At 57.6% G+C, this 113,981-nt stretch carries 106 protein-coding genes and 1 tRNA gene (2 of these 107 only partly in view); 48 read left to right on the forward strand and 59 right to left on the reverse strand.

Annotation, left to right across the window (positions count from 1 at the left end):
* The 9 genes from AC2FH9_RS10435 to AC2FH9_RS10475 all read right to left on the reverse strand — a co-directional run.
* A protein-coding gene (locus AC2FH9_RS10435) for a type II secretion system F family protein (protein ID WP_142635745.1) crosses the window boundary here: on the reverse strand, positions 1-254 show its start. Its footprint begins 730 nt before the window's first position; only the first 254 of its 984 coding nucleotides appear in the window; it begins with the start codon at positions 252-254; its stop codon lies off the left edge, out of view.
* A gap of 13 nt (positions 255-267) precedes the next feature.
* On the reverse strand, positions 268-1,296 hold the full coding sequence (locus AC2FH9_RS10440; RefSeq protein ID WP_142635743.1) for a type II secretion system F family protein: 1,029 nt from the start codon (positions 1,294-1,296) through the stop codon (positions 268-270).
* Between the two features lie 11 nt (positions 1,297-1,307).
* A complete protein-coding gene (locus AC2FH9_RS10445; protein ID WP_142635741.1) occupies positions 1,308-2,705 on the reverse strand; it encodes a TadA family conjugal transfer-associated ATPase in 1,398 nt (465 codons plus the stop codon).
* A gap of 48 nt (positions 2,706-2,753) precedes the next feature.
* Positions 2,754-3,959, reverse strand: coding sequence for a CpaE/TadZ family protein (locus AC2FH9_RS10450; RefSeq protein WP_142635739.1), 1,206 nt, complete (start codon positions 3,957-3,959; stop codon positions 2,754-2,756).
* An 11-nt stretch (positions 3,960-3,970) separates the two neighbouring features.
* The gene (locus tag AC2FH9_RS10455) at positions 3,971-4,609 is read right to left on the reverse strand and encodes a TadE/TadG family type IV pilus assembly protein (RefSeq protein ID WP_496706319.1); all 639 of its coding nucleotides are present in this window, start codon (positions 4,607-4,609) and stop codon (positions 3,971-3,973) included.
* Positions 4,606-5,097, reverse strand: a complete 492-nt coding sequence (locus AC2FH9_RS10460) for a TadE/TadG family type IV pilus assembly protein (protein ID WP_496871454.1) — start codon at positions 5,095-5,097, stop codon at positions 4,606-4,608. Before AC2FH9_RS10460 ends, AC2FH9_RS10455 begins: the two co-directional genes overlap by 4 nt.
* On the reverse strand, positions 5,094-6,578 hold the full coding sequence (locus AC2FH9_RS10465) for a pilus assembly protein TadG-related protein (protein WP_496871456.1): 1,485 nt from the start codon (positions 6,576-6,578) through the stop codon (positions 5,094-5,096). The genes AC2FH9_RS10460 and AC2FH9_RS10465 overlap by 4 nt, the downstream gene beginning before the upstream one ends.
* A gap of 30 nt (positions 6,579-6,608) precedes the next feature.
* Complete coding sequence (cpaB, locus tag AC2FH9_RS10470) at positions 6,609-7,436, reverse strand: Flp pilus assembly protein CpaB (protein WP_142635731.1); 828 nt, start codon at positions 7,434-7,436, stop codon at positions 6,609-6,611.
* Between the two features lie 163 nt (positions 7,437-7,599).
* On the reverse strand, positions 7,600-7,788 hold the full coding sequence (locus AC2FH9_RS10475) for a Flp family type IVb pilin (RefSeq protein WP_281972471.1): 189 nt from the start codon (positions 7,786-7,788) through the stop codon (positions 7,600-7,602).
* A gap of 381 nt (positions 7,789-8,169) precedes the next feature.
* Between AC2FH9_RS10475 and AC2FH9_RS10480 the strand changes: the two genes are divergently transcribed.
* Positions 8,170-9,168, forward strand: coding sequence for a LacI family DNA-binding transcriptional regulator (locus AC2FH9_RS10480; RefSeq protein WP_496750075.1), 999 nt, complete (start codon positions 8,170-8,172; stop codon positions 9,166-9,168).
* Here AC2FH9_RS10480 and AC2FH9_RS10485 read toward each other — a convergent pair whose 3' ends face one another.
* The gene (locus tag AC2FH9_RS10485; RefSeq protein WP_496696267.1) at positions 9,169-10,302 is read right to left on the reverse strand and encodes a Gfo/Idh/MocA family protein; all 1,134 of its coding nucleotides are present in this window, start codon (positions 10,300-10,302) and stop codon (positions 9,169-9,171) included.
* Between the two features lie 37 nt (positions 10,303-10,339).
* Complete coding sequence (locus AC2FH9_RS10490) at positions 10,340-11,443, reverse strand: Gfo/Idh/MocA family protein (RefSeq protein ID WP_496871457.1); 1,104 nt, start codon at positions 11,441-11,443, stop codon at positions 10,340-10,342.
* 126 nt (positions 11,444-11,569) lie between these two features.
* Between AC2FH9_RS10490 and iolC the strand changes: the two genes are divergently transcribed.
* The 3 genes from iolC to AC2FH9_RS10505 are packed head-to-tail and all read left to right on the forward strand — an operon-like array spanning position 11,570 to position 14,220.
* The gene (gene iolC, locus AC2FH9_RS10495; protein ID WP_271948662.1) at positions 11,570-12,538 is read left to right on the forward strand and encodes a 5-dehydro-2-deoxygluconokinase; all 969 of its coding nucleotides are present in this window, start codon (positions 11,570-11,572) and stop codon (positions 12,536-12,538) included.
* Between the two features lie 9 nt (positions 12,539-12,547).
* Positions 12,548-13,384, forward strand: a complete 837-nt coding sequence (locus tag AC2FH9_RS10500; RefSeq protein WP_496696271.1) for a 5-deoxy-glucuronate isomerase — start codon at positions 12,548-12,550, stop codon at positions 13,382-13,384.
* A complete protein-coding gene (locus AC2FH9_RS10505) occupies positions 13,381-14,220 on the forward strand; it encodes a class II fructose-bisphosphate aldolase (protein ID WP_496696273.1) in 840 nt (279 codons plus the stop codon). Before AC2FH9_RS10500 ends, AC2FH9_RS10505 begins: the two co-directional genes overlap by 4 nt.
* Before the next feature lie 49 nt (positions 14,221-14,269).
* Here AC2FH9_RS10505 and AC2FH9_RS10510 read toward each other — a convergent pair whose 3' ends face one another.
* The 9 genes from AC2FH9_RS10510 to iolG all read right to left on the reverse strand — a co-directional run bounded on the left by AC2FH9_RS10510 (position 14,270) and on the right by iolG (position 23,962).
* Entirely contained in the window at positions 14,270-15,028 is a 759-nt protein-coding gene (locus AC2FH9_RS10510; protein WP_496696275.1) for an SDR family NAD(P)-dependent oxidoreductase, read from the reverse strand.
* The gene (iolB, locus tag AC2FH9_RS10515) at positions 15,025-15,831 is read right to left on the reverse strand and encodes a 5-deoxy-glucuronate isomerase (RefSeq protein ID WP_496696277.1); all 807 of its coding nucleotides are present in this window, start codon (positions 15,829-15,831) and stop codon (positions 15,025-15,027) included. The genes AC2FH9_RS10510 and iolB overlap by 4 nt, the downstream gene beginning before the upstream one ends.
* A 39-nt stretch (positions 15,832-15,870) precedes the next feature.
* Entirely contained in the window at positions 15,871-17,052 is a 1,182-nt protein-coding gene (locus tag AC2FH9_RS10520) for a phytanoyl-CoA dioxygenase family protein (RefSeq protein ID WP_281995350.1), read from the reverse strand.
* 48 nt (positions 17,053-17,100) lie between these two features.
* Complete coding sequence (gene iolE, locus AC2FH9_RS10525; RefSeq protein WP_496871460.1) at positions 17,101-18,000, reverse strand: myo-inosose-2 dehydratase; 900 nt, start codon at positions 17,998-18,000, stop codon at positions 17,101-17,103.
* Positions 17,997-19,829, reverse strand: a complete 1,833-nt coding sequence (gene iolD / locus AC2FH9_RS10530) for a 3D-(3,5/4)-trihydroxycyclohexane-1,2-dione acylhydrolase (decyclizing) (RefSeq protein WP_496871461.1) — start codon at positions 19,827-19,829, stop codon at positions 17,997-17,999. The genes iolE and iolD overlap by 4 nt, the downstream gene beginning before the upstream one ends.
* Positions 19,830-19,912: 83 nt before the next feature.
* A complete protein-coding gene (locus tag AC2FH9_RS10535) occupies positions 19,913-20,734 on the reverse strand; it encodes an ATP-binding cassette domain-containing protein (RefSeq protein WP_496706304.1) in 822 nt (273 codons plus the stop codon).
* A gap of 1 nt (position 20,735) precedes the next feature.
* Positions 20,736-21,842 (reverse strand): ABC transporter permease, encoded by a 1,107-nt coding sequence (locus AC2FH9_RS10540; protein WP_142635706.1) that lies wholly within the window; start codon positions 21,840-21,842, stop codon positions 20,736-20,738.
* A gap of 68 nt (positions 21,843-21,910) precedes the next feature.
* Positions 21,911-22,831 carry a sugar ABC transporter substrate-binding protein gene (locus AC2FH9_RS10545; protein ID WP_142635704.1) on the reverse strand — a complete coding sequence of 307 codons (921 nt, stop codon included), beginning with the start codon at positions 22,829-22,831 and terminating at the stop codon, positions 21,911-21,913.
* 117 nt (positions 22,832-22,948) lie between these two features.
* Positions 22,949-23,962: an inositol 2-dehydrogenase gene (gene iolG / locus AC2FH9_RS10550; RefSeq protein WP_496696288.1), complete on the reverse strand. Its 1,014-nt coding sequence runs from the start codon at positions 23,960-23,962 to the stop codon at positions 22,949-22,951.
* A gap of 365 nt (positions 23,963-24,327) precedes the next feature.
* On the opposite strand from iolG, the gene AC2FH9_RS10555 reads away from it, so the two are divergent.
* Genes AC2FH9_RS10555 through AC2FH9_RS10580 form a run of 6 tightly spaced genes read left to right on the forward strand, consistent with a single transcriptional unit; the run spans position 24,328 to position 35,026 of the window.
* Positions 24,328-25,755 carry a tyrosinase family protein gene (locus tag AC2FH9_RS10555; RefSeq protein ID WP_496871464.1) on the forward strand — a complete coding sequence of 476 codons (1,428 nt, stop codon included), beginning with the start codon at positions 24,328-24,330 and terminating at the stop codon, positions 25,753-25,755.
* 6 nt (positions 25,756-25,761) lie between these two features.
* Complete coding sequence (locus tag AC2FH9_RS10560) at positions 25,762-26,463, forward strand: copper chaperone (RefSeq protein WP_496871466.1); 702 nt, start codon at positions 25,762-25,764, stop codon at positions 26,461-26,463.
* Positions 26,450-28,057, forward strand: coding sequence for a S8 family peptidase (locus AC2FH9_RS10565; RefSeq protein WP_496871467.1), 1,608 nt, complete (start codon positions 26,450-26,452; stop codon positions 28,055-28,057). Before AC2FH9_RS10560 ends, AC2FH9_RS10565 begins: the two co-directional genes overlap by 14 nt.
* A 7-nt stretch (positions 28,058-28,064) precedes the next feature.
* A complete protein-coding gene (locus tag AC2FH9_RS10570; RefSeq protein WP_496871468.1) occupies positions 28,065-29,873 on the forward strand; it encodes a S1 family peptidase in 1,809 nt (602 codons plus the stop codon).
* Positions 29,870-32,992 (forward strand): ATP-binding protein, encoded by a 3,123-nt coding sequence (locus tag AC2FH9_RS10575; protein WP_496871469.1) that lies wholly within the window; start codon positions 29,870-29,872, stop codon positions 32,990-32,992. The genes AC2FH9_RS10570 and AC2FH9_RS10575 overlap by 4 nt, the downstream gene beginning before the upstream one ends.
* Before the next feature lie 51 nt (positions 32,993-33,043).
* On the forward strand, positions 33,044-35,026 hold the full coding sequence (locus tag AC2FH9_RS10580; RefSeq protein ID WP_496871470.1) for a DNA/RNA non-specific endonuclease: 1,983 nt from the start codon (positions 33,044-33,046) through the stop codon (positions 35,024-35,026).
* 37 nt (positions 35,027-35,063) lie between these two features.
* On the opposite strand, the gene AC2FH9_RS10585 is transcribed toward AC2FH9_RS10580, so the two are convergent.
* From AC2FH9_RS10585 to hutC, 4 genes are all read right to left on the reverse strand, one after another.
* Positions 35,064-35,141: transfer RNA gene (locus AC2FH9_RS10585), tRNA-Arg, on the reverse strand.
* Between the two features lie 625 nt (positions 35,142-35,766).
* Positions 35,767-37,143 carry a formimidoylglutamate deiminase gene (locus AC2FH9_RS10590; protein WP_496706291.1) on the reverse strand — a complete coding sequence of 459 codons (1,377 nt, stop codon included), beginning with the start codon at positions 37,141-37,143 and terminating at the stop codon, positions 35,767-35,769.
* Between the two features lie 44 nt (positions 37,144-37,187).
* Positions 37,188-37,991, reverse strand: coding sequence for an N-formylglutamate deformylase (hutG, locus tag AC2FH9_RS10595; protein WP_496871471.1), 804 nt, complete (start codon positions 37,989-37,991; stop codon positions 37,188-37,190).
* Positions 37,992-38,087: 96 nt separating this feature from the next.
* Positions 38,088-38,792 carry a histidine utilization transcriptional repressor HutC gene (hutC, locus tag AC2FH9_RS10600; protein WP_246097191.1) on the reverse strand — a complete coding sequence of 235 codons (705 nt, stop codon included), beginning with the start codon at positions 38,790-38,792 and terminating at the stop codon, positions 38,088-38,090.
* Positions 38,793-39,008: 216 nt separating this feature from the next.
* Here hutC and hutI point away from each other — a divergent pair, with 216 nt between their 5' ends.
* From hutI to hutU, 3 genes are all read left to right on the forward strand, one after another.
* On the forward strand, positions 39,009-40,217 hold the full coding sequence (gene hutI / locus AC2FH9_RS10605) for an imidazolonepropionase (RefSeq protein WP_281972488.1): 1,209 nt from the start codon (positions 39,009-39,011) through the stop codon (positions 40,215-40,217).
* Entirely contained in the window at positions 40,214-41,749 is a 1,536-nt protein-coding gene (gene hutH / locus AC2FH9_RS10610) for a histidine ammonia-lyase (RefSeq protein WP_496871472.1), read from the forward strand. The genes hutI and hutH overlap by 4 nt, the downstream gene beginning before the upstream one ends.
* Positions 41,750-41,854: 105 nt before the next feature.
* On the forward strand, positions 41,855-43,528 hold the full coding sequence (gene hutU / locus AC2FH9_RS10615) for a urocanate hydratase (protein ID WP_496871474.1): 1,674 nt from the start codon (positions 41,855-41,857) through the stop codon (positions 43,526-43,528).
* Positions 43,529-43,629: 101 nt separating this feature from the next.
* Here the strand turns inward: hutU and glyA are convergent, their stop codons facing one another.
* Positions 43,630-44,937: a serine hydroxymethyltransferase gene (glyA, locus tag AC2FH9_RS10620; RefSeq protein ID WP_496871477.1), complete on the reverse strand. Its 1,308-nt coding sequence runs from the start codon at positions 44,935-44,937 to the stop codon at positions 43,630-43,632.
* A 103-nt stretch (positions 44,938-45,040) separates the two neighbouring features.
* Between glyA and AC2FH9_RS10625 the strand changes: the two genes are divergently transcribed.
* The gene (locus AC2FH9_RS10625; RefSeq protein ID WP_496871479.1) at positions 45,041-45,910 is read left to right on the forward strand and encodes a LysR family transcriptional regulator; all 870 of its coding nucleotides are present in this window, start codon (positions 45,041-45,043) and stop codon (positions 45,908-45,910) included.
* Positions 45,911-45,918: 8 nt separating this feature from the next.
* Here AC2FH9_RS10625 and AC2FH9_RS10630 read toward each other — a convergent pair whose 3' ends face one another.
* Both AC2FH9_RS10630 and AC2FH9_RS10635 read right to left on the reverse strand, forming a co-directional pair.
* Entirely contained in the window at positions 45,919-46,395 is a 477-nt protein-coding gene (locus AC2FH9_RS10630; protein ID WP_496871480.1) for a GNAT family N-acetyltransferase, read from the reverse strand.
* Positions 46,396-46,707 (reverse strand): ETC complex I subunit, encoded by a 312-nt coding sequence (locus tag AC2FH9_RS10635; protein WP_142635668.1) that lies wholly within the window; start codon positions 46,705-46,707, stop codon positions 46,396-46,398.
* A 177-nt stretch (positions 46,708-46,884) separates the two neighbouring features.
* On the opposite strand from AC2FH9_RS10635, the gene AC2FH9_RS10640 reads away from it, so the two are divergent.
* The 3 genes from AC2FH9_RS10640 to AC2FH9_RS10650 all read left to right on the forward strand — a co-directional run bounded on the left by AC2FH9_RS10640 (position 46,885) and on the right by AC2FH9_RS10650 (position 50,664).
* Positions 46,885-47,358, forward strand: coding sequence for an SRPBCC family protein (locus tag AC2FH9_RS10640; protein ID WP_496871482.1), 474 nt, complete (start codon positions 46,885-46,887; stop codon positions 47,356-47,358).
* An 87-nt stretch (positions 47,359-47,445) separates the two neighbouring features.
* Positions 47,446-49,632, forward strand: a complete 2,187-nt coding sequence (gene uvrB, locus AC2FH9_RS10645; RefSeq protein ID WP_496871484.1) for an excinuclease ABC subunit UvrB — start codon at positions 47,446-47,448, stop codon at positions 49,630-49,632.
* A gap of 69 nt (positions 49,633-49,701) precedes the next feature.
* Entirely contained in the window at positions 49,702-50,664 is a 963-nt protein-coding gene (locus AC2FH9_RS10650) for a restriction endonuclease (RefSeq protein ID WP_496871485.1), read from the forward strand.
* Positions 50,665-50,956: 292 nt separating this feature from the next.
* On the opposite strand, the gene AC2FH9_RS10655 is transcribed toward AC2FH9_RS10650, so the two are convergent.
* A complete protein-coding gene (locus AC2FH9_RS10655) occupies positions 50,957-51,247 on the reverse strand; it encodes an antibiotic biosynthesis monooxygenase family protein (protein WP_496693617.1) in 291 nt (96 codons plus the stop codon).
* Between the two features lie 274 nt (positions 51,248-51,521).
* Positions 51,522-51,968, reverse strand: a complete 447-nt coding sequence (locus tag AC2FH9_RS10660; RefSeq protein ID WP_496750057.1) for a MarR family winged helix-turn-helix transcriptional regulator — start codon at positions 51,966-51,968, stop codon at positions 51,522-51,524.
* A 110-nt stretch (positions 51,969-52,078) separates the two neighbouring features.
* Here AC2FH9_RS10660 and AC2FH9_RS10665 point away from each other — a divergent pair, with 110 nt between their 5' ends.
* On the forward strand, positions 52,079-52,303 hold the full coding sequence (locus AC2FH9_RS10665) for a hexameric tyrosine-coordinated heme protein (protein ID WP_142635660.1): 225 nt from the start codon (positions 52,079-52,081) through the stop codon (positions 52,301-52,303).
* A gap of 43 nt (positions 52,304-52,346) precedes the next feature.
* Here AC2FH9_RS10665 and AC2FH9_RS10670 read toward each other — a convergent pair whose 3' ends face one another.
* The 4 genes from AC2FH9_RS10670 to AC2FH9_RS10685 all read right to left on the reverse strand — a co-directional run bounded on the left by AC2FH9_RS10670 (position 52,347) and on the right by AC2FH9_RS10685 (position 54,098).
* The gene (locus AC2FH9_RS10670) at positions 52,347-52,700 is read right to left on the reverse strand and encodes an MmcQ/YjbR family DNA-binding protein (protein WP_496871487.1); all 354 of its coding nucleotides are present in this window, start codon (positions 52,698-52,700) and stop codon (positions 52,347-52,349) included.
* Between the two features lie 38 nt (positions 52,701-52,738).
* Positions 52,739-53,140 carry an excalibur calcium-binding domain-containing protein gene (locus AC2FH9_RS10675; protein ID WP_246097187.1) on the reverse strand — a complete coding sequence of 134 codons (402 nt, stop codon included), beginning with the start codon at positions 53,138-53,140 and terminating at the stop codon, positions 52,739-52,741.
* Positions 53,141-53,298: 158 nt separating this feature from the next.
* Positions 53,299-53,706: a universal stress protein gene (locus AC2FH9_RS10680; protein WP_496688893.1), complete on the reverse strand. Its 408-nt coding sequence runs from the start codon at positions 53,704-53,706 to the stop codon at positions 53,299-53,301.
* 71 nt (positions 53,707-53,777) lie between these two features.
* A complete protein-coding gene (locus AC2FH9_RS10685; protein ID WP_142635654.1) occupies positions 53,778-54,098 on the reverse strand; it encodes an antibiotic biosynthesis monooxygenase family protein in 321 nt (106 codons plus the stop codon).
* 123 nt (positions 54,099-54,221) lie between these two features.
* On the opposite strand from AC2FH9_RS10685, the gene AC2FH9_RS10690 reads away from it, so the two are divergent.
* On the forward strand, positions 54,222-54,905 hold the full coding sequence (locus AC2FH9_RS10690; RefSeq protein WP_246097186.1) for a hypothetical protein: 684 nt from the start codon (positions 54,222-54,224) through the stop codon (positions 54,903-54,905).
* Positions 54,906-54,948: 43 nt separating this feature from the next.
* Here AC2FH9_RS10690 and AC2FH9_RS10695 read toward each other — a convergent pair whose 3' ends face one another.
* The 5 genes from AC2FH9_RS10695 to phhA all read right to left on the reverse strand — a co-directional run bounded on the left by AC2FH9_RS10695 (position 54,949) and on the right by phhA (position 60,687).
* Positions 54,949-57,237, reverse strand: a complete 2,289-nt coding sequence (locus AC2FH9_RS10695) for a glycosyl hydrolase family 28-related protein (RefSeq protein WP_496871488.1) — start codon at positions 57,235-57,237, stop codon at positions 54,949-54,951.
* 141 nt (positions 57,238-57,378) lie between these two features.
* On the reverse strand, positions 57,379-57,780 hold the full coding sequence (locus AC2FH9_RS10700; RefSeq protein WP_271948323.1) for a DUF4864 domain-containing protein: 402 nt from the start codon (positions 57,778-57,780) through the stop codon (positions 57,379-57,381).
* Between the two features lie 48 nt (positions 57,781-57,828).
* A complete protein-coding gene (locus AC2FH9_RS10705) occupies positions 57,829-59,403 on the reverse strand; it encodes a lysine--tRNA ligase (protein WP_496871490.1) in 1,575 nt (524 codons plus the stop codon).
* Between the two features lie 122 nt (positions 59,404-59,525).
* Positions 59,526-59,879, reverse strand: a complete 354-nt coding sequence (locus AC2FH9_RS10710) for a 4a-hydroxytetrahydrobiopterin dehydratase (RefSeq protein WP_496871491.1) — start codon at positions 59,877-59,879, stop codon at positions 59,526-59,528.
* Between the two features lie 7 nt (positions 59,880-59,886).
* Positions 59,887-60,687 (reverse strand): phenylalanine 4-monooxygenase, encoded by an 801-nt coding sequence (phhA, locus tag AC2FH9_RS10715; protein ID WP_496701696.1) that lies wholly within the window; start codon positions 60,685-60,687, stop codon positions 59,887-59,889.
* 106 nt (positions 60,688-60,793) lie between these two features.
* On the opposite strand from phhA, the gene AC2FH9_RS10720 reads away from it, so the two are divergent.
* A complete protein-coding gene (locus AC2FH9_RS10720; RefSeq protein ID WP_246097185.1) occupies positions 60,794-61,261 on the forward strand; it encodes an Lrp/AsnC family transcriptional regulator in 468 nt (155 codons plus the stop codon).
* Positions 61,262-61,342: 81 nt separating this feature from the next.
* Complete coding sequence (locus tag AC2FH9_RS10725) at positions 61,343-61,765, forward strand: tellurite resistance TerB family protein (RefSeq protein ID WP_142635642.1); 423 nt, start codon at positions 61,343-61,345, stop codon at positions 61,763-61,765.
* A gap of 2 nt (positions 61,766-61,767) precedes the next feature.
* Here AC2FH9_RS10725 and dacB read toward each other — a convergent pair whose 3' ends face one another.
* From dacB to AC2FH9_RS10740, 3 genes are all read right to left on the reverse strand, one after another.
* Positions 61,768-63,249 carry a D-alanyl-D-alanine carboxypeptidase/D-alanyl-D-alanine endopeptidase gene (dacB, locus tag AC2FH9_RS10730; protein ID WP_496696336.1) on the reverse strand — a complete coding sequence of 494 codons (1,482 nt, stop codon included), beginning with the start codon at positions 63,247-63,249 and terminating at the stop codon, positions 61,768-61,770.
* 66 nt (positions 63,250-63,315) lie between these two features.
* A complete protein-coding gene (locus AC2FH9_RS10735; RefSeq protein WP_496750049.1) occupies positions 63,316-63,936 on the reverse strand; it encodes a nicotinate-nucleotide adenylyltransferase in 621 nt (206 codons plus the stop codon).
* Positions 63,937-63,968: 32 nt separating this feature from the next.
* The gene (locus AC2FH9_RS10740; protein ID WP_496871494.1) at positions 63,969-64,436 is read right to left on the reverse strand and encodes an MOSC domain-containing protein; all 468 of its coding nucleotides are present in this window, start codon (positions 64,434-64,436) and stop codon (positions 63,969-63,971) included.
* A 102-nt stretch (positions 64,437-64,538) separates the two neighbouring features.
* Between AC2FH9_RS10740 and AC2FH9_RS10745 the strand changes: the two genes are divergently transcribed.
* The 5 genes from AC2FH9_RS10745 to AC2FH9_RS10765 all read left to right on the forward strand — a co-directional run bounded on the left by AC2FH9_RS10745 (position 64,539) and on the right by AC2FH9_RS10765 (position 69,910).
* Entirely contained in the window at positions 64,539-65,864 is a 1,326-nt protein-coding gene (locus tag AC2FH9_RS10745; protein WP_496871496.1) for a KAP family P-loop NTPase fold protein, read from the forward strand.
* Positions 65,865-65,975: 111 nt separating this feature from the next.
* Entirely contained in the window at positions 65,976-67,634 is a 1,659-nt protein-coding gene (gene ettA, locus AC2FH9_RS10750) for an energy-dependent translational throttle protein EttA (RefSeq protein ID WP_496871498.1), read from the forward strand.
* Between the two features lie 169 nt (positions 67,635-67,803).
* Complete coding sequence (locus AC2FH9_RS10755; RefSeq protein ID WP_496871499.1) at positions 67,804-68,541, forward strand: hypothetical protein; 738 nt, start codon at positions 67,804-67,806, stop codon at positions 68,539-68,541.
* A 426-nt stretch (positions 68,542-68,967) separates the two neighbouring features.
* Positions 68,968-69,174, forward strand: a complete 207-nt coding sequence (locus tag AC2FH9_RS10760) for a cold-shock protein (protein ID WP_142635630.1) — start codon at positions 68,968-68,970, stop codon at positions 69,172-69,174.
* A 178-nt stretch (positions 69,175-69,352) separates the two neighbouring features.
* Positions 69,353-69,910: a L,D-transpeptidase gene (locus tag AC2FH9_RS10765; protein ID WP_142635628.1), complete on the forward strand. Its 558-nt coding sequence runs from the start codon at positions 69,353-69,355 to the stop codon at positions 69,908-69,910.
* On the opposite strand, the gene AC2FH9_RS10770 is transcribed toward AC2FH9_RS10765, so the two are convergent.
* Positions 69,911-70,570: an arylesterase gene (locus tag AC2FH9_RS10770; RefSeq protein ID WP_416383914.1), complete on the reverse strand. Its 660-nt coding sequence runs from the start codon at positions 70,568-70,570 to the stop codon at positions 69,911-69,913.
* 26 nt (positions 70,571-70,596) lie between these two features.
* Between AC2FH9_RS10770 and AC2FH9_RS10775 the strand changes: the two genes are divergently transcribed.
* Entirely contained in the window at positions 70,597-71,292 is a 696-nt protein-coding gene (locus AC2FH9_RS10775; RefSeq protein ID WP_271948339.1) for an ABC transporter ATP-binding protein, read from the forward strand.
* Positions 71,289-73,817 carry an ABC transporter permease gene (locus tag AC2FH9_RS10780; RefSeq protein WP_496871500.1) on the forward strand — a complete coding sequence of 843 codons (2,529 nt, stop codon included), beginning with the start codon at positions 71,289-71,291 and terminating at the stop codon, positions 73,815-73,817. The genes AC2FH9_RS10775 and AC2FH9_RS10780 overlap by 4 nt, the downstream gene beginning before the upstream one ends.
* A gap of 2 nt (positions 73,818-73,819) precedes the next feature.
* Here AC2FH9_RS10780 and AC2FH9_RS10785 read toward each other — a convergent pair whose 3' ends face one another.
* On the reverse strand, positions 73,820-74,266 hold the full coding sequence (locus AC2FH9_RS10785) for an RrF2 family transcriptional regulator (RefSeq protein ID WP_142635622.1): 447 nt from the start codon (positions 74,264-74,266) through the stop codon (positions 73,820-73,822).
* Between the two features lie 93 nt (positions 74,267-74,359).
* Between AC2FH9_RS10785 and AC2FH9_RS10790 the strand changes: the two genes are divergently transcribed.
* Positions 74,360-74,929, forward strand: a complete 570-nt coding sequence (locus tag AC2FH9_RS10790) for a gamma-glutamylcyclotransferase family protein (RefSeq protein ID WP_496750041.1) — start codon at positions 74,360-74,362, stop codon at positions 74,927-74,929.
* A gap of 52 nt (positions 74,930-74,981) precedes the next feature.
* Here AC2FH9_RS10790 and gltX read toward each other — a convergent pair whose 3' ends face one another.
* Positions 74,982-76,307 carry a glutamate--tRNA ligase gene (gene gltX / locus AC2FH9_RS10795; RefSeq protein ID WP_496696352.1) on the reverse strand — a complete coding sequence of 442 codons (1,326 nt, stop codon included), beginning with the start codon at positions 76,305-76,307 and terminating at the stop codon, positions 74,982-74,984.
* Between the two features lie 140 nt (positions 76,308-76,447).
* On the opposite strand from gltX, the gene AC2FH9_RS10800 reads away from it, so the two are divergent.
* Complete coding sequence (locus AC2FH9_RS10800) at positions 76,448-77,380, forward strand: MBL fold metallo-hydrolase (RefSeq protein WP_496750040.1); 933 nt, start codon at positions 76,448-76,450, stop codon at positions 77,378-77,380.
* Positions 77,381-77,383: 3 nt separating this feature from the next.
* Here the strand turns inward: AC2FH9_RS10800 and AC2FH9_RS10805 are convergent, their stop codons facing one another.
* The 3 genes from AC2FH9_RS10805 to AC2FH9_RS10815 all read right to left on the reverse strand — a co-directional run bounded on the left by AC2FH9_RS10805 (position 77,384) and on the right by AC2FH9_RS10815 (position 81,065).
* Positions 77,384-78,712, reverse strand: coding sequence for an NAD(P)/FAD-dependent oxidoreductase (locus AC2FH9_RS10805; protein ID WP_496871506.1), 1,329 nt, complete (start codon positions 78,710-78,712; stop codon positions 77,384-77,386).
* A 154-nt stretch (positions 78,713-78,866) separates the two neighbouring features.
* Positions 78,867-79,118, reverse strand: coding sequence for a hypothetical protein (locus AC2FH9_RS10810; RefSeq protein ID WP_496750038.1), 252 nt, complete (start codon positions 79,116-79,118; stop codon positions 78,867-78,869).
* A gap of 288 nt (positions 79,119-79,406) precedes the next feature.
* On the reverse strand, positions 79,407-81,065 hold the full coding sequence (locus AC2FH9_RS10815) for an NAD+ synthase (protein WP_496871508.1): 1,659 nt from the start codon (positions 81,063-81,065) through the stop codon (positions 79,407-79,409).
* Between the two features lie 146 nt (positions 81,066-81,211).
* On the opposite strand from AC2FH9_RS10815, the gene AC2FH9_RS10820 reads away from it, so the two are divergent.
* Positions 81,212-82,681: an MORN repeat-containing protein gene (locus AC2FH9_RS10820; protein WP_271948348.1), complete on the forward strand. Its 1,470-nt coding sequence runs from the start codon at positions 81,212-81,214 to the stop codon at positions 82,679-82,681.
* A 6-nt stretch (positions 82,682-82,687) separates the two neighbouring features.
* Here the strand turns inward: AC2FH9_RS10820 and AC2FH9_RS10825 are convergent, their stop codons facing one another.
* Positions 82,688-83,353 (reverse strand): SDR family NAD(P)-dependent oxidoreductase, encoded by a 666-nt coding sequence (locus AC2FH9_RS10825; protein WP_496871509.1) that lies wholly within the window; start codon positions 83,351-83,353, stop codon positions 82,688-82,690.
* Positions 83,354-83,636: 283 nt separating this feature from the next.
* Here AC2FH9_RS10825 and AC2FH9_RS10830 point away from each other — a divergent pair, with 283 nt between their 5' ends.
* A complete protein-coding gene (locus AC2FH9_RS10830) occupies positions 83,637-85,208 on the forward strand; it encodes a 2-isopropylmalate synthase (RefSeq protein WP_496750035.1) in 1,572 nt (523 codons plus the stop codon).
* 181 nt (positions 85,209-85,389) lie between these two features.
* On the opposite strand, the gene AC2FH9_RS10835 is transcribed toward AC2FH9_RS10830, so the two are convergent.
* Positions 85,390-86,175, reverse strand: a complete 786-nt coding sequence (locus tag AC2FH9_RS10835) for a 23S rRNA (adenine(2030)-N(6))-methyltransferase RlmJ (protein WP_496750034.1) — start codon at positions 86,173-86,175, stop codon at positions 85,390-85,392.
* 154 nt (positions 86,176-86,329) lie between these two features.
* On the opposite strand from AC2FH9_RS10835, the gene AC2FH9_RS10840 reads away from it, so the two are divergent.
* The 6 genes from AC2FH9_RS10840 to AC2FH9_RS10865 are packed head-to-tail and all read left to right on the forward strand — an operon-like array spanning position 86,330 to position 92,893.
* Entirely contained in the window at positions 86,330-87,376 is a 1,047-nt protein-coding gene (locus AC2FH9_RS10840; RefSeq protein WP_142635599.1) for a rod shape-determining protein, read from the forward strand.
* 55 nt (positions 87,377-87,431) lie between these two features.
* On the forward strand, positions 87,432-88,334 hold the full coding sequence (mreC, locus tag AC2FH9_RS10845; protein ID WP_281972515.1) for a rod shape-determining protein MreC: 903 nt from the start codon (positions 87,432-87,434) through the stop codon (positions 88,332-88,334).
* The gene (locus AC2FH9_RS10850) at positions 88,327-88,860 is read left to right on the forward strand and encodes a rod shape-determining protein MreD (RefSeq protein WP_142635595.1); all 534 of its coding nucleotides are present in this window, start codon (positions 88,327-88,329) and stop codon (positions 88,858-88,860) included. The genes mreC and AC2FH9_RS10850 overlap by 8 nt, the downstream gene beginning before the upstream one ends.
* A complete protein-coding gene (gene mrdA, locus AC2FH9_RS10855; RefSeq protein ID WP_496871512.1) occupies positions 88,860-90,809 on the forward strand; it encodes a penicillin-binding protein 2 in 1,950 nt (649 codons plus the stop codon). Before AC2FH9_RS10850 ends, mrdA begins: the two co-directional genes overlap by 1 nt.
* A complete protein-coding gene (gene rodA / locus AC2FH9_RS10860; protein WP_281995378.1) occupies positions 90,806-91,945 on the forward strand; it encodes a rod shape-determining protein RodA in 1,140 nt (379 codons plus the stop codon). Before mrdA ends, rodA begins: the two co-directional genes overlap by 4 nt.
* Before the next feature lie 15 nt (positions 91,946-91,960).
* A complete protein-coding gene (locus tag AC2FH9_RS10865; RefSeq protein WP_496696371.1) occupies positions 91,961-92,893 on the forward strand; it encodes a 2-hydroxyacid dehydrogenase in 933 nt (310 codons plus the stop codon).
* Here the strand turns inward: AC2FH9_RS10865 and AC2FH9_RS10870 are convergent.
* The 6 genes from AC2FH9_RS10870 to AC2FH9_RS10895 all read right to left on the reverse strand — a co-directional run bounded on the left by AC2FH9_RS10870 (position 92,890) and on the right by AC2FH9_RS10895 (position 99,429).
* A complete protein-coding gene (locus AC2FH9_RS10870) occupies positions 92,890-94,905 on the reverse strand; it encodes a M3 family metallopeptidase (protein ID WP_496871514.1) in 2,016 nt (671 codons plus the stop codon). The genes AC2FH9_RS10865 and AC2FH9_RS10870 overlap by 4 nt on opposite strands.
* A gap of 59 nt (positions 94,906-94,964) precedes the next feature.
* Positions 94,965-96,008 (reverse strand): HesA/MoeB/ThiF family protein, encoded by a 1,044-nt coding sequence (locus AC2FH9_RS10875; RefSeq protein ID WP_496871516.1) that lies wholly within the window; start codon positions 96,006-96,008, stop codon positions 94,965-94,967.
* The gene (gene dut, locus AC2FH9_RS10880) at positions 96,008-96,463 is read right to left on the reverse strand and encodes a dUTP diphosphatase (RefSeq protein WP_496750030.1); all 456 of its coding nucleotides are present in this window, start codon (positions 96,461-96,463) and stop codon (positions 96,008-96,010) included. The genes AC2FH9_RS10875 and dut overlap by 1 nt, the downstream gene beginning before the upstream one ends.
* A 15-nt stretch (positions 96,464-96,478) precedes the next feature.
* Positions 96,479-97,675 carry a bifunctional phosphopantothenoylcysteine decarboxylase/phosphopantothenate--cysteine ligase CoaBC gene (gene coaBC, locus AC2FH9_RS10885; RefSeq protein WP_496696376.1) on the reverse strand — a complete coding sequence of 399 codons (1,197 nt, stop codon included), beginning with the start codon at positions 97,673-97,675 and terminating at the stop codon, positions 96,479-96,481.
* A gap of 63 nt (positions 97,676-97,738) precedes the next feature.
* Positions 97,739-98,554, reverse strand: coding sequence for a ChaN family lipoprotein (locus tag AC2FH9_RS10890; RefSeq protein ID WP_496750029.1), 816 nt, complete (start codon positions 98,552-98,554; stop codon positions 97,739-97,741).
* Positions 98,551-99,429 (reverse strand): RNA polymerase factor sigma-32, encoded by an 879-nt coding sequence (locus tag AC2FH9_RS10895; protein WP_496871520.1) that lies wholly within the window; start codon positions 99,427-99,429, stop codon positions 98,551-98,553. Before AC2FH9_RS10895 ends, AC2FH9_RS10890 begins: the two co-directional genes overlap by 4 nt.
* 100 nt (positions 99,430-99,529) lie before the next feature.
* Here AC2FH9_RS10895 and cobU point away from each other — a divergent pair, with 100 nt between their 5' ends.
* From cobU to AC2FH9_RS10915, 4 genes are read left to right on the forward strand one after another with little or no spacing between them, the layout of a single operon-like run.
* Positions 99,530-100,051: a bifunctional adenosylcobinamide kinase/adenosylcobinamide-phosphate guanylyltransferase gene (gene cobU / locus AC2FH9_RS10900; protein ID WP_496750028.1), complete on the forward strand. Its 522-nt coding sequence runs from the start codon at positions 99,530-99,532 to the stop codon at positions 100,049-100,051.
* A complete protein-coding gene (locus tag AC2FH9_RS10905; RefSeq protein WP_496691771.1) occupies positions 100,048-100,626 on the forward strand; it encodes a histidine phosphatase family protein in 579 nt (192 codons plus the stop codon). The genes cobU and AC2FH9_RS10905 overlap by 4 nt, the downstream gene beginning before the upstream one ends.
* A 58-nt stretch (positions 100,627-100,684) precedes the next feature.
* The gene (locus tag AC2FH9_RS10910) at positions 100,685-101,569 is read left to right on the forward strand and encodes a glutathione S-transferase N-terminal domain-containing protein (RefSeq protein WP_496871522.1); all 885 of its coding nucleotides are present in this window, start codon (positions 100,685-100,687) and stop codon (positions 101,567-101,569) included.
* Between the two features lie 45 nt (positions 101,570-101,614).
* Positions 101,615-103,126 carry a YifB family Mg chelatase-like AAA ATPase gene (locus AC2FH9_RS10915; protein WP_496871524.1) on the forward strand — a complete coding sequence of 504 codons (1,512 nt, stop codon included), beginning with the start codon at positions 101,615-101,617 and terminating at the stop codon, positions 103,124-103,126.
* On the opposite strand, the gene gshB is transcribed toward AC2FH9_RS10915, so the two are convergent.
* The 3 genes from gshB to rsmI are packed head-to-tail and all read right to left on the reverse strand — an operon-like array spanning position 103,123 to position 105,346.
* Complete coding sequence (gene gshB / locus AC2FH9_RS10920) at positions 103,123-104,055, reverse strand: glutathione synthase (protein WP_281995201.1); 933 nt, start codon at positions 104,053-104,055, stop codon at positions 103,123-103,125. The two genes, AC2FH9_RS10915 and gshB, sit on opposite strands and share 4 nt — an antisense overlap.
* 60 nt (positions 104,056-104,115) lie before the next feature.
* Entirely contained in the window at positions 104,116-104,487 is a 372-nt protein-coding gene (locus AC2FH9_RS10925) for a YraN family protein (RefSeq protein WP_496750025.1), read from the reverse strand.
* A gap of 1 nt (position 104,488) precedes the next feature.
* Positions 104,489-105,346 carry a 16S rRNA (cytidine(1402)-2'-O)-methyltransferase gene (gene rsmI / locus AC2FH9_RS10930; protein WP_496696387.1) on the reverse strand — a complete coding sequence of 286 codons (858 nt, stop codon included), beginning with the start codon at positions 105,344-105,346 and terminating at the stop codon, positions 104,489-104,491.
* Between the two features lie 87 nt (positions 105,347-105,433).
* On the opposite strand from rsmI, the gene AC2FH9_RS10935 reads away from it, so the two are divergent.
* The 3 genes from AC2FH9_RS10935 to murJ are packed head-to-tail and all read left to right on the forward strand — an operon-like array spanning position 105,434 to position 110,923.
* Positions 105,434-106,606, forward strand: a complete 1,173-nt coding sequence (locus AC2FH9_RS10935; RefSeq protein ID WP_496696388.1) for a penicillin-binding protein activator — start codon at positions 105,434-105,436, stop codon at positions 106,604-106,606.
* On the forward strand, positions 106,566-109,385 hold the full coding sequence (locus AC2FH9_RS10940; protein WP_496871525.1) for a [protein-PII] uridylyltransferase: 2,820 nt from the start codon (positions 106,566-106,568) through the stop codon (positions 109,383-109,385). Before AC2FH9_RS10935 ends, AC2FH9_RS10940 begins: the two co-directional genes overlap by 41 nt.
* Complete coding sequence (murJ, locus tag AC2FH9_RS10945) at positions 109,382-110,923, forward strand: murein biosynthesis integral membrane protein MurJ (protein WP_496871527.1); 1,542 nt, start codon at positions 109,382-109,384, stop codon at positions 110,921-110,923. The genes AC2FH9_RS10940 and murJ overlap by 4 nt, the downstream gene beginning before the upstream one ends.
* On the opposite strand, the gene AC2FH9_RS10950 is transcribed toward murJ, so the two are convergent.
* Positions 110,924-111,610, reverse strand: a complete 687-nt coding sequence (locus AC2FH9_RS10950) for a rhomboid family intramembrane serine protease (RefSeq protein WP_496871529.1) — start codon at positions 111,608-111,610, stop codon at positions 110,924-110,926.
* 86 nt (positions 111,611-111,696) lie between these two features.
* Here AC2FH9_RS10950 and trpS point away from each other — a divergent pair, with 86 nt between their 5' ends.
* The 3 genes in view from trpS to AC2FH9_RS10965 are tightly spaced (at most 60 nt apart) and all read left to right on the forward strand, a layout consistent with a single transcriptional unit that may run on beyond the window.
* Positions 111,697-112,725 (forward strand): tryptophan--tRNA ligase, encoded by a 1,029-nt coding sequence (gene trpS / locus AC2FH9_RS10955; RefSeq protein ID WP_496696396.1) that lies wholly within the window; start codon positions 111,697-111,699, stop codon positions 112,723-112,725.
* Positions 112,726-112,785: 60 nt separating this feature from the next.
* On the forward strand, positions 112,786-113,649 hold the full coding sequence (locus tag AC2FH9_RS10960; protein ID WP_496871531.1) for a branched-chain amino acid aminotransferase: 864 nt from the start codon (positions 112,786-112,788) through the stop codon (positions 113,647-113,649).
* Positions 113,650-113,709: 60 nt separating this feature from the next.
* On the forward strand, positions 113,710-113,981 hold the 5' portion of the coding sequence (locus tag AC2FH9_RS10965) for a universal stress protein (RefSeq protein ID WP_496785943.1). Its footprint extends 184 nt past the window's final position; 272 of the gene's 456 nt are visible here — the first part of the coding sequence; the start codon lies at positions 113,710-113,712; the stop codon falls past the right edge of the window.

A 113,981-nucleotide genomic window follows, 5' to 3' on the forward strand; every position in this document is an offset into this window, starting at 1 on the left:
AAACGTACACTGGCATCGCTGGGTATCAGGGCCGCACTCAACCCTGTCGGCGCTTCGCCCTCGACTTTTTCAGGAACTGCCCGTGACAAAGCCTGACGTGGGCGGCTCGACACCATGCGCTCTGCGGCTGTGGACCGTTCGCTAAGCGAGGACGAGATACCAAGAAACGCTACGACCGCACCTATCAGCACACAACCCAGAACCAGGATCTGCGTTGATAATTCGCTATCAAAAATCGAACTCAAATACTCCATCGAATACGCCTCTTCAAATCCGGAAATTCACAAGCTTGAACATCACAATCGCGTTCAGGACGATGGTAACGGCGATAACGCTCATGACTGGCACAAAGGCCGGAGAGTCCGCGACATCGCCATAATATGTCGGCGTCATGATGGTCATGAACACGGCAATGCCAACGGGAATGGATGACAGGATATATGCTGTCATGCGGCCTTCGGCCGAGATGGCCTTGACCTTGCGACGCAATGACATGCGCGCTCGGATCACGCGAGCCAGCGTGCGCAGGATGCCGGCCAGGTCGCCACCTGTGCCGTGCTGCATCATCAGTGCAACAGCTAGATATTGGATATCTTCTTCATCGATGCGGTCAGCCATGCTTTTGATCGCAGTTGTCAGTTCTTCGCCATAAGAGACCTGATCAACGACCAGCCCAAACTCGGTTCCAATCGGGTCAGGCATTTCTTCGGCGACACTTTGTAAGGTTGTGTTCAGTGGGTGCCCCACCTTCAATCCACGGGACATCAGGTCCAGCGCATCGGGCAACTGCTTGATCAACGCCGCCTTGCGCTTGCGCAACGTCACACCCAACGCAACCAGTGGCGCGATCAGGAAAACAAGGGCGCAGGTGGGGACCACTTTCAACGGATCAGCCACCATAGACCCACCAATGGCCGAGATCAGAAAGGCTGCGCCACAACCTGCCAGAAACATTTCGGGAACCATGTTCAGGCCCGAAACCTTCAACGCCAGAGGCAAATCCCCTACCAGCGGGAAACTCCGCAACAGTGGCTTGGCTTCCTGCGGTTTCAACAGGCTGAGGACATCCTCACCCGACTTCCCCTCGGACAGCATCTGAATTCGGCGGTTGATCGCCTCTTCGCGGTTTTCGCCACGCCGCATAAACTGACGCAGCCCTTCAAAAGCAATCAGCGCACCCAGGAAAACCGCAAGCGCCAGAACAAACCTGACATCGAACCCGGCAACTTCCATTTCCGGGCCGATCAGGTTGTTGATGTTCAGATTGGCCAGATATGACCTGATTTTCTCGAACATCCCAGACCTCCTTAGTTGAACTTGACCGTGGACAGGTCGACCCCGGCAGCCGCCAGTGCATCACTGGATTTTGGCCGAATTCCCGTGGGCATGAACCGGCCCAGAACCTTGCCGTCTTCATCCTTGCCTTCGCGCTTGAAGACAAAGATGTCCTGCATGGTGATGATGTCGCCTTCCATTCCAGTCACTTCCGAGATCGAAGTAACCCGGCGCGTCCCGTCTGACAGTCGGTTCAACTGAAGCACAAAGTGGATGGCCGAAGCGATGGTGGCCCGGATCGCCGAATGCGGCAGCTCCATCCCGCCCATCTGTACCATCTGCTCGACCCGAGACAGCGCATCGCGGGGACTGTTGGCATGAACGGTCGTCATCGAACCGTCATGGCCGGTATTCATCGCCTGCAGCATGTCGAAGGCCTCTGATCCGCGCACCTCGCCGACCACAATACGGTCAGGGCGCATCCGCAGCGCATTGCGGACAAGATCACGCTGGGCCACAGCGCCGGTCCCGTCCAAACCGGCTGGGCGGGTCTCCATGCGGAGAACATGTTCCTGCTGCAGTTGCAGTTCAGCAGCGTCTTCGATGGTCACGACCCGTTCGTTGCCGCCGATATAGGAAGACAAGGCATTCAGCATCGTCGTTTTACCTGATCCGGTTCCTCCGGAAATCAGGACATTCATCTTTGCCTCGACCAGACCGCGCAACAACGCCGCGGCACTGTCATTCAATGCATCGTTCTTAACCAACCGCTCCATCGTCAGCGGTACGCGCGCGAATTTACGGATCGACAAGGCCGGCCCGTCCAGCGCGCAGGGCCGAATGATCGCGTTTACACGGCTGCCATCCTCAAGCCGCGCATCCACCCAGGGTTGGCGTTCATCGATACGACGGCCGACACGACTGACAATCTTGTCGATGATCCGCAGCAAATGACGTTCATCCCGAAAACGGGCCGAGGTTTTTTCCAGAATACCCGAACGTTCGACGAAAATCTGCTTGTGACCGTTCACCAGAATATCGTTGATCGAAGGGTCGGCCAGCAAAGGCTCCAGTGGCCCAAGCCCAAGCACCTCGTGCATCAGTTCTTCGACCAAAAGCTTGATTTCCTCGGACCGCATGGCCCGGCCCTCGGACCGCAACAGATCAGTTGCGTGTTTGCCGATTTCGCCCCGCAATGTGTCTTCTTCGACCTTGTCGATCACAGCCAGATTCAGCTTATCAAGCAGCGAGTTGTGCATCCGGGCCTTGAGGTCAATACGGTCCATCTCGCGCTCGCGCTCCATGGCACGGCGTTCGGCGTTCTTGACCTCGATATCAGCAACATTTCCGTTCGGCTGTTTCGTGTCCAACGGCACAACTTTTGGGGATTGGGATGTAGTGCGACCCGTTCTGTCAAATTCACGAAACATTCTGCTTTACCTTTTACTTAACTGATCTTCACATCTTCGGACTTCGATTTACTGTTTGCCCACGCGTGGCGGCAGAGAAACTGTGGTTTCCTGCGCGATGCGGCGGATGGCTCGTGTCAGAGGCGCCCGGTTTGAGACCTCTTGCAGAGGTACGCCCCGATCCACGCATTCACGAACGGTTCGCTCATCCTTGGGAATCCAGTGGGCGAAATCCTGTTCCAACAGCTTTGCCGCTGCGCGGTGGTGCGCGGCCGGGATCAGGGGTTTCTTTTCCAGGCTCGCAACCAGCTGGATTTCCAAGGCCGGGTTTTCGGCGTGATAGAAATCCATCAATTTCCGCGCTGACCGGATCGAAGGCACCGCGACATCCGTCACCAAAAGCAGCCGGTCGGCTTGGGACAAAACCGGCGTGATCCACTCGACCAGAGCTCGCGGCAGATCAATAATCACATAATCATGGCTGCGCTTGAGGCTGTCCAAAATGGCCGAGATCTGTTCTTCATTAATGGCACTGAGAGGACCAAAGCGCGACGGTGCAGCCAGAACATCAACCCCACAGGGGGATTTGGTCATGGCCTGTTCCAGAAAGGCGCCATCGGGAATGCTCTCATCCATCGCCATCCGCCACATGGCGTCACTTTCCTCAACATCCATCAGGGCGGCAATAGATCCGAACTGAAAATCCAAATCGACAACCGCGACTTCGTTGGCGGCTTTCTTCTTGAAGAACCCTTCCTTGGCCTGTAGCTCGTTGGCCAGATTGGCAGCGACGATAGACGATCCAACCCCACCACGGGATTTGGCCACGGCGATCACTTTGCCCAGGGTTGCCTGACCGCCCCACACGGCCGGCAACTGCGCCTGACGGCGGGCCCGGATTGCGTCCACCTGCGGCACAATTTCCTCGTCGATCCACTTTCTCGGAAGAACGTCGTCGACACCAAGCTTTTTCAGCTGGCGCGCCTTTTCCAAGGGCAGATCCTCGTGGGCCAACGCAATGATGATCGCATTTGGCATACGGGCATCACAGATTTTCCGTGCGGTTTGCAGTAGGTCCCCGGAATTCTCATCCACATCGAACAGAACAACATCATGCTCTGCAGTCAGCGAGATCGCAGAGCCGTTTACCCCCGCAACGGTGTCCTGACGACCGGTGAACCGGCAGTTCGCCTGCCCCCGCAACGAGCCTTCGATGGCCGAGTAAATCTGCTCGTCCGGTGAAATCAACAATACTGAAATCTGCTTGGCACTCATTATGTTTCTCCTTACTCACTCGCCCCGGCCGCCAGATCTTCGGCGGGAACCGATGTGCTCATCGCGGGAAGAGAAATACTGTTGGGGGTATTTGACGCAGGTGTTGTGCCGTTCGACGCAAGAGCGGCCAGACCGGCGATTGGCATCATGAAGTTAAAGTTTACGTTAACAAGTTCGGCGGTAACGACCGGCGTATATGGCCCCCCTAAAAATCCAAGGCGCGCGTCATGCGAATATCCGATCTGTACGTTGGCGGCAGTCGTTCCCGGTGGCAGCAACATGCGGATATCATTCCAGACACGTGCGCCGTAATCCGTCGCGGTATTCAAAGGGCAAGGCGCAGGCAGGGCAGGCACGGCACAGACATTGCCACTGCGGCAGAGCACCCCAAATTTCGTACTTGTAGGAGCGCCGCTTGCCAGCGTGTGCTCGGTCGGCAACGCGCCGCAAAGCGGAGGCCCAAGAGTTGCCAGCCGGGATGCTTTTTGCATCGCCTTCTGCGCCATGGTTGTCGACCAGAACAACCGGCCATAATCCACAATGCCGAACATCAGCAACAGGAACAGTGGAATGACCATCCCCAATTCGACTAGGGCAGCGCCACGCTCCTGACTCCGGAAGGTCCGCAGGATATGCGACAACCGGGTCATACGCCGAGCACCCGGCTCTGATCCGAAATCACCGTGTCAAGCGTGCTAACAGCCCCGCCGAACAGGCCCAGAACATTGCCCAGGATAAAATCAATCTGGATTTTCGCGGTCACTTCGACCACTGAGGTCGGGTCAATACGATAGCTGCCAGACCGCGATATGCAGGTCGGGGTTACATCCACCAGCGTTGTTCCGACCGGCAAATGCGCCCCACCGCCCAGTCGGTTGGCGACAATATCTGTGGCCATTGCATCATAGCTTGCGACGCCGCCCGCGCTGCATAAATCCAGCGGTGCGATGCGAGCGATCATGCGTGACGCATCCCGTACGCCGGCAGATGTCGCCTGATGTATCCAGGTGATCCGGCTGCCCTCGATGATCACAACAAAGAACAGCAAGATAACCGGCAGAACCATGGCGAACTCGACCATCGGCGCGCCAGACTCGCAGCGCTGAAAGCGTGAGAGGAAGCGACCCAGCGGCTTCATCGGTACAGCCTCACGACATCGCGGAAAATGCCATCAACGGCACTGCCACCAACTCCGCCGCCAACCTGTTTGACCACCTCGACGAAGATGTCGAAATCCGAGCCTGTAGACTGCTCAAGCGGCTGAAACAGAAAGACTTTTACGAACTCCTTGACCGGCACATCTGTGGCGCGGCCGGTGACCGGGTTCGCGGTGCAGTCAATCGCTGCGGCAATGAACGTACGCCGCTCGGGATCGGTGCTGGGTTGGCCTGAACATTGGGCGCGGCCGGTCTCGTCACGTCCGGTGACGATATCACCTGACCCGGCCCGGCTGACCTCATCCAGATATACCTGATACCGGGTGTTTCCTGTCGGTGCGCCCTGCGCATGCGGTGTCAGCGTACCGTCCGGTCCAACTCCATAATTCATAAGATTGTAAGCCGCTTGTCCTGACGTCCAGTTGCCATCGCCAAAACGGCTGCCATTGCAAAGACCACTTACCGGGTCAAAGCAATCATCCGGCGGCATGGGAATAGTATTGGTCGACAGGTCCGGATTGTTTTTCAGACAACCACCGCCAGAATGGTCCCAACCTGAAATCACATTTGGACCCGGTGCATAGTCTGGATTGTTTTTCAGTTGGTTCATGGTCGCCTGGAACATATCGAACCGCGAATTGTAGATCGCGCTGCCAATCCCGTTACGCTGACCGGGTTCGGTGTCGACACCGCGCTGAGACACGCATTTAGTCAGGTTCCCATTCGCAGCAATGAGGCAGATATACAGCTTTGAGCCGGTCAGACCGGCGCATGGCCCGTTTGGATTGATCCCGATATCCGTTGGATCCAGAAATCCGAAATTCCCCGGCCCCCAGGCCGAGTTGTTGCCGCCAGTACGCAATTTGATGGAAGCGCCGATATTGGCGCTGGAGGTCCAGCCCGACGGGATGCAGAACATCAACGGCGTTACGTCACAGGCATATGCTGAATACCCAGCGATCGAGACTGAATTCACCTCTCCGGACGGGCTGGCGACACCCAGCAAGCTGGCCAGCGATCGGCCAAAAGGCAGGAAAACAGTCCGTGGTGTCGCGGTCACCTCGACCAAGACGGCACGCGCTGGGTCTGTCGTCACAAAGGGCGTAACCGAGTCGTTATCGTCTGGGTCTGCCGCCGGAGTAGGCAATCCGGTCAGAAAGCGAAGCGAAAAATCCGCAGAAGTTCCAAGGCTTTGGCTGCCATCCGCGAAAAACTGTTCGTCGTCGATCATGCCGGATGCCGCAGCTGTTGCACGTGTAATGGCGTCAGCATTGCCATCCAGCTCTCCTGCGGCGGCAAGCGCCACGTGGTCGGTATAGGCTTGCATGTCAGTTTGGGTAGAGGCGATACGCCCCAGATCAAAAGTCAGTGCAGCCATTCCGATCATGACGACCATGAACATGCCGACAAAAACCAGAATTGTGCCGTCTTCTTTGTCCCTGATTTTGCGTAGCGAAGTCATATCAACCTCCCTCGAAAGACCAACCTGACCTCAGTTCACCGGCTCAGTTGTTGCACTGGTGTTCCCAAAGACCTGAATTTCCTGAACGTCGGTTGCCCCACGGCGAACTTTCACAATCGGCCTGGGCGTGCCCTCTTCTAGCGGTGATTTTTCAAGGAGGATGTCGCTGAGGCGAACCGCTTCCAGCGGCTTATCCTCTTCTGTTTGCAGAGACCGCAGAGACAGGCTGAGCTGCCCGGCCTTCTGCGCCAGAGCCAACTTCTGACCTTCATCCGGGGTGACCTCGATCGTAACCGTGCGGGCAATGCCGGGTTGGTCAAGCTCTTCATCCGCGGTTTGGTCCACGCCGATGACCCGGATATTCTGCAGGATCGTCACTGCACGCAGTGTATCATTGGTGCCGCGGGTCAGAACAATGTCGACAAAGTCGCCAGGCGTAACAAATCCGCCTACCCCTGTCTGCGCGTCGACATTGATCGCCATCGCGCGGTTATTCTCGCCAATCGTCTGAACGATTGTCACTTTTTCACCAAAATCGGAAACTTTCGAGGTCAAAAGAATTTCGCCCTGCGCCAAAGCGCGCTTGGCCCGGCGAGGTTCTATGCCTGCGGCAGGCAGGACATCATCAAAGCTTGTAAAAACACCTGCAGGCACAGATGCAGTAGGCCAATCAATGGTCGTCAGCTTGTGCCCTTCGATCGGCGTTCCGAACGCGATATCTTCGGCCACGGCCACAACACGAACTATGGTTGGTTCACCCGCTGACTGATTCCTTCGGATCTGATCCTGTGCCAGAATAACCGCGCCACCCGCCAAACCTATTCCCAGGAAAGTCATCAAAAATGATTTAATACGCATGGTATCCTCCAATTCCCGGGAAAACTCAGGATAATTACTTAATTGGGCCTGAATGGCCAAACAGACCGCTTATGCAAATCAAAGGTGGTCTGGTAGGAAACTGACGCCCCACGCTTGCGAATGGGAAGTCAGGTTTTTTTCACTTAGGAAATTGGCGCGCAGCTTAAGGCGTTGTCCGCTGGGCTGCCGAGTTTGCATCACTAAAGTTGCTGCTGGTCGTGCCAGCCAAATTGGTCAGAATTGTCCCGCCGACGACAATCGCAACAAACAGCGCGATGCCATATTCAACCAGGGTGGCGCCACTCTCGTCTTTGCGTAGCTTCAGAAATACTTTGCGAATTCCATTCAACATTACTTGAACTCCAGACTGTTTTACCAAAGTGCGAAATCCCGCACTGACACGAGGAACACACCCCCGTTAACTAAATCGTTACCGATGAGGCGGTGCCGAAACCTCCCCACAAACGAAAAGAAATTCCCGCTTAGGGCGAATTTTCGATCATTTTGGGCGGAAATGTGTCAAATCGCGGACCGATTTACGGTGCGCGGCGGCAGATTTACCTGATCTCCCGTCAGAAAGAATCGATTGGTGAGAAGCTGCTCGGGGTCAATAAACCGGGCCCCGCGTCAAACGAGCAATCATTTGCAACCGATTGCAGCCACCAGACTAACTGGCTTAGTATCACGACATGAAAATGTCTGTCATCCCACCTTTCTTCTGCAGGTACGAAACATGAGCGTCACCCTAAAAGACGTCGCAGCTCTGGCCGGGGTGTCGCGCTCTGCCGTGTCGCGCACCTTTACCGAGGGCGCCTCGGTTTCGGCGAAAACCAGAAGTAAGGTCGAAAAGGCCGCGGCGGAACTGGGTTACAGCCCAAACGCCCTGGCCTCGTCCCTGACCACGGGGCGGACAAAACTGATTGGGTTGATCTCGAACAACTTTCACAACCCGATTTTCCTTGAAGTGTTCGATCAATTCACGCGCGCCTTGCAGGAACGCGGTCTGCGCCCGTTGATCGTGAATCTGACGGATGAGACCGAGCCTGCCAATTCCGTTCGGATGCTGCGCCAGTATTCGGTCGACGCCGCGATTGTGGCCTCGTCGACCCTGCCGCCCAGTTTCGCCAAGGCGTTTCACGATGCAGGCGTTCCGGTCGTGCATACGTTCGGACGCTCTGCGACCTCGCCCGAGGTACATGTGGTCGGGATCGACAATGTTGAATGTGGTCGCATGGCGGCCCGCGAGCTGCAGGCGCGGGGCTATCGGCGCGTTGGATATCTGGGCGGGCCTAAGGATGCGACCTCGGCCATGGACCGCTATCAGGGCTTTATGGAAGAGGCCGAAAAGCATCCCGATCTTGAGGTCACATACTCTTTCGCCGGGGCCTATTCCTTTGAGGCCGGGCGCGCGGAAATGCTGGATCTGCTAAAGGGTCAACCTGCCGAAAGCTATTTCTGTGGCGATGACATCCTGTCAGTCGGTGCGCTGTCTGCCTTGTCGGATCACGGGCTGAAACCGGGCAAGGATATCGGGATCATCGGCCTGAATGACATGGAGATGTCGCGTTGGGAAAGCGTGAATCTGACGACCATCCACCAACCGATCAAGCAAATCATCACCTCGTCTGTGGATCTGGTGGAAGAGATGCTTAAAGACCCCGAGCGTTATCCCGAGGCCCGCATTTTCCCCTGCCGCGTAGTCGAAAGGGGCACGCTGCGCCCCCGCGCCTAGTCAGCGGAACATAGGGGGGCGCGCATCCTTCCAGGCTCCGTCTTCATTGCCCGACGCAACGGCAGCATGGACCGCTGCGATAGACCGCACACCATCCGCTGCGCCTGGCAACCCGTCGCGGGATTCGCCACGAATGGCATCGGCCAGATCGCAATAGATGTTGGCTACAGCCAAGGGAAACCCTTCAGGATGTGCGATGGCAACCCGCGACAGGCGCTGGGCGTCCTCGTACAAGCCACCTTCGCCCTTTTCAATGATCTGTGTGCGGCCGCCAACCGGTGTATAGAGCAACTGGTTGGGCTGTTCCGAGGTCCAGCGCAGACCGCCGGTTTCACCAAAGACCTGAATGTCGAACCCATGTTGGCGCCCGATCGCAACGGACGAAGTCCACAAGCGCCCGACGGTGCCACGCTCTGTCCGGAAGTTGACCATGGCATCATCCTCCAGCACGCGGCTTGAGATGGTCGAGGCCATGTCGGCGGACAGCGACGTGACCTCATCATCGCAAATGAAGCTTGCCATATGCAGCGCGTGTATACCGCAATCCGCGAACTGCCCCGAGACACCGGCCATCGCCGGATCATACCGCCAGCGCACGCGTGGATTGTCGGCGTCAGTGGCATCCCCGTGGTGGCCGTGGCTGAAATTCGTCACGACCAGACGCACCTTGCCGATATCCCCGACCCTCACCATTGCACGTGCCTGGCGCACCATCGGATAAGCCGAATAGCAATAATTCACGGCGCATAGCTTGCCCGATGCTTCGGCGATGCGCACGATCTCTTCGCCTTCTTCCACGGTCATCGTCATCGGCTTTTCGCACAGAACGTTAAAACCCGCCTCGAGATAGGCCTTGGCAATTTCAAAATGGGTCGAGTTCGGTGTCGCGATGGTAACCAGATCGATGCGGTCGCTACGGTCTTTTTCACCGGCTAGCATCTCTTGCCAGTCGCCATAGGCGCGATCAGTTGCAACGCCCAGACGCTGTGCATATTCACGTCCCACGTCGGGGCGGTGGTCCAACGCTCCAGCAGCGAACTCAAACAGCCCATCGGCCTGTGCGCCAAGGCGGTGCGCAGGGCCAATCTGGCTGCCTTCACCGCCACCGATCATGCCCCATTTCAGCTTTGTCATGGTCTTAGTCTCTCTTTGGAAATTGGGTGGTGAGTTTTCAGAAATCGCTGATATCTGTCCATTGCCGCCCGTCTGACGATGCCAATGCAGCCGCCAGAACGCGGTTCACCTCGTGCCCATCGCGGAAGGTAGGCCAGGTATTCTGTCCAGAATGGATGGCCTGCAGGAAATCCTTGGCCTCGATAATGATCTGATCCTGATATCCTGTGCCGTGCCCCGGACCCTGGCAAAAAGGTTCGTAATCCGGGTGCGCAGGGCCTGTCAGGATCTTGGTAAAACCGCGTGCAGCTTCGGGACCTTCGCGGCGATACAGCCACAAGGCATTCTGGTCCTCCTGATCGAACCGGATCGCACCTTTGGTACCCGAGACTTCATAGGCGTAGCCCATCTTGCGACCCGTTGCGACACGGCTGAAATAGAGGTTGCCCATGACCCCGCTTTCAAAACGGCACATCATCTGCGCGTGATCATCATTGGTAACTTCGCCGCCGGGGCGATGCCGGTGCACCGTCTCCACATCGGCCATAACCTGAGTGATCGGCCCGATCAGCGCCAACGCACCATTCACCATATGCGGAGCAAGATCGCCGATGGTTCCATTGGCCATTCCCGTTGTGCGCCAGGTTGCTGGGGCCTCGGGGTCGGCATAGAAATCCTCGGTATGTTCGCCACGGAACCATGTGACCTGACCGATTTCCCCTTCAGCAATAAGCTGACGCGCATATTGGCTAGCGGGCGTACGGATATAGTTGAACCCGACCATGTTGATTCCACCTGTGGCCTCGGCTGCCGCCACCATCGCGCGGCTGTCGTCCAAGGACGCCCCCAAGGGTTTTTCGCACAGCACCGGTTTACCAAGGGCAAACGCCGCCTCAGCGATTTGACGGTGTGTCGATTGAGGTGAGGCGATCACAATGGCCTCGACCTTTGGATCCTCGACCAGCATGCGCCAGTCATCGGTGGCGCGCTGGAACCCGTAGGCGGCGCGATAGACTTCCGCGCTTGCAGATGTCGAGGCACAGATCACCTCAAGCCGCGGGCGCAGCGCGGTGTCGAACACCGCACCTACCGCTGACATCGCGACGGAGTGGGCCTTGCCCATATAGCCGCCGCCAACAATTCCAATTCCAATTTCAGGCATCTGCCGCGGCCTCGCACATATCATTTGCAACCGGTTGCAAAATCAGTATCGTGTGAATCGATTCAACGCAAGGATCAACACACCTTGCCGACCCTTTTCGCCGGAGGAAATGACGTGACCGCTTTGATGGACGGTATCAAAGGAAACCGCTTTGGCGTCTTGGGTCGTGCGGGCATGGACCTGTTTGCCGATCCCATCGGCGAGAAAAGTGAGGATGCCGACGCGTTCCGGGCCGATCTGGGCGGTTCATCGGCAAATATATGTGTGGGTCTGGTCAAGCTGGGCAGTCAAGCGTCGCTGATCACCTCGGTATCTGACGACGCGGTCGCGCGGTTCTGCCTGAACCGGCTGGCGCATTACGGCGTCGATACGTCCAACATACGGGTTGTAAGGGGCGAATACCGCATGTCGCTGGCAATCTACGAAAGCCGGACAGAAGATTTCCAGAATGTCATCTACCGCAATGGCGCAGTCGATTTCCAAGTCACCGAAGAGGATATGGACCAGGTAGATTTCAGCTCCTTCTCGGCTGTGATCTCGGCCGGAACCGTCTTTGCGGCCGAGCCTTCGCGCAGCGCCACATTCCGGGCCATCGACACGGCCCGCAAGGCCGGTGTGCCCGTAATATTTGACATAGACTATCGCCCTTACAGTTGGCCCTCACCCGAAGTCGCGTCCGAGGTCCTGTCCCGCGCCGGTGACGCCAGTGATCTGATCGTAGGCAATGACGAAGAATTCGGTTTCATGGCGGGCGGGATAAACAAAGGGTTTGCCAAGGCGCAGGAACTGGCGGCCAAACCAGGCCGCGTGGTGATCTATAAAATGGGTGAAAAAGGCGCCATCACGCTGATGGACGGGCAGGAATTTCAGACAGGCATCTATCCGGTGACTGCCGTCAAGCCGAATGGCGCAGGTGACAGTTTCATGGCCGGGTTACTGGCCTCGGTTGCAGCGGGGTACTCGCTGAAGGACGCGGTGATGCGCGGTTCGGCCTGCGCCTCGATCGTCGTGTCTCAACCCGGCTGCGCGCCCGCTATGCCGACCACCGAACAGCTGGACACGTTTCTGGCCACCCATCCCGGCCCCACGGCATAGGAGATCCCAATGCATATCGCCCCCTATGAGAACCAGAACAAACCCATCGTGGATGCCGATGACCCAATGGTGCCCCTGAACTATTTCAACATCGTCAAACTGAAACAGGGCGAGGCGTTCGAATATCAAGTGCCGGGGTATGAGACCTGCATCGTCCCGGCCACAGGTACAGTCGATGTGGATGTCGAAGGCGTGCAATTTGCCATGCTGGGCAACCGAGGAGAGGATGTCTGGGATGGAGAGCCAGAGGGCGTTTATGCACCCGTTGGCGCCAAGGTGCAGATCGTCTGCGCCTCGGACCACTCCGAAGTCTTCATCGCGGGCGCCAGATACGACAAAGTGCTGGACCCGTTCGATGTCCGCCAGCACGATCTGGTGCAATACGGCAGCGACGACACCAAAACCCACCGCAAGATCAAGCACATCCTGGGCCAGAAACAGCATGACAAGGTGGGCCGTCTGCTGGTGAGTGAGCTGTTCACCGTGGGTCAGGGCGGCTGGTCGGGATTTCCCAGCCACAAACACGATACCAACCGCCTGCCGGATGAGACCCGCCATGACGAGACCTATAATTTCCGTTTCAAACCCAACTGGGGCTCTGGCCTACAGATGCTGCAGCGCGAGGATAACGAACCGGGCGACGCCTATCATATCATGGACGGATCGACCGTCTGTATCGACAAGGGTTATCACCCCTGCTGCGTCCTGCCGGGGTATGAGATGTATTATTTCACGATCCTCGGCGGCCTGACCCAACGCTCGCTAGTCCAGTATTTCCAACCCACCCATGCCTATCAGATCGAAACCATACCGGGCATCAAAGACATGATTGCAAAATTCAAATGACCCTCGCCACACTGAAAGACGTTCTGCAACCGGCTTATGAACAAGGCTATGCCGTGGGCGGCCTGGTCACGTTAGGATGGGAGGATATGCGCGCCTATGTGGCCGCAGCCGAAGCCGAAAACGCGCCTCTGATTCTGCAGGCCGGACCCAGTTGCCGCGAGCACACCCCCCTGCCCGTTCTGGGCAAGATGTTCCGCTATCTGGCCGAAAACGCCTCTGTCCCCGTCGTCGCCCACCTGGACCATGGGTACACCTTCGAGGACTGCAAAATCGCGTTGGACAGCGGCTTTACCTCGCTGATGTTCGACGGGTCGCGTAAGCCATTGCAGCAAAACATCGATGAGACCGCGGCCATTGCCGAAATGGCCCATGCGGCAGGGATTTCATGCGAGGGAGAGATCGGCTTTGTGGGGTATTCCGGTGGCGAAGGCTCAAATGGTACCGACCCCGAGGAAGCCGCGAAGTTTGCACGCGAAAGCGGCGTCGACGCGATGGCGATTTCGGTTGGCAATGTTCACTTGCAGCAAAACAAAGAAGGTGGCCTGGATGAGGCGCGTATCGCCGAAATCGATGCCGTGACCGAAGTGCCTTTGGTCATTCATGGCGGGTCCGGTGTGCCGGTAGAGCAGCGTATGAAGCTGGCGCGCGAGACCTCGATCTGCAAGTTCAACATAGGAACCGAGCTGCGTATGGCATTCGGAAATGCCATGCGTGAAGCCGTCAATCGTGATCCTGAACGGTTTGACCGCGTCACGATCCTGAAGGAAACGCACGACCCGGTTGAGGCAGCTGCCCGCACCGTGATCCGTGCCTTTGGCGCCCCGCCGCAGCATTAGGGCGTCAAGTTACCAGTCGACCGGAAGCGCATCGCCAAGCGGCATCACCTCAGATCGAGCCGCCTTCGACCATGAAGTTCCCCGCGCTGCACATGGCCGCGTCGTCTGAGGCCAGAAACAGGACCATGCGCGCCACATAGACCGGCTCAATCGGGTCCGGCAGACATTGACGATCCACCTGCTTGGCCAGCGCCTCGGGTGTCACCCATAACTCTTTTTGCCTCTCCGTCATGATCCAGCCCGGAACTACTGTGTTCACCCTGATGCGATGGTCGCCCAACTCGCGCGCCATGGTACGGGTTAGGCCATGAACGGCAGATTTGGCGGTGGCATAGGCCGGGAATCCTGCCCCGCATTCCCACCAGGAATTCGATCCCAGATTGACGATGGCCCCCTTGCCCTTAGCGATCATGCCCGGGGCCACCGACTGGATGGCAAAGAACATATGGCGGATATTGGTGGCCATTCGGTCATCCCAATACTCCGGCGTTACCTCGCGCCAGTCGTGGCGTTCGTCATGGGCAGCGTTGTTGACCAGAACATCCGCCTCGCCCAGCGTGGCGACCAGCCGCTCGAACGCGGCCTGCAATGCCTCAATGTCGCGCAGATCGCATTGGGCAAAGGCATGCTGCCCGTCCAGTTCCGCCAATAGCGCTTGGCCCGCATCTGCGTTCAGATCAACAAACCCGACCCTGGCCCCCTGGGCGGCAAAGGCGCGAACCGTTTCGGCGCCGATCCCCCCGGCCCCGCCGGTGATAAAAACTGTTTTTCCCGCAAGACCGGGGTAATTCGCAAAATTCGCGCTCATGCGTCACGCTCCATGATCCATTCAACTTCGGGGGCGGCAACAAAGCGCCATTTCCGCAATGGGCCGGCCATGACGTTCAGATAGTACATCTCAAACCCATAGGGCGCACCGCAGGGATGATGCCCGCGCGGGACGATCACGACATCGCCATCAGATACAGCCATAGCCTCGTCCAGATCGCCATCATCGGTATAGACCCGCTGAATGCCGAACCCGTACGAGGGGTTCAGACGGTGGTAATAGGTCTCTTCGAGATAAGTGATGCGAGGAAAGTCATCCTCATCATGGCGATGGCTGGGGTAGGAGGACCAGTGGCCATTGGGCGTGAAGACCTCGGTCACCAGCAGGCTGTCAGCGACGTCTTCGGCCTCCATCGCGATATTGTTGATATAGCGGGTATTCACACCCTTCCCGCGTTCGGTCAGTGTGATGCCACCCGGCCCGATCCGTCGCGCCGGATGGCCACCTTTGCCGGGGGCCGAACACACGGCCACAACACAATCGGTTTCCGCCACAGCCTGCCAATCGGTTCCGTTGGGCAGGTACAGACAATGCGGCGGCGTCTTTTCAAAGACATCCATGCGGTCACCCAGCACACCCCAATCCTGCCCGGCCCCGGTGATATGCGCCTTGCCCTCGACCATGACCAGGATGACCTCATTGTCACCGGTTTCTTCGGCCGCCCTGTCGCCTGCGCGTAGGTGGTAAAGACCGAACCCGACATAGCGCCATCCCGCAGAGGCAGGGGTGATGTCATGCACCTTGCCATAGGGGCCGCGTGGTTTCCTGAGCAGGTTGGCCATGGGGCCTCCTTTCTGGGCGCGCCGGCCCGGTTCGTAACGTCAGGCGGATTGTCGGGTTTTCAACGCCGAAAGTGCCGAGGTCAGTTGCTCTGGCGTCCATTCTTCGGCGACCGCACGCCGCAAGATATCCGCCTGGCTTTCCGGCGCATTACCACCAATCGGGGGATCTGTGTCCAGATTTGTCGGAAACGGATAGCCTTCGGCCGTCGCCGCGATGGCCGCGTCCAGCTCGGACCCAGTCAGCTCGCCGCTTTGCTTCAGGGCCACCAGTGACGGCAGCACGGCCTGCGCCATGGACCGGCGGTCGATGGCCTCCATCGCACGACCAAAAGCGGATGAGATCTGCAACAAGTTCGCCATACGGTCGATATCCGTGCTGCGGTTCTCGCCGGCCGAGTGGAACAGCGCGGGGTTGAAGAATACCGCGTCGCCTTTGTTCAACGGCACCTGAACATAGCTCTTCTCAAAGTGGTCCCTGTGCGCGGGGTCGTGAAAGCCAATATATCCGGCTGGATATAGCTGTGAAAACGGCAACAGTTTGGTGGGCCCGCTTTCCACCGGCATGTCACAATGTGCCACTGCCCCCTGCAAGGTCAGCGCCGCCGTCAGCAGATGTGCATGCACAGGGTACCGGGCAGCGCTTTCAGCGGTCTGAAAGCCCAGATGGTAGTCCCTATGCGCCTGCTGTGCCTTGCCGCCGGGGCGGACCTGATTGACCTGAGCCGTGACCTGATAGTTCGGCCCCAGCCATGCCTCGCAGGCGGTGGCAACAGCAGCGTTGCCGAAGTATTTTGAGAAACCTTCTGGATCGCGCAGGCAGTGCTTTTGCAGCGCATTCCAGATCCGGTCATTCGCACCCGAGGCGGCAAAATGATCACCCTCGCCTTCGCCGCTTTGGCGTTCCTCGTCGATGATCTGCCGAAAAACCTCGGTCGCCCGGTCGATCACCGACAGATCCTGATAGGCCCCTTTCAGCGCGATCACCCCGGCGGATTGGTTCAGCACATGGCCCCATTCCGCCATCAAAGCGCGCCGTTGCCCTGTATCTTCCAGCGCGGGACGCAGGGCATTCATGTCATAGACGGGGACGTTCTTTTCGATCATCGCGGCCTGCGGAACCATGTCCGAGGTCAGTTTCCGAGAGGTCAACACCTTGAATTCGTCCAAATCACAGGATTCCCGGTCAAAATACCCGACATATCCAATTCTTTGACTTACCATGATTTTCTCCTTCTTCATGGCCTTGGTGTTGCCCCTTGGGGCGGTTTGTTAGTTGGTGATCTCCAATCTTGCCTGAGCGCAGACATCGACAATGTGGTCGTAGCCCATCTTGGAATACTCTTGGGGTGGGGCCTTGGCGGGGTCCTGTTCGGCCTCGACCACGATCCAGCCGCTATAACCCATAGATTTCAACGCATTCGCCACGGCTTGAAAATCAATGCAACCATCGCCAGGCACAGTGAACGCTCCCGCGACGACAGCATCCAGGAAGCTGCGGTTGTTTTCGCGCACATCCTGTACGACCGCCGGACGGATATCCTTGAAATGGACGTGATGCACCCGGTCACCCCACCGATTGAGGGTCGCCATCACGTTGCCGCCACCAAACAGCAAGTGGCCGGTATCAAAGCACAAGCCGACCTCGGGGCCCGCCCCTTCCATCAACCAGTTCACATCCTCTTCGCTTTCGATAATCGTGCCCATGTGGTGGTGATAGGCCATCGGCATGCCCTGATCAGCCATCCATTTGGCCAGCTCGGTGATTTTGGCGGCATAGGCCAACACCTCATCCCGGGACAGTTTCACCCGGTCATTAACCGCGACCCCGATCTGCCCCTGCACGGTGTTCGAACATTCGGCATAGACGATGCACGGGCTGTTGAGCGCTACGAATTGTTCGACCTGCGCGCGCACGGCCTCGCGCTCGGTGGCAAAATCGTTAACCAGAGATGCCCCAGAACACCAACCGCCACACAGGACGATATCATTGGTGTCGAGATAGGCGCGCAGACCTTCGGTATCGCCGGGCATCCGCTGACCGCGTTCAACGCCGGTATAGCCGATCTCGCGCGCCTCTTTCAGGGCCTGTTCCATCGTGTAAGCCGCGGTCAGGTCCGGCAGATCATCATTCTGCCATGCAATCGGAGAGATGCCGATCTTCACGCTCATTTCGTGTTTCTTTCCTTGATGGCAACCTCATAGGCTGCGCGCTTTTCATTCACTTCCGGGCGGATGCTGACTTCGGGCACGGCCACTTCCCACCAGGTGCCGCCATATTCGGTCGACGGGTACGGATCGGTGTCTATGACGACCACATAGGGGCCGGTGACTTCGCCACGTTTGGCCAATGCCTGCTCCAGCTCAACGATCGAGCCCACCTTGACCGAAGTCGCCCCCATCGCCGCCGCGTGCGCAGCGAAGTCTATGGCCGAGGGCGTTTCGTGCACCGCGTGATCCAGCAAATTGTTAAACTCGGCCCCGCCAGTGCCCATTTGCAGACGGTTGATGCAGCCAAAGCCCCGATTGTCGGTGATCACCACTGTGAAAGAGACCCCCATCATCGCCGCCGTCGCCATTTCGGAGTTCGCCATCATATAGGTGCCGTCACCGGTAAAGCAGATGACGTCGCGATCAGGCTGGGCCATCTTGATGCCCATTGCACCGGCGATTTCATAGCCCATGCAACTGAACCCGTATTCCATGTGATAGGCACCGGGGCGGGGCGCTTTCCACAGCTTGTGCAGCTCACCCGGCATCGTGCCCGCGGCGCACATGACTACCGTGTTATTGTCCGAGGCGCGTTGCACCGCACCCACCACCTGCATATCCGTAGGCAACGCGTTTCCATCACCGGGCGCGTCGGTCAGTGCATCCACCTTGCCAAACCAATCTGCCTTCAGCGTGTCCGCCACCGGGTCGGCCCGGTAGCCGTGCAAGGCTTCGCCAAGTTCCTCTAACCCGACACGCGCATCGCTTTGCAGCGGCATTGCGCCGTGTTTTTCGGCGTCATAGGCGGCTGTGTTCAGGCAGATCATCTCGCGGTTCGGATTGGAAAACAGCCCCCAGGACCCGGTGGTAAAGTCCTGCAACCGCGTCCCAACAGCAAGCACCAGATCGGCCTCGGCGCAGGTGGCGTTGGCCGGTTCACCACCGGTTACACCAACCGGGCCAACGTTCAACGGATGATCCCAGGCCAGCGCCGATTTCCCGGCTTGCGTCTCGGTGATCGGGATATTGTGGGATTCCACAAAGCTCTGCAGCACATCCGTCGCTCCGGAGTAATGCACGCCACCTCCGGAAACGATAACGGGACGTTTGGCTGATCTGATCGCAGCCACCGCACGGGCCAACTCCGCCTCATCCGGGCGAATGCGGCGCTGATACCAGACCCTCGGCTCGAAGAAACTCTCGGGATAGTCATAGGCTTCGGCCTGAACATCCTGGCAAAAGGCCAACGTCACAGGCCCGCAATCGGCCGGGTCGGTCATGGTGCGAAAGGCGCGGGGCAAGGCCGTCAACAGATGTTCAGGCCGCGAGATGCGATCATAGTACCGGCTGACCGGGCGAAAACAGTCATTGGCACTAACCGTACCATCACCAAAGCTTTCGATCTGTTGCAACACAGGGTCAGGCCCGCGGGTGGCAAACACATCGCCGGGGATAATCAGAACCGGCAACCTATTCACATGCGCCAACGCCGCCGCAGTGACCATATTGGTGGCCCCCGGTCCAATGGATGAGGTCACCGCCATCGCCCGCGTCCGCCGCATCTGCTTGGCATAGGCAATCGCGCAATGTGCCATTGTCTGTTCATTTTGCCCGCGATAGGTTGGCAGGCTGTCTTTCGCGCCGTGCAGCGCTTCGCCCAGCCCGGCCACATTGCCATGGCCAAAGATGGCCCAGACACCGGCGATAAAGGGTTCACCCGCTTCGTTCATCTGCGCGCCCAGATAGCGCACCAAAGCTTGCGCTGCGGTCAGTCGGACTGTGTTGCCCATAGTGATACCTTTCAACACAAGGCCATCTCGGCCATTCCTGCAATTTCGAAATTAGCGGGCCTGTGGCCCAGACGGGGGAACGGTTAAACCGTTCCGCCCAGAGAGCCTTCGAGCTGGGCCATTTCCTGACCGCCCGCCATCAGGTCCTGCAATTGTTCGGGTGTGATCTCGCCTCGTGTGGCCGTGCCCAGAGTCTTGCCGCGATTGAGCACGGTAAAGCGATCACCTACGGCCAGCGCATGGCGCACGTTATGGCTGATGAACACCACACCCACGCCCTGATTGCGCACCTTGTCGATGGTTGCCAGAACATTCGATGTCTGACGTACCCCAAGGGCCGAGGTCGGCTCATCAAGGATCAAAACCTTGGCCCCGAAGTAAACCGCCCGGGCAATGGCAACCGTCTGACGCTCGCCCCCTGACAGGGTTCCAACGGCCTGATCCGGCCCGCGCAGGTTGATGCCCATCTTGCGCATCTCGGCCATGCAGACCTCATTGGCCTCGTCGATATCGAACCGTTTGAGCAATCCCTTGCCCTTGGTCGGTTCGCGGCCCATGAAGAAATTGCGGGTCACGCTCATCAAAGGGATCATCGCCAGATCCTGAAACACGGTCGCAATGCCCGCCTCCATCGCATCGCGTGGCGTGTCAAATTGCAGCGGTTTGCCTTCGAAAAAGATCTCGCCCTTGGTGGGTTTGTGAACTCCGGACATGGTCTTGATGAAGGTCGACTTTCCGGCACCGTTGTCGCCCAGCAGGCAGTGGCATTCGCCAGGCCTGACGTCAAAGCTGACGCCTGCCAGGGCAATAATGTTACCAAAATGCTTTTCGATATTCTTCATTTGCACGATCGGCGCGACATCCTTTACCGCATCCCCGTGATGGAACTTGCTGTCTTCAGTCATATCAGCGCTCCCCGGTTACGCGTTTGCGGATGGCGTTGTTGAACAATACCGCGATCAGAAGCATTGCGCCCAGGAACACCTGGAACCAGTCCTGATCGAAATCCGTGTAAGTCAGCCCGATGACCACCATGCCAAAGATGATCGCGCCAAAGAACGCCCCGATGGCCGATCCATAGCCACCGGTCAGCAGACAACCTCCGATCACCGCCGCAATGATGGCCTCAAACTCTTTCTGGAAGCCACGGCGCGCATCGGTCGATCCTGCGTCGATCACGGTGATGATTGCAACCAGCGCCGCGCAGCAGGCGGTTAGCATGAACAAGGACACTTTGATGCGGCTCACCGGCACGCCCGAGTTCGAAGCCGCATTGCTGTCGCCACCGGCCGCGAAAATCCAGTTTCCGGCAGGGGTCCGCAGCAGAACATAGGTCGCCGCAAGGGCCAGAACGATGAACCACAAAATCTCAACCGGAATGCCCGGTACTTTCGGCGCCCCGTTTTTGAATGTGTCGATCAATCCGTTTGCAGCCAGCCAGGCAAACAAACCGGCAAAAGCTTCGCCCGAGAAGAACGGGGCCAGCCAGTCGTTTTCGACTACATCGCGCACGCCACGCAGCTGGGTTGACCCGCCAGTGGCTGCTTTGAGACCCACCAGTGAGAGACCGCGCAGAATGAAAAGGAAAGCCAGAGTTACAATAAAAGAAGGCAAGCCTGACCGTATGACGATATTGCCGTTCACCGCCCCAACAAAGGCCGCAAAAACAAATGTCATCGGGATCGCAATGATCAGAGGTAACTGCCAAGTCACCACGCAGACACCAAAGAACAGGCCTGCAAAGGCAACCATCGAACCGATCGACAGGTCAAACTCACCCCCGATCATCAGCAGCGCCGCTCCGATAGCCAGGATACCCAGCTGTGCCGCGGGCGTCATGAAGTTCATAACTCCAGCCAGCGTGAACATGGAATCGTCTGCCGTGAGCGCGAAGAAAATGACCACCAGGACCACACCGGCCATGGCACCAAGCTCTGGACGTTTCATCAGCTTGGTCAGAAACGGTTCTTTCTTTACGCGTTCGTCCGTAGTGACGGGCGCTGACTCACTCATGTTTCCCTCCCAATTCGGTTGAAACGGCGCACCTGGCGCCGTTTCTGTTTTTCACTGTCCCAATCGGATCAGCGGATACCCTGTGCCGACAGGTCGATAACCTGAGCTGCCTTGTCCTGTGTGATCAGGTTCGGACCCGATGGCACGTTGCCACCTGGCATCAGGCCGTATTTGGCATGCAGGCCCATGAAGTTCACAGACAGATAGCCCTGCAGATACTGCTGCTGGTCGATGGCAAATGCCGCATCTCCATCGGCGATGGACTGCAGGAAGTTCGCAGACAGGTCGAACGAGGCTACGTTCACATCACGGCCCGATGCTTTCACAGCCGCTACCGTGGGTTCACCAGCCGAACTTGCACCCAGCGCCATGACTGTGTCGACAGCGTCATTCGCGGCCAGAGCGGCCGAGACCTTCGCTTCGATTTCTGAAGGATCGTTCGAGGTTGGCAGAACTTCGACGCTGCCACCAAAGCCTTCGGCAAAACCGGCGCAACGCAGGTCAAGCGCCACGTTTCCGACTTCGTGGTTCACACAGATCGCATTCGCGCCACCCATCGAAGCCAGCTTTTCGCCTGCGGCCTTGCCCGCATCAAACTCGTCCTGACCGACATGCAGCAATGCGCCCAGCTGTTTGGACACGTCCGAACCCGAGTTGATCGAGATCACTGGAATTCCGGCAGCAACAGCACGTTCGATTGACGGGCCAAGCGCATCGGCATCCGGGATCGAGACAATCAACCCGTCCGGTTCCTGGTTCACGGCGGCGTCGATCAGCTGTGACATCGCAACCATGTCAAAGGTCTCGGGTGCGCGGTATTCCACGTTCACGCCGACATCCTTGCCCGCTTGCTCAACGCCGTTTTTCACGACGTTCCAGAAGGCGTCATTGGCCTGACCATGAGACACAACGACGATCTCCTGCGCGAATGCAGGCGTGGCCATCGCCAGTGCACCAGCTGCCAGTGCGCCTTTAAAGAAATTATTCATATGGTTTCTCCTCCCGTTTGAACAGTGTGTTGGGGTCTTGGCCCCAATCTTCCGATTAAACCGAATCTTCTTCGCCCCGATCCGGGGCGAAGCTGCCCCAAGTTTCCGCATATCCGATCATTTTGCAACCGGTTTCAAAACTTTGGCCAAAACCATCGACTGTCCGGACTGCGCAGAACGGGTTGCGGCCTCGGCCATAGCAAGCGCGGCGACACCGTCGTCCAGAGTTACAGGCACCCCTGATCCAGAATTTACTGACCTAACGAATGCATCCCATTCTGCGCGATAGGCAGACATGTAGCGTTCAAGGAAAAAGTAAGTAGGCTTGGCACCGGTCACGCCATTCGAAGTTGACTTAACCACTGAGTTTTCAAGGATATTTTGCGCCTGAAGCATCCCTTCTGATCCCAGCAATTCGACCCTCTGATCATACCCATAAGCCGCGCGCCGAGAGTTTTTGATCACAGCGATCCGGCCATCTGCATAAGTCATTGTCACGACCGCCGTGTCCACATCACCTACGGCACCGATTTCGGGGTCAACAACCGATGTGCCCACTGCCGAGATTACTTCCGGCAGGTCACCCATCAGGAAGTTCGCCATGTCGAAATCATGAATCATCATGTCCCGAAACAGCCCTCCTGATACTTTGACATAGCTCACCGGTGGCGGCGCGGGGTCGAAAGATGTAATGGACAACAACTCGGCCTTGCCGACCTCACCAGCCTCAAACGCGGCCTTCAAAGCAGCAAAATTCGGGTCGAATCGACGATTGAAACCGACCATGACGGGCTGGCCTGTGGCTTTTGCAAAGGATTGACAGGCGACAGCCCTATCAAGGCTCAAATCAACCGGCTTCTCGCACAATACCGCTTTCCCGGCTTGGGTAGCCGCTTCGATCAGGTCGGAATGCGTATCCGTCGGCGTGGCGATCAGCACTGCATTTATCGAAGGATCAGAAATGATCTCTTGTGACTGTCGCGCACTGGCCCCGAATTCCTCAGCCAAACGCGCCGAAGCTTCGGGCAGTGCATCAGACACCGCGCTCAGTTCACTGTAAGGATGCGCCGCAATAGCCTGCGCGTGAACACGCCCAATGCGCCCAGCCCCCAGCAATCCTACTTTTAGCATCCCGCGCCCCCGAATCCCTTTTTTCGACACCACAATGATTCTCTTTGCAACCGGTTGCAAGAATTATTTCACAGTTACGTAAATTCACCCTTGTTTTCGGGTACTCGGCATGTGTGCCCACTGCAGCTGCGGCCGTCCAATTCACAAATATACAGTAACTGGCGCCTCTGACTTAGAACGCAAGCGAAAGGCCGCGCGTCACCCTGAATTCATCTTATTTGGGAAACGCACATTGGCACTGTCAACACCTGCCCAGGCCTACCCTGCTATGGCTTGGATTCATTTCGGTTAACATAAAACCACGCAAGTGTTACACTCGGCGCATTATTAGATTCCAAGATTTATTTGCAGTTTGAGGTATTGTTATGGCCACAAGAATCCGCAAAAACGTTTGGACCCTGCCAGCCAACGACGAAACTCTGATCTGGTATGAGCGTGCTGTCGAAGCTCTCTGGGACCGAGATCTGGAAGACCCGACATCGTGGTTTTTCATGGGCGCAGTTCATGGGCAGCCGCAGAATTTTCCGAACATTCCCGGTTCCGGACAATTCTGGAACCAATGCCAGCACCAAAGCTGGTTCTTCCTGCCCTGGCACCGCGGATATATCACCGCATTTGAGGCCGTCGTCGGCAAAGCCGTCGCCGATCTGGGCGGGCCGCAGGATTGGGCGCTGCCTTATTGGGACTATTCCCAACCCCTGTCAGAAAACCCGAATGCGCGCCGCCTTCCTGTGGCGTTCCGTGAGCCGACCAAGTCAGACGGCACGCGCAACTTCCTGTTTTCCCGCCGACGTGTAGTGGTGAATGGAGATTTCGGATTTCCGGACGACGTGGTGTCGTTGGATGCGTTGGATCATGAAGATTTCACCAATGATACGCCCGGATTCTCATCAGGGTTTGGTGGCCCGCAAACCGGGTTTCACCCCGGCGGTGGGGACAATGGCGCATTGGAAAGCACGCCCCATAACGATATACACGTTTGGATTGGGGGCTCTGGCGGTTTTATGGCAAATCCGGCCACTGCGGCCTTTGATCCGATTTTCTGGCTGCACCATTGCAACATTGATCGGCTATGGGAAGTCTGGCGCAACGCCGACCCGAGCCATGTCGCCCCACCCTCGCCACTGTGGCGCACTGGCCAGACATTCTCGATGCATGATGGCGATGGCGCGGCATTCACCTTCAACAGCGAAGAAATGCTGGACAGCACAAGCGTCCTGCACGGGTTTCAATATGACGGCGTTCCACCCTCAGTAGAACCCGCCATTCCAGCAGAGGAGTTCGTCATGGCAGGCAAGGAACCCGAGCTTGCTGGCGCAAGCGAAGCTCCGGTCAAGTTGCGTGGTGCAATGACCACTGCCGGCGTAAAGCTCGACACTTCAGTCGCGCTGATTTCCGGCGCCGAGGCCCCCGGCACCACCCGGCGCGTTCACCTGCATCTTGAGGGGATCAAGGGCCGTGGCATGCCCGGATCTTACCGCGTCATGCTGGATCTTCCGGATGACGCTTTGCCGCCAGCGATTATCGGCACCTTGTCGCCGTTTGGCCTTGAACAGGCAAGCAACCCGGACGGCCCACATGGCGGCAACGGCCTTGCGGTGACTTACGAGATCACAAAGCTGGCCTTTGCACTGGGGCTGAGCCAAGGCGACGCCAACAGGTTGCAAATCCGGTTTCAACGAATGTTTGATGACAGCGAGGCCTTTGGCCAAGTACCAGGGTTGGAACAGATCGCCCCAACAGAACAGCAGCCAGACATTGAGATCGGCCGCATAAACCTTTATTTCGACTGATCGCCCATGGCGTCGGCTACCGGAATAGATCGCCCTCGCCTGTTTGGACAGGCCGATATCGAAATACGCACGACACTTGGCGTGGCCGCGCTTGCATGGCTTTGGCTTGCTTTGGTGCCCGCGCCCTCATTGCATTGGCCGGCGATGGTTCTGGCGATGATGCTTCCAACGATTGTTCCGCAGATCGCCCATGTCCGCGCGCGCAGCTTCGCAGATCGAAGATCACGCGCGGCACTTCTGTTTGTTCTGCCATATCTGTTGGCCTGGCTGGTCGCAGGCGCGCTTGCTGCGTTCCTTCTGGCGCCGGTTCTGCACCAAACCGTGTTTGCGCCGTTGGCTTGCCTGTGCGCCGCAGCATGGCAGTTCAGCCCGCGAAAACGCAGCGCATTAAGGAAATGCCACAGCCGTCCGGTCCTGGCCGCCTTTGGCCCTAGTGCCGACCGCGATGTGCTGATCTTTGGGCTGACCTATGCGCGCGATTGTATCACCTCTTGCTTGCCGATGATGCTTGTCATGCTAGGGACTCATGACTTTGCCGTCATGATCTTTTTGACAGTGATCATCCTGTCGGAGCGCGCCGTTCTTCGCCCCGACCCCCGCGCCAGCGCATTCACCCTGTTGCTGACCGCGCTTGCGCTTACGGCGTTGGCCCATGCGCCCCACCATCTTTTGCTTTTGTATAAGGATATTTGCCATGCAGGAATATGACGCCCTAACAAGGTCCGATGTCTCGCTCGACGGCGATCCGCTAGTCATTGAAGTGGTCTCGGATACACCGCAATCCTTGTCGGCTATTCAAGAACGTGTGGGTAGTGCACTTCCTGATGTTGCCACCAGTACCCAAGCGGTCTTCGACGCAGATGCGGATCGATTTTTCTTTGTTGAATTCCCCGAGATCGATCCAAAAGGCCAAGAGCGTGAGGTTTTTGCATTTGGCCGTGCCCTCCGTATGGCGCTGGACGTAGCCGAGGCCAACCCGGTCTTGCCAGACAGCCTGTACGGGGCTGCACATGTGGGTACGGAAAGCTTTCTCAGTTTCTGCGAAACCAAGCGCGACAACTCTCGGCCCTATGGCTGGCACCACAAACGGATCAAGACACCGCTGGCCTGGCAGCACACCCGGGGTCAGGGCAGCAAGGTCGCGGTGATCGACACGGGCTATTCCGACCATAGCGAACTGGCCGGCGTGATCGAAACCAACGGCATGTGGAATTTTGTCGAAGGGAACGGGGATGCGCGTGACCGGTTTTCAGGCGGCGTCCTAAAACATCCTGGTCATGGCACGCTTGTCACCTCGGTCGTCGGATCGCGGGGCGGGGCCGATATGAATGGCGATACCACCTCGCCGGGGGCGATAACCGGTACGGCCCCTGCGGCCAAGGTTCTGCCAATCCGGGCGATCAAATCGGTGATCGACATGACACAGCTGCGTATTCCTGCGGCAATCTCTCATGCGGTCAGCCAAAACGCCGATGTCATCGTGATGGCGCTTGGCGGGCCGGTACGGGTCTCTTCGACGGAACAGGCGCTGCGCAATGCGGTACAGGCCGGGCTGGTCATCGTCTGCGCTGCGGGCAACTGTTATCCGAACGTGGTCTTTCCCGCCGCCTATGCATCACTGGAAATCTGCACAGCTGTCGCTGCACTGCAGCCCGACAGACGCCCCTGGCGCAAAACTGGGCGTGGCCCCGAGGTCAGCTTTTCGGCCTATGGCGAAAACGTGTGGGGCGCGGCCAAGAACAAGGCGACCGACCCAAACTCGGGTATCCGCGCCAGCCAGGGTACCACGCTTGCCACCTCAATGACTGGAGGCGTTGCAGCGCTGTGGGTCGCACATCACGGCGGTCGGGCGGCGCTGTTGCAAAAGGCCCAGAATGCTGGGACCACCGTTCAGGCGATGTGGTTGCACTGTGCCAAACACGGGATGAGCAAGCCAGCCGTCTGGAACGGCGCCACCGATCTTGGCGCGGGCATCATCAATGCCCAGGCGGTCCTGAATGCGCCACTGCCAACAGGCGCTGAAAGTCCGGCAGCACCCGACCCGAATGCAACCCCGACATTGAACATTCTGGTCTCGCATCTTGCGGGAACAGACAGCGAGGCCGCCGGAGAAATTACCCCAGACATGGCCGATTACGCCAATGAGATCATCTGGCTCAGCTATCGTCGCGGGGCCCGGAAGCGTATCGTCGAAAGCGATGGTGGGGCCGAGGCCATGGTTGGCGAAGACGCCCCGACCCCGGGCTTGGACACCGCATTGTCGGACAAACCGGCCCTCAGCGCCTATTTGGGCATGGGATAAGCCACGGATGGTGAATGCAGCGCATATCCGGATTGCAATCCGAAAGCATGAACCGATTGTGCGTCATGCTTTGACTGCGCTGTTTCCCGACCCTGATGACCCGGTGAATTATGAAGCCGTCGAGGAAAGTGTAGACGAAGATATCGGCGAAACGCTTGCCGATGTCTTGCTGGAAATTCTGGTCGACGCTGCGAAGGTCAAGCAGTTCCTCAATTTTCTGCGCGCGCGCGGTGCGGATCCTGTGCCGCGCGACCGTCACCTGATTTTTGCCGAAAACATCGCTCGGTTTGACGGCACCCTGATCGGCATACCGGCGAATAATTCGTTCGACTTTGCTGCATTGGGCGATTTTGCCCCGCGCGCAGAGAGCTTTCGCTGTCAGATCTGGATCAACAACACATTCGAAGGCTCCGGCGCGTTTGTTGCCCCCAATCTGGTGCTGACTGCAGCCCATGTTCTGGACCCGCTAAACTCCCTGCCCGCTGGGGTCGACCCTCGGCTTGAAATACTTGCCTCGGACGAAAAGCGGTACCGGGCAAAATGCGTAAAGCTCTGGCCCTATCACGACAGTGAAAAGGCCGGGAACCTGCCGCCGGGCGATGAGGTGGACATCGCGCTGCTGCGGATATTCCTGCCGCTGGGGCATACCTATGGCAGTGTCGATGTGACCGGTGATCCCCCCGATTTTGAGGGTGCAGACCTGTTCACATTGGTCCACTACCCCGAAGGTGTCACCAAGGGGTTCATGCCCGGCAAAGTGCACCGAGAACCTGGCGCCAAGCGGTTCCCTCATGACATCGACACATCCGGCGGGTCATCCGGTGGCCCCGGTTTTGACAGCCAATTCAGGTTTTTGGGCATCCACCAGGGCAAATGGGAGACAACCAAACGGCTTGTCCCTTTCGAGCAGTTCCACGATGACCCCGACTTCCAAGATCTGATCAGCAAGAACTCGAAACAGCGGGACATGTGGTCGCTGAGCCGCGACATTGACGGGACCATCATCATCGGCCGCAACCAATTCGTATCCGGGCTTGCCCATATGCTGGATCATCCCAAATCCAAACTGCGTGGGATCTGGATCAGGCGCGAGGATACGACGTCTATTCGTGGTCTCGGATTCAGCTATGACATGCTGGAATCCTATCTGCTGATGCAAGAAGCACCTAACGCCGCGCCGCAGCATCGTTGCATCCGATTGGGGCCGACCCTGAATACGGACGATTTGCTTGCTGATCTTGCCGAGAAGGCCAACGGGACCGTCGCCTCGCCAGACGCTGCTGCTGGAACAACCGCCGCCCAGACTACCGATGTTGCATTCGAAGGCAGCCGCGCGGAGACCCTGATTGCTGACATGGATCAGGCCGCCAAAACCGCAGGGCAAACATGGTGGATCTATTTCGACAACCCGCCCGAAGGGCTCTCACCACGTGCCCAGGTACAGTTCGAGCACATCGCCAAATGCTTGCCCACATCCGAGAACCTGCGCCTGATCCTCGCAGGCTATGAGACCTATCGCCTGTCGCCCCTGCGTTTTGCCAATGTCGGCGCTGTCGACGGCGCGCAGCGCAGCGGCCTATTGGTGGAAGAGCTGGGACCATTCACACGTAGCGATGTTGAGGCTACAATTAACAGCATGATCACTTCGCTTGACCCGGCAAAAGAGCTGACACCGGCTGCTCGACGGGCAATGGTGGACTCTGCTCTGGCCGGGTTGAGCCCTGACAACACAGGTGAATTCGATGGCGAACATCTGGAAACCGTTGTCACCCGTGTTCGCCAAGAGGCCAAACGCTTTCTGGAGATAGAAGAATGAATCAGGCGCAGGAAGAACTCCGTTCGCGCCTGCTGCGCGCTGCAGCCCTTCGAGAGGCATTTGAACCACGGCAGCTTATGCGCGAGGTGCTGAGCGAAGATGAGTACGGCAACCGGGTGCTACGGGCCCGGCTGATGTCATCCCTGCGCGAGTTGAGCCATGTTGATAAGTCGGGCAGCTCTACGAAATGGATACTGCGCCTGACTGCACGACATCGCGAATTATCCGGGATCGAAGAGTTCGACTCGGCGGCAACGCAGACCGATATCGTGCAGGCTCTGTCGGGACGAGAAGGTTTCGCACCGAGCGCTCTGGATCACCTTATCGAGGCGGAAACAGATGAACAAAACCTGTCGCAGCACCTTGTCACGTTAGAGCGTGCAGGCCAAAAAGCGCCGGGATATGACCGCCTGTTCAGGTTGCGCAGCCGATTGAACCTGCTCAGACGCGAGCGCCGATCAAAAGAGCGCCTGGGCGAAAAATTCGTGGGGCGTGTCAGCGAAATCGACAAGATTCAACGCTGGATCGACCACCCTATGCGCTCGGCCCCTTTGAAAACGCTGCATATCGAAGGCCAGTACGGGATCGGCAAATCCTACCTTCTGGAACGCATCATCCAGATTACAAGCGAACGCGAAGACGTCATCCTGATCCGGCTGGATTTCGATCAGCCCTCATTGCAGACCGGTCCAATCTTTGAAGAGATCTCGCGTCAGATCGGTACCGCAATACCCCAAGCGGCCCCCGAACTCCGCAAATTGCGGCTGCGATATTCCGAACAGATCACACGGGAGATATACGAAAGCTCGGATCTTACACCGCGTCAGTTGATCCTGGCGATGACCAACGCGGTGGCTGATGCCCGCCTGCGCCTTGTCATTCTGCTGGATACGCTCGAAGTACTGCATGGTCAGGGCGCGACCTTCGTGAATAACCTCTTGAACGATCTGGACCGTTTTGTCGAAAAGGAACAGATCGAAGTATCGATCATCTCAGCCGGTCGCGGGCCGATTTTCGGCGAAGATCACCCAAGACGGGGCGAATACATCAAGCTCGACCAGATCGAAGACGAATTGGTCAATCAAACGCTGGATGAGGCCGGAATCCCCGAGGAATTCCGCGATCAGATCATTTTGCGCTGTCAGGGCAATCCGTTGAAATTGCGGCTGTTGATTGACGAGGTGCAGACCGTGGGCCGATTGGCCGAAGTCACCGAAGACGAGAATGACCCGATTGCTGCGGGCATCGTGAACCGGGCCATCACATCGCGCCTGCCCGTGCACCTGCGTGGCATTGCCAATTACGGCATGGTTCTAAGCGAGATAAACGCCGACAACCTGAACGGCATCGTTGCACCGGCGCTTGGGCTGGGTGACCTCAGCAGCGAAGCAGGCACAATCGTCGCGGATCTTGGCCTGCAATCCTGGCTGATGGACGCCGCCACTGATGGTCAACTGACCCATAAGGCCGACATGCGGCGGGACCTGTTAGAACCCACCTATAACCAAAGCCCCGTCGAAACCGCAGAGGTAAACCGTGCAGCTTGTGACTATTACGCTGACCGCGATCCGCTGTTGTTCCTTTATCATTCGCTTCAGCTTATGCGCGTCGGAGAAGCCCCTCCAAGCATCAATCCCTCACTGGCTGAACGCTTCCCCGAACAGCTGTTGAAAGAGCTGCCAATCGACGCGCAGGACCTGATCCGTCAAGCTCGCGGCCAGCGCTCGGCCCCGGTGCAAGAAACCAAACAACGGGAATACGGCGCCACTGGGCTGGACAGCAGTTCTGAACTTCCCCCCGAAGACCTTGTACAGGTTGAGTCCAAGGCCGCGACGGCACGAGCACGGATCGTCAAAGGTCGCGGTTATGTGGCCGCACCAGATAGTCGCGCAGTCAAAGACCTGCGAACGATGTTGGAGCAGGGCCAGCGCCGCGAGGCAACACATATCATACGCGAAGGATTGAAAGGCGCCTATGATCCGGCAAGCGAAGTTGGCATCCTGATCCTGTGCCACAACTGGCAGAGCGGTCATTGGTCCATGGCGCGAAGCCTATTCAATTTGTTGCCAGCAGATACCTTGCTGAGAGAGGCACAACAAAGGCCCGAACTGGAAGGCCGGATGCTCCTAGAGATTTATGCCGAGTTTGAATTCGAAGAGCTCGTTAACCGACTCCGCGATAAGGACTTTCGCGACATAGCTCTTCGCGTCGTGAACAGCTCGTCTCGAATTGGTATGCAGTCAGCAGCGCTTGAATTCGCTCTTCTGGCAACGGGTATGAGTTTTGAGGGTGATCATGAGGTTCTGGGCCTGATCGCCCCCTATCTGGATCACGGCCCACGCGAGATGACCTATGAAAGGCTCCGCTATGCGGCGGGTATCCGTCAGGAGTTCGGGCTGGAATATTCAGAGCCGGACATGCCCGACCCCGCTTTACCGACGGATGATTACGGGCTCGCGTTGGCCCCATTGAATCCCTATTTCGACCGGATGCTGGCACTTGTGGAAGAGTTTCAAGCAAGTGGCCGAGGTCGTGTTCTGCGCGATTTGTCCAACCTTGCCACCGGCCTATATGAAGCGGCTGACATTTTTGCCCCGGGTTTACAGGGGATCAACAATGCGATGTCCCAGCTGTCAGAGCGTCCAACGGATGTGATTTCGCTATTGCGCGCGATGGGCCTTACCGCTGATTGGGCCGAGGGGTACAGTTTTTACCACCCGATCCCTGACTTGCCAACGCTCGCACGCGCGGCAAGACGTTGGCAACAAGTCATCGGCGGCTATTGGGCCTTCCCCTCACCACCGCCACCAGAATGGAATTCCACACGGAAATGGAGCGACCTGACATCAAGCCGAACCGTCGACCTTTTGGAACGCGGCAGTCATGGTCTGGCAGACCGAGTTCTAAACTTCTGGGCGGATCCTTTGAACGAAGGGCGCGGTAAGTCCACTCAAACCCTGCAACGCCGCCTTGCACCAGTTGCTCGGCGGCTCACCCATGGTTCAGGAACAGAGGAAATCCTTGGTTGGCTTACCAAAAGCCGGGCGCCCGTGGTGTTTCATCCGGCACTGACCATGTTTGCCGAAACAGGGCGGGGGCCAAAATACCTCGATCCCTAGAGGCAGATCGACTGAGTTTGAAAACTTCATATTAGCTGAGGAACCAATGCCATGAGCGATTTCGAAAAGGAAACATTCAGCCGGCTGGAAGGCCTTGGAAATGCCGGAACAATCGACAAGGCGCGTGAGGCTCTGGATACCAGTCCGGGCATTCTTGGTGAAATGGGCCTGACACCGGATCGTGCCCGTGAATTGATGGGCGCGCAGATGAATAAGCTGGAAAGCTTTGGCTCTACGCCCTCGCAACTTGAAGCCATCGTGCGCGCGGTCGGACGCCCTCCCCTGATCGTGCGCGGCGGCAAGGTTGAAGGCAAACAATCGCTGTCATCCGACTTTCCGCCGGATATCGACATTCGTATCGGCAAGGCCGAAGACAATATCGCCTCGGTCGGGCGTATCGAGTTTATCAATCATGACTTTAGCTGGGGTGGCACTGGCTGGGTGATCGAAAAGAAGGACGACCATCTGCTGATCATCACCAATCGCCATGTTGCCAAGCTGGTCGCGCGGCGCAGTTTCCTGGGCGATGGTGTCTTCATGTTTGCCCCCGGCAATGCCCGCTATGGCGCCCGGATAGATTTCCTCGAAGAGGTCGGCGCGGCACAAGACCCCGAACGGCTTTTCGACATTCGCAAGTTCACATATATCGCTGAAGACGCGGCCGCAGATATCGCACTTGGAAAGATCGACCTGCCAGCGGATACAGCCAATTTCACGCCCGCGCCGATCCCGCGCGCCAATACAGACGCCCAGCATGGGGAGTGCGTCGCTGTTATCGGGTATCCCGCCAAGGATTCCTTGCGCAATGACCCCACGCAGATGTCCAACTATTTCAACGACCTGTATGACGTGAAACGCTTTTCGCCCGGATTTCTCATCGAAGATGGCGGCGTGTCGATCCTGCGCCATGACTGCACGACTTTGGGCGGCAACTCGGGCTCGCCTGTGATCTCGTTGGACAGCGGCAAAGCGGTTGGTCTGCATTATGCAGGTACCTTCGGCGTCGGAAACTCAGCTGTCAGGATCAGCACGGTCAACGCATTGTTGGACGGGGCGGTGCCGACCTCGATCCCCGGAACCGAAATCGTCAGGCCAGAACGACCTGACGGAAACCATGACGCAGATCATTTTGAACCGCGCGACGGGTACAACCCGGACTTCCTTCAGGTGGCAGAGGTGCCTCTGCCGGTGGTACCGAATGCGTTTGGGCTTGCCACTCCGTCGGATGCGACCCCGGAACGCCCCAACGAATTGCGCTATCAGAATTTCGGCATTCTCTATTCTGCGACTATCAAAACACCGATCATTGCCGCGCTGAATATCGATGGTGCCAAGACCCGACCGCAAAAACGAGGTAGCGACAAGTGGTTCGCTGACCTGCGCATCCCAGCAAATGTCCAACTCGGCAAAGAGGATTATGATCACGCGGATATTGACCGGGGCCACCTGGTTCGCCGTGCGGCGACAAATTGGGGTGTCGATGATGCACAGGCCAAACAGGCCAATGATGACAGCTTTCACTATACCGCTGCTGCCCCGCAGCACCGGGCCTTTAATCGGAGCCACGCGCAATGGTTGGGTCTTGAGAACTTTATCATGACAAATGTGCGCACACATGGATTCAAAGCCTGCGTGTTCACCGGACCAATCCTGACCGGTGACGAGCCGATGTTGAAAGATACCGGATCGCCGATACCCCTGAAGTTCTTCAAGCTTGTGACCATGCTGGCCGAAGAGGATGGCAGCGAAGGCATTCTTCGCCTTCATTCCACCGCCTATGTACTCAGCCAGGTTGAGGTCATCCAACAGATGCTCTCGAACCAGGGGAGCGTGGAATCTGTCGGTGGATTTGAGTTTGGTGCCTATAAGACATTCCAGATCCGCGTCCGGGATTTGGAAAAATTAACCGGGCTGAACTTTGGCCCCCTTAGCGATGCCGACCCATTGGCGCAGCGTCTGACCGATGCAGAAAGCCTGGCGGGACAACCACGTCCGATCGTCACAGTCGAGAGCTTTGCCAACGTCGTAATCTGAGGGTGGCGGATGAATACTCAATTAGGAATTGTGCATTTGGCGAGCCGTGGAGGACTCGAACCCCCGACCTGAGAATTAGAAGTTCCCTGCTCTAATCCAGCTGAGCTAACGGCCCGCTCATATTCTGGCTGTATCAGCCAAATCCCTCGCCTTGTCAACTTGATGGAGAGATGAGGTTTTGGGGCAAAAAACCTCTCTGATTTCAGCATTATCTCTGACCGGAGCAAGCTTATACAGGTACCTTGATTGCTGGGTGAACTGCACCTCGAAGCCATGCCTCAAAAGGCCCTAACCGAGTCGAACTTACCAGACTAATTCAGGCCGCTTATGCAGCCTGTCACGATGACGGAATACATCGGCAAACTGGGATGCCGCCACCTGCATCACTGCAATTTGATATTGCGCCGCGCAGTGGCAGACCTGTTTGATCAGATCTTCCGCAGATCCCAGCTGATTGCGGTGGCCGGAATTGTTAATAGCACCGCACACATGCCCAGACCCGTCATTGGGGGGTACGGTGATCCAGTTCCGTTTCGCTCAGATCCGCCAGCATCACGCGCGCCATTGATGTGACAAGGTTCGGAAGGCGCGAACCAACTGAAATGTTCGAAACCAATGGGCTGGGTGACAGAAAATTCCTTGGCGATCTCGGACAATGTTTTCAGCCTGACCAGCACCAAGTGCCCCAAGGTTCTTAAGCTCGCGCAGTAATGAGTTCCGTTGGTTCTATTCACCCTTCATCATAGTTTTTGCGCCAACCGACGCATGGTGGAAATATATCCGGCGTCGATGGACTCGTGATCGGGGTGCTGACCATCTTCAATGACCTTTTGACCAGCAACATAGACGGCAATGATTTCTGCCTGCTGACCCGAGAACATGTGGAAATCCAGCACGGCTTCGGGCGACACCGCCGCCATCAGACCATTCCTATCGTAAGACAATTCTACAAAATCAGCACGGCACCCTTCTGCGATACGGCCGATATTGCGCCCGGCTGCACGCGCTCCACCTTGGGCGGCGGCTTGCCAGAGATAACCGCCGACATTGGGCATGTCCTTGGAGCACATAACATTGCGCTGCCGGTGCAGCAGGCGCTGACTATATTCCAGTGTGCGCAGCTCCTGAACTGCCTGGGTACAGATGTTGCTGTCCGAGCCGATACCAAAATGGCCATTTGCTGCCACGAAATCGACCGCCCGGAAAATCCCGTCTCCAAGATTTGATTCCGTCAGCGGGCACAGACCCACGGTCGCACCCGAAGCGGCAATGGCCGCAACCTCGGCGTCATCCAGATGGGTGGCATGGATCAGGCACCACGCGGCGTCAATCTGGACCTGGTCCATCAGCGCCGAAACAGAGCGTTTGCCACTATGGGCGATACTGTCTTCCACCTCTTTGGTCTGTTCGGCCACATGGATGTGAACTGGACACCCCGGCAACTGGTCTTGCCGAAGCTCCATAAGCCATGACATTTCATCTTCGGTTACGGCGCGCAGGGAATGCGGCGCGATTCCGAGGTTAAGCTTTTCATGCTGCTGCTTCAGGGTTTCGATCAGCAAAGCGTATTGATCACGTGCATTGGTGAAACGCCTCTGAGCATCTTGCGGAGACACGCCGCCGAAATTTGCGTGTGCATAAAACACCGGAAGATGCGTCAGGCTGAGGCTCGTTCGATCTGCAGCAGAGACAATAGCAGAAGACAGCTCCTCAGGTTGGGCGTAGCGCGCTCCATCCTCTTCATTGTGCAGATAATGAAACTCGACAATCTCGGTATAACCGCCTTTGAGCAATTCCATATACAGCTTGGCAGTGATTGCCTGCAGGTCCTCGGGCGATACGTTATGAGCGAAATAGTACATCATTTCGCGCCAGGACCAGAAGCTGTCGACCGGATTCCGGCGCACTTCTGATAACCCGGCCATCGCGTATTGAAAGGAATGACTGTGCAGGTTGGGCATGCCCGGCACAACCGGGCTTTCAATCACCGGATAGGCATTGGGATTGTCGTCCGCGACCAGTGCTCCGAACTCACCAGATTCCGTGACGGTTACGGAGATATTGCTAAGCCAGCCCTGGTCCGTCAGTGCCTGTTTGAAATGAAATCCAGTTGTCATCCACTTTCCTTTACTTGGATGCCGTATCGGCGAGTCTGTTTGGGTCATCCACGGGTGGTGTTAACTTCATCCAACAACGCGGTAACAAGGTTCTTGATCGCGGTGCCAAGTACCTCTGCCTTAGGGAGCACAAGGTCCCAAGGGGCGTGCTCGATCATATAGGTGGACTGTGCAATTTCGAGTTGCAGCGCATGAATGTTCTGGTCGGGTTGGCCATAGTGCCGGGTAATATAGCCTCCCTTAAAGCGGCCGTTTTTGACAAAGCTGTATTGGCCGGACCCCAGCGATCTTTCGGCGCAGGCCTCAAAGCGCGCGGCTGTGCTGGCCCCGCTATTTGTGCCCAGATTCAAATCCGGCAGCACCCCATCAAACAGCCTTGGCACTTCGGAACGGATGGAATGCAGATCCAACAGAATGCAGGTGCCAAACTGCGCCCTGATCCGCAGAATCTCAGCCTTGAGCGCCTGATGATACGGTGCCCAATAGGATTGGATGCGCGCCTGTGTCTCCTGCCCATCTGGCTCTTGCCCTTCCAGATAAAGCGGCTGACCGTCAAAATCGATTTGCGATATCAGGCCGGTTGTCGGACCGGAATAAAGCGGCGCGTCATCAGCTGAACGGTTCAGGTCCACCACATAGCGCGAATACTGCGCCGCCATGACACCCACACCCAATTCGGCACAAGGCAGCGCCAGCTTGCCCATGTGCCAATCCGTATCCTTCAGCTCCAGCGCGGCGGGTCGCAAACGGCGTTCAACCTCCGGAGGCAGCAAGGTTCCGGCATGTGGGACATTCAGCAAAATCGGCGTTGAACCCGCCTTAAACGTCATTAGATTCTGAACAGCCATCGCGTTCCCTTTGTTTGATGTTCTGTCAGCCCATAATTCGGCAGACCGACGAAGACCGACATTTTTTATCGCCCCAAAAGCTGGACTCCGGTCAGATCAGAGATGCGTCGTCATCCGGTAACCCGGTGCAAAGTAAAGCTTGGCATATGTCACCGGCGCGCGACGCAGCCAGGTAATGCGTTCGGCGGTAAAGATCGGGTCGCCAGGTGGCGTGTCCAGGAACTTGGAGATTTCACCATCAGCCTTGGTCGCCATGAAACTAAGCTCCAGATTGCTGAATGGCACCCTGTTAACCAACCAGTCATTCGGCCCCGATTGTTCGAAACTTTCCTCCAACACTTCAGGTACAACGTCGGCAACTATCCATCGCACCTCAAGCTGAAACGCTACGTTGTCGGCATAATGCATACATCGCAGGTGCAAGACGTCCTGCTCTTTTTTCAGGTCGAGGCGTGATGCCAGCCAGGACGGTGCGGGTTGCACCTCTCGGTCCACCAAAGAGTACCGATAGGCCGCACCGGTGGCCGTTATCTCGTCACGCACCAAAGGGATCGCAAATTGCGCCTTTCTGATGGGAGAATTCAGAACCCGCGTGCCGGCCTTGCGTTTTCTTTCCAGGTATCCTTCTTCGGCAAGCTCTCTCAACGCCCGGTTGACCGTTGTTCGTGTACTTGAGAATTCAGCGGCCAAATCCATCTCGCTTGGCAAAATGGAATCCGGGCTCCAGATACCGGTTTGGATTCGATCCAAAACCACCTGCTTGATGTCCCGAAAGCTCATGTTCCCCTGAGGTCTTGCCATAAAACTCCCCAACTCAAAAACCGGCCTTAATTGGCTTATACATACACATAAGACATCTGCAATGAAGCATGTAACTCTGCCCCGCACCTAAGACTTCTACCTAATTTGACTCCAAGAAGGCGGCTTCGGCGCGATGCCTTTCATTATTTTGTGTACACATTATGCAGTAATCAGTATACCTATTTCAGAAGCATTGCAACTTGGGATCAGATTCTCATGACTGGTAAAACAACCCTTCGTGGCGCAAAAATTGCAACACAAGCCAGCCAGCAGGGCCCTTATGGGCTAATCGAGGATGGCATCATCGTAATATCAGGTGAGTTTATCGAATGGGTCGGACCCAGACGCGATCTGCCCGATGAATATACCGAGCTTGAGGCCGAGGATCTGAACGGACGCCTTGTGACGCCCGGTTTGATCGACTGCCACACCCATGTTGTATTTGGCGGCGACCGCGCCCAAGAGTTTGAAATGCGCCTGAATGGTGCAAGCTATGAGCAGGTTGCGCGCGCCGGAGGCGGTATTAACGCAACCGTTCAAGCGACACGGGCCGCCAGCCTGGAAGAGCTGATAGAAAGTGCATTGCCCCGCGTCGACGCGATGATCCAAGAGGGCATGACCACTATCGAAATCAAGTCCGGCTATGGGCTAGAACAACAGACAGAGCTGAACATGCTGCGCGCCGCGCGCGAAATTGGAAAACGTCGCCCGGTTTCTGTTCAAACCACATATCTGGGCGCCCACGCGACTCCGCCAGAGTACAAGGGGCGCGATGACGCCTATATCGACGAGGTCGTCATTCCGACCTTGCGGGCCGCCCATGTAGAAGGGCTGGTCGATGCAGTTGACGGATTCTGCGAAGGGATCGCCTTTCAGCCCAAACAGATCGCCCGTGTCTTTGACGCCGCCGCTGCCCTTGGCCTTCCGGTTAAACTGCATGCCGAGCAGCTTTCTAATCTGGGCGGGGCGCAGCTTGCCGCCTCCTATGGCGCATTGTCTGCGGATCATATCGAGTATCTTGACGAAGACGGCGTGATCACCATGGCCCAGGCGGGAACAGCGGGCGTAATCCTGCCCGGTGCGTTCTATACTCTGCGCGAAACGCGTCAGCCTCCGATTGAGCTTCTGCGCAAACACGATGTCCCAATGGCACTGGCAACCGATTGCAATCCGGGATCATCCCCCCTGACATCTCTTCTTCTGACCATGAATATGGGCTGCACCCTGTTCCGCATGACGCCAGAGGAAACACTTGCGGGCGTAACCTGTAACGCAGCGCGTGCCCTTGGTTTGAGTGATCGCGGTATGATCGCAGCGGGTCAGCGGGCCGATCTGGCGGTCTGGAATGTGGGCCGTCCGGCCGAGCTTTCTTATCGTATCGGGTTCAACCCGCTTCACAAACGCATCTTTGGAGGTCAAGCGTGACAACTCTCACTCTGGCGCCCGGGCAGGCTACTCTGCCTCAGCTTGAAACCATCTATTGGGATGAAGCCTCGGTCATACTTGATCCGACGTGTCGTCCTACGGTCGAGGCGGCCGCAAAACGGATCGCTATCGCCGCTGCGGGTGATGTACCGGTTTATGGCGTCAACACGGGTTTTGGCAAATTGGCCAGTCTCAAGATCAAATCTGAAGACACCGCCACTTTGCAGCGAAATCTGATCCTCAGCCATTGCTGCGGCGTAGGAAACGCGATGCCCCGCCGGATGGTTCGGCTTATGATGTCTCTTAAGCTATTGAGTTTTGGCCGTGGCGCATCTGGCGTCCGCTGGCAACTGATCAAGCTTATGCAAGACATGCTGGAAAAAGGCGTCACCCCTGTTGTTCCAAATCAGGGATCGGTTGGCGCGTCAGGCGATCTGGCACCTCTTTCACATATGACCGCAGTAGTGATCGGTGAGGGAGAGGCGGAATATAAAGGCGAAATTCTTCCGGGCGCCGAGGCGCTTGCAAAGGCTGGCCTGTCCCCGATCGAGCTTGGCCCCAAGGAAGGTTTGGCCTTTATCAATGGCACACAGTTTTCAACGGCCTATGCGCTTGCCGGTCTGTTCGAAGTCTGGCGTGCTGTGCGCAATGCGCTGGTCATCTCGGCCATGTCCACCGATGCCATCATGGGATCAACCGCTCCGCTGCAGCCCGAAATCCATGCGCTGCGAGGACATCGTGGCCAGATCGAAGCGGCAGGTTCGATGCGTGAGATACTGGCGCAATCCGAAATTCGAGAAAGCCACCGGGATGATGATACACGTGTTCAGGATCCCTATTGCATCCGCTGTCAGCCGCAGGTGACTGGTGCGGCGATGGATGTCCTGCGACAGGCCGCACAGACCCTTTTGATCGAAGCGAATGCTGCAACAGACAACCCACTTGTGCTGACCGAAGCGGATATGATCGTGTCCGGTGGTAATTTTCACGCGGAACCCGTTGGGTTCGCTGCTGACATGATTGCGCTGGCATTGTCCGAGATTGGCGCGATCAGTCAACGGCGTATTGCTCTGATGGTCGATCCAACGCTCAGCTTCGATCTTCCGCCCTTCCTGACACCTGAACCCGGATTGAATTCCGGCCTGATGATTGCCGAGGTGACGACAGCCGCTTTGATGAGCGAGAACAAGCATCTGGCCAACCCATGTGTCACCGATTCAACACCCACCTCCGCCAATCAGGAAGATCACGTCTCGATGGCAGCGCATGGTGCGCGGCGGCTGTCCCGCATGGTCGAAAACCTCAACCATATCCTTGGGGTCGAGCTGCTCTGCGCCGCGCGTGGCATCGAATTCCGCGCCCCCCTCCAGACGAGCCCGTTGCTGCAACAGGCCATCGCACGGCTGCGCGAGGATGTTTCGAGCCTGCAAGAGGATCGCTATATGGCGCCCGATCTGAAAGCTGCAAAGGAATTGGTCGCGTCGGGCGCGTTGCTGAACGCGCTGAACGCCTCTTTGCCGGGCCTTAACTGATGACGGTCTTTGCCATGATGGCGCGCGACCGCAGCCGAGACACATGATTGAAAACTTCAATGCCCTTGCCCTGTCGGGCTCTATCCAATCTGAAGGGAATGACCGATGAGCGATCCTCGTAAGAACAGCCGGGACATCTATCCGCCAACCGGGACCGAACTGAATGCCAAAAGCTGGTTGACCGAAGCACCACTGCGGATGCTGATGAACAACCTGCATCCCGACGTGGCAGAAAACCCGCACGAGCTGGTAGTATATGGCGGCATAGGCCGGGCCGCGCGAACCTGGAAGGATTTCGACCTGATCGTCGACAGCCTGAAAGATCTGGAAGCGGACGAAACCCTGGTCGTGCAGTCGGGAAAGCCCGTCGCCATCGTGAAAACCCACAAGGACGCACCGCGCGTGCTGATTGCCAACTCGAACCTGGTGCCGCATTGGGCGAATTGGGATCACTTCAACGAGTTGGATAAGAAAGGTCTGGCGATGTATGGCCAGATGACCGCGGGTTCCTGGATTTACATCGGGTCGCAGGGCATCGTCCAAGGCACCTATGAGACCTTCATGGAAGCAGGACGCCAGCACTATGGTGGCAGTCTGAAAGGCCGTTGGATCCTGACTGGGGGTCTGGGTGGTATGGGCGGTGCTCAGCCACTGGCTGCTGTGATGGCGGGTGCCTGCTGTCTGGCCGTGGAGTGCGACGAGAAATCCGCCGATTTCCGACTGCGCACGCGCTATGTCGACGAGAAAACCCACAGCCTGGACGAGGCGCTGGATATGATCGAGCGTTGGACCAAAGCGGGCGAAGCCAAATCCGTGGCGCTGATCGGCAATGCCGCCGATATCTTCCCCGAGATCCACAAACGCGGCGTCAAGCCCGACATCGTCACCGATCAGACCAGCGCGCATGACCCGATCAATGGGTACCTGCCTCAAGGTTGGACCGTAGCCGAGTGGCGATCCAAGGCTGAAACCGCTCCGAAGGAAGTGGAAAAGGCAGCCCGCGCCTCGATGAAGGTGCAGGTCGCGGCGATGGTTGCCTTTCACAATGACGGTGTTCCAACCGTCGACTATGGCAACAACATCCGGCAAATGGCGCTTGAGGAAGGTCTGGAAGACGCCTTCGCCTTCCCGGGCTTTGTGCCTGCCTATATCCGTCCGCTATTCTGCCGTGGCATTGGCCCGTTCCGCTGGGCGGCCCTGTCGGGGGACCCCGAGGACATCTACAAGACCGATCAAAAGGTCAAAGAACTGCTGCCCGATAACACGCATCTGCACAACTGGCTGGATATGGCGCGTGAACGGATCGCATTCCAAGGCCTTCCTGCGCGTATCTGCTGGGTTGGTCTGGGTGACCGACATCGCCTGGGTCTGGCGTTTAACGAGATGGTCAGAACGGGCGAGCTAAGCGCGCCGGTGGTCATTGGTCGTGACCATCTGGATTCCGGTTCAGTCGCCTCGCCCAACCGCGAGACCGAAGCGATGAAGGACGGGTCTGACGCGGTCTCGGACTGGCCTCTGCTAAATGCACTGGTCAACACCGCCTCGGGCGCGACTTGGGTATCTCTGCACCATGGCGGCGGCGTTGGCATGGGCTTTTCCCAGCATGCGGGTGTGGTGATCTGCGCCGACGGCACCGATGATGCTGCCAAACGCCTGGAGCGCGTTTTGTGGAACGACCCTGCCTCGGGCGTGTGGCGTCACGCCGATGCGGGTTATGACCTGGCCAAGGATTGCGCTCGTGAACACGGGCTGCGCCTGCCTGGAATTCTGGAAAACTAAGTTTGGATCAAGCGGAACAGATCCCGGCCATTCATTTGTGAAGGCCGGGATTGAACGATCACCAAACACCGTGCGCGCCGGTTGCTTTTGGAAACGGTGATCTAATGGACAAAGCACAGCGTATTGAACGCGCGTCTCCAGGCTGAAACCTCGGAGGCAATCGGCGCGCCTTGCAGACCTTGTTTGATCAACCCCGCCAGACGATCCGCATCGCCTGCGGTCATCCCCCAGCGGACAAGCTCGGGCGTGCCAATTCGCAGACCGTTCATATCACCTTCAACCGCCGCCACAGGCAGACCGATGCCACAGGCAAGGAACCCAGCTTGGCACAAGGCTTTTGAGGCCGCCTGCCCGCCCCCAAAGGGCTCGGCCAGCACAGCGAACTGGTGAGAGTTGGTAAAGCCCTCGGCCCCAGCGAACACAGGCACATTTTGTGCATCCAAAGCCGCAGCCAATGCCTGCGCCATAGCGATCATCTCTTTCGCATAGGCCGCGCCAAAGTCTTTCCAGTCCAGCATCGTGACCGCAAGCGCGGCAGTTTTCGCCGCATCAAAATTGGCCGTCATGCCGGGAAAGGCGATAGCGTCCAGCGTTTTGGCGATTTCTGCATCATTCGAAACGATCAGCCCACCTGCAGGGCCACCAAGGCTTTTATAGGTGCTCATCGTCATGAAATGCGCGCCCTCGGCCAGCGGGTTGGACCAGGCGCGCCCGGCAATAATGCCGCATTGATGGGCCGCATCGAACATGACCTTGGCCCCGACCTCATCGGCGATGGACCGCACTTCGGACACGGGATGCTCGAACAGGTTCAGGCTGCCACCAATCGTAATCAACTTGGGCCGCTCGGCCCGTGCCAGCGCCCGCAGTTGGTCCAGATCAACGGTATAGCCATCGGCATTCACCGGGGCCTCTATCGTGCGCAAGCCGTATAAGCCGGCGCAGCCATCGACATGATGCGTCACATGCCCGCCTAGGGATGCGGGCGGCGCAATGATTGTGTCGCCCGGTTTGCAGGTGGCCATAAAGCCATAGAGGTTGGCAATCGCACCAGAAGGCACACGAACCTCGGCGAATTTGGCATCGAACACATCCGCGCAAAGCTGGGCCGCGATCACTTCGATTTCCTCGATCGCTTCCAGTCCCATTTCGTATTTGTCACCGGGATACCCCAAAGAGGGGCGCGACCCGATGCCAGAGGATAATAGCGCTTCGGCTTTCGGGTTCATCACATTGGTCGCAGGGTTGAGGTTAAAGCACTCTTCCTCATGGATCACTCGGTTCTGCTCGACCAGCTGCTCGATACGGGCCAGCAGATCGGCAGACGTTGCGGACGCCGTCGTGGCCGCTATGTCCTGAATCAGGGTTTCACTGGTGCTCGGCACCCAATCTCGTTGTGCAAGCGTCATTGGACGTCCTCCGTTTTGCAGCATGGTGGCAGCCATTTCGTGACAGCGCAAAGCAGATTTGCTATTTCTTGGCGTAGAAAAACTAAGGCTTGAAATGAGTGTCATGCCCAAACGCCCGAAAGGGCCCCCGCTGAATGCAATGCGCGCCTTTGAAGCTGCCGCACGTCATGTCAGCTTTGTCGCCGCCGCTGAGGAATTGAGCGTCACGCCCGGAGCGATTTCGCAGCACATCAAGACATTGGAGGGCTGGGCAGGTACCGCGTTGTTTCGGCGCAACGCGCAGGGGGTGGAACTGACCAAGGCCGGGGCTTCGATGGTGGCTGAATTCTCTGCGGCGTTCGACGGGTTGGCCGAGGCGGCGCGTGCCCTCCGCAACCTCAAACCCAACGCCGATTTTCATATCGCCGCCTTGCCATCTGTTGCGCAGCTTTGGCTACCAAAACGGCTAAGCCGGGTCAGGGCGCAGTTTCCGCATATCAATTTTTCGGTGACCGCGATGGAAAACCCACCCAGTCTTGATCGGGAATTGTTCGATCTGGCCATATTCATTGGCGAACCCGATGCTGAGCCCGAGCAGATTTGCATCTGCCCCGATCTCATCTCTCCGGTCGGCGCGCCTAGCCAGATTGAACGTATGAACCACTTTGGCGACGCCGTCCTTCTGCATGACCAGACCTGGAACGACGATTGGACAATCTGGTCACAGAACACGGGAATTGAACTGCAGGATGCGCAGACCGGGCCGCAGTTCTCTCTGTACAGCCTGGCCGTGGAAGAAGCGAAGGCAGGTGCGGGTATCCTGATGGGGCATCTATGTTTGCTTGAGGATGCCCTGGCAAGCGGCGCTCTTAAGTCTGCAAGCGAATACACCTGCCCAACGGGCCGCTTTCTGTTCGTCCAGATACCTGGCGCAACGCGGCAAAGGCTCGAATCGCAACAGGTCGTGGCATTGCTGAACGAAGGTAGTGCCTAACAACCGGCCTATTCTGCGGGCATTAGATCCAATCGCATGAAGGCGCTGTTGGGGTCGGCCTCATAGCCGTAGATCGGGCCGCAATAGGAATAGCCTAGCGCTTCATACAGCCTGCGCGCGGCGTCGTAGTAGGACAGATGATCGGCGCCCGTCTCAAGAACCAGCGCCGAGGTCCCTTCGACCCGTGCGTGATCAGCAAGATGGGTCATCATCACTCGCGCCAGACCGCGGCCACGTGCGGTGGCAAGGATATGCACGGATTTGACTTCGGCGGTCCCATCCGGCAGCGCCTTGAGCGCGCCGCAGCCCAGCACCTTGTTACCCTCATACAAAGCCCAGAACCGCATTCCGGGCCCGGCCAAGGCACTGGCATCCATCGTGTGATTGCTCTCGGCTGGCCCGGCGGTTTCGCTATGGGCAAAATGCGCCTCGACCACCGGGCGCAATGCGTCGGAGGTTGGGTCAGCCTCGCGAATGTCGATCATTTAATGCGTCCAGGGTGCGCGCCGATCGGTGGCAAAATTTTCGCCATAACCGCGCGCGCGCAGGTTCGGCTTGCGTTTATGCGGTTCACTGACCTGTGCGTCGATACCGTTGTCCTTGGCGTAATCCAGCGCCTCTTCCTTGGTGTCGAAATTCAGACGCACCTGGGTCTGGGTGTCACTGGAAGACGTCCAGCCCATCAACGGATCAACCTCGCGCGTGGATGCTGGGGCATATTCCAACACCCAATGCCGGGTCTTGGCCGTACCCGATGTCATCGCATTCCGCGAAGGCTGGTAGATCCGTGCGCGCATGTCGCCTCTCCGTACTCACTTGGCTGAGGTTGTTTATGCGTCAGAGCGAGGCCTGGGACAAGGTGGCAAATGTCGCGGCTGGCGAACTCGATTTTCGCGCCTCGGCCCAAGACTAATGCCAGAAACTGTCATCAGATACTGCTAGGTCAGGCATCAACTGACAACAAGGAAACCAAGATGATTCACTTTGAAAGAGCCCTGAAAATGGATGCCAACCCACAAGATGTATGGGCCATTCTCAACCGCTTCATGCATATCGATGAATTCGCGCCCCAGGTGGTCTCTGTCGACGCTTTGACCGAGCAGGAAAACGGCGTCGGCTCGAAAAGACGCTGTCATTTTGCGAATGGAACCTCTCTGGTCGAGAAGGTCACGCAGTGGGACACCAATCGCGGCTATCGCCTGCAACTCTCTGATATGGCCGCCATGCCCCTGACCGAGGCCAGCGCAGCGATCACCATCGAGCCCCAGACAAACGGTGGTTCTCGCGTGGTCTGGAGCATGGATTACCACGTGAAATACGGCGCATTTGGCTGGGTGCTGGGGCAAACGCTGATGAAAATGATGATGAAGGGCGTTCTGGACGGCAACCTCAAGGCGCTTGCCCAAAAGGCGCGTGCTGGCCAAATCCCCAATGGCCAAACCGCATAATCCCGGATTGATGCGCTCCATTTCAGATCAGGCCTTGCAGATGGACAAAATAAGAACAAATGTAAGGGCCTGATCCGGAGCCTTCCCATGCCTTACGCCCATTCCGACAAGACCCAGCTGACCGCTGATGACGTCCGCGCCCGCCTGAAACTGGAAGGCGGTAAAGAATTCGTCATGCATACCGAGTTCTCACCGGCAGGCGACCAGCCCACCGCGATCAAAGAACTGACCAACGGCATCTTCGACGGCGAAAGAGAACAGGTTCTGCTGGGCGCGACCGGGACGGGCAAGACTTTCACCATGGCCAAGGTGATCGAAGAAACCCAGCGACCCGCCATCATCCTTGCGCCCAACAAAACGCTGGCGGCGCAGCTCTATGGTGAGTTCAAAGGCTTCTTCCCGGAAAACTCGGTCGAGTATTTCGTGTCCTACTACGACTATTACCAGCCCGAGGCCTATGTCGCGCGCAGCGACACCTATATCGAGAAAGAATCCCAGATCAACGAACAGATCGACCGGATGCGCCACTCGGCCACGCGGGCGCTGTTGGAACGCGACGACGTAATCATCGTCGCCTCAGTGTCGTGCATCTACGGTATCGGCTCGGTCGAAACCTATGGGGCGATGACGCAAGACCTGAAGGTTGGCGGTGAATACAACCAGCGCCAGATCATGGCCGATCTGGTCGCCCAGCAATACCGCCGAAATGATCAGGCATTCCAACGGGGCTCGTTCCGAGTGCGGGGTGACAGCCTGGAAATCTGGCCCGCCCACCTTGAGGATCGCGCTTGGAAATTCTCGTTCTTCGGTGAGGAATTGGAAACCATCACCGAGTTCGACCCGCTGACCGGTGAACGCGCCGCGAATATGGAACAGGTGCGGGTTTACGCCAACTCGCACTACGTGACCCCGAAGCCAACGATGAACCAGGCGATCATCGGCATCAAGAAGGAACTCCGCATCCGACTGGATCAACTGGTCGGAGAGGGCAAACTGCTGGAAGCGCAACGTCTGGAACAACGCACGAATTTCGATCTGGAGATGTTGGAGGCCACCGGCGTCTGTAACGGAATCGAAAACTACTCGCGCTATCTGACAGGCCGCGCACCGGGCGAGCCGCCCCCGACCCTGTTCGAATTCATCCCCGATAACGCCATCGTCTTCGCCGATGAATCCCACGTCAGCGTACCGCAGATCGGCGGCATGTACCGGGGCGACTATCGGCGCAAATTCACCCTGGCCGAACACGGGTTCCGCCTGCCCTCCTGCATGGACAACCGCCCCCTCAAGTTTGAGGAATGGGACGCCATGCGCCCGCAATCCGTCTTTGTCTCGGCAACCCCGGCCAAGTGGGAGATCGAACAGACCGGCGGTGTCTTCACCGAACAGGTGATCCGCCCCACCGGGCTCTTGGACCCCGAGGTCGAAATCCGCCCTGTCGGCATGCAGGTCGACGATCTGCTGGACGAGGTGCGCAAGGTCGCCGCCGACGGTTATCGCACGCTGGTCACAACGTTGACCAAACGCATGGCCGAGGATTTGACCGAATACATGCACGAACAGGGCATCAGGGTCCGTTACATGCACTCGGATATCGACACGCTGGAACGCATCGAGATTCTGCGTGACCTGCGGTTGGGGGCCTTCGACGTTCTGATCGGCATCAACCTGCTGCGCGAGGGGCTCGACATCCCGGAATGCGGGCTGGTGGCCATTCTGGACGCCGACAAAGAAGGCTTCCTGCGATCCGAAACCTCACTGGTCCAGACCATTGGCCGCGCCGCGCGCAACGCCGACGGGCGGGTGATCATGTATGCCGACAAGATCACCGGTTCCATGGAGCGCGCGCTGAACGAAACCGATCGCCGCCGCGCCAAGCAGATCGCCTATAACGAGGAACACGGCATCACCCCAGCAACGGTGAAGAAAAACGTCGAGGATGTTTTGGCCGGTCTCTACAAAGGCGACGTCGACATGAACCGCGTCACCGCCACCATCGACAAACCGATGCACGGCGCGAATCTTGAGGCGCATCTGGACGGGTTGCGCGACAAGATGCGCAAAGCCGCCGAGAATCTGGAATTCGAAGAGGCCGCCAACATCAGGGATGAGATCAAACGCCTGGAAGCGGTCGATCTGGCCATCGCCGACGACCCCATGGCACGCCAATGGGCGGTCGAGAAAGCATCAGAGGACGCGGTGAAATCACGCGGACGGTCAACGGCTGGAAGGCCGGGGCAAAGGGGTGGGAATGTGAAGAGAAGGAAGCGGTGATACAACCCTATCGACCTCCTATTTTGTTTGTGGTCAAAAAATTAGAAACTCAGACCAAGGAAGTCATTAATGAATGGCCCAAAGCAATTTGAGCAGCGTATTTCGAGAATCTACAGACTACTAGAAGAAAAGGGGACGGAAGTAACATGGGACAAGAGGATTACGGACCCAGACAACCCTTCGCAAAAAAGGCAAATCGACGTCGAAATACGAAGGCCAAATTGCACGATACACGTTGAGTGCCGTTATAGAGGCCGAAAGCAGGATGTAAATTGGGTTGAAGAACTGATTGGTCGCCGCGCAAGCTTGGGAGCCAATATGGTTATTGCTGTTTCTTCAAATGGTTTCTCCGATACTGCTAAGAAGAAAGCAAAGAGGCACGGTATTATTTTACGTAGTTTGCTCGATGTTAGCGATGAAGAAATCCTCACGTGGGGCGTGAACGCCAAGGTAGGAGTTTGGTTTGCCCGTTTCAGGAACTTCAGCGTTGGTGTTAAAATCTCTGAAGCTGATCAAAGACGCTTTGAGACGGAAGTTTTGGCAAATGCTTTGGATAAGAACGGCTATCTTGGCAGAATTATGCAAGGTGTTGTGAATGAGTATCAAAAATCGGACACATTGAATGGCCCACAAGACTTTCAGCTTTCAGGCATCCAATTTGAAAAACCTTTGGCCGTGGGAGTTTTTTTACTAAAGCCAATCAAAATTTCTGCTCAAGGGTCTGTGGAAATTTTTCGTGAGTGGCGAGAGAGCATTGGATTTTGTGAGTACTTGCAACAGGATTCGGAATCACCTTCCCAAGAGGCCGTAGTCGAAGAGTTTGATCTACTAGGTTCAGAAATTGTTCACGCACAAAAGAAAGCGTTGTGGCATTTGGATTTATCGCTAATCGAAGCTCCCAAAAATTGTATTTTTGCGGGGATAGTCGATTTGGATTTTGGAGTGCCCAGAGAGATGCATGCCGTTTCATTGGTCGCCGGTCCGAGGAAAAACGCAGAGCAGGTCGATTGCAAGGTGGTTTTCTACTGTTAAATGAATTGAGTTTCTCAAAGTGGGCTTAGGGTCGGCGCTGTCACATACCTTTCACACGCTCTCTGACGTTTGACTCGCCACACTCCACCCTTGCAGCCCAGCGCGCACTCCTCCACGTTTGAAATCACAAATTGTGATTCCAAACGGTTGCCATTACGATCCCGAACACCCTGCCAAGTTCGCAGGAGGTCCAAAGCACCATTCACCGGGTGCGCGGCACCCGTGTGGTGCTGGCCGAGGATCTGGCACAGGTTCTTTTGCAAAAAAGGGCGGGATTATCCCGCCCGATACCTTACCCCTTATCCCAATGGGCAATCACATCATACCCAACCGGCGTTGGCGGGCTTTCCATGAACTCGGCGAAATGGCCCCACAGCTCGGCCACTTTGGGTGCGTTTGCGTTCGAGGTCTCCTCGCTCTCGACAACCGAGATCACATAGCCCGACCCGTCCTCGTTCATCACATTGGTAAAGCTGTGCATGCCGGGCATGCCCATGATTTCTGATTTCAATGCGTTCATTTTCGCCGTCGCCGCCTCACGCGTGCCGGGCTTCATCTTGAATTGAGTAATACGTGCAAACATGATCTTCCTCCCTCGTCCGGCGATATCGCCATGTGACGCGGTCGGAACGACCCCGCCGCACGCAACCTAGCACGGCAGCCCGAAATCTCACATTGATACGCGTGATTTGCGGCCATTTTCAACCATACGCCTCACTGTATTTGGGCCACTGACACGCCAGAGTTGCTGCCCAGCGCGGAAGGCTCGACATCTGAATCACATATTGTGATTCCACAGCCGCAGCCAGATCGAACCCGAACAACCAAAGCGCCGTTCACCGTGTTTGCGGCCTGAGCTAATTGCCGGCCTGAGACAAGCTGGCTTTCAGCTTCTCCAGCGTATTCAAAAGGCGGTCTAGGTCAGCTTCGTCCAGCCCGGTATCGGCGATCATGCAGGCGGTGATCTCATGCGCCACAGACCGCAAGGCCGATCCCGCCCCGGTCAGAGAAACAACAACCTGGCGTTCGTCCTCTTTGCTACGGGTTCGGTCGACAAGCCCGTCGGCCTCAAGGCGTTTCAGCAGCGGGGTCAGCGTGCTGGTTTCCATCGACAACGCGTTGGCCAACTCACTGACATTTCGCCGGTCTCTCTGCCACAGCAGGGTCAGGGTGATGTATTGCGGATAGGTCAGCCCTAGCGGGCCGAGGTGTCTCTTATAAGCGCGGTTGATCACATGCCATGACGTATAGACCGCATGGCAAAACATCTCGTCGGTCTTCGGTTGGGTCGGAGAATCTGTCACGGCAGCACCTTCGCTCGCTTATATCGTGCACGATATAATTCATTGACCCACGCCCGCAAGGCAGTTTATATCGTGCTCGATATTATTGTACACGATATAGGAGGCAGCACATGTCCTGGCTACCAACGCTCATCACCGAGACACCCGAGGAGGGATTTGACCTGGCAATCAAACTATCACGGATGGCGGTTAAGAAGACGCAGCCCAATGACGAGATTCGTCAGCGCCTGAGGCCGATCTACGAAAACGATGCGGACAGCCTTACTATGGTGTCGCATGTCGTGGCGACAAATTACCAGACCGTGGCGGCAGCGAACAACTATTGGCGCAAGTGAGTAAAGGTGAAATGGGCTGGGTGGCGGATGGGATTACCTATTCCTATACGCCCAGTTCCGCCCGCATCTTCTTGGTCAGCTTGGCCACGACCAGATCATAGGACGTCACGATATGCTCGCGCAGCGACGTGTCGCTCATCCCGCGGTCCTCATAGACCTGCAGCCATTTCATCCCGCGCGAGGCCAAATATGGCGCAGGGCGAATTCCGGGTTCGCCGCTCAGCACCTCAAAGGCCAGTTCAGTGGCTTTGAAGGTGAAGGCGTCCTGACCGTCGTTCCAGCCGCAGATCGCAAACACCTTGCCCCCCACTTTCCACACGTCTGCATTGCCCCATTGAACCACATGAGAGCTGGCCTTCAGGCCCGCGCAGAAACTGTTGAACTCTGCTCGCGTCATCGGCTCAGCCTCTTTGTTCCGAAGTCCTTACCCACCTGTCAGGGCCTCACGAATTTGGCATTGCCAACGCGTTTTTGAGGGGCAGCGCTTTGTTCTGCATTCGGGGCAATCACTCCACAGGCCACACCATCCTGATCGGGATCGTTTTGCAGGTGATAGCCCGGCTCGCCCTCCAGAAACGGACCAGGAAGAACCGAGAGCGCAGCACCACATCCGGCAAGAGCAACAAGATGTAAAACCGCCTCATCACGCTCGAATTCGGAAGTGCGCAACCAGACGCTCAGGGCAATGATGCCTGTCGTCAGCGGCAACATGAGGACCATCAGCAGAATCCGCACCGGTGACAATGCGCGCCGGCGCAGAGCTTCGGCGCGTTGAACACGTTTGGCCGATTTCGGATCCGTGAACAGCGCCTTTGGAGTGGTCTTTTCTGGCTGCATTCCCGATCAATACACCAGTATCCGTGGGATGCCGATACCTAAGGGACAAACATATCTGTGAAACTCTGTCACGATGCAGGACGCTCTACGAACCTGGGCCAAGCAAACAAGACAGACCGGCCAATTTCTTGGCTGCTCGCTTGTGATCTGGCAGAGACCTAACGCACCACGTGCACTGAGCATGCAGCGTGGCGGACAACATGGGTAGCGGTGGAGCCCAAAAGCAAATCCTGCATACCTGGTCGATGAGACGCGATGATGATCAGATCCGGCTTATTCACGTCGGCCCAGTCAAGGATCGTCCGACCGGAATGCCCCTCGACAACGACTCCGCGGGCGCCCGAAATATTTTCCGCCAGCGCATCCAACTCGGCCTGAACGGCCTTGCGCGCCTCGTCCAGGTACCCGACCGGCATATAAGCGCTGGCATAGGCCGGTATATGTTCGACCACGTGCAGCAGCGTGACCTGTGACTCGGGAGCTGCCAACAGTTGCGCCAGTTTCAATGCGGACGGCATATCACGCGCGTCGTCGAATGATATTGGTACAAGAATATTGTGATACATGGCACGCGCCTCCTTGGTTGCTCAAGTATACTGTTCGATTACCAGACGCGTGACCTTGATCCAGGTCAGGATCAGTTGAAGGTTTCCGCAACATCGTACATGACGGGCTCAAAACTCTTGCACAACTCGTTGATTTTACGGTTTCTATCACGCATTTCTGACGTACGCAGCATGGCCAGAAAATCCTCGCGACGCTCCCATTGCGAATAATTGGCAATCCGGGTCTGGGCGTCGTTCACGTGCAATCCCGCTGCAACAAATCCAGGTTGCTTTGAGATGAAGCTGGCATAGGCATCCGTCAACGCCTCAAGCAGATCCTGGCAGGTGCCAGGCGTCATTTCAAATGTTGTGATTACGGTCTGCACAGTAGCGTTTTTGGAAATCTTTGGCATCTTGAAACTCCCTTGTCTGTCTCAAACCTAACACAGGATTCTGAAAGGTCTTGTGTTTCCTTTTGGCCTAGGCGCGCTCTTTTCAATTCGAAAAATAAACAAAACACTAACACTCCGTTAACCATGCTGACGGAAGCTGCAAGCATGTATCGCATTGCCCTGATATTGCACCTGTTGCTGATGGCCTCTCCTGCCTGGTCAGGTGCATGGCTGCGAGAAAAGGATGCAGCATTCACAGCCGCCTCACTGACAGCTTTTCGGCTCCCTGAGGATGGGTACGACTATAAAACTTCTCTCTATGCGGAATGGGGATACAGCCAGAACCTGACGGTCGGCTTTGATTTCGAGCAAAACCAAGACCTCTATGGCCATGCACTCATCTTTGCCCGTGTCCCAGTAGCGGATTTGGGCCAATGGGGTCGGTTCGCTGCTGAATTTGGTGCCGGTGCATATCACAAACATGAACGGGCCTGGGCACAGTACAAAGTGACGCTGTCTTACGGCAAAGGATTCCAGAGCGCCTTGGGAAGCGGTTGGATCGCGATTGATGCCGCCATCGAAAACCGAACACATGATGACATCTATCGAAAGCTCGACCTGACAACAGGGCTTTCATCGGACAGGTTGATCAATCCCCTAATCCAAATCGAAACGGCCTACAGGTCTGGGCACTCGATATATTGGAAGGCACGCCCCTCGGTCATGATCCGAACCAAAGACAGTTCTACTACCTGGGTTCTGGGGGTGGAAAGAAATGATGCCCGCAAAAACACGGGCATCAAACTGGCTTTGTGGAACGAATTCTAAGTCCAATCCGTTCCTACATTAATTCCGGCAGACGCCCGCACCGTCAGCGCTCCATCCTCAGGATTGCTGAAACCTCGCCCTTCAGACCCTCAGGCCAGCGTAACTGGATATCAGATCCATCCACCCCGTGCTCCAGCAGGACATAGGGGTGCGAATATTTGGTTGACCCAAGCGCTGTCTTCAAAGGTCCCAGAACGGTAACCGAGTCACAACTGCGCGCCTTGCCACCAAAGGGCAACCGGTCCTCAGAAGACACCGTCCACGCCGTTGCAGCTGTGTTCTGTGCGTGCCGTACCCTCAGTGGATTTGCGGTTTTAGCAGTCACACCATGGAACGTATTGTTTTCAAACGTCACGTTCAAATGGGCTGTGTTGTTCAGATCAGCGAATGTCGTGTCCACGCGTTCGGCCCGGTCGATCCCACCGTTGATGGACCGGAATTTGTTCCCTGTCACGACAACGCCGTTCAGAAAATGCCCGGCTCCATAGGGACGAATGACAATGCTGCTGAACCAGGGCGCGACCTCGTTCGAGTAGAAGATATTGTCGGTAATGCTCATGGCGCTGAACGAGAAGCCAGCGGTGTAAACAGGGTCTGAATCCCGCTCATTTGTCCATTCGACAAAACAGTTATCGACATAGTTCTCGGCAATGGTCGAGCTGTTGTAAGTTCCGATCATGACCAAACCGGCCGAGCGCACCCCCTGAGCGATGCTGTCTCCCTGGAAAAAATGGTTACCCAAGACCATGTTGTTGGTCCCTGCCAGCACCGCAAAATGCAGGAAACGAACCGCGCGATTGTGGCGCAACTTGATGTCATTGGCCGTTGAGTTCAACGCAATCGACTTGCGATCCGAGACGTCAAAGGACTCTTCAGAAGACAGGAACTGACAATTATCGACCAACATGCCCTGACACCCTGTACCGATCGAGGTGATACCGCGATCCAAAGGTCGGCTGATAAAACAGTTCGTTATGGCAAATGTGCTGCCTGACGGCGCAAGGCGGATTGCGCTACAGCGGCCATTGCATTGAAACTCGATCTCTTCCATTCCGAACTTGCGCAACGTGCTGAAACCACTGAAATCGAGCAGATATTTGAAAGACAAAAAGGTGAACGTTTGCGTCCCGGATGCGTTATAGATCGGGGCGTTCAAAGTGATCTCTCCCGCCCCCTCATCCTTGGACCGGACATAGATCTCGCGGCCAACGCCGCTGCCCTGCACCAGCGAGCCGACAGGAATGTTGGCCACATTCGCAACATTGGTCAAACGCGTTGGGTCCGACGGGCTGTAGGTTGCCAGAGATGTGAATGTCTCGGTGCCCCATGCCGAACTGCTTTGAACATCGAACTGGCCATTGCGGATGATCCGCCGTGTCGAAAACCCTGTCTGTTTGTTGGGAACCGCCGCCGCCATATCAATCGGCTCACTCACCGAGATCTTGCGCCCACCCAAATCCAGCGATTCATGATCCGAGTTGTTCAGCAAAGCCTGAAAGGCCTTTTTGAACGCCAGATCCTCGGCGCCGAAGGCCGTGATATAGGCTGGCAGGTTAAAATCCTTGGTCAACAAGAGCATCTTGTCATCGGGCATCGTGACCGTGCCCTCAAATTCAATCTCTGACGAGATCGTCGTGTTTTCCGTCAACAGGTAGGTGCCATCCGAGACAAAGACACGTCGTCCATTCGCCGCCTGATCAGCGGCGACAAACGCTGCTGTGTCATCCGCTACACCATCACCGACCGCTCCGAAATCACGGATATCGACCAGAGAGATCATGTCGCGCAGGAACACATTGGTGACATCCGTTATCTCGATATCGTCGATCCGGACCACAGCGCCGTTGGTGCCTTCAATATCCAGCCCGAAATGCCCGTACAGGGCGGAAACACCCCAAGGCATATCCACGCCCGTCCGTTGCCCCGCGCCCACAATCGCTGTGATTTCGTGCACTGTGCCATAGCCAGACAGCAGTGTTGCCGGGCCTTGCTCGACCACGCCCGTCACCTGAACATCACCTGCACCACCCGCCCAAGCGGCGATACGAACCTCGGGCAAGGGGCCGCTAATCGCTTTTATCCGGGCTTTGATCTGCAAGTAGCATCCCGGCAGCAGCGGTGTCTGGCCCATATAGCGCAGCTGTTGTGTTGCGTTTACCTTCAGGATTTCCAGACATCCGCCAAAATCCGCATCGGCCGGGACATATACGCCGTTCCCCGATCCGTCATAGGTTGGCGAACCCGGAGTACCATCGCCGCTCGACCACACGTTCAGACCGGATGCGAAAACAGGCGGCATGAATACGATGCCGTCAGTGATTGCCTTATTCATAGAAATCCCTTTCCCAATCGCGCTGCGGTCAGTCGCCGTGCGCATAAACCCAGTGCCCAGGGCCACGCACCCCGAACGCAAAAGTCTGAGTATCGAAAAGGAATTAACCGCCGTTCATATCACCGTGACGGTGGTGTTGCGTTACGCCGCCGGATCCGAATTGCCCAAAAGCTGCACGCCATTGATTTTCCAGCCCTCTTCCTGAGGGATCATCTCATAGTCCAGAATGTGAACCTGCCCGTCGCCATCCGTGATCATCACCTTCTGCCACAACGCCCCTGAAATTTCGCGAAGTTCCAGAAACCGCACATCCGCAGGTCGCCAGACCATTGGATAGCCACGCCGGACCATGACCCCGAAATTCTCGGGCGTTCCGAACAGGCGCTGGATGGTGGGGCTGGCAAAGGTAAAGGCGGTTGCGAAATCATCCGCCTTGAATGCCTGTATCTGCCCCGCGATATTCGCCTCGATCTCGGCGTTTTGGGCAAAGGCTCCTGATGCCAGCCCGGCACTCAAAGATACAGCAAGCAATAAACGACGCATGGGGCCACCTCCTGATCGAAGGATAGCCCCACACGCGATCAGGTCAAATCAGACCAGCTCTCCAGCCAGCGCCTTGTCTATCAGCGCAATGGTTTCCGGCACGCCGTAAAGCGCGATAAACCCGCCAAATCGCGGCCCCTGGGATGCGCCCAACAACACCTCGTAGAGCGCGGTGAACCAGCCCCGCATAGGGTCAAACCGCTCGCGCCCGACAGAGTAGACCACCGATTGCAGCGCCTCATCCTCGATCGGTCCGTCATATGCCGCCAGCTCTGCTTTCAACGCCTCCAGCGCTTCGCGCTCTTGATCCGTCGGCGCCCGGTGCTGGCGGGTGGGCTTGACAAAATCGTTAAAGTAGCGGACCGCAAATCCCGCCGCCTGATCCAGATCAGGATGCGTCTCTGCCGTAGCCTCGGGCGCATAGCGGCGGATGAAGCCCCACAGCGCTTCTTTGTCTTCGGCCCCCGAAACTGACGCCAGATTCAACAGCATCGCAAACGGCACCATCAGCGTCGATTCAGGAACATCGCCGCCGTGGATATGCCACACGGGATTGTTCAGCTGCGCCTTCAACTCTTGCCCCGGATAGGCCCGCAGTTGCTGATGATATTCATCATAGGCCTTGGGGATCACATCAAAATGCATCCGCTTGGCGGTCTTGGGCTTTTGATACATAAAATACGCAAGACTCTCAGTCGGTGCATAGGTCAGCCATTCGTCGATCGAGACGCCATTGCCCGAAGATTTCGAAATCTTCTGACCGTTCTCATCCAAAAACAGCTCATAACTGAAATGCTCTGGCGCACGGCCACCCAACGCCCGGCAGATCGCGTCATAGATCTTTTCGTTGGTGGCATGTTCCTTGCCATACATTTCAAAATCAACGCCCAGCGCGGCCCAGCGCGCACCGAAATCCGGCTTCCATTGCAGCTTTACGTTGCCCCCCGTGACCGGCAGCGTCCATTCCTTGCCGTCGTCGTCATCAAAGGTGACGGTATAGGTCTCGGCGCAGACCTTTTTCATCGGCACGTACAGAACCCGACCTGTTTCGGGGTGGATCGGCAGGAAGATCGAATAGGTCTGCTGCCGCTCTTCTCGCAGGCTTTTCAACATGATAGCCATTACGGCATCATAGTTGTCGACCGCCCGCTTCAGAATCTCGTCAAACTGACCCGAACGATAAAAGTCGCGCGCCGAATAGAAATCATACTCGAACCCAAAAGTGTCGAGAAACCGGCGCAACATTGCGTTGTTGTATTCGCCAAAGCTTGGGTATTCGCCGAACGGATCAGGGACCGAAGTCAGAGGACGCTGCAAATGCTCCGCAAGTGCTTCGGGGTTCGGCACGTTGCCGGGCACTTTGCGCATACCGTCCAGATCGTCCGAGAAACAGATCAGCTTGGTCGGAATATCCGACAGCGCCTCAAACGCACGCTTGACCATGGTGGTCCGCGCCACCTCGCCAAATGTCCCGATATGCGGCAAGCCGGACGGGCCATAGCCCGTCTCAAACAACACATACCCCTTGTCCGGAGCCCCTTTCTGATAGCGTTTGAGCAACCGGCGCGCCTCTTCAAAAGGCCAAGCCTTGGACGACATCGCGGTTTCACGCAGTTCAGACATTTTCTTTAAGCTCCATCGGGAAAACAGCGTCGGCTTTCGTTTGCCGCCGACCGACCCCTCCTATTGTGCCGGTGCAGCATGAGTCAATAAAGCAAGCTGTTTTTCCTGTCTGGAAACTGGCCTCAGACGACTAACTGATCCAACTTGGCCGCCCAGATGAAATCATTCTCACTAAGGCCGTCAATTTCGTGGGTCGTCAGCTGAACATCCACATATCCCCATCCAAATCTGATGTCGGGATGATGCCCTTGCTGATCGGCCAGCCAGGCGCAAAGGTTTGCCAGATAGATCGCCTTGGCAAAGCCTTTGAATTTGAAATGACGGCTGAGAGTTTTTGCATCCGCATCCAGCGACCAGTCCGGGGTCAACTGGGCCAGATGCGCGCTTGCCGCATCACGGTTCAAAGCTGGAATGCCGCCGGAACAAGGGGCACAGGTCCGATCCGATAGGGTGCAGGTTTGTTCTGATGTGGTCATGTCCAGCTTACTCCGCCGCTGTTGCCTTTTCGGGAAACTTATTCGGCAACAGGCCCAGTGATTGCGCCTTATGCACATCCGCCAGCAAATCCCGATCGGCGGCAGCAAACAGTTCCTCGGGGTCGTCCAGCACGAAATAGCCCATCTGGTGCATATCAATCCGGTAGGGCGTGCGCAGGATCGTAAGAACGTCAAAGGGATCGCGGTCGGGTATTTCGCTTTCCACCGCGTAGACAAGTTCGGTCGGGGATGAGGCAAGCCCCGATCCCAGCGCCTTGATCACCCCATCCTGACGCCGCAGGCCAAATTCGATCGAGAACCAATACAGCCGGATCAGCCAGGCATAGTCTTTTTCACCGGCCTGCACCCCCGCCAATCCGATAGCGTGGCTGAAGGCGGCAAATCGCGGATCGCTCAGCAGTGGGGTATGGCCGAAAATCTCATGAAAGATGTCAGGCTCTTCGATGTAATCGAAATCCTCGCGGGACCGGATGAACGAGGCCGCCGGGAAAACCCGGTCGGCCAACATGCCAAAGAAGGTCTTGAACCCGATCAGCGCGGGTACAGGCTGCACTTTCCAGCCTGTCATATCCAGAAGCCTCTCAGAAATATCAGCGCATGATGGAACACGGGTTTTCGGAAGCTCCAGCCGGTCCAGCCCCTCAAGATAATCACGCGCCATATAGCGCTGTACGTTCTCTTGCTGAGCGGCATAAAGATCAGCCCAGACAGCATCCTCTTCGTCGGTATATGTGATGTGACCATTGGCATTGGCCACCTTGGCGACGTATTTTGTCGACTTTGGCATGGAAGCTCCTCCTGAAAAGAGCATAGCCAGCCATCGTGAAAAATTTCATTTGAATGTTTTTCAGGATCATACAAAATGAACGAAACATCTCACAAACTCAAAAGATATGACGCAAATGCTTCAAAACGCGGATATCGCCATCCTGCAAGAGCTTCAGACCGATGGCCGTCTGTCTATGCAAGAGCTCGCGGATCGTACCGGCCTGTCTGCCTCGCAATGTTGGCGGCGGGTTCGCGATCTCGAAGCTGCCGGGGTTGTGGCAGGCTATACCGCTCGTGTGCCCGCCAAATCCGTTGGCCTGAACGCAATAGCCTATGTTCATGTTGCGCTGCGCGATCATCAGGAAGACAGCATCACTTCGTTTTTGCGGCTGGTTGAGACCGAGGCTCAGATTGTCGAGTGCGCCTCAATCACCGGGGATCATGACTTCATTCTGAAAGTCTATTCGAAAACACCCGAAGATCTTGAGGCGTTCATCATGCAAAGGCTGTTGAAATCGGGGTTAGTCCGCGACACTCGCAGCAATTTTGTACTGCGGCAGACGAAAACACGTGGCCCTTTGCCCATTCTTTGATCTATCGCTCCAAAATCCGTTGAACCTATTCCCTGCCCCACCTATCGTGCGGGATCAGAACAGTTCAATCAGGACACCCCTATGACCAACCAAGTGCCACACCCGATGTCTCCTCAAGATTGCCTCGTGGCGATTATGGTTGCGATCTCTGCATCAGATGAGACCATCCGCACCGCCGAGCTGGTCAAAATCGAGGGCGCGGTCAACATGCTGCCTGTCTTTGCAGAATATGACATCGACCGGATGTATCGCGTTTCCCAGATCGTCTTCGATCTGTTTGAACAAGAAGATGGTCTGGATGCCCTGTTTGGACTGATCCGCGACAACCTGCCCGAACGCCTGAACGAAACCTCCTATGCGCTTGCATGTGATGTTGCGGCTGCAGATGGTACGCTGGCAGAATCCGAATTGCGGCTGCTCGAGGAAATCCGTTACGAGTTGGACATCGACCGTTTGCATGCCGCTGCCATCGAGCGCGGCGCGCGGGCACGGCACACGACCTGACGTCAGCTGCTGCCGCCCAGCTTCCCCCACCTTTCGATCAGTGCGCGCTGCAATTTGCGCGACCTGTTATTCCAGCTCCGCCCGCCTTCGGGCCGTTCACGATACGCTCGGGGGATCGTTGCGCGATGCTCTATGTCGGCCGTGAATATCGCAAAGGCCAGCTCTGCCCCATCCGGTGAGGTTATGAACCCGCCCAGGCCCGAGACAAAGTTCAGGGTTCCGGTTTTCGCATTCACTCTGATCGGATGATCCTTGACCGGCCGCCCCTGACTGTCGGCAAGGGTAAATTTCTTCAGCAAAGGCCGGAGGTCTCCGGCTTTCTGCGCCGCCAGCAGCGCGACCACCAAATCCTCGGGCGCTACGCGTGAATCGCCCCCAAGCCCTGAATGATCGACCATCGCAACCCCGGTCACACCATAGGTCTCTGTGGCCCATCTGTTCATCTCGGCAGCTGACTCCGCCAAAGTCTGCGGTCGCGTACCGCGCGCCCTCGAGGCAGCGAGCCCTACCATCTCGGCAGTGAGATTGGTCGAGTATTTCAGCATGCCCTGCAATATGCTCTCGAGCGGGTCGCTTTGATGAATGACCAAAGGGGTTCCATTCGGCATCTGCCGCGTGACCTGCGTCCGCCCCAGCACAATTCCGTTGGATCGGGCCAATGTTCTGAAAACGTCACCTGCATAAAGCGCGGGCTTGCGGACAGGCAGCCACCGCGCCCCATCGCTACCCAACGCGCCTTTGGCAACAGTCCACCGGTCCTGACGGGCGCTGGCTTCGTAGGTATAGATCGGCAGATTGCGGCCCTCGACCTTCATCGACGCCACTTCCACTGCAGGCGTATAGCGCGTGCTTCGGGCATCCATGGTCACGTCATAGCTGGCGCCCTGCTTTTTCCACTCGAAATGCACGCGATTGAAATTCAGAGAAATGCCGCTGATCGCAGGGCTGTACCCCAAATGATCTGGCTGCCCCGGATCAATGCTGAACACGTAAGGCAACGCGCCATCGTAAACCTTGAAGGCGCCGCGGACCTCGGTGATTCCGGCCTCGCGCAAGTTTGCCGCCATCGTGGCCAGCGCATCCGTATCCAGCAAAGGATCACCACCGCCAACAAGAACAAGATCGCCGTTCAAAATGCCGTTTTCTATGGGCCCCTCAGCGACCAACGCAGTTTCGAACCTGTAGTCAGCACCTAACACATTCAGCGCGTAAAGCGCGGTCAGGGCCTTGCCAACACTTGCCGGTGGCAAACCCCGGTCGCCACCATAGGTTTCAAGCACCGTGCCTGTATCAGCGTCGGCTACAGCAAAGGCGACTTCGCCGCGCAGGTTCGCGGCTTCGACCAAGCGCACAACACCTACGATCGGCTCATCACGAATCTGAGGCCTCAATGACGTCAGCGGTGCCTCAGCCATAACGGCTACAGGCATCAGGGCCGTGCCCAGACCAGCAATAAATCCTCGTCGCGAATAACGATCAATCATGGGTCAATTAAAATCTCAGAGATCACAGGCAAACAACCTGAGATCCGAATTATGGGCCCACAGGGGCTATTCAGGCAACACCTTGTTGCCCCAATCCCCATGAATGCGCAACTGGGTCGAACTGACATCCAGCATCGGTACATTCACAAAGCACCATGCCGGGGCCTGTGCCCGGCCCAGTAAATGCCGCGCCTGCCCGTCGATGCGGTATTTGGCATAGCGACGCGCCGCAGGGGACATACGTGCAGAGATGCGGTCTCCGGGACGGGCAACAACGCCAACCGGTACGGTTTCAACAATCGACTGCCAATCCTTCCACTTATGGAATTGCGCCAGGTTATCCGCGCCCATCAGCCAGACAAACCTGACCTGCGGATAAAGCTTCTGCAGGGCGGCGACAGTATCCGCCGTGGCGCGTGTGCCGGTCTGGGCCTCGATATCCGTCACCTCGACACGTGGATGCTGCATCACAGCTTGCGCTGCCTTCACCCGCCGCGCCAATGGCGCAGGCCCGCGCTCTTTCAACGGATTGCCCGGAGAGACCAGCCACCACACCCGATCCAGCCCAAAGGCCTTCATTGCCTCGAGTGTCACATGCACATGGCCCTTATGCGGCGGATCAAATGACCCCCCGAACAACCCCACGACCTGCCCGGGCCGTACATATGGGATAGAGCTACGCTGCATCTCTTGCTGATGTTCAGAACTCGGCGGGGTTGTCAATCAACAGGTTGCACAGCGTCGCCCAGCCTGACCCGCCCGGGCCGCACCACCTCGGCGCACCAACCGCCATGACCCCGAACGGTGGAATAGCCACCCTTGCCGAGCGCCTCCTCCATCCGGCTGCACGGTGCGCAGATCACAGTGAAACGCAGGATGGCCTCGCCCACCTGCACCTCACGCCCCTTGAGCGCCGCCAGATTGATCCCCGAAACCACCAGATTGCGCCGGAGAATATCGGGCGCAACCGGCTCCTTCCCAAGATACGACCCAATCACTGCCAGATGCTCTTGCTGGATCAGAGTCACCGAACGCTTTCCGGCGCGCCCTCGGTCACCGTCCAACCCATCGGTTGAGATCATGGCCGTGGCCGGAACCTCCATCCCGACCCGCCGATCTGGCCGAAGACCAATCCAATCAACACGCCCGGGTTTCGCCCAACTGGCAATCAGGTCTTTCAGAGACATTTAGAATTGTTCCTCCATCACATCTCCCCTCATCTAGCGGTCTGGTTCTTCCGTTTGCAGCCGCTATTAGTAGCGCTGACCAATTTATGTACGGAGAGAGAAATGCCACGCCCCATCATACCAGAACCCAAAGAATCCAGCTTTAAGCAGGGATTTGGCGATCACGATATGCTCTCCCGCGATAAGGCTGGAGAAAAACTCTCAGAGCTTGTCGAGAAAGTAAACGATCCGCTTGTAATCGCTCTGGATGGGGCATGGGGTTCTGGCAAGTCGTTCTTTCTAAAATGTTGGGTGAACGAGCACGTTAAAGAGAAATACGACAGAACTACGGAAACCGTATATTTCGACGCCTTCGCACACGATTATCTTGACGACCCGCTGATCGATTTGACCGCTGTTATTTCTCAGCGGCTCGAAGAAAAGCCCCAAAGCAACGCCGCCAAAGCATGGAAGGCGGCAAAAAACGCCGCACCTTTCTTGGGCAAGACGGCCTTTAGGCTCGCCACAATGGCCACAGTCGGCGCAGCGATTTCGCTCACGGATAAAGAAGACGGGGCATTGAACGATATCAGGGATAATCTTGCGAAAGAAGGCGGTCAGATTTCCAAATCGCTCGCTGATTTTTGGACGAAGGAAGACGGGCGGCGCGAGGCAATGCAGGCTTTCAAAGAAGCCCTCGCCAAACTTACTGAACCAACTGAGCAAGATCATCGACGGTCAAAACTCGTCATTGTTGTAGATGAGTTGGATCGCTGCCGCCCTGACTACGCTCTTTCCCTCCTAGAAGTCATCAAGCACTTCTTCAACGTGGAAGGTGTTCATTTTGTACTTGGCGTAAACCTAAAGGAATTTCAGAATAGTGTTCGCGCAAGATATGGCTCCGGCGTAGATGCCGAATCATATTTGCAGAAATTTATAACACTGCGCACCTACCTGCCCAACGAAACCCACGGCATTCCAATGGCCATGGTCTATTTTGAACGTATTTCATCGCAGTTGGAACTGCCAAACAGCGTTGTCAGAAGTTGCGGAGACTTACTCACCGATTATCAGGTGACGGAAAAGATATCGTTGAGGTCAGTGCAACGTTTCGGAACACAGTTGGCACTACTGTCCCCCTCAACATTGCAAAAATTTTCTGGTGATGTCTATCCGATTGGGATTGGCGCCTTCTTGAAGTGTTTCGAACCTGATCTCTATCAGAAGTTCAAATCAGGAAGTCTTTTGTATGCAGAGTTGTCAAACGTTCTGGAGCTGGGCACTCCTGAAATTGCAGTATGGAAGCACCTGACCGAACCCGAGAAACTATCGGATTTTGAGCAAGAAGTCGTGGAAGATGTCTTTCAAGGGCGTGTTCCTTTAGGGGGAGACAAACCACTAAGATACATTGCCGAAAACTACTTGGAAGCCATTTCTCTGGGTGATTGATTTTGCTCCTTACGTTGACGGGTTTCTAAACACAGTCACCTCCATTGCCCCCACCAACCGCATCCGCTATCACACCGCCCAACCCAATTTCCCCGACCCAGAGGACGCGACATGGCCGCCTATCAATATGTCTACCACATGCAGGGTGTCTCCAAGACCTATCCCGGTGGCAAGAAGTGCTTTGAAAACATCCACCTGAGCTTCCTGCCCGGCGTGAAAATCGGTGTCGTCGGCGTCAACGGTGCTGGTAAATCGACGCTGATGAAGATCATGGCCGGTCTCGACAAAGACTTCACGGGTGAGGCTTGGGCGGCCGAAGGTGCCAAGGTCGGTTATCTGCCGCAAGAGCCGAAACTGGACGAAACCCTCAGCGTGCGCGAAAACGTCATGCTGGGCGTAGCCGAGAAAAAGGCGATCCTCGACCGCTATAACGAATTGGCGATGAACTACTCAGACGAAACCGCGGATGAGATGGCCAAGCTGCAGGACGAGATCGACAGCCAGAACCTCTGGGATCTCGACAGCCAGATCGACGTCAGCATGGAGGCCCTGCGCTGCCCGCCGGATGATGCCAATATCGCCAACCTCTCAGGCGGTGAAAAACGCCGCGTCGCGCTGTGCAAATTGCTGCTCGAAGCGCCCGACATGCTGCTGCTCGACGAGCCGACCAACCACCTGGATGCCGAAACAATCGCCTGGCTGCAACAGCACCTGATAGACTACAAGGGCACCATCCTGATCGTCACTCACGACCGGTATTTCCTCGACAGTATCACCGGCTGGATCCTCGAACTCGACCGGGGTCGTGGTCTGCCGTATGAGGGCAACTATTCCGCCTGGCTGGAACAAAAGGCCAAACGGCTGGAGCAGGAAGCCCGCGAGGACAAGTCTAAGCAAAAGACTCTGCAGCGCGAGTTGGACTGGATGCGCCAAGGCCAGAAGGCCCGTCAGGCCAAATCCAAAGCCCGGATCAACGCCTATAACGATCTGGCGGAACAGTCCGAGCGCGAAAAGCTGACCCGCGCACAGATCGTCATCCCCAACGGCCAGCGCCTTGGCGGTAAGGTGATCGAGGTCGAAGGCCTGTCCAAACACATGGGCGATAAGCAACTGATCGAGAACCTCGACTTTACCCTGCCCCCCGGCGGAATTGTCGGCGTCATCGGGCCCAACGGCGCCGGTAAATCGACCCTGTTCAAGATGCTTACTAATCAAGAGCAGCCCGACGCAGGCACCATCACGCTTGGCGACACGGTTGAACTGTCCTATGTCGACCAGTCCCGCGACGACCTCAAGGACAACGACACCGTATGGGAGGCGATCACCGGCGGCGCCGAGATCATCCAACTGGGTGACGCACAGGTCAATTCCCGCGCCTATTGCTCCTCCTTCAACTTCAAGGGCGGCGACCAGCAGAAAAAGGTCTCCTTGCTGTCAGGGGGCGAGCGCAACCGAGTCCACATGGCCCGCCTGCTGAAAGAGGGCGGCAACGTCCTGCTGCTCGATGAACCGACCAACGATTTGGACGTCGAAACCCTGCGCGCGCTGGAAGACGCGCTGGTCGATTTCGCCGGCTGCGCCGTGGTCATCAGCCACGACCGCTTCTTCCTCGACCGGATCTGCACGCATATTCTGGCGTTTGAGGGTGATGCCCATGTCGAATGGTTCGAGGGCAACTTCGAGGATTACGAAGAGGACAAAAAGCGCCGTCTGGGACCGGACGCGCTGGAGCCCAAGCGGTTGAAGCATAAGAAGTTTGCGCGGAGGTAACTTTTCAGAGGGCGCGGCCGCGCTCGGTCTAGCGAAGCGGAAACTGAGTAGGATGGGTTTTAATCCCATCCCTCTTTATGTGCAATCTCACCCATTCCCCGCTGCAGCTTTGTCCAAAAAGATGGGGCCGCTTCACTTTTTTCGCAAAATCTAAATTTTGAGGACGCTAATGGCCGAACTACAACAAGCAATCCAAAGTGCAACTCAAACCGTGGCGTTACTTAGCAAAGCACGGTGTGTGCTATCCTACAATGAAAAACCGGATAGTAAATTCAAGACCTTGTACCCTTGGCCAAACGAACAGGGTCGTAACAAAGAACTATCATCATTTGCAGCCTCAAGAGGGTTGTCGGTAAACTCATCTTTACGAGTTAAATCGCTTCTAGTTTCCTATAAGGCCTATCGAGAACTTAAGAAAATCCGCTTGCCAGAGGTGGATCGCATGCGTGTTAGCCGTGCGTTGCTTGATGTCATGCAAATCGTGGAAGGGGGCAAAAAGATCTCCGGTGTTACCGCGGTTTGGGATGTAGCCGCTCATCCAGACCGAGTTGTCCCGCAGTCGCTATCAGACACAGCCGGACTGGAAGAGTTCGTTAAACACTCAGACAGTATGCTCATGTTTGACCGGCACGACGCAAACGAGAGCGTTAAGCTAAGGCCTGTTGCTTTACCTGCTTTACTCAAAGCCATGCCTGAAATTAAAGAGTTGGTGGTAACCATTGCCGACCGAAGTGAGTTTTCCGGTGAGGCTGTCGACAACAAAAGCCGAAGCAGCCGGAGGGTTGTTCATCAGGGAAACAAAGATTACTTGCACAAAGTCTTGAAGCATACGAACGATGCTGTTCGGAGATTTGTCGGCGACTGCGAGTGGTCACATGATCTCAAAAAGGCGATGTCGGATTACTAAGGACGGGCAGCGAGTGTAGGATGGGTGCTCGCACCCATTGCTTTTCAACGCCGCCCATCTCACTCTTCTAAATGGTGAGGTGAACCCCGCCCTACGCCACTCGAAGCATGCCTTCGGTAACGCCGCCACTCCATTCCGGATCAACTCGGTCCGCGCGATTGTCACGATGGATTGCCGAATTCGGCCACGCGGTGGGTTGCCCATTGCTCGGCGGAATCCCGTTCAAAACACCCCTTGACCCCTGAAAACACAGTACCTTCCGGATATTCCACCCTTGTCACACGCGCAACTCAATGCCATATCAAATGTGCTTACGTTTCTATTTCGACCCACTGTCTCCTTCATCGGCGCTCAGTCTATCGATACAGACGACGACGCCAGGCTGCCGCAACTCCGTGGGCAGCACCAGATAAGGAGAACACGGATATGCCTTCAGGCACCGTAAAATGGTTCAACACCACCAAAGGCTACGGCTTTATTGCACCCGAAGATGGCGGCAAAGACATCTTCGTACACATCTCGGCTGTCGAACGCTCGGGCCTGACCGGTCTGGCCGACAACCAGAAAGTCACATACGAGCTGCGCTCGGGTCGTGACGGTCGCGAAAGCGCCGACGACATCCAGCTGGCGTAAGCCGCTGTAAGGGCAGGGTTTCCCCTGCCCTTTTCTATTTGCGCCTGAGCGATCACCTGTAAAAGTGTGTCCCGGCGATTACATCACAATTCAGTTACTCTTCCCCGACGATTGACCGGATCGGATATCATCCGGACACTATGGTCATGATTTTTCTGTTGTATTGAAGAGAGCTGATATGTTGACACGCCGTACATTCCTGACTGCAACAGCAGCAGCAAGCCTTGTTTCGACCGCCGCGTCGGCAAAGAAAGCCGTCGAATACGACCCCACTCCACAATTTGTTCGAATCAAAAAGCAATTCCTGCCAGGCCAGCTTCTGGTGGTTCCACGCTCGTTCTATCTGTACTTCGTAACAGAACCTCGCAAGGCAATCCGTTACGGGTGCGGGGTGGGCAAAGCCGGGCTGGAGTTCACCGGCACAGCGACCATAGACGTCAAAAAGGAGTGGCCCACCTGGCGCCCCACCAATGAAATGATCGAGCGTGAGCCAATTACATATGCTCGTTTCAAGGATAACGACTATGTGCAGCCTGGCGGTGACGGCAATCCGTTAGGTGCACGGGCGCTTTATCTGTTCCAGAACGGCGTTGACACTTATTTCCGAATTCACGGGACCACTCAGCCGCAGACCATAGGCCGTGCGGCCTCGAACGGATGTATACGCATGCTGAACACGCATGTCATCGACCTGTACCAGCGGGTGCCGATTGGAACAGTTGTGACGGTCGTCTGATCAATCTTCTGCTGATTTCACAAGTTCCAAAACCTTTGGTCCAAGGTCTTCAACGATGAGGGCCACACCACTGGCGTTGGGATGGATGCCATCTGCCTGCATGTGTTCCCGTACTTCTTCGGGGTTTCCTGCCGCAGTCAAACCTGTGAAAAAACTTGGCGCGTATCCAGTCTGATATCGATCCGCCAGATCGGGGTAGATCGCATCAAATGCGGCTTTGTAATCGGGGCCGTAATTCCCCGGCGCCTGCATCCCGACCAACAACACGGCGACCTCAGCGCCATCTGCTGCTTTCAAGATCGTCTCAAGATTTGCGCGTGCAACTGCCGGATCAAGCCCTCGCAACAGATCGTTCCCGCCCAATGCGACAATCATCCCATCCACGTCGGGCGTCAGTGTCCAGTCCACACGCGCCGCCCCTCCGGCGGTGGTGTCCCCGGATACACCCGCATTGATCAGGCGCACATCCGCCCCGTGATCCTTCAACCAACGACCCAGCTGCGGGACAAATCCGTCTTGCTCGGGCAGGCCGTACCCTTGAGTCAAAGAATCCCCGAGAGCTGCAATCACTACGGTTTCTGCTGTGGCCGCAAAGCCGCAACACGTGATAAGCACCGGCATCAAAGCCTTGCGCAACATCTCAACTGCTCCATATCCCATTTGATTACCTCGGTTCGGACCAACCCATGATCGCAACTGTTCTATCGCTTGAAAATGCCGCTTTATCGCTGGATGGCAATGCCGGTCAGGTAGATATCTTGCACGACATCACGCTTTCCGTACACAAGGGCGAGACACTGGGTCTGATTGGGCCGTCCGGGTCAGGAAAATCGTCGTTACTAATGCTGATGGGCGGGCTGGAACAGGCGACGGGCGGCCAGGTAACCGCACTCGGGCAAAATCTGACCCGCATGAACGAAGACGAGCTCGCACGGTTCCGACGCAACAGCATGGGCGTTGTATTTCAGAATTTCCACCTGATCCCCACGATGACCGCCCTTGAGAACGTGGCCACACCGCTGGAGTTGGCCGGTCACAAAGATGCCTTTCAACGGGCCGAGGCCGAATTGGAGTCCGTAGGGCTGACGCATCGACGCGACCATTATCCGGCGCAGCTCTCCGGTGGAGAGCAGCAGCGCGTCGCGCTAGCCCGTGCCTCTGCCCCGCGACCACAGATCCTGCTGGCGGATGAGCCTACCGGCAATCTGGACGAAACAAACGGAGCCGCCATCATTGACCTGCTGCTTGGCCTGCGCGACAGGCATGGTGCTACTTTGGTTCTGGTGACCCATAGCCACAGCCTTGCGCGCAGATGTGACCGTGTTGTCCGGCTGCGCGATGGAAGGATTGCCGATGACACAAGGCAAGAGGCCGCCGAATGAGCCTGCGGATGGCCGGGCGGCTGGCGCGGCGGGAACTGCGCGGAGGTCTGCGCGGTTTTCGGGTGTTTCTGGCTTGTCTTGCACTTGGGGTCGCTGCCATTGCCGCTGTGGGTTCGGTCCGCCACGCCATCCAAACCGGACTGACGCAAGAAGGCGCGGCTCTGCTGGGCGGGGATGCACAGCTGGAATTCACCTATCGCTTTGCGGATGAGGCTGAGCGTGCATGGATGAACGACGCGGCCTTGGCCATCTCCGAAGTCGTCGATTTTCGGTCAATGGCAGTCACTCGGCAGAATGGTGACCCAGAGCGGGCGCTTACGCAGGTCAAATCCGTTGACGACTCCTATCCATTGTTGGGCAAGCCCATACTAGAGCCCCAGATGCCCTTGCGTGACGCCTTTACAGGCCAGCAAGGGGCGCCCGGTGCCGTAATGGCTCCCGCTCTGATCGACCGGCTTCAGCTATCGGTTGGGGATCGGTTTTCACTTGGAACTCAGGAATTTGTCCTGATGGCAGCCCTGATCCACGAACCGGACGGGGCGGCAGACGGGTTTGGATTGGGTCCGCGCACGCTGATCCGCACACAGGACTTGCTGAATTCCGGATTATTGGCACCGGGTACTCTGTTTTCCACCAAATACCGTCTGGATCTGCCGCCGGGGTCTGATCTTACAGCTCTTTCGGCGCAGGCAAGCGAAGCCCTTGAAGGCAGCGGAATGCGGTGGACCGATGCACGGAACGGTGCCCCCGGCATTTCAGAATTTGTTGCCCGGCTCAGCGCTTTTCTGGTTCTGGTTGGACTATCCGGGCTGGCTGTTGGCGGCATCGGCGTATCTGCAGCGGTGCGCGCCTATCTGGCGCAAAAGACTGAAACCATTGCTACCTTGCGTACTTTGGGTGCCGATCGGGCGACCGTGTTTCAGACTTATCTGATCCAGATCGGTATTCTCTCTGGCATCGGCATTTTTCTGGGCATCATATTGGGTGGATCGGTGCCTCTGCTGCTTGCGCCGCTGATCGAAACTCGCCTGCCTGTGCCCGCAGTGTTCTCGTTCTATCCGCAGCCTCTGGCTGAAGCCGCGCTTTACGGCGTGCTCACCGCCTTTTTATTCACACTCTGGCCCCTTGCCCGTACTGAAGAAGTCCGCGCAGCGACCCTGTTTCGCGATGCGCTGTCTTCGGCGCGCTTCCTGCCCCGTGCAAAATACATCCTAGCGACAGGCATCGGGCTTGCGGCGCTGATCGGCGCAGCTGCCTTTTTCAGCGGATCGGCGCGCCTGACCCTTTGGACCAGCGGCGGGTTGGCCGGAGCGTTGGTTCTGCTTTCGGTGGCGGCGCTGGCAATCCGCAAACTGGCACGCTTGACCACAAAACCCGCCCGAGGGAATCCGCCCCTGCGATGGGCCCTGTCAGCCATTTCCGACCCACGCGAAGGGGCCGCATCGGTTGTCCTGTCGCTGGGGTTGGGCCTGTCGGTACTGGCCGCAGTCGGACAAATCGACGGCACGCTGCGAAACGCGATTTCAGGAAACCTGCCCGATGTCGCCCCTTCTTATTTCTTCGTCGATATCCAGAAAGAGCAGATGCCTGGCTTTACCGAACGGCTGGAAAACGACCCTGCCGTAAGCCGGATCCAAAGCGCGCCCATGCTGCGCGGGATCATCACACAGATTAACGGGCAGCCCGCGATTGAGGTCGCCGGGGACCACTGGGTACTGGAAGGCGACCGCGGGGTCACCTATTCCGACGCCCCGCCCTCGAACGCACGGGTCACCGCCGGGGAATGGTGGTCCGAAGACTATTCCGGAACGCCTCAGGTCAGCTTCGCCGCTGAAGAGGCCGAAGAGATGGGCCTGAAGCTGGGTGACCAACTGACCGTCAACATATTGGGGCGCGACATCACCGCAGAGCTCACCTCTCTGCGCGAGGTGGATTTCTCGACCGCCGGGATGGGTTTCATCATGTCCATGAACCCGTCGGCCCTGGCCGGCGCACCGCATAGCTTCATTGCCACCGTCTATGCCGAAGAGCAGGCCGAAGCCGCGATCCTTCGTGATCTGGCGGGTAAATTCCCCAATATCACCGCAATCCGTGTCCGCGATGCGATTGACCGGGTCTCGGGTCTGCTGGCCGGGTTGGCCGCTGCGACGTCTTATGGGGCTGGTGTATCGCTGCTAACCGGCTTTCTGGTCCTGATCGGCGCCGCGGCAGCGGGTGAACCAGCCCGGCGGTACGAGGCCGCAGTCCTGAAGACCATCGGTGCCGACCGTCGGCGCATATTGATCAGCTTTGCCCTTCGGGCTGTTCTGCTGGGGTCTGCCGCTGGAATTGTGGCCCTGATGGTGGGCATCCTCGGCGGCTGGGCGGTTGCGACATATATTTTCGACACCAGCTTTGACGTCATCTGGCCATCTGCCATCGGCATCGTATTGGCCGGGATCATCGTCACGCTGGGCGCGGGGTTGATCTTTGCCTTGAAACCCCTTGCCGTTCGCCCGGCGCGCATCTTGCGCGCCAGCGACTGAGTTTATCGGACGCAGGCGACGGGCTGCAAAATCGTCAGCAGATTTGCATTGTCACACACCAGCGAATCCAGCGTGATTTCGTCCAGCGAGGCATAAAAGACCTCGGCCGCGTCCCGCAGCGCAAGACGCAGCCGGCAGGCGTTGGTGAGCGGGCATGTATTGTCGGCATCCGCAAAGCACTCGGCAATCGGCAAGTCGCCCTCGATATGCCGAAAAACCGAACCGATCCGTATCTGATCAGCAGATCTAGCGAGTACCATACCGCCATTGCGACCGCGATGAGTGCTCAGATAATCTAACTGGCTGAGTTGGTTGATCACCTGCGCCAAATGGTTTTCCGAGATATTACAGGCCTTTGCGATCTCGGATTTGGTCACCAACCTGTCTGGATTTGCTGCACAATACATCAGTAGGCGCACAGCAATATTTGTCCGCTTGGTTATCCGCATGTTTGCCTCCCTAAGTTCAACATGCTGCCTTATTGCATGTTGGGCAAAAAAGCGGTTTGACATACATCAATTCCCGGTCAGAAGTGATCCCGCATGGCAGACCCCTATTTCTTTGGCTACGGCAGCCTCGTGAACCTCGCGACCCACGATTTCCCCGACCCGCATCCCGCGCAGTTGAAGGGATGGCGGCGGGCCTGGCGGCATACCGATTTGCGCCCGGTCGCTTTCCTGACCGCCATTCCGGATCTCACTTCTGAAATCGACGGCATGATTGCCCATGTCCCAGGCAATGACTGGGACGCGCTGGATCAACGTGAGTGGGCCTACGACCGCGTACCAGCGACTAAGGCCGTCACCCATTCTCTGCCACACGAGGTTGAGATCGCTGTTTATGCCGTACCTGATGACCGTCAATCCGCGGCCAGCCGGCGCCACCCCTTGCTGATGAGCTATATCGACGTGGTTGTGCAAGGCTATTTGCGTGCGTTCGGGTCCGAGGGCGCCGATCGCTTTTTTGCCACCACTGATGGCTGGGACGCCCCGATCCTGAATGACCGGGCAGAGCCGCGGTATCCACGCCACCAGGCATTGAAACCGGATGAGACTTATTTTGTGGATGATCGGCTGAAGCGAATAGCAGCCCAGATCGTAAAGACCTTATAGAAAAAAGGCGCGGCCAGCAGACCACGCCTTATCACAATCTAAGGCACTAAGATCAGCCGCGCGCGCGGATCACCTGCAGAAGGGGTAACAGGGTTGCCATTTCGGGGCCGCGCTCCATCCCTGTCAGTGCCTTGCGTAAAGGCATGAACAGACTCTTGCCCTTGCGGCCTGTCGCGTCTTTCACCGCGCTGGTCCACTGCCCCCAGGTCTCGCCGTCGAACGGGCCTTCTGGCAACAACGCCACGGCCTCGGTGATGAACTCTCGGTCTTCATCGGCAATCAGAGGTTCGGCACCGTTACGGCACAGCTCCCACCACCCTTTCAGGTCTGCCAGAGTGGTGATGTTCTCGCGGGCCATGGCCCAGAACGGTTCGGCCAGTTCGGCCGGTACGCCCGCATCTGCCACAGCATCCGCAACGTCGGCCAATGACAAAGATTGCAGGTGTTTTGCCGTCAACGGAAACAGGTCCTGAACGTCAAACTTGGTCGGCGCGGCACCAAAACGACCAATGTCAAATCCATCGATCAGCTCGGCCATCTCTGTCCGCAACTCAACCGGGTCGGATGAGCCCAGACGCGCCATCAAGCTGAGCAATGCTAACGGCTGTACGCCCTGCTCGCGCAGATCACGCAGAGCCAGCGTGCCCAGTCGCTTAGACAGCGCCTCGCCCTGGGGGCCGGTCAGCAGCGAATGATGTGCAAAACGCGGGCAAGTACCGCCCAGCGCTTGGATGATCTGAATCTGCGTCGCGGTATTGGTCACATGGTCCGAGCCACGCACCACATCGGTCACACCCATTTCGGTATCATCGACCACCGACGCAATCGTGTACAGAACTTGACCGTCGCCCCGGATCAGAACCGGGTCAGAGACCGAGGCCGCATCAATCGAAATATCGCCCAGAATGCCGTCGGTCCACTCGATCCGTTCATGATCCAGCCTAAAGCGCCAGACTCCGTTGCCACGTTCTGCCCGCAGCGCGTCTTTCTCGGCGTCGTTAAGGTTCAATGCTGCGCGGTCATAAACCGGCGGCTTGCCCATATTCAGCTGCTTCTTGCGCTTGAGGTCCAGCTCGGTCGGGGTTTCGAAAGCCTCATAGAAACGACCCATCTCGCGCAGCTTGTCGGCTGCCTCGGCATAGCGGTCCAGACGCTCGGACTGTCGTTCGACCCGGTCCCAATGCAGGCCCAACCACTCGAGGTCCTGCTTGATGGCATCGACATATTCTTCCTTCGATCGCTCGGGGTCTGTGTCGTCGATACGCAGGATGAAGGTGCCGCCAGCCTTGCGGGCAATCAGGTAGTTCATCAGAGCTGTGCGCAGGTTGCCCACATGGATGTAACCGGTGGGTGACGGGGCGAAACGGGTGGTTGTCATAGGAGTCTCCTGTTGGCGCGGCTCTTCTCACAGGATGGGCAAATTGTCCAGCCACCGCACCGGTTCACGCCAACGTCAGGTGGCAATCCTCGGGCGATACCCTATCTTCAAAGTGCTGGCACACACAGGGAGATCTCAAAATGACCGTTACACTAACTCGTAGGGCCGCACTGGGCGCGGCGGCAGCCTTGCCTTTTGCATCAGCTGCTACCCCCATCCTGGCTGCAGCAAGCGATACCAAAGCGAATTCAACCATCGCGAAATCGTTCCAGTTGGGCGATTTCACCGTAACAACTCTGCTGGATGGCAGCCTGCCGCGCGATGGCGCCAAAGAGATTTTCGGCGGCGGTGCCACGGATGAGGAATTTGCAAACGTATCGGCCCAGAATTTTATTCCTGCCGATAAAGCCCAGTTCTTTTTCACACCAACGCTGGTCAATACCGGGTCTGAACTTGTGCTGTTTGATACTGGCCTTGGGCAAGGCGGCATTCAGGCGGCACTGGCAGATGCAGGCGTGAGCCCGGATCAAATCGACGTCGTCGTCATCACCCATATGCACCCTGACCATATTGGCGGCATGACCACAAATGACGCGCCGACTTTCCCGAATGCGCGCTATGTCACCGCATCATCCGAGTATGACTTTTGGGCCGCGCAGGATTCCGGCAATCGGGTCGGCGATCTGGTCGCCGCCAAAGTGACCCCAATGGCCGAAAAGATGACCTTTGTCGGCGATGGCGGCGAGGTTCTGTCCGGAATAACCGCCGTTTCAGCGCATGGGCATACCCCCGGACACACGGTCTTTCATCTGGAAAGCAACGGTCAACGTCTGGTGCTGACGGCCGATCTGGCCAATCACTATGTCTGGTCCTTCGCCCAACCCGAGTGGGAGGTGAAATTCGACATGGACAAAGCCGCAGCCGCCGCTTCTCGTCGTAATGTGTTGGGGATGCTGGCAGCAGACAAAATCCCGATGATCGGATATCACATGCCCTTCCCCGCAGCCGGTTACGTCGAGACGCGCGGCGATGGGTTCCGGTTTGTCCCGGTCAGCTATCAGATGATGGGTTAACGTTTAAAACCCTGGGTCCGGCCGAATTTTCGACCCGTCCGTAAAGCGGGACAGGCGGAAATCGGCCGGATCAACACAAGGGTCACTGGCCGAGACCAAATCGGCCATCAGCCGCCCGGCACCGGGCCCGATCCCAAATCCATGACCCGAAAACCCCGTCGAGATGAACAGGCCCGGCTTGTGGTCGACGGGTGAAATGATCGGGATCGCATCCGGAGTGACATCAATCATACCCGCCCAGCTTTGAACGATTTCAGCCTGTTTTAGCGCGGGAATGCCCTTGGTTGCGCTTTTCCAAGCTTGCCGCAATGCCCGGCGCGACGGTTCGGGATCCAGAACGCGGCAATGTTCGAACGGAGTCACATCCGTGGGCAACCAGCTCCGGTCCTGCCCCGCCTCTTCGGCCCACCGCTTGGACAACCGAAACCGCAGCGACCGCCACTCCTGACGATATGCAGGAAGAAATTGCCACGCCAAGCGAAGGCTATCCGGCACGATATCAACGGTGTTTTCATGCCCGGACGCAATCGTATACCCTCCGTCGTCCCGCTTGCGTATTGCAAAATCGTCCGACCACAAGGCGGCCTCAGGACCGGAAACCGGAGAGGTTCGGAATACGGTGTTCAGCACCTTCAGTTGTGGAAAATCAACTCCGGCATTCCCTGCAAACAAGCGCGACCACGCACCGCCCGCCAGTACGACATTGCCGCAGGCCACGCGACCGCGTTCTGTGAAGACACCGACGACACGGTCCGCCTCTGTATCCAGACAGCGCACTGCACAGTTGGTCATCAACAGGGCCCCCCGGTCACGCGCAGCTTCGGCGATTGCGGGTGCAGCCCATTGCGGTTCCGCCCTACCGTCTTGCGGCATAAACAATGCGCAATCCAACCCCGTCTGATGGTCTGGCATTAGTTCCGCCAACAGAGCCCCGGACACCATCCTTGCCCCAGTATTCAACCCCTCCACATGGCGAAGCCAGCGTTCAAGATTGCCCTGTTCCCGCTTGCCAGAGGCGCCGAACAGGATACCGGCCTGTGTGAAACCTGTCTTGCGCCCGGTGCGTTGATCGAGCTGCGCCCAGATACGCTGTGATTCCTGCATCAGCGGGATTTCCCGAGGATCGCGCATACCCAAACGCACCCATCCCCAGTTCCGTGAACTCTGCTCGGAGGCCATTTGTCCCTTTTCGCACAGAAGGACAGACATTCCCCGCTCTGACAGTTCGAGGGCGGTTGATGCCCCAATAATTCCTCCACCAATGACAACAACATCAACGGCTTTTGGCAGCTTTAGATCGGGTTCAACAGCATTAGGCTTGGGGCCAGGCATCAACCGCTCATAATTCATTGCACGGACCGCAATGAAGGCGCGGGATCACGACAGACGCAACAGAAGAAACTTCGCTTCAATGACTATTGCGCAGGCCTGTGACCATTCGGCCAACGTGGCGAGCCAGCGCATCTAATTCAGGATTTTGAAAACTTCAGGCCGCGCCGCACAATTCTGCCAGTTTCTGACGCAAAGAGGTAGCGATACCGCCTTCCGGCACCTCGGCTTCTGTTTCCAGAAACTGCGCGCGGGGGCCCACCGTCGTGGATTCCTCTTTGGGCACCTCTTCATTCAACAAATTGGCAATGGCAGCATCTACCTTTGCCTCATCCAGAGACCGACCTTCGGATTGCATAGACCGCCATTTTGGCGGTGAATGAAGCGGTTTATCGTATTCATCGTACATAATGGCACCAAATCGTTAACTCAGACATCCAATTTCGGACGCGTCGCTAAAGACCGATGGGAAAGCTCATTAACACCTATTTCCCACAATGCGTCGCATCCGCCCCACATGGGGCAACAATCAAGCTAAAATGTGGCAAAAAAAAGACCGGGCATCAAGGGGGGCTCGGAAACGCCCAAGAGAATCTAAGCCACTACACTCAAAAAGTAAAACAGTTCCAGAAGCACGCGGCTATTGCCCATAAAATGGAAACAGTTTTCGCGTCAAAATGGTGATCCCTGTAAGGCGTCAGGTCCTGTCGCGCCAACGATTCACGATAGGATACCTGCGATCCAGCCAGAATGCCCGCTTGGTCAAACGTGTCCCCGGGGCGGACTGAAACCGTTTGTATTCGCTGATATAGACCAAATGTTCGATCCGGCGCGCAACGGCTTCTTCGAACCCGGCGGCCACGCAATCCGCGATCGACCCATCCTGATCAACCAATATATCCAGAATGGCGTCCAGAACCGGATAATCCGGCAGGCTGTCACTGTCCTTCTGGTCTTCGCGCAACTCGGCACTAGGAGGTTTGTCGATGACCGAGGGTCGGATGACCTCACCCTCAGGGCCTTTCATCCAGCCGCGATGATTGGCATTGCGCCAGCGGCAGGTCTCGAACACGCGGGTTTTGTACAGGTCTTTGATCGGATTATAACCACCGTTCATATCCCCATAGATCGTGGCATATCCAACGGCGACTTCGGATTTGTTGCCTGTGGTCAGCAGCATCTCGCCGAACTTGTTCGACAGGGCCATCAGCAACAGCCCCCGCAGGCGGGACTGGATGTTTTCTTCGGTCAGATCTTCGTCTCGCCCGGCAAACAATGGGGCAAGCGTATCCGTGATCGCCGCGCGCCCCTGTGCGATAGGGACGAAATCATAGTGAACACCCAACGCCTTAGCCACCGCTTCGGCATCATCCAAAGAATCCTGGCTGGTATATTCCGACGGCAACATCACGCAGCGAACATTTTCAGCGCCAATCGCATCAACCGCTATTGCCGCGACAAGGGCTGAATCAACGCCACCAGACAGACCCAGAACAACCTTTTTGAACCCGGTTTTAGCCATGTAATCACGCAGAGACTGGACCATCGCGCGATAGTCCTGCTCCCACGCATCTGGCTGCGGCACAATCTCGTCCGGAATTATGCGCCAACCTGCGTCGCCGCGTTCAAGATCCACATGCGCTATCGCTTCGTCGAACACAGGCATACGGAATGCCAGTTCTCCGCCTGGATTCAACCCAAAGGTCGCCCCGTCAAAGACCTGATCGTCCTGCCCCCCGACCATGTTCAGGTAAATCAGCGGCAATCCGGTCTCAACCACGCGCGCCACCATATGGTTCAGGCGCACATCATATTTGTTTCGGAAATAAGGCGAGCCGTTGGGGATCAACAGAAATTCGGCTCCTGTCTCCTCCAGCGTCTCGGCAACATCCGGATGCCAGCTGTCTTCGCAGATTGGGCTGCCGATCCGAGAGTTGCCAACCGAATAGGGACCGCCCAGCGGGCCGGAATCATACAGGCGCACTTCGTCAAAGACTGTCTCATTCGGCAGGTGATGTTTCAGCACTTTACTGCTGATCCTGCCGTTCTTGAGGATGAGATAGGCGTTATACAGCCGGTCATCTTCGAACCACGGCCCGCCGATCGCAATCGCAGGTCCATCGGCGCAACGTTCCGCAAGCGCCTCAACAGCTTTCATTGCGGCTTTGTGGAACGCAGACTTGATCACAAGGTCCTGCGTATTATAGCCGGTGATGAACATCTCGGGGAAAGCAACAAGTTGGGCACCGGCCTCGCGCGCCTGCTCCCACGCAGAAAAAGCCTTGGCCGCATTGCCTTCCAAATCCCCGACAATGGGATTGAGCTGCGCCAGAGTGATACGGAAACGGTCGGCCATACTGCCCTCTTGCCCTCGTCTGTCCTATTGCCATTTACCAGATCGCACCGCGAGTGAAAGACCAATAAGGCAAAAGCCGTTGCCCTGCCTGCGTCGGTATCCTAGTTTTGCGCAAAAGCACGATGCTCGCGCAGACAGGACCAAACATGAACGTTTTTCGCACTTCAATCGCCGCAGTTGCATTGACCCTGTCAGCGCTGACCGCCTTCGCGCAGAACGATCAGGTAGTCGTGGCCGATGACGAAGTGGGCGGCGTATACGAAGGCACGTTCCTAAATGGCCTGCGGCACGGAACCGGCACCTACCAGTTGCCGGATGGTTTCGAATACGAAGGCGAATGGATCGAAGGCGAAATTCAGGGCCAGGGTATTGCGCGCTATGCTAACGGGTCGATCTATCAGGGCGCCTTTGCCAACGGTCAACCCGAAGGGTTCGGAACGATCGTCTATGCTGATGGTGGCAGCTATGAAGGGGAATGGGCCGATGGCTCGTTCAACGGCCAAGGAGTCGCCGTCTATGCCAACGGAGCGAAATACGAAGGTGGGTTCAAGAATGCCAGGCACCACGGCCAAGGCACTCTGACCGACCCGACCGGAGAGGTGTACGAGGGCGACTGGGTTGACGGGGTCAAGCAGGGCAAAGGCAAGATCACCTCAGCCAAAGGCAACGTGTATGAGGGCGACATCAAAGACGGCAAGCGTCATGGCACAGGCAGCCTGACGCGGCCGGAAGGTATGAGTTATACGGGTGACTGGTCCGAAAATCGCATGACCGGAAAAGGCCGTCTACTGCAAGCCAATGGCGATTTGTATGAAGGCGATTTTTTTGATGGGCGCCGACAGGGCAAAGGCAAGGCAACCTATGCCAGTGGCGCCATCTACGAAGGTGACTATCACGATGATCGCCGCCACGGCAAAGGCCGTTTTCTGGGCACGGATGGGTTCGACTATACTGGTGAATGGAAAGACGGCCAGATTGAGGGCCTCGGAGAGCTAACCTATCCTGACGGTTCGACCTATGTCGGTGATTTCAGTGCAGACCTGCCCCATGGCAAAGGAATGCACACCTATCCTGATGGCCTGATTTACGACGGCGACTGGATCGCCGGAGTCTTCGAGGGTCAGGGCAAGGCCACTTACCCGAACGGCGCCATCTACGATGGGCAGTTCAAGAACGGTCTGAACCACGGCACCGGTGTTCTGACATTTGCAAACGGGTACAAATATGAAGGCGATTGGGTCGACGGTGCGCGCCAGGGCGAGGGCAAAGCCAGCTTCCCGGACGGAACGACCTACAAGGGCGATTTCAAAGATGGGCAGCGCCACGGGCAAGGATCGATAACCACACCGCGCGGCTTCACCTATACAGGCGGTTGGGTCGAGGGGAAGATCAGCGGCACCGGAACCGCTACCTATGCGACTGGTGACGTGTACGAAGGTGGGTTTTTGGACAACAAACGCCACGGTGACGGCACGATGCGCTATGCTGACGGCAAAGAAGAAACCGGCGTCTGGGAAAACGGTGTTCTGCCGGGTGAAAACACCAGCGAGCCGCAGGAGAGTGCTCCGGCAGACGACAGCGCGACAACGGCAACCAGCCCTGCCTCTGACGGTTAGCGGGTCTCACCACGGCACAGGTTTTCCAGCCCAGTCGAAGAACCCGCCAGTGTCTGCGGGCACAAGCGCCCTGGCGACGCTCAGCAGGTTTCGCGCGGCTTCATCCGATTCAACGGTCGGGTGTCGCCCAACATATTTGCGCGTGAATTCTGTACGCACTGTACCCGGATGCAGAGCCACACAGATCGCCTGTTTGTGGGTGCGGGCCAGCTCAATCGCGGATGTGCGCACAATCTGATTGGCCGCAGCTTTTGAGGCCCGATAGCCGATCCATCCCCCCAGCTGATTATCTCCGATTGATCCGACGCGGGCGGACAACACCGCCACGACAGATCGCCTACCCCGTGGTAGCAGCCGCGCAGCGTGTGACAGCACAAGGGCCGGACCAACCGCATTCAGGGCAAACTGGTCCATCATTGCCTGCGCTGAAATTGATCTGATGGACTTCTCCGGCTGTGCACCATTGATTTCCAAAGCACCCGTCGCAATGAAGATCATGTCAAACGGGCATTGCAATGCTTCCAGAGCCGGGCCGACAGCTTCGACATTCGTGAGGTCGAAACCATCTGCAGAACGCGACAAGGTGGTTACGTCTACGGATTGCATGGTCAACAGCCTTTGCAGCGCGGCACCGATACCACCCGAGGCACCTATGATGAGAGCTTTCTCCATTCCGGATCAACTAGCGGTCTTCACTCGGCAATCAACCGTCACGGTTCGTGCAGGTTTTGACGTCTGCATGAAATTCCTACTTTTCATTCCCCGCATGCGCTGTATAAGCTCAACCCCATGATCAACCGCGCAGATATCCTTGTTGCCGACACCGCCCCCTGCGGTGCGTCTCTGCGTGGCCTACTGATCCTAATCCGCCTCTGAGCGTGCCACCCGGCGCGCCCGCTCAGAGGAGGACGCCCGCGCGCCATAGGCTTTAGGACAGAAGAAGAAAGAGAATCCCATGACCAATGTGACCGACCAAGACCGCGTCTTGATCTTTGACACCACTTTGCGCGACGGCGAGCAGAGCCCCGGCGCGACCATGACCCATGCCGAAAAGCTGGAAATCGCGGAACTGCTGGACGAGATGGGTGTCGACATCATCGAGGCCGGTTTCCCGATCGCATCAGAAGGCGACTTCAAAGCCGTCAGCGAGATTGCCGAGCGATCACAAAACAGCCGCATCTGTGGGTTGGCCCGTGCGAATTTCGCTGATATCGACCGCTGCTGGGAGGCGATCAAACACGCTGGCAAGAACCGCATCCACACTTTCATCGGCACCTCTCCACTGCACCGTGCCATTCCGAACCTGACCATGGACGAGATGGCCGACAAGATCCACGAAACCGTCAGCCACGCCCGCAACCTGTGCGAAAATGTACAGTGGTCGCCGATGGATGCGACCCGGACCGAGTGGGATTATCTGTGCCGTGTGATCGAGATCGCGATCAAGGCCGGTGCCACGACGATCAACATCCCCGACACTGTCGGTTACACGGCACCTGTCGAATCCGCTGACCTGATCAAGCGCCTGATCGAAACGGTTCCGGGCGCGGATGAGGTGGTGTTTGCCACCCATTGCCACAACGATCTTGGCATGGCGACGGCGAACTCACTGGCGGCTGTCGCTGGTGGTGCGCGTCAAATCGAATGCACCATCAATGGCCTTGGCGAGCGTGCGGGCAATACTGCGCTGGAAGAAGTTGTGATGGCGCTGCGCACCCGCAATGACATCATGCCGTGGCATACCGGCATCGACACCACCAAGATCATGCATATCTCGCGCCGGGTTGCGACGGTTGCGGGCTTCCCGGTTCAGTTCAACAAAGCGATTGTCGGCAAGAATGCCTTTGCGCATGAAAGCGGAATCCATCAGGACGGCATGCTGAAGAACCGAGAGAATTTCGAGATCATGCGCCCTGAAGATATCGGCCTGTCGGGCACCTCTTTGCCGCTTGGCAAACACTCGGGCCGGGCTGCGTTGCGCGATAAGCTGGAAACGCTCGGCTTTGAGGTCGGTGACAATCAGCTCAAGGACATCTTCGTGCGGTTCAAGGATCTGGCCGACCGCAAGAAAGAGGTTTTTGACGACGACCTGATCGCGTTGATGAGCCAGGATGATGAGGCCGACGATCACCTGCAGTTGGTTTCGATGAAAGTCACCTGCGGCACCGGCGGTCAGGCGGAATCGACGGTCGAGCTGGAAGTGGATGGCAAGGACATTGTCGCGACCGAACATGGCGACGGTCCAGTCGATGCCGCCTTTAAAGCCATTCGCCGAATCTATCCCAACACCGCCCGCCTGCAACTGTATCAGGTCCATGCTGTGACCGAGGGTACTGATGCGCAGGCAACCGTATCGGTTCGGCTGGAAGAGGACGGCATGATCGCCACCGGTCAGTCAGCGAATACCGATACGGTCGTGGCATCCGCCAAGGCCTATATCCACGCACTGAACCGCCTGATCATGCGCCGTGAAAAGGCCGGGCCAGGTGCAGACACGCGTGAAATCAGTTATAAGGACCTGACCTGACAGCCGGATGACACTCCCAAGGGCTCCCGCACCCGCGGGTGCCCGGCTACGCCGGACGCCCTTGCGGCTTTGGGCCCGGCAGCGCGCCTGCGGCGCGCTGCCGGGCCCAACACGTTTGATGGCATCTTTAGATGCTGGCAAATGGGGCGGGAGAACCCTGTGGTCCGAAATCAGACTGGCGTCACAGCCCTTTGAACAGCTCTGACAGACGGTCCATTTCATCTTGGATGCCAAAGGGCGCGTTCAGCAGGAACATCCCTGATCCGACCATTCGATGACCTTCCCGCGCAGGTGCAAACCGGACTTCATGACAGATCGCCTTGGGAAAACCCTGCGCCTTCAACGCGGCAACCATCGGGGCCTGACGTTGATCGGTCAGGATCGGATACCACAGCGCGATGACGCCCACATTCCATTTACGGTGCAGTTTTGAGATCACGCCCGGCAGCCGGTCATAATCCGCCTTCACCTCATAGCTGGGATCAATCAACAGCATCCCGCGCCGCGGCGTTGGTGGCAGCAAAGACTGCGCCAGCTCATACCCGTCCTGTTTGTACACTTTTGCCCCAAAGGGGGACATGGTCATCGACAATGCCGCGTATTCCTGCGGGTGCAGCTCTGCGAAATGCAAACTGTCCTGATCCCTCAGCAGGTTGGCCGCGATCAGCGGTGAACCGGCATAGCTGTTTTCTCCGTGCCGTTCATGAACCTTGGCCAGCGCCTGCGACAAAGGATGATCAGATGGAAACCACCCTTCGCGCTGCGCTCGCTTGATACCTACGGCTGCCTCGCCTGTGCGCACGGCTTCTGCTGCGTCTAACTGGTACAGGCCACGCCCGGAATGGGTTTCCAGATAGGTTATCGGCTTATCTTTTCGCGTCAGATAGTCCAGTACCCATGCCAAAAGAGCGTGCTTTTGAACATCAGCCAGATTCCCGGCGTGGTAAATGTGTTGATAAGAGAGCATGTTGCCTTCTAAAGTCCCTCTCAATAAGGCGGAAAGGTGCTGAGTTACGCGGAATCAGCCCTTTTACCGGGCGAGATGGCACCCTATAAGACATCCGTCCCGGAACCGTCGAGTCGCGGGCAGTAGAAATTCTGACGAACGGGATCAGTACAACATGGGCATCTTTGGCAATCTGGGCGGCTTGTTCTCAGCGGACATGGCGATCGACCTTGGAACAGCAAATACGCTTGTTTATGTCAAAGGGCGCGGTGTGATCCTGTCGGAACCTTCGGTTGTGGCTTACCACGTCAAGGATGGGGTTAAGAAAGTCCTCGCCGTCGGTGAGGACGCCAAGCTGATGCTGGGCCGAACCCCTGGTTCGATCGAAGCGATCCGCCCCATGCGCGAAGGCGTGATTGCGGATTTCGACACCGCTGAAGAAATGATCAAGCACTTTATTCGTAAGGTGCATAAACGCTCCACCTTCTCAAAGCCCAAAATCATTGTCTGTGTCCCCCATGGTGCTACGCCTGTTGAAAAACGGGCCATTCGCCAATCGGTTATGTCCGCAGGCGCTCGCCGGGCAGGCCTGATCGCCGAACCCATCGCTGCGGCTATTGGTGCAGGAATGCCCATCACTGACCCGACCGGCAACATGGTCGTGGATATCGGCGGCGGCACCACCGAGGTTGCGGTTCTGTCGCTGGGAGACATCGTCTATGCCCGTTCGGTCCGCGTCGGCGGAGACCGGATGGATGAGGCGATCATCTCTTACCTGCGCCGCCAGCAGAACCTGTTGGTGGGTGAATCCACCGCCGAACGGATCAAGACCACCATCGGAACCGCCCGTATGCCTGATGACGGGCGCGGCCAGTCGATGCATATCCGTGGCCGCGATCTGTTGAATGGCGTGCCCAAAGAAATCGAAATCAGCCAGGCGCAGGTCGCCGAGGCCCTGTCGGAACCGGTTCAGGCAATCTGCGAAGCCGTTATGACCGCACTTGAAACCACGCCGCCTGATCTGGCCGCAGATATCGTGGACCGCGGCGTCATGCTGACCGGTGGCGGTGCTTTGTTGGGCGATCTGGATCTGGCACTGCGGGAACAGACAGGTCTGGCCGTGTCAATTGCTGATGAAAGCCTGAACTGTGTGGCTTTGGGCACCGGCAAGGCACTGGAATACGAAAAACAGCTGCGCCACGCGATTGACTACGAAAGCTAAGGCGCGCACCCTCTAAAGGGTACATTCGGGCGCGAGCAGCACGGGAAGGAGTCCTGTGGCAAAGGACCGATCACAGCGCGATGAATACACCACCCCGCTCCGCCGTCTGCTGCTGGGGATCGTGGTTCTGTGCCTTCTGGGCATCTTTCTGGTCTGGCGCATTGACAGCCCTCGCGTCGAACGGTTTCGGGCGCAGGTTGTCGACAACGTGGTGCCCTCGATGGATTGGGCGATGGTTCCGGTTACCGCTGCGGTCAATCTGGCACGGGATTTTCAGAGCTATCAACGCCTGAGCGAGCAGAACCAGGAATTGCGCAGCGAGTTGCGTCTGATGCGCGCCTGGAAAGAGGCCGCACTGCAACTTGAGCAGGAAAATGCACGGCTTCTGGATCTAAACAATGTGCGTCTCGATCCGCGCCTGACCTATATTACCGGGGTCGTCATGGCCGATAGCGGTTCTCCGTTCCGGCAGTCGGTTCTGTTGAACGTGGGCGAGCGTGACGGAATCATGGATGGATGGGCCACCATGGACGGGATTGGCGTTGTCGGTCGTATCTCGGGTGTTGGTCCAGATACCGCACGGGTGATCCTGATGACCGACGCATCCAGCGCGATACCTGCCACGATTCAACCGTCGGGGCAGACCGCTCTGATTGCCGGGGACAACACCGCCGCGCCTGTGGTTGAGTTTCTGGAGAACCGCGAACTGGTGCGCCCGGGCGACAGGGTTGTGACCTCGGGGGATGGCGGCGTTTTCCCTGGCGGCCTGCTGATCGGTCAGATTACCGCTGATCCGGGTGGCCGCCTGCGGGTGCGGCTGTCTGCAGATTTTGAACGGCTCAAATTTCTAAGAGTGCTACGCTATCAGTCTGCGCCACTTATTCAGGACCCCGGAGGAATTGTCGGCCCACGCCAACCCGAAGCGGCACTGACACCGACGGAGACCGGCGATGGATAGTGCCGCGTCCAATCTGTGGCTCAAACGTGGCCTGTATCTGCTGTTGGCGCTGCTGGTCTTGTTCCTGCACCTGCTGCCACTGGACACGCAGCCGGATCGCTGGCCGTTTCCGGATTTCCTGATTGCGTTGACCTTTGCCTGGGTTCTGCGGCGCCCCGAATATGTGCCAACCCTGCTGGTCGCCCTGATCATGCTGGCAGCCGACCTTCTGTTTCAACGCCCCCCCGGCTTGCTGGCCGCGCTTGTTGTGTTGGGTACTGCCTATCTTCGGTCCGCAACTCCCGGGTTGCGCGACGCGGGCTTTTTGGGCGAATGGACCACCGTTGCCGTCGTGATCACAGCTGTTTTTTTCCTGAATCGCGTCATTCTTGCTATTCTGTCCGTGCAACAAGCGGCATTGGGGATGGTCGTGGTGCAAGTGGTTCTGACAATCGGGATCTACCCATTGATCGTTCTGCTCAGTCAGAACGGTTTTGGTGTGCGTCGTGTCGCACCTTCTGACCCTGGCCTGTCGGGAGGGCGGTAATGAAACAGCGCAAACCTAAGTCACAGGGCCTCGCCTATAAACGTTTGCCACGCCGTGCGCTGATCCTTGGAGGCCTGCAAGCCGCTTTTATCGGAGGTCTGGCCGCCCGGATGCGGTTTATGCAGGTAGATCAGGCTGACGAATACCGCCTGTTGGCCGAGGAAAACCGGATTAACATCCGCCTGATCCCGCCCACACGTGGTCGAATATACGATCGCAATGGGCAGATCATCGGGCAAAACTCTCCGTCCTACCGTATCGTCATGGTGCGCGAAGATGCGGGCGATGTTGAATCCGTCATCTCCAAGCTTTCTGAACTGATCCCACTGACCGAGGATGAGGTCGAACGCGCCATGACCGAAATGCGCAGATCGGCCCCGTTCCTGCCGGTCACTCTGGCCGATCAAGTCACGTGGGAAGATATCTCGAAAGTTGCCGTCAACGCCCCCGCCCTGCCCGGTGTCACACCCGAGGTCGGGATGACCCGGCAATATCCCAGATATGAGGATTTCGCGCATATCGTCGGCTATGTCGGACCGGTCAGCGATTACGACCTCAGTCAGATAGAAGATCCGGAACCCGTTCTGCGCATTCCCCGTTTTCAGATCGGCAAGGTCGGGCTTGAGGCCAAACAGGAAATCAGTCTGCGTGGCAAAGCAGGCGCCAAACGCGTCGAAGTGAACGCCACCGGCCGCGTGATGCGTGAACTTGACCGTCAAGAAGGTTTGGCCGGGGCCGATTTGCAACTGTCGGTCGATGCCGATCTTCAACAATACGCTCAGGCCCGTTTGGCTGGTGAAAGCGCCGCAGCAGTGGTGATCGATTGTGAGACCGGTGATATCCGCGCCATCAGTTCCGCACCCAGCTTTGATCCCAACCTTTTTGTGCGCGGAATCTCGGTTGCCGATTACCGGGCTCTGACACAAGACAACTATCGCCCGTTGGCCAACAAGACAGTACAGGGCACCTATCCACCCGGCTCGACCTTTAAGATGATCACTGCCATGGCCGCGCTTGAGGCTGGGGTCATCGGTCCTGGAAACACTGTTTACTGCCCCGGCCACTTGAAAGTCGGCAGTCGCCGGTTCCATTGTTGGAAACGCGGCGGGCATGGTACAGTTGATCTTGGTCTGTCTCTGAAACGCAGCTGCGATGTGTATTATTACGACGTTGCCCTGCGCACAGGCATCGACAATATCTCCGACATGGCTCGTATCTTTGGGCTGGGCGTGAAACACGATATCCCGATGTCCGCAGTGGCTGCAGGGCTTGCCCCCAATCAGGCTTGGAAAGAGCGTGTCCACGGCGAAGAATGGCTGGTAGGTGACACTGCCAATGCCTCAATCGGTCAGGGCTTTATGCTGGCCTCACCGCTGCAACTAGCCGTCATGACAGCCCGGATTGCAACTGGGCGTGCGGTCTCGCCACGCCTTGTGCGTTCGGTCAATGGGGTTGAACAACCCTCGGGCGCGGGGGAACCGCTGGCGGTCAATCGGACTAATCTGGAATATGTCCGCAAGGCAATGTTTTCGGTCTCGAACGACCGGCGCGGCACAGCTTATCGCAGCCGTATCATCTCGGATGAGTTCCGCATGGCGGGCAAGACCGGTACCAGCCAAGTCCGCAATATCACCAAGGCAGAACGTGCGGCTGGCGTTATCCGCAACGAAGACCTGCCGTGGGAACGCCGTGACCACGCGCTGTTCGTCAGCTTTGCCCCCTATGACAACCCGAAATACGCCGTAGCCGTCGTGGTGGAACATGGTGGCGGGGGGTCGAAGGCCGCGGCACCGGTTGCACGGGATATCATGCTGCAGGCGCTGTACAACGGTACGCCACCACTCGAGGCGTATCCGGCCGCCGATCGTCAGCGTATCAAGGAACAGCAAAAACAGCTCGAGGGCGACCGCCGCCCCAAAGCGCGTCCGCCTCAGAAGGACCGCGCATGAGCTATCTTGAATATGCCGTAAAATCCACGCCATCGGGGTTCCGCAAGTTCCTGTATATGAACTGGCCCCTCACCCTGCTGCTGATCAGCGTGGCCAGCGCAGGGTTCCTGATGCTGTACTCGGTGGCGGGTGGATCATGGACCCCTTGGGCCGAACCTCAGATGGAACGCTTTGGGTTGGGCCTGACCGCGATGTTCATTGTGGCACTGGTCCCGATCTGGTTCTGGCGAAATATGTCGGTTCTGGCTTATCTGGCCTCGATCGCTCTGCTTGTGGTGGTCGAGTTGTTCGGAACGGTTGGCATGGGCGCGCAACGCTGGATCGACCTGGGGTTCATGCGCCTGCAGCCATCAGAGGTGATGAAAGTAGCACTGGTGATGGTGCTTGCGGCCTATTACGATTGGCTCCCATCGCATAAAACGTCACGCCCCCTTTGGGTTCTGATCCCTGTCATCCTGATCCTGATCCCAACCTTCATGGTGTTGCGCCAGCCGGATCTCGGCACCTCGATCCTGCTGCTGGCGGCGGGGGGAGGCCTGATGTTTCTGGCCGGCGTTCACTGGGCCTATTTCGCTGCGGTTATTGCCGCAGGTGTCGGTCTGATCGCCACGGTCTTCAACAGCCGCGGAACCGAGTGGCAGTTGCTCAAGGATTACCAGTTCCGCCGCATCGACACCTTCCTTGATCCCTCCACCGATCCGCTGGGCGCGGGGTATCACATCACCCAATCCAAGATCGCGCTGGGGTCCGGAGGCTGGAACGGGCGCGGGTTCATGCAGGGCACACAATCGCGCCTGAACTTCCTGCCCGAGAAACACACAGATTTCATCTTTACGACGCTGGCCGAAGAATTCGGATTTGTCGGCGGCATCACGCTGCTGGTTCTCTATGGGCTGATCCTGATCTTTTGCCTGGTTACGGCCCTGACAACCAAGGACAGGTTTTCCTCTTTGGTCACGCTGGGTATCGCACTGAACTTCTTCCTATTCTTTGCCGTGAACATGTCGATGGTCATGGGCTTGGCCCCAGTCGTAGGAGTTCCCCTGCCGATGGTCAGCTATGGCGGTTCGGCCATGCTGGTTTTGATGGCAGCTTTCGGCATCGTCCAAAGTGCCCATATTCACCGCCCCCGCTGATCCGAAAGGCCCGTTATGACCGCAAACATCCTGTTCTCGGCACGCCCCAAACTATGGCCCGTGTATCAACCCTTGATGACACAGTACCTGACTAATGCCGGGGTCGCGTTTCAGCTAGACACCACGTTTGAACCAGATCAGGTGGATTACGTCGTCTATGCGCCCAATAGCGGCTTACGGGATTTTGCACCTTACACCCGCCTCAAGGCCGTGCTCAGCCTTTGGGCTGGGATCGAAAGCATCGTCGAGAATGACACTCTGACCGTGCCGCTGGCGCGAATGGTGGACCACGGGTTGACGCAGGGGATGACCGAATGGGTCGTCGGTCACGTGCTGCGCTATCATCTGGGTATGGACCGGCACATCACGGTTCAGGATGGGGTTTGGGCCCCAGATCCACCACCGCTGGCCCCGGACAGAACCGTCTGCATCCTGGGCCTTGGCGCATTGGGAGAGGCCGCAGCCCGCGCGCTGTCTGTACTGAATTTCAACGTTACCGGCTGGAGCCGCTCGGCCAAGGCCATCCCCGGTGTCACCTGCTTTCACGGTGAGGATGGGTTGCGTGCGGCACTGACACAGGCCGAGATCGCGGTTCTATTGCTGCCCGATACGCCTGCCACGGAAAACACACTGAACGCCGAAACCCTGTCGCTGATGCCCAAGGGTGCGCATATCATCAACCCGGGCCGAGGACCGCTGATCGACGATCAAGCCTTGCTGGCAGCTCTGGATACGGGCCAGATCGGTCACGCAACGCTGGATGTTTTCCGGGTCGAACCGCTGCCTGCGAGCCACCCGTATTGGACGCATCCAAACGTCACGGTGACGCCTCACATTGCCTCTGAAACCCGCCCCGCTACATCGGCGCAGGTGATCTGTGAAAATATTCGCAGAGGTGAGGCGGGCGAGCCTTTCCTACACCTCGTTGACCGCGAATTGGGATATTAGGCTGCGATAAGGCCGCGCCCCTTCAGCAGGGCCTCAACCCCCGGCAAACGACCGCGGAAGGCCAGATATAGTTCTTCGGCTTCGCGGGAACCGCCAGTGGACAGGATATTTTCCTCCAGCGCGTTTGCGCGTTCGGAATCAAAGGCGCCCCCCGCCTCTTCGAACGCGGCGAAGGCGTCTGAATCCATGACCTCGGACCACATATAGCTGTAATAGCCAGCGCTATAGCCGTCACCAGCAAACACATGCGCAAAATGCGGCGTGGCATGGCGCATCCCGATTGCCGCGGGCATTCCAAGATCCGCCAGAACTTCGGCCTGTCTCGCCATCGGATCGTCGGGCACAGCGCCCTCATGAAAGGCCAGATCAACCAGCGCCGAGGCCACATATTCTACAGTCTGGAACCCCTGATCGAAATTGGCGGCCTTGAGCACTTTCTTTAGCATCTCCTGCGGCATCGGTTCGCCGGTTTCGGCATGGGTGGCGAATTCGGCCAGAACTTCAGGGACTTCAAGCCAGTGTTCGTATAGCTGGCTGGGCAGCTCGACAAAGTCGCGCGCAACGGAGGTGCCCGAGATGCTTTCATAGGTCACATTCGACAGCATCTGGTGCAACGCATGGCCGAATTCATGGAACAAAGTCCGAGCGTCGTCATAAGACAGCAGCGCCGGATCACCCTTGGCGAAATTACAGACGTTGATCACGACCGGAGCCTGCACCTTGGGAAACTTTGCCTGCCCGCGCATCGCGCTGCACCAAGCGCCTGACCGTTTGGAGCCGCGTGCAAAGTAATCCCCGATGAACACCGCGATATGTTGCCCGTTCCGTGTCACCTCCCAGGCCCGGCAGTCCGGATGGTACAGCGGTATGTCCAACTGCTTGAATTCCAGCCCGAACAAACGGTTCGCGCAGGCAAAAGAGGCCTCGATCATGCGATCCAACTGCAGGTACGGTTTCAGCGCAGCCTCATCCAGATCGTGTTCAGCCTTGCGACGTTTCTCGGCGTAGTAACGCCAGTCCCACGCCTCCAAAGGCCCATTCACCCCATCATTCTGCATCATCTGCGTCAGGATTTCAGCATCAGCATTGGCACGCGTTTTGGCAGGCTCCCAAACCTGCATCAGCAGATCACGGACGCGGTCGGGCGTGCGGGCCATTTCGGTTTCCAGTTTGAAATCGGCAAAACTTTCATAGCCCAGCAGCTTTGCACGTTCCTGACGCAACTGCAGGATTTCGGCGGCAATTTCCCGGTTGTCAGTCTCGCCGCCATTTGCCCCCCGGGCAGTCCATGCGCGATAGGCTTTCTGGCGCAAATCCCGGCGCGGTGAAAACTGCAGAAACGGTACGATCAGTGACCGGGACAGGGTGACAACCGGTCCTTTTGCACCCTTTTCCTCACCCGCTGCCCGGGCAGAATTGACCACAAAACCAGGAAGCCCCTGTAGGTCATCTTCGGACAATTCCATGAACCAATCGCGCTCATCGGCAAGAAGGTTCTGGGTGAAGGACGTCCCCAGCGAGGCAAGCCGCGCTTTGATCTCTTGCATCCGCGTGTCTTCGTTTCCCTCAAGCGCCGCACCAGCGCGCACAAACCCGCGATGCGACAGCATCAGAACGCGTGCCTGCTCATCCGTCAGGCCCAGTTCATCCTTGCGCGCCCACAGATCGGCAACCCGCTGAAACAACGCCTTGTTGGACGAAATCCCCGAGAAATGCGCGGCCAGCTTGGGTGAAAATTCGCGCTGCAACTCCTCACGCAAGGGATTGCTGTCTGCGCCCGCGACCGTGAAGAATACCGACAGAACCTTGTCCATCATCTCTCCTGCAGCTTCCAGCGCTTCGACCGTGTTGGCAAAAGTCGGGGCCTCCGGGTTAGAGGCAATCGCGCCAATCTCAGCGTTATGGGCCTGCATGGCCGCGTCCAGGGCCGGGGCGAAATCCGTGTCGGATATCGTGTCGAACGGTGCAATTTCGAACGCGCTGGTCCAGGCGGACAGAATCGGGTTGGTCATTGAAGTCTCCTTTGTCCCCTACCTAAGAACGACCGCGCGTTCGATCCAGAGCAGAGGGGTTATCCTTTGCCACAAACGGGGCAATCTGCACGGCGAGGCAGTGTAATCTTGCGGCTTTCGCCATAGAGAGCGTCGTAAATCAGCATCTCACCCCTCAGTGCCAGACCCGCCCCGGTGATCACCTTGATCGCCTCAACAGCCATCATCGAACCGACGACGCCAGGCAAGGGGCCGATCACCCCAGCCTCGGCGCAGGACGGGGCCAGACCTGGAGCCGGAGCCTCGGGGAAAATGCACTGATAACAAGGCGCATCGTTGGCCGGGTCGAAAACGCTGAGCTGGCCTTCCCACTGCGACAGCGCACCCGAAATCAGCGGCTTGCCCAACGCGACCGCCGTGCGATTGGCCAAATAGCGCGTGTCGAAATTATCAGTTCCGTCCAGGATGACATCAAAATCGGAAAATAACTCGGTGGCGACCTCTTCGGTCAGTCGGCGGTGATAGGGCAGAACAACCACATTCGGGTTTTGCGCCAGCATGGCCTGCTGGGCCGAAAAAACCTTGGGCATACCGATATCCGCATCCAGGTGGATCACCTGACGCTGAAGATTGGCGTTCTCAACCTCATCATCATCAATCACCCCGATCGTGCCGACCCCGGCCGCAGCCAGATACTGCAAAGCGGGCGCCCCAAGTCCCCCAGCGCCGATCACAAGCACGCGGGCCTGCTTCATCTTATTCTGCCCCGGCCCACCAATTTCGCGCAACACGATATGGCGGGCATAGCGGTCAAGCTCGGTCTCGGAGAATTTGTCTGAGGGCATGGCTGGCTCCTTGTTCGAGGCCGGCGCCGCGCGTTTTCGCAGCGCTTTCAGTCCCCTTCCATAGATCAGAACCAGAACCCCCGTACCAACCAAAATCAACCAGGTCGCAGCAGAACCACCCGTGGCCTGACGCAGGGGGTTGCCAAGGGGCAAAACCAGCTGTGCCGAGATTACCCCCAGCAACAACACCCCAACCGAAATCATCCGTGCATTGCGTGACACGCCAGCCAGATAGCCGAGCCCCCAAAGCGCTGCGGCGATGATCAGGACAAGTAACATCAGCCGCGCCCGGTCGAACCGAACCCGCCTGCACCGCGGTCAGTATCGCTGAGCGTATCCGTGGCCTCAAATGACGCCTGCACCACCGGGGCGACGACCAGTTGGGCGATACGTTCCCCATGTGTGATTTCAAAGCTCTCCTGCCCAGCGTTCAACAGGATCACCCCCAGAGGGCCGCGATAGTCGCTGTCGATCGTACCCGGCGTATTGGGCAGCGTGATCCCGTATTTCAGCGCAAGGCCCGAGCGGGGCCGGACCTGCACCTCATACCCATTTGGGATTTCAATCCGCAGTCCGGTGGGAACCAGAGCCCGCTGACCGGGCAGCAACGTGATCGGCGTCTTGTCCGGGAAGTTTGCACGCACATCCGCGCCTGCCGCTCCGGTGGTTTCATAAGATGGCAAGGGCACCGAAGGGTCGGCCCCGTCCTCACGGATCACACGAATTGCTACCATCGGATATCCTCTTGTCTAACCGGCCAACGCGTCGGAAATCTTGCGTGCCAGTTTTTCGGCCACTGCGTCTTTGCCCATGCGTGGCCATTCCTCGGCCCCATCGTCGGAAATCAGGATCACCGCGTTTTCGGCCCCTCCCATTATCCCGGTCGCAGGGCTGACATCATTGGCAACGATCCAGTCGCACTCTTTGCGCTCGCGTTTGGCGGTCGCATGTTCGATCACGTTGTCGGTTTCCGCAGCAAAGCCAACAACTAGCGCGGGGCGTCCATCGTCCAGCTTGGCGACCCGCTTCAGAATGTCCGGGTTTTCAGCAAAATCCAGTGCCGGAAGACCGTCGCGCGTCTTTTTCAGCTTGCGGTCCGACGCGCTGGCCACCCGCCAATCCGCCACGGCGGCGGCAAATACCCCGGCATCGACAGGCAATGCTGCATCCACCGCGTCTGACATCTGCTGGGCTGTTTCAACCCGCACAACCTCGACCCCATCGGGTGCGGGAACCTCAGCAGGTCCGGTCACAAACACAACCTCTGCACCCAACGCAGACAGAGCACGTGCAATCGCTGTGCCCTGCGCCCCGGATGAGCGGTTCGCGATATAGCGCACCGGGTCAATCGGCTCGTGCGTGGGACCCGAGGTCACAAGAATGCGTTTACCGCTGAGCGGTCCGCTGCCCAGCGATGCCTCAATCGCGGCGACGATCTCAAGCGGCTCCGACATGCGGCCCGGACCATATTCGCCACAGGCCATGTCGCCTTCGTTCGGCCCGACAAAACGAATGCCGTCCGCCTGCAGCTGTTTCAGATTGCGCTGCGTCGCCGGGTGATCCCACATGCGGACATTCATCGCAGGCGCACACAGAACCGGTGTGTCCGTCGCCATCAGCAGGGTCGAGGCCAGATCATTCGCCAACCCTCCCGCCATTTTGCCCATTAAATCCGCAGTCGCCGGAGCGACCACGACAAGATCCGCAGAGCGGGACAACTGGATATGCCCCATCTCGGCCTCATCGGTCAGATCGAACAGATCGCGATAGGCCTTCTCGCCGGCCAGCGCGGCAACAGACAGAGGTGTCACGAATTCTTCTGCTGCGCGGGTCAGGACCGGCGTAACGGCGGCGCCGCGTTCCTTCAGTCGCCGGATCAGATCCAGTGACTTATAGGCAGCAATACCGCCACCAATGATCAGCAGAATCCGTTTCGATGCCAGCATGTTGTGCCCTTCCCGTCTCGGTCGGCCCCGACATTAGGCAAGCGCGCCCGACAGTTCCAGCGGTTAATTCTGCGGTTGAAAGGCCAGGCAGGGGTCTTCTCGGTCCGCGGTCGGGCTGTCGATGACTGCATCATAGTCCCCTTGGATCGTACCGTCTTCAGACTGACCCAGGACATACACTTTAAGACCCGGACGCAGACGCGACAGGAATGTCGGAATACCGCGGTCCTTTCGTGCGTGGCCATTTCCGGTGATAACTGCAACCGGGCCACCAGTTTCGTCAACGGCACGCAATATGGCCCGTGCCAGCACCGCATCGCGCAACCTTTGGATCGCAACCAGCTGCGGCAGAGCGCTTTCCGGCAACGCATCGCAATGCGCCGCCATCTGGTCAGCCTCGCGCGCCGCCTGTTCCGCCTTTGACAGAGGTACGGTCAACCCAAATCGCGCTGCGTCAGCGCCTAGCGCAGTTGCAGCGCCACGTTCCATCGCTGTACGCGCTGCCTTACGCGGGACCATTGCGCCATAGACCGGCGCATCCGTGGCCTGAAAGATCGGGTAATACAGGCTGAGAGGGGGCCAGCCGGATTCCGCCCAACGCAGGATGCGTGACAGTTCTTCGGGATCGGACGCCGCTTTTTGCGCCAGGCGCTGCGCGCCTTCCTCGGTGACCATTTCCCAGACCACGGCGGAGGGGTCGATCAATGTAATCGCCTGTTCCTGAACCAGATGATGGCGGCGATTGTCATGGGTTTCGCCCAACAAAACAACGTCTGCCATTCGCATCGCGGCCGCGACATCGTCAGGGATCAGGTCATCGGCATGACCGGACCCAGCCATAACCATCAGCGTACACATCAGAATCGCAATCTGTTTCATGCGATGAAGTGTTGCACCTCGCGCGATTGAGCTTCAAGGTTCTTACGCATTTTTGCAAAAGCCGCGGCTTCAAGCTGACGCACCCTCTCTTTCGACAGGCCCAGTTCCTGACCCAGGCTTTCCAGTGTGCGCACCGGTTCACGCAGCTTGCGTTCGCGCACGATGAAGCGCTCTCGGTCGTTGAGGGCTTGCATCGCCATCACCAACCATTCGCGCAACTGTTCGGTGTCGTGCTTGTTTTCAACGGTTTCAGCGGCCTGTTCCCGGTCATCCTCTAACGCGTCGATCCATTCGCGCCCGTCTTCATCCGTGGATTGCACAGCGTTCAACGAGAAATCCGACCCTGCCAGCCGGCCTTGCATCATCTCAACGTCGCGCAACGGAACACCGATCTCGGCTGCTATCATCTGGTGCAACTGGTGACGGTCCAGCGCCATCCCATCAGTGGCCGCTTCGCGTTCAAGCCGGGCCTGGACGCGACGCATGTTGAAAAACAGGGATTTCTGGGCAGAGGTGGACCCGGTCCGAACCATTGACCAGTTTCGCATTACATAGTCCTGGATACTCGCCTTGATCCACCAGACGGCGTAGGTCGAGAACCGAACCCCGCGATCCGGGTCAAATTTGTCAGCGGCCTTCATCAGACCCAATCCGGCCTCTTGGATCAGATCATTCATCGGCGCGCCGTAACGTTTGAACTTGGCCGCCATCGAAATTGCCAACCGCATATAGGCCGTGATCAACCGGTGAAGCGCCTTTTCATCACGCTGGTCACGCCAGGCATAGGCCAGCTTCAACTCGGTTTCTGCATCCAGTAACTCGGCCTTCATCGCCCTGCGCGACATCGAGAAATCGTTTGCGCTGTCCAGTGCCATGGAAATCTCCCTTTTTCGCTGGCGCGGCCCGGGCTTGCCTTGCCGACCCATGGTCGATACGCAGAACAACACCAGGTGGATCACTTAAAAGGTAATGATCGTGGGTTCGGATTTAACCTTTGTGCTGGGCGGAGCAGCCTCAGGCAAATCGGCATTCGCCGAGCAACTTGTTGTTTCATCAAGTAAAAGCCGCGTTTATCTGGCCACATCACAAGTGTTTGATGATGAGATGCGCGATAAGGTTAACCGCCATATCTCACAGCGCGGCAGCGGTTGGGACACGATCGAGGCCCCCCTGGACCTTGGCGCACCCCTGGCCGAGCTGACCCAGGATCAGATCTGTCTGATAGATTGTGCTACCATGTGGCTAACCAATCACCTGCTGGCGGAACACGACCTGCAGCAGGCCCAGACAGCACTGCTTGATGCGTTACGAGACTGTCCTGCCCCGGTCGTCATCGTCTCGAACGAGGTTGGCCACGGGATCGTCCCGGGCAACGCCCTGTCTCGTCAGTTCCGCGAGGCGCAAGGCCGCTTGAACATCGCGCTCGCCGCGCAGGCTGATCTGGTGGTTCAGGTTACCGCCGGGCTTCCTGTGGTGTTGAAAGGGCAACTGCCATGACGCGTCTGCATCTAGTCAGGCATGGTCCGACCCATGCCAAAACCATGGTCGGCTGGTCCGATCTGCCTGCTGACCTAAGCGACCACGCCGCCATTGGTCGGCTACAAAGCTACCTGCCGGCCAACGGGTTGTTGATCTCATCCGACCTGTGCCGTGCCGCTGACACGGCTTCGGCGGTACAGGGCACCCGGCACCGCCTGCCCCACCACCCCGACCTGCGTGAGATCAATTTTGGCAGTTGGGAATTGCGGGGCTTCGAGGAAATCGAGGCCGAAGACCCCGAACTAACCTTCGCCTACTGGGACAATCCCGGTGAAGTTCGCCCGCCAAACGGCGAAAGCTGGAATGAAGTCCGAGCCCGCGTCAACGCGGTTATTGACAGGTTGATTGGCGATCACACCGGCCAGGACCTGATCATTGTTGCCCATTTCGGCGTCATCCTGACACAGGTCCAGCGTGCCATGGATGTGGACGCGCAAGAGGCTTTCGGCCACCGGATCGACAATCTTTCCGTGACTGAGATTACTCATCACGGCGACCGTTGGTCGGTCGGTCGGATCAATCACTGCCCGTGATCAGGCCGCGCACAAATCTCTGTTTTACGGATTGAATAGCCTGAGTCATCCTAGACCCATGACCTATGATTTGTTTATCGGAGACCGCCTGTTTTCCAGTTGGTCCTTGCGTGGTTGGTTGATGCTGGAAAAGTTCGACCTGCCCTATCGAAACCACATGATCGGCCTTTATTCAGGCACTATGGCCGAGGATATGAAACCCCTGTTCCCGGCGCGTCTGGTGCCTGCTCTGCGCCTGCCAGACGGAACTGTGGTTGGTGAAAGCCTTGCCATGGCCGAGACCTTGGCTGAGCGCCACCCACAGGTCGGATTGTGGCCCTCTGACGCGGCTGCCCGCGCCACTGCACGGTGGCTTTGCACCGAGATGGTGGCCGGGTTTTCAGCCCTGCGCGGGGAATGCGCGATGCAGCTGCTTCATAGTTGGAAGGGGTTCGAACCGGCGGCCGAAACGCTTGCTGACCTGCGCCGGATCGAAACCCTTTGGGATCATGCGCGCCAAGTGTCTGGGGCGAACACCGGCCCTTTGTTCGGTACATATTCTTTGGTGGATGTGTTTTACACGCCCGTTGCTGCGCGGATCATCGGTTATGGGCTGCCTGTTTCGGACGCCAACCGGGACTATTGCCTGACCCTCCTGTCGGATCCGGTTGTCAGGCAGTGGCGTGCAATGGGTCTGACAGTCCAGTACGACCCTTTCCCGTATTCGCTGGACCTTCAATCGGATCCCTGGCCAATCGGCAGGGCATCGTCTGCTGTGGCCGCCCAGAGCGGTCCCTCGGTCAACCAGACCTGCCCCTATTCCGGAGAGCCCGTCACAGATTTTCTGGACCTGGACGGTCAGCGCTGGGGATTCTGCAATCGGTTCTGCCGCGATAAAACCCTCGCCGATCCGGAGGCATGGCCGAAATTCACTCAGATGGTCAGCGCCGTTAACGATTCCTAAACCGGCGGCGTGCCAGTAACGACCTGTTAACCAAGCAGGTCGTTCATGGTCGCTCGTTCTCATACAGTCGCCTTTCAAGGTGTCGACGCCCGCCCGGTCGAGGTGCAATGCGCGGTTTCACCGGGGTTGCCTGCCTTTTCCATCGTCGGCCTGCCCGACAAAGCAGTTTCAGAGGCCCGCGATCGCGTCCGAAGCGCGCTAAGCTCGATGGCCATTGCCCTGCCGTCAAAGCGTATCACCATCAACCTATCCCCCGCTGACCTGCCCAAAGAAGGCAGCCATTTCGACCTGCCCATTGCGGTTGCTCTGCTGTCAGCCCTGGAAATCATTCCCAAGGACGCGGCTGAAGGGGCCGTTTCACTGGGGGAATTGTCACTGGACGGGTCTCTTGTGCCTGTTGTCGGGGCGCTTCCTGCCGCGATGACCGCCGCGGCCGAGGACCGAACCCTGCTGTGCCCTCGGGCCTCCAGCGCCGAGGCGGCTTGGGTTGACGCTACTCAGGTGATCGGCGCTGAATCTTTGGGCGATGTTGTCCGCCACTTCTCGGGCCAAGCCCCTTTGCCCGCTGCCCTGCCCGGCGAGGTCAACCTATCCCCCAGCACCCGCGACCTGCGCGATGTCAAAGGGCAGGAACGGGCGAAACGCGCGTTGGAGATTGCCGCCGCAGGGCGGCACCACCTGATGATGATCGGCACGCCGGGGTCCGGGAAATCCATGCTGGCCGCGCGCCTGCCGGGGATATTGCCGCCGCTGACACCGACCGAGGCGCTTGAAACCTCGATGATCCAATCCCTGTGCGGCCTGCTTGACGAAGGCGGCATCAGCCGCACCAGACCATTTCGCGAGCCGCATCATACGGCATCGATGGCGGCCATTGTTGGTGGAGGGAAAGGAGCCAAACCAGGAGAAATCTCATTGGCCCATAACGGGGTTTTGTTCATGGACGAATTTCCCGAATTTCCACGGACCGTTCTGGAAACCCTGCGCCAACCCATCGAAACCGGAGAGGTGATGATTGCACGTGCCAATGCGCATGTGAAATACCCCTGCCGCTTTATGCTGGTTGCCGCCGCCAACCCCTGCAAATGCGGCTACTTGACAGATCCGGCGCGGGCCTGCTCGCGTGCGCCGGTCTGCGGCGAGGATTATCTGGGGCGCATTTCAGGCCCGCTGATAGATCGGTTCGACCTGAGGATCGAGGTGCCTCCGGTCGGGTTCACCGACCTTGACCTGCCTCCATCCGGGGACAGTTCGGCCACGGTTGCCGCGCGTGTCGAGCAGGCGCGTGCGGTTCAAGCGCAAAGATACACTGAAACGTCGGCGCGCCAGAATGCGGATGTTGAGGGCAATGTGCTGGAAGAAATCGCCGCGCCGGATGCCGAAGGAAAAGAGCTGCTGTTGAAAGCGGCTGAGAAATTTGGTTTGTCAGCGCGCGCCTTTCACCGCATCTTGCGGGTCGCGCGCACCATCGCCGATCTGGACGGCGCATCAGATGTCCGAAGACCCCATGTGGCCGAGGCTCTGAGCTTTCGCATCAGCGCCAATATTGCATCTTAAAGCCTGGCTTCGATGGCCTGCCAAATCTTTTCCGCGATGTTCACGCCATCAAACCGTTCCAATTCCTGAATTCCGGTTGGCGAAGTCACGTTAATCTCGGTCAGGTAATCGCCGATTACATCGATACCAACAAAAACCTGCCCTTTTTCCTTCAACAAAGGTCCAATGGCTGCGCAAATCTCAAGATCGCGATCCGTCAGACCAACCTTTTCGGGCCGTCCCCCCACATGCATGTTGGATCGTGTTTCACCTTTGGCGGGAACACGGTTGATTGCACCCACAGCCTGACCGTCCACCAGAATGACCCGTTTGTCGCCATTGCTGACATCGGGCAGGAATTTCTGAACGATCAGAGGTTCGCGCGAAAACCCGGTGAACAATTCGTGCAAAGACGTCAGGTTCCGGTCGTTGCCATCCAACCGGAACACCCCCGCACCGCCATTTCCATAAAGCGGTTTCAGGATAATATCGCCGTGCTTTTCTTTGAACGCCTTAATCGTCTGCAGATCGCGGGCGATGGTTGTCGGTGGCGTCAGATCAGGGAAATCCAGCACCAGGAGTTTTTCGGGATAGTTCCGAACCCAGAATGGATCATTTACCACCAGCGCCTGTCCCTTAAGCCGGTCCAGCAGGTGGGTAGAAGTGATATAGTGCATGTCAAACGGGGGATCCTGACGCAGCCAGACCACGTCGAACTCGGCCAGATCAACCTCGCGCTCGGGCCCCAATTCTGCCGGGTTTCCGGCCACGCGCTGCACCGTCATATCGTGGCCGCGGGCCGTGATCCGGCCCTCCTGATAAGCCAGTTTGTCAGGGCTGTAGAAGAACAGCGTATGCCCGCGCGCCTGTGCCTCTTCGGCCAGACGGAATGAGCTGTCGGCATTGATATCCACGGCCCCGATCGGGTCCATCTGAAAGGCAATTTTCATGGCGTGTCCCTCAGTTTCACGCCAGATACATGGCCCAGCCAGGCCGGGGGTTCAATGGGGTCAGACCTGATCAAAGGCGTTTTCGATGATTTGCACCGCGCCGAACGCATCCACCAAAGCCGCATCAAACCGAACATTTGTCAGCTGACCGTTGGGTTCTTCTTCCAGAAATTGGGCGGCCGAGGCACAGATACGGTCCATCTGGCGCCGTTTGATCCGGGCAGCAGCCATCTCAAAGCTTGTGCTTTTCTTGACCTCGACGAAAACCAATCCGTCGCCGTTGCGGACGATCAGATCAATCTCGCCCCCTGCCCCGCGCCAACGGCGATGTGCTATGGAATATCCCCGCCGCTCGTAATCTGCCGCAACCTGCTGTTCCGCCGCCTGACCCGCATGATAAGAAACCGAACTTCGGACAGTGCGTGAGGTCATCTTACCCTTTCCCGAGTTTCAGCGCCTTCTGATAGATCGGTCGACGCGGCAGTTTATACATCTGCGACACCAAATCCGCCGCATCGCGTACTGAATGAGTTTCCAGGGCGCGTATCAAAGCCTCTTCTATGTCTGAATCGTTAACAGTTTCCGAAGCGCCACGGTCTACCAGCAGAACAATTTCGCCTTTGACCGTCTGACTCGCCAATTCTTCTGCCAGGTCTGCCAGCGACCCGCGCCGAACTTCTTCGAATTTCTTGGTTAATTCGCGGCACATCGCGGCCTGCCTGTTTTCCCCTAGAACCTCAGCCAGATCCGACAGACAGGACGCTACACGTTTCGGAGATTCATAAAATACCAACGTCCCAGGCACATCTCGCAGCGTCTCGATCCGCGTCCGGCGCGCGCCCGAGGCATTGGGCAAAAACCCGGCAAAGAAAAAGGCATCCGTCGGCAAACCAGCCAGCGTCAGCGCCATCAGCGCGGCGGAGGGCCCCGGCGCGCAGGTGACCATATGCCCCGCCTCGGCCGCTTGCCGCCCCAGATCATAGCCCGGGTCCGCAATCAGAGGCATTCCGGCCTCAGACGCATAGGCCACCGATTTCCCCTCAGCCAGCGCGTCCAGGATTTTGCCGCGGGCGCCTGCACCGCTGTGATCGTGATAGGCAAGAATGCGGCGCCCCTCGAGCGGAACGCCGTGAATCTCCATCAACCGGCGCAGGCTGCGCGTGTCTTCGGCGGCGATCATGTCCGCCGACGCCAACACGTCTAGCGCCCTGAGCGTAATGTCGCGCGCCGCCCCGATCGGAGTGGCAACAAAATACAGGCCCGTGCCCAATTTGACTTTTTGAAAATTCAAAGCTGGACCCTCACAGCGTGACGTCTATTATCGCGGCGCAAATAATGGCAGCATCCCAAGCCGCCGGATCAGGGAGTTTTCATTTAGATGTTTACCGTTTGCAAGCCCGTTCGCAAGTTGGCGCGTGCAGCCGCCGTCTTGGCCACCGCGACCATTCTGACGGCGTGTGACGTCAGCAGTATCGGCGGAGGCCCGTCGATCAACACTTCAAAACCTGTACCGGTTGCTTTGCTGGTTCCGGCTGGATCTGGAAATTCCGGGGACGCTGAACTGGCGCGCAGCCTTGAAAACGCAGCCCGCCTGGCGATGTCCGATCTGCAGAATGTACAGATTGATTTGCGGGTCTACGACACCCGGGGCAATTCGGGTACCGCCGCAACAGTCGCGCAGCAAGCCGTGGCAGACGGTGCAAAGATAATCATCGGTCCGGTCTACGCCCAGGCGGCAAACTCAGCTGGTCTTGCGGTACTGAACAACAAGGTCAACCTGCTGTCGTTTTCGAACAATACCAGCATCGCAGGCGGCAATGTCTTCGTGCTTGGCCCCACTTTTGGAAACACCGCCAACCGGTTGGTCAACTATGCCGGTTCGCGCGGCAAGACCGGAACGGTCATCGTGCATAGCAACGATGCCGCCGGGCGGCTTGGACAATCGGCTATTGCAACCGCGCTGAGCAACAGCCGAGTGGGTAATGCAGGCACGGTCGGCTATGACCGCTCTCAGCAGGGGGTCATCAACTCGGTGCCGACAATCAAGGCTACTGTGGCGTCCTCGGGGGCGGATTCGATCTTTCTGACTTCGACCACTGCAGGGGCGTTGCCGCTGTATTCCCAGCTTCTACCAGAAGCAGGCGTTTCCCCGGCAACCACGCAATATATGGGCCTGACTCGCTGGGACATCCCGGCCCAGACACTGGAACTGCCAGGCGTTCAGGGTGGCTGGTTCGCATTGCCGGACCCATCCAAGGCACAGGCTTATCGTCAGCGGTACAACAACACATATGGCGAGGCACCACATCCGATCAGTGGCCTAGCCTATGATGGCATAGCCGCGATTGCTGCCTTGGTCAGCCAGGGCAAATCCGACGCTCTGACAGCATCTGCCCTAACTCAGAACGCCGGTTTTCAGGGCGTTGGCGGTATCTTCCGTCTGCGACCCAACGGTACGAATGAACGTGGTCTGGCCATTGCCACGATCCAGAACAAACAGGTGGTTGTGATTGACCCTGCCCCACAAAGCTTCTCTGGCGCCGGATTCTGATCGGCTGGCTCTGACACTCATCCCAAGGGGTGACCTGATTTGCCAGCCCGAAGAAATCTTTGACTGCGCAGCCGTTATGGCACAGCTGTCAGAGGCCTTCGACAAGACATCTGATAACGCCGAACGGCGCGGCGAAACCGTGCGGATTTTGCGCAACGTCCAGAAATCCGGTCGTCAGGCAATCGCCGATGCCTTTGTCCGCGATCCATTTGATGCGCGGCGGCTGACCCATTCCTATACCTACCTGACCGACGGGCTGGTCTGCACCGCGATGCAAGTGGCCAGTCGCGAGCTTCACCCGCTGGCCACGCCGACACAGGGAGAAAAAATGGCCGTGCTGGCAGTGGGCGGCTATGGGCGTGGGGAAATGGCCCCGTCCTCGGATGTCGATCTGCTGTTTCTGACCCCCTACAAGATCACTGCCTGGGCCGAGAGTGTGATCGAATCCATGTTGTATATCCTGTGGGATCTGCGGCTGAAGGTCGGGCATTCTTCGCGCACCATCAAGGATTGCCTGCGCCTGGGATCCGAGGATTTTACCATTCGCACCGCGATGTTGGAACAGCGCTATTTGGCTGGCGACGCCGATCTGGCAAATGAGTTGGAAACGCGCCTGAAAGACGATCTGTTCAAAGGCACTGAGCGCCAGTTCATCGAGGCCAAGCTGCAGGAACGCGACGCGCGCCATCTGAAACAGGGCGAGCGGTATATGGTCGAGCCCAACGTAAAAGAGGGCAAAGGCGGATTGCGCGACCTGCAATCGCTCTACTGGATTGCCAAATATATTTACGGCGTTCAGGACGTGGCCGAGTTGGTACCGCTGGGTCTGTTCACCCCCGAGGAATTCAGCACTTTTGTGGAAGCCGAGGATTTCCTGTGGGCCGTTCGCTCGCATTTGCATCTGGTGACCGGGCGCGCAACCGAACAACTGTCTTTTGACATGCAGGTCGAGGTTGCTTCCCGAATGGGATACGAAGACCGGGCGGGTCGTCGGGCGGTCGAAGTGTTTATGCAGCGCTATTTCCGCGAGGCCACGAAGGTTGGCGAGCTGACGCGCATCTTCCTGACCAAACTCGAGGCGACGCATATGAAAGGCGCGCCTCTGCTAGAGCGTATTTTCCGCCGCCGCCCCAGGATCAAAGCCGGATACAAAGTCGTCCATGGACGTCTGGACGTAGCCGACCCGAACAAGTTTCTGGCGGACAAGCTAAACCTTCTGCGCCTGTTCGAGGAAGGTCTGCGCACCGGCATGCTGATCCACCCGGACGCGATGCGGCTGGTCAGCGCCAACCTGAACCTGATTGATGACGACATGCGCGAAGACAAAGAGGCGCGGCGCATCTTTCTCGACCTGATGCTGAAACACGGCAACCCGGAACGCGCCCTGCGCCGCATGAACGAACTGGGGGTGCTGTCGGCCTTTCTGCCCGAGTTCGAACACATCGTGGCGATGATGCAGTTCAACATGTACCACAGCTATACGGTGGATGAGCACACCATTCAGTGCATCGTCAATCTGGCCCAGATTGAACGCGGAGAGTTGGGGGAATCCCTGCCGCTGGCGTCTTCAATCCTGGAGGGCGGGGTCAATCGCAAGGTTCTGTATGTTGCCCTGCTGATCCATGACATTGCTAAGGGGCGACCCGAGGATCATTCGATTTTAGGCGCACAGATGGCCCGAAAGATTGCACCTCGGCTGGGTCTGAACAAATCGGATTCAGAAACCGTGGAATGGTTGGTGCGTTATCACTTGTTGATGTCGGACATGGCGCAGAAACGCGATATTTCCGACCCGCGCACGGTGCGCGACTTTGCCAAGGCCGTGAAGACAGTCAAAAGGTTGGACCTACTGACCGTGTTGACCGTCTGCGACATTCGCGGCGTTGGACCCAACACCTGGAACAACTGGAAAGCCACCCTGCTGCGGGCGCTACATGCCGAAACCAAACGCGCGCTTGAGACCGGGATGGAAGACCTCAACCGGGCCAATCGCGGTGCCGGTGCCAAAAAGGCGTTGCGGGCCGAGCTGGCGGAATGGACCAAAGCCGCCCTCAAAACCGAGACGGGTCGGCACTATGACCCCTATTGGCAGGGCCTGAACCTTTCGACCCATGTAGAATTTGCCGAGATGCTGAAAGAGCTGGACCGCAGCGGTGATGCTGGCGCGATGGAAATCCGTCTGCACCCGGATGAAGACCGCGACGCGACGCGGGCCTGCTTTGCCATGGGTGATCACCCCGGCATTTTTGCCCGTATCGCAGGCGCTTTGGCGCTGGTCGGGGCCAATGTGGTTGATGCGCGCAGTTACACCACCAAGGACGGCTATGTCACCGATGCGTTCTGGATTCAGGACGCCGATGGCCACCCGTTCGAGGCCAGCCGCTTGCCGCGCCTGACACAGATGATCCACAAGACCCTTAAAGGCGAGGTCGTGGCGCGGGATGCCCTTAAATCACGCGACAAGATCAAGAAACGCGAACGGGCCTTTAACGTGCCGACCCATATCATCTTCGACAATGACGGGTCCGAGATCTACACGATCATCGAGGTCGATACCCGGGACAGGCCCGGCCTGCTTTATGATCTGACACGAACGCTTGCTGCCGCCAATGTCTATATCGCCAATGCGGTGATCGCGACTTATGGCGAACAAGTGGTGGACACCTTTTACGTCAAGGATATGTTTGGGTTGAAATATCACTCGGAAAGCAAGCAGCGCGGGCTTGAGGCCAAGCTGCGCAAGGCCATCTCCGAAGGCGCCGAGCGCGCGGTCTCATGAAACAGATCCGGCTGTTTTCAGGCCTGTTCACTGTCGGGTTCTGGACCCTGGCCAGCCGTATTCTGGGCTTTCTGCGGGAAATCCTGCTGACCGCCTACATCGGGCCCGGGCCAGTAATGGATGCATTCGTCGCCGCCTTTCGCCTGCCCAACATGTTCCGCCGCTTCTTTGCCGAAGGTGCGTTTAACGCAGCCTTTGTGCCAATGTTTTCCAAACGGCTCGAAGGCGGGGAAAACGCGCAAGGCTTTGCACAGGACGCGTTCAACCTGCTGGCCGTGGCGGTGCTGGCGCTGGTCGGGCTGGCGATGGTTTTCATGCCTGGCCTGGTCTGGCTGACGGCCGAGGGCTTTTACGGTGACGACCGCTTCGACCTTGCCGTGGATTATGGATATGTGGTCTTTCCCTACATCTTTTTCATGTCGCTAGCGGCGCTGTTCTCGGGCGTGCTGAACGCAACCGGCCGTTTCGCGGCTGCCGCCGCCGCGCCGATTTTACTGAACATCTTTGCCTGCACAGCACTGATCGCCGGCGCTATATCAGGCGGAGAAGTCATCCGTTGGCTGATCGCCGTCATCCCCATCGCTGGTGTTGCGCAGCTAGCGCTGGTCTGGATTGCAACCGAACGTGCGGGCATCCGTATCCGCCCGGGCCTGCCGAAACTCAGCCCTGAAATGCGCAACATGGTCCGCATTGCGGTTCCGGCCGCCTTGGCCATGGGGGTTACACAGGTCAATCTGGTGGTGGGCCAGCTGGTTGCTTCGAAAACCGAAAAGGCCGTCAGCTGGTTGTTTGCAGCGGATCGCTTGTACCAGTTGCCATTGGGCGTCGTGGGCATCGCCGTCGGCATCGTCCTGTTACCCGATCTATCTCGCCGCCTGCGCGCTGGGGACAAATCGGGCGCCCGCGATGCGTTTTCTCGCGCAGGTGAGTTTACGTTGCTGTTGACCATCCCGTCGACCGTTGCCTTTGTGCTCATCCCCACCCAGCTGGTCTCGGTTCTGTTCGAGCGCGGACAGTTCACCCCCGAAGACACCGCCGCCACCGCACTTGCCGTGGCGATCTATGGCATCGGCCTGCCCGCGTTCATGCTGCAGAAATTGTTGCAGCCTTTGTATTTCGCGCGTGAAGATACACGCTCGCCCTTTCACTATGCAGTGTTTGCGATGGTCGTGAACGCTGCACTGGCTTTCGGGCTGTATCCGTTGGTGGGATGGTTCGCACCTGCGATTGCCGCCTCGGTGGCCGGATGGGCCATGGTTGGACTACTGGCCTTGGGCGCGCGAAAAATGGGAGAAGAAGCGCAGTTTGACAACCGGTTCAAGAACAGGGCATGGCGGATCATTGCGGCGTCCCTGGGGATGGGAGCTGTCCTGTATGCCGCTATTGAGCTGTTTGGGTGGGCCTTTGCCCTGGAAGGCTGGCGTTACCTGGCACTGCTCGGCTTGATCATCGTTGCTGCAGTTACGTATTTCCTGCTCGGCCACCTGATTGGTGCATTCAAACTTTCCGAGTTCAGGAAGGCTCTGCGTCGATCCTGATCAGTCGCGCCGAATACGCCTGACGATCCGCGCCCACCCACCCGGAGCAACCAGGAACGACAGGGCAAAACCAGTGGCAAAACCGCCCAGATCAGCCACCCAGTCCAGCGTTCCGCCAAACAGCAGGCCGAACAACAACTGAATGCCCATCAAAACGGCGATCAGGCTGAAGGCGCGGGATTGGTTTGCGCCCACCAGCGACAGCTTGCGCCATAATATCCACGTAAACGCTCCGATCAGCCCATAGACCGGAGGGAACCCACCCACCAGCGGAAAGCGCGGATCCAGCAACAGTGCATAAGCCAGCGCACCACCCACGCCCGACAGCACAAAGATCACCAGCATCTGAACGCTGCCAAAAACCTCGGCCACCATTTTACCCATGGCCAGCACAAAGACGCAGACAAAGATGGCCTGTGTGAACGTACCGGATACAAACGGATAGGTGACAAAGCGGATCAGATGCTCGAACGGCCAGCGCCCGTTTTCCATCATCCAGTCAAAGATATCTGGCGAAAACGAATAGTGCTGCAAAGCGTCCAGGCGCCAGCCTACAGCAGTTGGCCCCCCTATGATCCCGCGCGTACCTAGAGTAAATGCCAGTTCAACCCCCATGATGAACACACACAAAGCCACCACCACGGGCGGCAGAGGGTTCACGGCGGGTGTATAATGCTCACTGCTCATTGGGCGGGCCTTTCGCGGCTGTTGACGTCCCTTTGCCTCATGGGTAAGCGACGGGGGCTGATTTTTCCAGACGGGAGTTCCCTTCGATGACCGATTCCAAGTTCACGCCGCGCGTGTTTTCCGGTGCACAGCCATCCGGTAACCTGCACCTTGGCAACTATTTGGGCGCATTGCGGAACTGGGTTCGGATGCAAGGGTCCAACTATCAGACAATCTACTGTATGGTCGATTTGCACGCGATCACCGTTTGGCAGGACCCCAAAGAGTTGCAGCACGCAACGCGTGAGCTGTGCGCGGGGTATATCGCATCAGGATTAGATCCCGAAAAATCGATCCTGTTTAACCAAAGCCAGGTTCCTGAGCACGCGCAACTAGCATGGATTTTTAACTGCGTTGCCCGGCTTGGCTGGATGCAGCGCATGACACAGTTCAAAGATAAGGCTGGCAAGAACGCGCAGAATGCATCGTTGGGCCTATTCGCCTATCCGGCGCTCATGGCCGCAGATATCCTTGTATATCACGCGACACATGTTCCCGTCGGAGATGATCAAAAGCAACACCTGGAACTAACCCGAGACATCGCAACTAAGTTCAATCATGACTATGGCGTCGATTTTTTTCCGTTGACAGAACCCGTCATCAAAGGTGCGGCAACTCGGGTCATGAGCTTGCGCGATGGGTCAAAAAAGATGTCCAAATCCGACCCCTCTGACATGACCCGGATCAACATGACCGATGATGCCGACACGATCGCCAAGAAAATCCGAAAGGCCAAGACCGACCCGGACGCTCTGCCTTCGGAAGTCGATGGCTTGGACAACCGCCCCGAGGCCCGCAATCTGGTGAATATCTACGCCGCCCTCAGCGATCAGACGGCGGATCAGGTTCTGGCCGACGTTGGCGGCAAGCAATTTGGCGAGTTCAAACCGATGCTGGCCGATCTGGCGGTTGCCAAACTGTCTCCGATCTCGACCGAAATGGCCCGCTTGATGGGCGAAGAGGCCGAGATTGATCGCATTCTGGCCAATGGCGCAGAAAAGGCGCGCGCGATTGCGGCCCCGATCCTGCAGCAGACCTATGACATCGTCGGCATGGTTGGTGCGAAACGGGGCTGATTGGCTCTGGACGTTGCCTTAACGCCTTCCTAGGTTTGCCTCAAAGCTTGGGAGGGCGTCATGGCAGTCGGCAAGAACATCCGCACCTATTTCAACGGGCAATGGCATGATGGGGATGCACCGATCATGCGCGCTGCGGATCATGGCGCATGGCTGGGATCATCCGTCTTTGACGGCGCGCGGTTCTTCAACGGGCTGACCCCGGACCTGAATGCCCATTGCGCCCGCGTGAACCGCTCTGCCGAGGCGCTGATGCTGACCCCCACCGTCACCACAGAGCAAATGGTTGAGATCGTGCGCGAAGGGCTTAAAGCCTATGCGCCCGACACGGCCGTGTATATCCGCCCGATGTATTGGGGCATCGACGGAGATGCGACAGCGATCGTACCGCAGGAAAACAGCACCGGGTTTGCTGTCTGCCTAGAAGAGATTCCGATGGCGCCTGAGACCGCCTCGGCCACGCTGGGACTGACCCGATTCCGCCGTCCGGTACTGGAATCAGCAGTGGTGAATGCCAAGGCGGGGTGTCTGTATCCCAACAATGCACGGATGCTGAACGAGGTACGTGCAAACGGGTTTTCGAATGCTTTGGTGGCTGACGCATTGGGCAACGTAGCAGAAACCGCAACCGCCAATATCTTTATGGTCCGCGACGGCGAGGTCTTTACCCCCGTCCCCAACGGCACCTTCCTTGCCGGCATCACCCGTGCACGACATATCAAAAACCTGCGGGCCGACGGCGTGGCTGTGCATGAGGCGGTTCTGAGTTTCGAGGATTTCTACGGGGCCGACGAGGTATTCATGACTGGCAACATGAGCAAGATCACCCCGGTGACTGCGCTGGAGGACATCCGGTTTCAGGTCGGTCCCATCGCCCGGCGTGCACGCGACCTGTATTGGGACTGGGCCGCCAGTGGGCGTTAGGCTCTGGTTGCCAGCACGCACCTAGTCGGGCATGATCCCCGGAAATGAATGAGGACACCCATGCGCAAGTTCCTAGTGGTTCTGGATGACAGTCGCGAATGCCTGAATGCGATGCGATTCGCGGCTATGCGCGCGGCCCATACCGGCGGCGGCGTAACGATCCTGTCGGTCATCCCTCCGGATGAGTTCAACCATTGGATCGGCGTTGCCACAGTCATGCGTGAAGAAGCGCGCGAGCGTATCCATGCACATTTTGAGGTTTTCGCAAAATGGATGCGCGACAAGCAGGACGTTGATCCTGAACTGGCCATCCGCGAGGGTGAGCCGGTTGC

The sequence above is a fragment of the Ruegeria sp. CDSC081 genome (assembly GCF_059610485.1).

What these genes read in the sequence shown, in the direction of transcription:
- AC2FH9_RS10685 (WP_142635654.1), bottom strand. Translation starts at nt 54,098, where the DNA reads ATGCCAAAGATTTCCAAAAACGCTACTGTGCAGACCGTAATCACAACA.
- AC2FH9_RS10465 (WP_496871456.1), bottom strand. Translation starts at nt 6,578, where the DNA reads ATGACTTCGCTACGCAAAATCAGGGACAAAGAAGACGGCACAATTCTG.
- AC2FH9_RS10815 (WP_496871508.1), bottom strand. Translation starts at nt 81,065, where the DNA reads ATGGCCGACCGTTTCCGTATCACTCTGGCGCAGCTCAATCCCATTGTC.
- ettA (WP_496871498.1), top strand. Translation starts at nt 65,976, where the DNA reads ATGGCCGCCTATCAATATGTCTACCACATGCAGGGTGTCTCCAAGACC.
- iolC (WP_271948662.1), top strand. Translation starts at nt 11,570, where the DNA reads ATGGACGGTATCAAAGGAAACCGCTTTGGCGTCTTGGGTCGTGCGGGC.
- cpaB (WP_142635731.1), bottom strand. Translation starts at nt 7,436, where the DNA reads ATGCGTATTAAATCATTTTTGATGACTTTCCTGGGAATAGGTTTGGCG.
- hutI (WP_281972488.1), top strand. Translation starts at nt 39,009, where the DNA reads ATGACTGGTAAAACAACCCTTCGTGGCGCAAAAATTGCAACACAAGCC.
- AC2FH9_RS10910 (WP_496871522.1), top strand. Translation starts at nt 100,685, where the DNA reads ATGACCTATGATTTGTTTATCGGAGACCGCCTGTTTTCCAGTTGGTCC.
- AC2FH9_RS10590 (WP_496706291.1), bottom strand. Translation starts at nt 37,143, where the DNA reads ATGACAACTGGATTTCATTTCAAACAGGCACTGACGGACCAGGGCTGG.
- AC2FH9_RS10460 (WP_496871454.1), bottom strand. Translation starts at nt 5,097, where the DNA reads ATGAAGCCGCTGGGTCGCTTCCTCTCACGCTTTCAGCGCTGCGAGTCT.
- AC2FH9_RS10505 (WP_496696273.1), top strand. Translation starts at nt 13,381, where the DNA reads ATGACCCTCGCCACACTGAAAGACGTTCTGCAACCGGCTTATGAACAA.
- AC2FH9_RS10520 (WP_281995350.1), bottom strand. Translation starts at nt 17,052, where the DNA reads ATGGTAAGTCAAAGAATTGGATATGTCGGGTATTTTGACCGGGAATCC.
- AC2FH9_RS10450 (WP_142635739.1), bottom strand. Translation starts at nt 3,959, where the DNA reads ATGAGTGCCAAGCAGATTTCAGTATTGTTGATTTCACCGGACGAGCAG.
- AC2FH9_RS10895 (WP_496871520.1), bottom strand. Translation starts at nt 99,429, where the DNA reads ATGGCACTGGACAGCGCAAACGATTTCTCGATGTCGCGCAGGGCGATG.
- AC2FH9_RS10490 (WP_496871457.1), bottom strand. Translation starts at nt 11,443, where the DNA reads ATGCCTGAAATTGGAATTGGAATTGTTGGCGGCGGCTATATGGGCAAG.
- AC2FH9_RS10890 (WP_496750029.1), bottom strand. Translation starts at nt 98,554, where the DNA reads ATGAAACAGATTGCGATTCTGATGTGTACGCTGATGGTTATGGCTGGG.
- AC2FH9_RS10650 (WP_496871485.1), top strand. Translation starts at nt 49,702, where the DNA reads ATGAATGGCCCAAAGCAATTTGAGCAGCGTATTTCGAGAATCTACAGA.
- AC2FH9_RS10555 (WP_496871464.1), top strand. Translation starts at nt 24,328, where the DNA reads ATGGCCACAAGAATCCGCAAAAACGTTTGGACCCTGCCAGCCAACGAC.
- AC2FH9_RS10485 (WP_496696267.1), bottom strand. Translation starts at nt 10,302, where the DNA reads ATGACAAAGCTGAAATGGGGCATGATCGGTGGCGGTGAAGGCAGCCAG.
- AC2FH9_RS10720 (WP_246097185.1), top strand. Translation starts at nt 60,794, where the DNA reads ATGACGCAAATGCTTCAAAACGCGGATATCGCCATCCTGCAAGAGCTT.
- AC2FH9_RS10790 (WP_496750041.1), top strand. Translation starts at nt 74,360, where the DNA reads ATGGCAGACCCCTATTTCTTTGGCTACGGCAGCCTCGTGAACCTCGCG.
- AC2FH9_RS10840 (WP_142635599.1), top strand. Translation starts at nt 86,330, where the DNA reads ATGGGCATCTTTGGCAATCTGGGCGGCTTGTTCTCAGCGGACATGGCG.
- AC2FH9_RS10835 (WP_496750034.1), bottom strand. Translation starts at nt 86,175, where the DNA reads ATGCTCTCTTATCAACACATTTACCACGCCGGGAATCTGGCTGATGTT.
- AC2FH9_RS10475 (WP_281972471.1), bottom strand. Translation starts at nt 7,788, where the DNA reads ATGTTGAATGGAATTCGCAAAGTATTTCTGAAGCTACGCAAAGACGAG.
- AC2FH9_RS10745 (WP_496871496.1), top strand. Translation starts at nt 64,539, where the DNA reads ATGCCACGCCCCATCATACCAGAACCCAAAGAATCCAGCTTTAAGCAG.
- dacB (WP_496696336.1), bottom strand. Translation starts at nt 63,249, where the DNA reads ATGATTGATCGTTATTCGCGACGAGGATTTATTGCTGGTCTGGGCACG.
- AC2FH9_RS10510 (WP_496696275.1), bottom strand. Translation starts at nt 15,028, where the DNA reads ATGAGCGCGAATTTTGCGAATTACCCCGGTCTTGCGGGAAAAACAGTT.
- AC2FH9_RS10705 (WP_496871490.1), bottom strand. Translation starts at nt 59,403, where the DNA reads ATGTCTGAACTGCGTGAAACCGCGATGTCGTCCAAGGCTTGGCCTTTT.
- AC2FH9_RS10700 (WP_271948323.1), bottom strand. Translation starts at nt 57,780, where the DNA reads ATGCGTCGTTTATTGCTTGCTGTATCTTTGAGTGCCGGGCTGGCATCA.
- AC2FH9_RS10630 (WP_496871480.1), bottom strand. Translation starts at nt 46,395, where the DNA reads ATGATCGACATTCGCGAGGCTGACCCAACCTCCGACGCATTGCGCCCG.
- hutC (WP_246097191.1), bottom strand. Translation starts at nt 38,792, where the DNA reads ATGGCAAGACCTCAGGGGAACATGAGCTTTCGGGACATCAAGCAGGTG.
- phhA (WP_496701696.1), bottom strand. Translation starts at nt 60,687, where the DNA reads ATGCCAAAGTCGACAAAATACGTCGCCAAGGTGGCCAATGCCAATGGT.
- AC2FH9_RS10765 (WP_142635628.1), top strand. Translation starts at nt 69,353, where the DNA reads ATGTTGACACGCCGTACATTCCTGACTGCAACAGCAGCAGCAAGCCTT.
- AC2FH9_RS10665 (WP_142635660.1), top strand. Translation starts at nt 52,079, where the DNA reads ATGTCCTGGCTACCAACGCTCATCACCGAGACACCCGAGGAGGGATTT.
- AC2FH9_RS10680 (WP_496688893.1), bottom strand. Translation starts at nt 53,706, where the DNA reads ATGTATCACAATATTCTTGTACCAATATCATTCGACGACGCGCGTGAT.
- AC2FH9_RS10925 (WP_496750025.1), bottom strand. Translation starts at nt 104,487, where the DNA reads ATGACCTCACGCACTGTCCGAAGTTCGGTTTCTTATCATGCGGGTCAG.
- AC2FH9_RS10780 (WP_496871500.1), top strand. Translation starts at nt 71,289, where the DNA reads ATGAGCCTGCGGATGGCCGGGCGGCTGGCGCGGCGGGAACTGCGCGGA.
- AC2FH9_RS10870 (WP_496871514.1), bottom strand. Translation starts at nt 94,905, where the DNA reads ATGACCAACCCGATTCTGTCCGCCTGGACCAGCGCGTTCGAAATTGCA.
- AC2FH9_RS10545 (WP_142635704.1), bottom strand. Translation starts at nt 22,831, where the DNA reads ATGAATAATTTCTTTAAAGGCGCACTGGCAGCTGGTGCACTGGCGATG.
- AC2FH9_RS10805 (WP_496871506.1), bottom strand. Translation starts at nt 78,712, where the DNA reads ATGCCTGGCCCCAAGCCTAATGCTGTTGAACCCGATCTAAAGCTGCCA.
- iolD (WP_496871461.1), bottom strand. Translation starts at nt 19,829, where the DNA reads ATGGGCAACACAGTCCGACTGACCGCAGCGCAAGCTTTGGTGCGCTAT.
- dut (WP_496750030.1), bottom strand. Translation starts at nt 96,463, where the DNA reads ATGGTAGCAATTCGTGTGATCCGTGAGGACGGGGCCGACCCTTCGGTG.
- AC2FH9_RS10690 (WP_246097186.1), top strand. Translation starts at nt 54,222, where the DNA reads ATGCTGACGGAAGCTGCAAGCATGTATCGCATTGCCCTGATATTGCAC.
- AC2FH9_RS10455 (WP_496706319.1), bottom strand. Translation starts at nt 4,609, where the DNA reads ATGACCCGGTTGTCGCATATCCTGCGGACCTTCCGGAGTCAGGAGCGT.
- AC2FH9_RS10695 (WP_496871488.1), bottom strand. Translation starts at nt 57,237, where the DNA reads ATGAATAAGGCAATCACTGACGGCATCGTATTCATGCCGCCTGTTTTC.
- AC2FH9_RS10535 (WP_496706304.1), bottom strand. Translation starts at nt 20,734, where the DNA reads ATGACTGAAGACAGCAAGTTCCATCACGGGGATGCGGTAAAGGATGTC.
- iolB (WP_496696277.1), bottom strand. Translation starts at nt 15,831, where the DNA reads ATGGCCAACCTGCTCAGGAAACCACGCGGCCCCTATGGCAAGGTGCAT.
- AC2FH9_RS10725 (WP_142635642.1), top strand. Translation starts at nt 61,343, where the DNA reads ATGACCAACCAAGTGCCACACCCGATGTCTCCTCAAGATTGCCTCGTG.
- rodA (WP_281995378.1), top strand. Translation starts at nt 90,806, where the DNA reads ATGAGCTATCTTGAATATGCCGTAAAATCCACGCCATCGGGGTTCCGC.
- AC2FH9_RS10865 (WP_496696371.1), top strand. Translation starts at nt 91,961, where the DNA reads ATGACCGCAAACATCCTGTTCTCGGCACGCCCCAAACTATGGCCCGTG.
- gshB (WP_281995201.1), bottom strand. Translation starts at nt 104,055, where the DNA reads ATGAAAATTGCCTTTCAGATGGACCCGATCGGGGCCGTGGATATCAAT.
- AC2FH9_RS10770 (WP_416383914.1), bottom strand. Translation starts at nt 70,570, where the DNA reads ATGGGATATGGAGCAGTTGAGATGTTGCGCAAGGCTTTGATGCCGGTG.
- AC2FH9_RS10575 (WP_496871469.1), top strand. Translation starts at nt 29,870, where the DNA reads ATGAATCAGGCGCAGGAAGAACTCCGTTCGCGCCTGCTGCGCGCTGCA.
- AC2FH9_RS10675 (WP_246097187.1), bottom strand. Translation starts at nt 53,140, where the DNA reads ATGCAGCCAGAAAAGACCACTCCAAAGGCGCTGTTCACGGATCCGAAA.
- AC2FH9_RS10850 (WP_142635595.1), top strand. Translation starts at nt 88,327, where the DNA reads ATGGATAGTGCCGCGTCCAATCTGTGGCTCAAACGTGGCCTGTATCTG.
- AC2FH9_RS10935 (WP_496696388.1), top strand. Translation starts at nt 105,434, where the DNA reads ATGTTTACCGTTTGCAAGCCCGTTCGCAAGTTGGCGCGTGCAGCCGCC.
- AC2FH9_RS10950 (WP_496871529.1), bottom strand. Translation starts at nt 111,610, where the DNA reads ATGAGCAGTGAGCATTATACACCCGCCGTGAACCCTCTGCCGCCCGTG.
- AC2FH9_RS10570 (WP_496871468.1), top strand. Translation starts at nt 28,065, where the DNA reads ATGGTGAATGCAGCGCATATCCGGATTGCAATCCGAAAGCATGAACCG.
- AC2FH9_RS10760 (WP_142635630.1), top strand. Translation starts at nt 68,968, where the DNA reads ATGCCTTCAGGCACCGTAAAATGGTTCAACACCACCAAAGGCTACGGC.
- AC2FH9_RS10625 (WP_496871479.1), top strand. Translation starts at nt 45,041, where the DNA reads ATGCCCAAACGCCCGAAAGGGCCCCCGCTGAATGCAATGCGCGCCTTT.
- AC2FH9_RS10445 (WP_142635741.1), bottom strand. Translation starts at nt 2,705, where the DNA reads ATGTTTCGTGAATTTGACAGAACGGGTCGCACTACATCCCAATCCCCA.
- AC2FH9_RS10810 (WP_496750038.1), bottom strand. Translation starts at nt 79,118, where the DNA reads ATGTACGATGAATACGATAAACCGCTTCATTCACCGCCAAAATGGCGG.
- mrdA (WP_496871512.1), top strand. Translation starts at nt 88,860, where the DNA reads ATGAAACAGCGCAAACCTAAGTCACAGGGCCTCGCCTATAAACGTTTG.
- coaBC (WP_496696376.1), bottom strand. Translation starts at nt 97,675, where the DNA reads ATGCTGGCATCGAAACGGATTCTGCTGATCATTGGTGGCGGTATTGCT.
- AC2FH9_RS10800 (WP_496750040.1), top strand. Translation starts at nt 76,448, where the DNA reads ATGACCGTTACACTAACTCGTAGGGCCGCACTGGGCGCGGCGGCAGCC.
- glyA (WP_496871477.1), bottom strand. Translation starts at nt 44,937, where the DNA reads ATGACGCTTGCACAACGAGATTGGGTGCCGAGCACCAGTGAAACCCTG.
- AC2FH9_RS10755 (WP_496871499.1), top strand. Translation starts at nt 67,804, where the DNA reads ATGGCCGAACTACAACAAGCAATCCAAAGTGCAACTCAAACCGTGGCG.
- AC2FH9_RS10785 (WP_142635622.1), bottom strand. Translation starts at nt 74,266, where the DNA reads ATGCGGATAACCAAGCGGACAAATATTGCTGTGCGCCTACTGATGTAT.
- AC2FH9_RS10825 (WP_496871509.1), bottom strand. Translation starts at nt 83,353, where the DNA reads ATGGAGAAAGCTCTCATCATAGGTGCCTCGGGTGGTATCGGTGCCGCG.
- AC2FH9_RS10565 (WP_496871467.1), top strand. Translation starts at nt 26,450, where the DNA reads ATGCAGGAATATGACGCCCTAACAAGGTCCGATGTCTCGCTCGACGGC.
- AC2FH9_RS10540 (WP_142635706.1), bottom strand. Translation starts at nt 21,842, where the DNA reads ATGAGTGAGTCAGCGCCCGTCACTACGGACGAACGCGTAAAGAAAGAA.
- hutG (WP_496871471.1), bottom strand. Translation starts at nt 37,991, where the DNA reads ATGGCTGTTCAGAATCTAATGACGTTTAAGGCGGGTTCAACGCCGATT.
- AC2FH9_RS10915 (WP_496871524.1), top strand. Translation starts at nt 101,615, where the DNA reads ATGGTCGCTCGTTCTCATACAGTCGCCTTTCAAGGTGTCGACGCCCGC.
- AC2FH9_RS10740 (WP_496871494.1), bottom strand. Translation starts at nt 64,436, where the DNA reads ATGTCTCTGAAAGACCTGATTGCCAGTTGGGCGAAACCCGGGCGTGTT.
- AC2FH9_RS10500 (WP_496696271.1), top strand. Translation starts at nt 12,548, where the DNA reads ATGCATATCGCCCCCTATGAGAACCAGAACAAACCCATCGTGGATGCC.
- AC2FH9_RS10820 (WP_271948348.1), top strand. Translation starts at nt 81,212, where the DNA reads ATGAACGTTTTTCGCACTTCAATCGCCGCAGTTGCATTGACCCTGTCA.
- AC2FH9_RS10580 (WP_496871470.1), top strand. Translation starts at nt 33,044, where the DNA reads ATGAGCGATTTCGAAAAGGAAACATTCAGCCGGCTGGAAGGCCTTGGA.
- iolG (WP_496696288.1), bottom strand. Translation starts at nt 23,962, where the DNA reads ATGCTAAAAGTAGGATTGCTGGGGGCTGGGCGCATTGGGCGTGTTCAC.
- hutU (WP_496871474.1), top strand. Translation starts at nt 41,855, where the DNA reads ATGAGCGATCCTCGTAAGAACAGCCGGGACATCTATCCGCCAACCGGG.
- iolE (WP_496871460.1), bottom strand. Translation starts at nt 18,000, where the DNA reads ATGAGCGTGAAGATCGGCATCTCTCCGATTGCATGGCAGAATGATGAT.
- AC2FH9_RS10830 (WP_496750035.1), top strand. Translation starts at nt 83,637, where the DNA reads ATGACCAATGTGACCGACCAAGACCGCGTCTTGATCTTTGACACCACT.
- trpS (WP_496696396.1), top strand. Translation starts at nt 111,697, where the DNA reads ATGACCGATTCCAAGTTCACGCCGCGCGTGTTTTCCGGTGCACAGCCA.
- AC2FH9_RS10775 (WP_271948339.1), top strand. Translation starts at nt 70,597, where the DNA reads ATGATCGCAACTGTTCTATCGCTTGAAAATGCCGCTTTATCGCTGGAT.
- AC2FH9_RS10710 (WP_496871491.1), bottom strand. Translation starts at nt 59,879, where the DNA reads ATGACCACATCAGAACAAACCTGCACCCTATCGGATCGGACCTGTGCC.
- murJ (WP_496871527.1), top strand. Translation starts at nt 109,382, where the DNA reads ATGAAACAGATCCGGCTGTTTTCAGGCCTGTTCACTGTCGGGTTCTGG.
- AC2FH9_RS10960 (WP_496871531.1), top strand. Translation starts at nt 112,786, where the DNA reads ATGGCAGTCGGCAAGAACATCCGCACCTATTTCAACGGGCAATGGCAT.
- AC2FH9_RS10440 (WP_142635743.1), bottom strand. Translation starts at nt 1,296, where the DNA reads ATGTTCGAGAAAATCAGGTCATATCTGGCCAATCTGAACATCAACAAC.
- AC2FH9_RS10670 (WP_496871487.1), bottom strand. Translation starts at nt 52,700, where the DNA reads ATGACGCGAGCAGAGTTCAACAGTTTCTGCGCGGGCCTGAAGGCCAGC.
- AC2FH9_RS10655 (WP_496693617.1), bottom strand. Translation starts at nt 51,247, where the DNA reads ATGTTTGCACGTATTACTCAATTCAAGATGAAGCCCGGCACGCGTGAG.
- AC2FH9_RS10875 (WP_496871516.1), bottom strand. Translation starts at nt 96,008, where the DNA reads ATGTTACTTGTCCTGATCATCGCCGCAGCGCTTTGGGGGCTCGGCTAT.
- AC2FH9_RS10480 (WP_496750075.1), top strand. Translation starts at nt 8,170, where the DNA reads ATGAGCGTCACCCTAAAAGACGTCGCAGCTCTGGCCGGGGTGTCGCGC.
- AC2FH9_RS10560 (WP_496871466.1), top strand. Translation starts at nt 25,762, where the DNA reads ATGGCGTCGGCTACCGGAATAGATCGCCCTCGCCTGTTTGGACAGGCC.
- gltX (WP_496696352.1), bottom strand. Translation starts at nt 76,307, where the DNA reads ATGACAACCACCCGTTTCGCCCCGTCACCCACCGGTTACATCCATGTG.
- AC2FH9_RS10905 (WP_496691771.1), top strand. Translation starts at nt 100,048, where the DNA reads ATGACGCGTCTGCATCTAGTCAGGCATGGTCCGACCCATGCCAAAACC.
- AC2FH9_RS10635 (WP_142635668.1), bottom strand. Translation starts at nt 46,707, where the DNA reads ATGCGCGCACGGATCTACCAGCCTTCGCGGAATGCGATGACATCGGGT.
- uvrB (WP_496871484.1), top strand. Translation starts at nt 47,446, where the DNA reads ATGCCTTACGCCCATTCCGACAAGACCCAGCTGACCGCTGATGACGTC.
- AC2FH9_RS10640 (WP_496871482.1), top strand. Translation starts at nt 46,885, where the DNA reads ATGATTCACTTTGAAAGAGCCCTGAAAATGGATGCCAACCCACAAGAT.
- AC2FH9_RS10735 (WP_496750049.1), bottom strand. Translation starts at nt 63,936, where the DNA reads ATGCAGCGTAGCTCTATCCCATATGTACGGCCCGGGCAGGTCGTGGGG.